Annotated in this window: 114 protein-coding genes and 1 pseudogene (2 of these 115 only partly in view); 51 read left to right on the top strand and 64 right to left on the bottom strand. The window is 64.8% G+C overall.

The features are described 5' to 3' along the window. The 3 genes in view from DEA8626_RS18125 to DEA8626_RS18115 are tightly spaced (at most 27 nt apart) and all read left to right on the top strand, a layout consistent with a single transcriptional unit that may run on beyond the window. A protein-coding gene (locus DEA8626_RS18125) for a tetratricopeptide repeat protein (RefSeq protein ID WP_108854603.1) crosses the window boundary here: on the top strand, positions 1–375 show its 3' portion. 192 nt of this gene lie to the left of the window's left edge; only the last 375 of its 567 coding nucleotides appear in the window; its start codon lies off the left edge, out of view; it ends in the stop codon at positions 373–375. 27 nt (positions 376–402) lie between these two features. After that, entirely contained in the window at positions 403–1,263 is an 861-nt protein-coding gene (locus DEA8626_RS18120; protein ID WP_108854602.1) for a tetratricopeptide repeat protein, read from the top strand. A 4-nt stretch (positions 1,264–1,267) separates the two neighbouring features. Further along, positions 1,268–1,807, top strand: coding sequence for a prepilin peptidase (locus tag DEA8626_RS18115; RefSeq protein ID WP_108854601.1), 540 nt, complete (start codon positions 1,268–1,270; stop codon positions 1,805–1,807). On the opposite strand, the gene DEA8626_RS18110 is transcribed toward DEA8626_RS18115, so the two are convergent. Next, positions 1,777–3,399, bottom strand: coding sequence for a hypothetical protein (locus DEA8626_RS18110; protein ID WP_146188903.1), 1,623 nt, complete (start codon positions 3,397–3,399; stop codon positions 1,777–1,779). The genes DEA8626_RS18115 and DEA8626_RS18110 overlap by 31 nt on opposite strands. 153 nt (positions 3,400–3,552) lie before the next feature. Between DEA8626_RS18110 and DEA8626_RS18105 the strand changes: the two genes are divergently transcribed. From DEA8626_RS18105 to DEA8626_RS18085, 5 genes are all read left to right on the top strand, one after another. Continuing rightward, positions 3,553–4,863 (top strand): DUF8689 domain-containing protein, encoded by a 1,311-nt coding sequence (locus DEA8626_RS18105; protein WP_108854599.1) that lies wholly within the window; start codon positions 3,553–3,555, stop codon positions 4,861–4,863. Next, complete coding sequence (locus DEA8626_RS18100; protein WP_108854598.1) at positions 4,863–5,660, top strand: NAD(P)-binding domain-containing protein; 798 nt, start codon at positions 4,863–4,865, stop codon at positions 5,658–5,660. Before DEA8626_RS18105 ends, DEA8626_RS18100 begins: the two co-directional genes overlap by 1 nt. A 36-nt stretch (positions 5,661–5,696) precedes the next feature. Beyond that, the gene (locus DEA8626_RS18095; RefSeq protein WP_108854597.1) at positions 5,697–8,099 is read left to right on the top strand and encodes a ligase-associated DNA damage response DEXH box helicase; all 2,403 of its coding nucleotides are present in this window, start codon (positions 5,697–5,699) and stop codon (positions 8,097–8,099) included. A 104-nt stretch (positions 8,100–8,203) separates the two neighbouring features. After that, entirely contained in the window at positions 8,204–8,866 is a 663-nt protein-coding gene (gene pdeM / locus DEA8626_RS18090) for a ligase-associated DNA damage response endonuclease PdeM (RefSeq protein WP_108854596.1), read from the top strand. After that, positions 8,863–9,297 (top strand): PaaI family thioesterase, encoded by a 435-nt coding sequence (locus DEA8626_RS18085; protein WP_181366512.1) that lies wholly within the window; start codon positions 8,863–8,865, stop codon positions 9,295–9,297. Before pdeM ends, DEA8626_RS18085 begins: the two co-directional genes overlap by 4 nt. Positions 9,298–9,299: 2 nt before the next feature. Here DEA8626_RS18085 and folD read toward each other — a convergent pair whose 3' ends face one another. The 13 genes from folD to ybgC all read right to left on the bottom strand — a co-directional run bounded on the left by folD (position 9,300) and on the right by ybgC (position 22,756). Further along, positions 9,300–10,190 carry a bifunctional methylenetetrahydrofolate dehydrogenase/methenyltetrahydrofolate cyclohydrolase FolD gene (folD, locus tag DEA8626_RS18080; RefSeq protein ID WP_108854595.1) on the bottom strand — a complete coding sequence of 297 codons (891 nt, stop codon included), beginning with the start codon at positions 10,188–10,190 and terminating at the stop codon, positions 9,300–9,302. Positions 10,191–10,309: 119 nt separating this feature from the next. Next, positions 10,310–11,986, bottom strand: a complete 1,677-nt coding sequence (locus DEA8626_RS18075) for a formate--tetrahydrofolate ligase (RefSeq protein ID WP_108854594.1) — start codon at positions 11,984–11,986, stop codon at positions 10,310–10,312. 298 nt (positions 11,987–12,284) lie between these two features. Beyond that, positions 12,285–12,878, bottom strand: coding sequence for an MOSC domain-containing protein (locus DEA8626_RS18070; RefSeq protein ID WP_108854593.1), 594 nt, complete (start codon positions 12,876–12,878; stop codon positions 12,285–12,287). A 12-nt stretch (positions 12,879–12,890) separates the two neighbouring features. Then, the gene (locus DEA8626_RS18065; RefSeq protein ID WP_108854592.1) at positions 12,891–13,673 is read right to left on the bottom strand and encodes a methyltransferase domain-containing protein; all 783 of its coding nucleotides are present in this window, start codon (positions 13,671–13,673) and stop codon (positions 12,891–12,893) included. A 33-nt stretch (positions 13,674–13,706) separates the two neighbouring features. Next, positions 13,707–15,638, bottom strand: coding sequence for an ATP-dependent zinc metalloprotease FtsH (gene ftsH, locus DEA8626_RS18060; RefSeq protein WP_108854591.1), 1,932 nt, complete (start codon positions 15,636–15,638; stop codon positions 13,707–13,709). Between the two features lie 79 nt (positions 15,639–15,717). Next, positions 15,718–16,986, bottom strand: coding sequence for a tRNA lysidine(34) synthetase TilS (gene tilS, locus DEA8626_RS18055; protein ID WP_497706970.1), 1,269 nt, complete (start codon positions 16,984–16,986; stop codon positions 15,718–15,720). Beyond that, on the bottom strand, positions 16,983–17,843 hold the full coding sequence (gene ybgF, locus DEA8626_RS18050; RefSeq protein ID WP_438502449.1) for a tol-pal system protein YbgF: 861 nt from the start codon (positions 17,841–17,843) through the stop codon (positions 16,983–16,985). The genes tilS and ybgF overlap by 4 nt, the downstream gene beginning before the upstream one ends. A gap of 13 nt (positions 17,844–17,856) precedes the next feature. Then, positions 17,857–18,384 (bottom strand): peptidoglycan-associated lipoprotein Pal, encoded by a 528-nt coding sequence (pal, locus tag DEA8626_RS18045; RefSeq protein ID WP_108854590.1) that lies wholly within the window; start codon positions 18,382–18,384, stop codon positions 17,857–17,859. A gap of 75 nt (positions 18,385–18,459) precedes the next feature. Continuing rightward, positions 18,460–19,788 (bottom strand): Tol-Pal system beta propeller repeat protein TolB, encoded by a 1,329-nt coding sequence (gene tolB, locus DEA8626_RS18040; RefSeq protein ID WP_108854589.1) that lies wholly within the window; start codon positions 19,786–19,788, stop codon positions 18,460–18,462. 55 nt (positions 19,789–19,843) lie between these two features. Then, complete coding sequence (tolA, locus tag DEA8626_RS18035) at positions 19,844–21,052, bottom strand: cell envelope integrity protein TolA (RefSeq protein ID WP_108854588.1); 1,209 nt, start codon at positions 21,050–21,052, stop codon at positions 19,844–19,846. An 11-nt stretch (positions 21,053–21,063) separates the two neighbouring features. After that, positions 21,064–21,540, bottom strand: a complete 477-nt coding sequence (tolR, locus tag DEA8626_RS18030) for a protein TolR (protein ID WP_108854587.1) — start codon at positions 21,538–21,540, stop codon at positions 21,064–21,066. Between the two features lie 4 nt (positions 21,541–21,544). Beyond that, positions 21,545–22,240 (bottom strand): protein TolQ, encoded by a 696-nt coding sequence (gene tolQ, locus DEA8626_RS18025; protein ID WP_108854586.1) that lies wholly within the window; start codon positions 22,238–22,240, stop codon positions 21,545–21,547. A 114-nt stretch (positions 22,241–22,354) separates the two neighbouring features. After that, complete coding sequence (gene ybgC / locus DEA8626_RS18020; RefSeq protein ID WP_108854585.1) at positions 22,355–22,756, bottom strand: tol-pal system-associated acyl-CoA thioesterase; 402 nt, start codon at positions 22,754–22,756, stop codon at positions 22,355–22,357. A 172-nt stretch (positions 22,757–22,928) separates the two neighbouring features. On the opposite strand from ybgC, the gene DEA8626_RS18015 reads away from it, so the two are divergent. After that, the gene (locus DEA8626_RS18015; RefSeq protein WP_108854584.1) at positions 22,929–23,240 is read left to right on the top strand and encodes a bactofilin family protein; all 312 of its coding nucleotides are present in this window, start codon (positions 22,929–22,931) and stop codon (positions 23,238–23,240) included. Positions 23,241–23,304: 64 nt separating this feature from the next. Beyond that, on the top strand, positions 23,305–24,168 hold the full coding sequence (locus tag DEA8626_RS18010) for a class I SAM-dependent methyltransferase (protein WP_108854583.1): 864 nt from the start codon (positions 23,305–23,307) through the stop codon (positions 24,166–24,168). A gap of 64 nt (positions 24,169–24,232) precedes the next feature. Here the strand turns inward: DEA8626_RS18010 and DEA8626_RS18005 are convergent, their stop codons facing one another. From DEA8626_RS18005 to ruvC, 5 genes are all read right to left on the bottom strand, one after another. Beyond that, positions 24,233–24,544 (bottom strand): hypothetical protein, encoded by a 312-nt coding sequence (locus DEA8626_RS18005; RefSeq protein ID WP_108854582.1) that lies wholly within the window; start codon positions 24,542–24,544, stop codon positions 24,233–24,235. A gap of 294 nt (positions 24,545–24,838) precedes the next feature. Continuing rightward, positions 24,839–25,453 carry a hypothetical protein gene (locus DEA8626_RS18000; RefSeq protein WP_108854581.1) on the bottom strand — a complete coding sequence of 205 codons (615 nt, stop codon included), beginning with the start codon at positions 25,451–25,453 and terminating at the stop codon, positions 24,839–24,841. A gap of 224 nt (positions 25,454–25,677) precedes the next feature. Beyond that, positions 25,678–26,703 (bottom strand): Holliday junction branch migration DNA helicase RuvB, encoded by a 1,026-nt coding sequence (ruvB, locus tag DEA8626_RS17995; RefSeq protein WP_108854580.1) that lies wholly within the window; start codon positions 26,701–26,703, stop codon positions 25,678–25,680. Between the two features lie 3 nt (positions 26,704–26,706). Beyond that, entirely contained in the window at positions 26,707–27,372 is a 666-nt protein-coding gene (ruvA, locus tag DEA8626_RS17990; RefSeq protein WP_108854579.1) for a Holliday junction branch migration protein RuvA, read from the bottom strand. After that, positions 27,369–27,872, bottom strand: coding sequence for a crossover junction endodeoxyribonuclease RuvC (gene ruvC / locus DEA8626_RS17985; protein ID WP_108854578.1), 504 nt, complete (start codon positions 27,870–27,872; stop codon positions 27,369–27,371). The genes ruvA and ruvC overlap by 4 nt, the downstream gene beginning before the upstream one ends. Before the next feature lie 316 nt (positions 27,873–28,188). On the opposite strand from ruvC, the gene DEA8626_RS17980 reads away from it, so the two are divergent. Continuing rightward, positions 28,189–28,380, top strand: a complete 192-nt coding sequence (locus tag DEA8626_RS17980; protein WP_108854696.1) for a DUF1127 domain-containing protein — start codon at positions 28,189–28,191, stop codon at positions 28,378–28,380. Between the two features lie 118 nt (positions 28,381–28,498). Here DEA8626_RS17980 and DEA8626_RS17975 read toward each other — a convergent pair whose 3' ends face one another. The 6 genes from DEA8626_RS17975 to DEA8626_RS17950 all read right to left on the bottom strand — a co-directional run bounded on the left by DEA8626_RS17975 (position 28,499) and on the right by DEA8626_RS17950 (position 34,689). After that, on the bottom strand, positions 28,499–28,846 hold the full coding sequence (locus DEA8626_RS17975) for a hypothetical protein (RefSeq protein WP_108854577.1): 348 nt from the start codon (positions 28,844–28,846) through the stop codon (positions 28,499–28,501). A 97-nt stretch (positions 28,847–28,943) separates the two neighbouring features. After that, positions 28,944–29,816, bottom strand: a complete 873-nt coding sequence (locus DEA8626_RS17970; RefSeq protein WP_108854576.1) for a 50S ribosomal protein L11 methyltransferase — start codon at positions 29,814–29,816, stop codon at positions 28,944–28,946. Positions 29,817–29,850: 34 nt separating this feature from the next. Further along, a complete protein-coding gene (locus DEA8626_RS17965; protein WP_108854575.1) occupies positions 29,851–30,396 on the bottom strand; it encodes a sugar O-acetyltransferase in 546 nt (181 codons plus the stop codon). Between the two features lies 1 nt (position 30,397). Beyond that, positions 30,398–31,051 carry a peptide-methionine (S)-S-oxide reductase MsrA gene (gene msrA / locus DEA8626_RS17960; RefSeq protein WP_108854574.1) on the bottom strand — a complete coding sequence of 218 codons (654 nt, stop codon included), beginning with the start codon at positions 31,049–31,051 and terminating at the stop codon, positions 30,398–30,400. 99 nt (positions 31,052–31,150) lie between these two features. Beyond that, positions 31,151–32,389, bottom strand: coding sequence for an MFS transporter (locus tag DEA8626_RS17955; protein WP_108854573.1), 1,239 nt, complete (start codon positions 32,387–32,389; stop codon positions 31,151–31,153). A 104-nt stretch (positions 32,390–32,493) separates the two neighbouring features. Continuing rightward, the gene (locus tag DEA8626_RS17950; protein WP_108854572.1) at positions 32,494–34,689 is read right to left on the bottom strand and encodes a primosomal protein N'; all 2,196 of its coding nucleotides are present in this window, start codon (positions 34,687–34,689) and stop codon (positions 32,494–32,496) included. An 83-nt stretch (positions 34,690–34,772) separates the two neighbouring features. On the opposite strand from DEA8626_RS17950, the gene fsa reads away from it, so the two are divergent. The 7 genes from fsa (at position 34,773) to DEA8626_RS17915 (ending at position 40,432) form a co-directional block, all read left to right on the top strand. After that, positions 34,773–35,426, top strand: a complete 654-nt coding sequence (fsa, locus tag DEA8626_RS17945; protein ID WP_108854571.1) for a fructose-6-phosphate aldolase — start codon at positions 34,773–34,775, stop codon at positions 35,424–35,426. A gap of 48 nt (positions 35,427–35,474) precedes the next feature. Then, positions 35,475–36,182, top strand: a complete 708-nt coding sequence (locus tag DEA8626_RS17940) for a DUF484 family protein (RefSeq protein WP_108854570.1) — start codon at positions 35,475–35,477, stop codon at positions 36,180–36,182. 9 nt (positions 36,183–36,191) lie between these two features. Beyond that, positions 36,192–37,121: a tyrosine recombinase XerC gene (locus DEA8626_RS17935; protein WP_108854569.1), complete on the top strand. Its 930-nt coding sequence runs from the start codon at positions 36,192–36,194 to the stop codon at positions 37,119–37,121. 21 nt (positions 37,122–37,142) lie between these two features. Next, complete coding sequence (locus DEA8626_RS17930) at positions 37,143–37,835, top strand: CDP-alcohol phosphatidyltransferase family protein (RefSeq protein ID WP_108854568.1); 693 nt, start codon at positions 37,143–37,145, stop codon at positions 37,833–37,835. Positions 37,836–37,930: 95 nt separating this feature from the next. Continuing rightward, positions 37,931–38,563, top strand: coding sequence for an acyl-homoserine-lactone synthase (locus DEA8626_RS17925; protein ID WP_108854567.1), 633 nt, complete (start codon positions 37,931–37,933; stop codon positions 38,561–38,563). 42 nt (positions 38,564–38,605) lie between these two features. Beyond that, positions 38,606–40,135, top strand: a complete 1,530-nt coding sequence (locus DEA8626_RS17920; RefSeq protein ID WP_181366510.1) for an AAA family ATPase — start codon at positions 38,606–38,608, stop codon at positions 40,133–40,135. 60 nt (positions 40,136–40,195) lie between these two features. Further along, on the top strand, positions 40,196–40,432 hold the full coding sequence (locus DEA8626_RS17915; RefSeq protein ID WP_108854566.1) for an Lrp/AsnC family transcriptional regulator: 237 nt from the start codon (positions 40,196–40,198) through the stop codon (positions 40,430–40,432). Between the two features lie 102 nt (positions 40,433–40,534). On the opposite strand, the gene DEA8626_RS17910 is transcribed toward DEA8626_RS17915, so the two are convergent. The 14 genes from DEA8626_RS17910 to DEA8626_RS17845 form a co-directional block, all read right to left on the bottom strand. Then, positions 40,535–41,314: a TIGR02186 family protein gene (locus DEA8626_RS17910; RefSeq protein ID WP_108854565.1), complete on the bottom strand. Its 780-nt coding sequence runs from the start codon at positions 41,312–41,314 to the stop codon at positions 40,535–40,537. Continuing rightward, positions 41,314–42,234 carry a sulfite exporter TauE/SafE family protein gene (locus tag DEA8626_RS17905; RefSeq protein WP_108854564.1) on the bottom strand — a complete coding sequence of 307 codons (921 nt, stop codon included), beginning with the start codon at positions 42,232–42,234 and terminating at the stop codon, positions 41,314–41,316. Before DEA8626_RS17905 ends, DEA8626_RS17910 begins: the two co-directional genes overlap by 1 nt. A 122-nt stretch (positions 42,235–42,356) precedes the next feature. Beyond that, positions 42,357–43,325, bottom strand: coding sequence for an ABC transporter permease (locus DEA8626_RS17900; RefSeq protein ID WP_108854563.1), 969 nt, complete (start codon positions 43,323–43,325; stop codon positions 42,357–42,359). A 3-nt stretch (positions 43,326–43,328) separates the two neighbouring features. Further along, positions 43,329–43,958, bottom strand: a complete 630-nt coding sequence (locus DEA8626_RS17895) for a LysE family translocator (protein ID WP_245890907.1) — start codon at positions 43,956–43,958, stop codon at positions 43,329–43,331. Next, entirely contained in the window at positions 43,958–45,049 is a 1,092-nt protein-coding gene (locus DEA8626_RS17890) for an ABC transporter permease (RefSeq protein WP_108854561.1), read from the bottom strand. Before DEA8626_RS17890 ends, DEA8626_RS17895 begins: the two co-directional genes overlap by 1 nt. After that, entirely contained in the window at positions 45,049–46,617 is a 1,569-nt protein-coding gene (locus DEA8626_RS17885; protein ID WP_108854560.1) for an ABC transporter ATP-binding protein, read from the bottom strand. The genes DEA8626_RS17890 and DEA8626_RS17885 overlap by 1 nt, the downstream gene beginning before the upstream one ends. After that, positions 46,617–47,612, bottom strand: coding sequence for a BMP family lipoprotein (locus tag DEA8626_RS17880; protein ID WP_108854559.1), 996 nt, complete (start codon positions 47,610–47,612; stop codon positions 46,617–46,619). The genes DEA8626_RS17885 and DEA8626_RS17880 overlap by 1 nt, the downstream gene beginning before the upstream one ends. Before the next feature lie 147 nt (positions 47,613–47,759). After that, a complete protein-coding gene (locus DEA8626_RS17875; RefSeq protein WP_108854558.1) occupies positions 47,760–48,191 on the bottom strand; it encodes a GNAT family N-acetyltransferase in 432 nt (143 codons plus the stop codon). Positions 48,192–48,195: 4 nt separating this feature from the next. Next, positions 48,196–48,885, bottom strand: coding sequence for a tRNA (adenosine(37)-N6)-threonylcarbamoyltransferase complex dimerization subunit type 1 TsaB (gene tsaB / locus DEA8626_RS17870; RefSeq protein ID WP_108854557.1), 690 nt, complete (start codon positions 48,883–48,885; stop codon positions 48,196–48,198). Next, entirely contained in the window at positions 48,885–49,448 is a 564-nt protein-coding gene (locus tag DEA8626_RS17865; protein ID WP_108854556.1) for a NifU family protein, read from the bottom strand. Before DEA8626_RS17865 ends, tsaB begins: the two co-directional genes overlap by 1 nt. 88 nt (positions 49,449–49,536) lie before the next feature. After that, positions 49,537–50,250 (bottom strand): helix-turn-helix transcriptional regulator, encoded by a 714-nt coding sequence (locus tag DEA8626_RS17860; RefSeq protein WP_108854555.1) that lies wholly within the window; start codon positions 50,248–50,250, stop codon positions 49,537–49,539. Further along, a complete protein-coding gene (locus tag DEA8626_RS17855; RefSeq protein ID WP_108854554.1) occupies positions 50,195–50,410 on the bottom strand; it encodes a hypothetical protein in 216 nt (71 codons plus the stop codon). The genes DEA8626_RS17860 and DEA8626_RS17855 overlap by 56 nt, the downstream gene beginning before the upstream one ends. A gap of 200 nt (positions 50,411–50,610) precedes the next feature. Beyond that, entirely contained in the window at positions 50,611–51,903 is a 1,293-nt protein-coding gene (gene ccrA, locus DEA8626_RS17850; protein ID WP_108854553.1) for a crotonyl-CoA carboxylase/reductase, read from the bottom strand. A 119-nt stretch (positions 51,904–52,022) separates the two neighbouring features. Further along, on the bottom strand, positions 52,023–53,426 hold the full coding sequence (locus DEA8626_RS17845) for a 1-acyl-sn-glycerol-3-phosphate acyltransferase (RefSeq protein ID WP_306418117.1): 1,404 nt from the start codon (positions 53,424–53,426) through the stop codon (positions 52,023–52,025). A gap of 167 nt (positions 53,427–53,593) precedes the next feature. On the opposite strand from DEA8626_RS17845, the gene DEA8626_RS17840 reads away from it, so the two are divergent. The 4 genes from DEA8626_RS17840 (at position 53,594) to DEA8626_RS17825 (ending at position 58,569) form a co-directional block, all read left to right on the top strand. Continuing rightward, positions 53,594–54,220, top strand: a complete 627-nt coding sequence (locus DEA8626_RS17840; protein WP_108854694.1) for a DUF1554 domain-containing protein — start codon at positions 53,594–53,596, stop codon at positions 54,218–54,220. Positions 54,221–54,343: 123 nt separating this feature from the next. After that, positions 54,344–56,314 carry a methylmalonyl-CoA mutase family protein gene (locus tag DEA8626_RS17835; RefSeq protein WP_108854551.1) on the top strand — a complete coding sequence of 657 codons (1,971 nt, stop codon included), beginning with the start codon at positions 54,344–54,346 and terminating at the stop codon, positions 56,312–56,314. A gap of 574 nt (positions 56,315–56,888) precedes the next feature. Then, the gene (locus DEA8626_RS17830) at positions 56,889–58,040 is read left to right on the top strand and encodes an aminotransferase class V-fold PLP-dependent enzyme (RefSeq protein ID WP_181366509.1); all 1,152 of its coding nucleotides are present in this window, start codon (positions 56,889–56,891) and stop codon (positions 58,038–58,040) included. Positions 58,041–58,062: 22 nt separating this feature from the next. Then, the gene (locus tag DEA8626_RS17825) at positions 58,063–58,569 is read left to right on the top strand and encodes a sulfatase-like hydrolase/transferase (RefSeq protein ID WP_108854549.1); all 507 of its coding nucleotides are present in this window, start codon (positions 58,063–58,065) and stop codon (positions 58,567–58,569) included. On the opposite strand, the gene DEA8626_RS17820 is transcribed toward DEA8626_RS17825, so the two are convergent. After that, on the bottom strand, positions 58,502–59,455 hold the full coding sequence (locus DEA8626_RS17820; protein WP_108854548.1) for an AraC family transcriptional regulator: 954 nt from the start codon (positions 59,453–59,455) through the stop codon (positions 58,502–58,504). The genes DEA8626_RS17825 and DEA8626_RS17820 overlap by 68 nt on opposite strands. Positions 59,456–59,666: 211 nt before the next feature. Between DEA8626_RS17820 and DEA8626_RS17815 the strand changes: the two genes are divergently transcribed. Continuing rightward, positions 59,667–60,149: a YHS domain-containing (seleno)protein gene (locus DEA8626_RS17815; protein ID WP_108854547.1), complete on the top strand. Its 483-nt coding sequence runs from the start codon at positions 59,667–59,669 to the stop codon at positions 60,147–60,149. 63 nt (positions 60,150–60,212) lie between these two features. Continuing rightward, entirely contained in the window at positions 60,213–60,446 is a 234-nt protein-coding gene (locus DEA8626_RS17810; RefSeq protein WP_108854546.1) for a glutathione S-transferase N-terminal domain-containing protein, read from the top strand. Here the strand turns inward: DEA8626_RS17810 and DEA8626_RS17805 are convergent. Continuing rightward, positions 60,406–61,019, bottom strand: a pseudogene (locus DEA8626_RS17805) (IS5 family transposase); the annotation flags it as partial. The gene DEA8626_RS17810 and the pseudogene DEA8626_RS17805 overlap by 41 nt on opposite strands. 205 nt (positions 61,020–61,224) lie before the next feature. On the opposite strand from DEA8626_RS17805, the gene DEA8626_RS17800 reads away from it, so the two are divergent. The 4 genes from DEA8626_RS17800 (at position 61,225) to DEA8626_RS17785 (ending at position 64,145) form a co-directional block, all read left to right on the top strand. Continuing rightward, positions 61,225–61,554 carry a YciI family protein gene (locus DEA8626_RS17800; protein WP_108854545.1) on the top strand — a complete coding sequence of 110 codons (330 nt, stop codon included), beginning with the start codon at positions 61,225–61,227 and terminating at the stop codon, positions 61,552–61,554. Between the two features lie 377 nt (positions 61,555–61,931). Then, on the top strand, positions 61,932–62,636 hold the full coding sequence (gene deoD, locus DEA8626_RS17795) for a purine-nucleoside phosphorylase (protein WP_108854544.1): 705 nt from the start codon (positions 61,932–61,934) through the stop codon (positions 62,634–62,636). A 112-nt stretch (positions 62,637–62,748) separates the two neighbouring features. Next, positions 62,749–63,513 (top strand): hypothetical protein, encoded by a 765-nt coding sequence (locus DEA8626_RS17790; protein WP_108854543.1) that lies wholly within the window; start codon positions 62,749–62,751, stop codon positions 63,511–63,513. A 56-nt stretch (positions 63,514–63,569) separates the two neighbouring features. Beyond that, positions 63,570–64,145, top strand: coding sequence for a helix-turn-helix transcriptional regulator (locus tag DEA8626_RS17785; RefSeq protein WP_219929218.1), 576 nt, complete (start codon positions 63,570–63,572; stop codon positions 64,143–64,145). Positions 64,146–64,150: 5 nt separating this feature from the next. Here DEA8626_RS17785 and DEA8626_RS17780 read toward each other — a convergent pair whose 3' ends face one another. Next, positions 64,151–65,026 carry an urea carboxylase-associated family protein gene (locus DEA8626_RS17780; RefSeq protein WP_108854542.1) on the bottom strand — a complete coding sequence of 292 codons (876 nt, stop codon included), beginning with the start codon at positions 65,024–65,026 and terminating at the stop codon, positions 64,151–64,153. 480 nt (positions 65,027–65,506) lie between these two features. Here DEA8626_RS17780 and DEA8626_RS17770 point away from each other — a divergent pair, with 480 nt between their 5' ends. From DEA8626_RS17770 to DEA8626_RS17750, 5 genes are all read left to right on the top strand, one after another. Then, positions 65,507–67,117: a peptide ABC transporter substrate-binding protein gene (locus tag DEA8626_RS17770; RefSeq protein WP_108854540.1), complete on the top strand. Its 1,611-nt coding sequence runs from the start codon at positions 65,507–65,509 to the stop codon at positions 67,115–67,117. Positions 67,118–67,180: 63 nt separating this feature from the next. Then, complete coding sequence (gene oppB / locus DEA8626_RS17765) at positions 67,181–68,104, top strand: oligopeptide ABC transporter permease OppB (RefSeq protein ID WP_108854539.1); 924 nt, start codon at positions 67,181–67,183, stop codon at positions 68,102–68,104. A 24-nt stretch (positions 68,105–68,128) separates the two neighbouring features. Further along, the gene (locus DEA8626_RS17760) at positions 68,129–69,034 is read left to right on the top strand and encodes an ABC transporter permease subunit (protein ID WP_245890906.1); all 906 of its coding nucleotides are present in this window, start codon (positions 68,129–68,131) and stop codon (positions 69,032–69,034) included. 1 nt (position 69,035) lies between these two features. Then, complete coding sequence (locus tag DEA8626_RS17755) at positions 69,036–70,004, top strand: oligopeptide/dipeptide ABC transporter ATP-binding protein (RefSeq protein WP_108854537.1); 969 nt, start codon at positions 69,036–69,038, stop codon at positions 70,002–70,004. After that, positions 70,001–71,014: an oligopeptide/dipeptide ABC transporter ATP-binding protein gene (locus tag DEA8626_RS17750; protein ID WP_108854536.1), complete on the top strand. Its 1,014-nt coding sequence runs from the start codon at positions 70,001–70,003 to the stop codon at positions 71,012–71,014. Before DEA8626_RS17755 ends, DEA8626_RS17750 begins: the two co-directional genes overlap by 4 nt. Before the next feature lie 49 nt (positions 71,015–71,063). Here the strand turns inward: DEA8626_RS17750 and DEA8626_RS17745 are convergent, their stop codons facing one another. After that, the gene (locus DEA8626_RS17745; protein ID WP_245890905.1) at positions 71,064–72,380 is read right to left on the bottom strand and encodes a c-type cytochrome; all 1,317 of its coding nucleotides are present in this window, start codon (positions 72,378–72,380) and stop codon (positions 71,064–71,066) included. Positions 72,381–72,659: 279 nt separating this feature from the next. On the opposite strand from DEA8626_RS17745, the gene DEA8626_RS17740 reads away from it, so the two are divergent. Both DEA8626_RS17740 and DEA8626_RS17735 read left to right on the top strand, forming a co-directional pair. Next, on the top strand, positions 72,660–73,712 hold the full coding sequence (locus DEA8626_RS17740) for a dipeptidase (protein ID WP_108854535.1): 1,053 nt from the start codon (positions 72,660–72,662) through the stop codon (positions 73,710–73,712). Then, positions 73,709–74,914 carry a winged helix-turn-helix domain-containing protein gene (locus DEA8626_RS17735; RefSeq protein ID WP_108854534.1) on the top strand — a complete coding sequence of 402 codons (1,206 nt, stop codon included), beginning with the start codon at positions 73,709–73,711 and terminating at the stop codon, positions 74,912–74,914. Before DEA8626_RS17740 ends, DEA8626_RS17735 begins: the two co-directional genes overlap by 4 nt. Here the strand turns inward: DEA8626_RS17735 and DEA8626_RS17730 are convergent. After that, the gene (locus tag DEA8626_RS17730; RefSeq protein ID WP_108854691.1) at positions 74,907–75,779 is read right to left on the bottom strand and encodes a MurR/RpiR family transcriptional regulator; all 873 of its coding nucleotides are present in this window, start codon (positions 75,777–75,779) and stop codon (positions 74,907–74,909) included. The two genes, DEA8626_RS17735 and DEA8626_RS17730, sit on opposite strands and share 8 nt — an antisense overlap. A gap of 144 nt (positions 75,780–75,923) precedes the next feature. On the opposite strand from DEA8626_RS17730, the gene DEA8626_RS17725 reads away from it, so the two are divergent. From DEA8626_RS17725 to DEA8626_RS17685, 9 genes are all read left to right on the top strand, one after another. Beyond that, positions 75,924–76,712 carry an N-formylglutamate amidohydrolase gene (locus DEA8626_RS17725; protein WP_108854533.1) on the top strand — a complete coding sequence of 263 codons (789 nt, stop codon included), beginning with the start codon at positions 75,924–75,926 and terminating at the stop codon, positions 76,710–76,712. 1 nt (position 76,713) lies between these two features. Continuing rightward, a complete protein-coding gene (locus tag DEA8626_RS17720) occupies positions 76,714–77,220 on the top strand; it encodes a TRAP transporter small permease subunit (RefSeq protein WP_108854532.1) in 507 nt (168 codons plus the stop codon). After that, entirely contained in the window at positions 77,221–78,549 is a 1,329-nt protein-coding gene (locus tag DEA8626_RS17715; protein ID WP_108854531.1) for a TRAP transporter large permease, read from the top strand. Between the two features lie 53 nt (positions 78,550–78,602). Continuing rightward, a complete protein-coding gene (locus DEA8626_RS17710; RefSeq protein ID WP_108854530.1) occupies positions 78,603–79,637 on the top strand; it encodes a TRAP transporter substrate-binding protein in 1,035 nt (344 codons plus the stop codon). A gap of 73 nt (positions 79,638–79,710) precedes the next feature. Next, positions 79,711–81,075 (top strand): glutamine synthetase family protein, encoded by a 1,365-nt coding sequence (locus DEA8626_RS17705; RefSeq protein WP_108854529.1) that lies wholly within the window; start codon positions 79,711–79,713, stop codon positions 81,073–81,075. A 36-nt stretch (positions 81,076–81,111) separates the two neighbouring features. Then, positions 81,112–82,500 carry an aldehyde dehydrogenase family protein gene (locus DEA8626_RS17700; protein WP_108854528.1) on the top strand — a complete coding sequence of 463 codons (1,389 nt, stop codon included), beginning with the start codon at positions 81,112–81,114 and terminating at the stop codon, positions 82,498–82,500. Further along, positions 82,497–83,645 (top strand): iron-containing alcohol dehydrogenase, encoded by a 1,149-nt coding sequence (locus DEA8626_RS17695; protein ID WP_108854527.1) that lies wholly within the window; start codon positions 82,497–82,499, stop codon positions 83,643–83,645. Before DEA8626_RS17700 ends, DEA8626_RS17695 begins: the two co-directional genes overlap by 4 nt. Before the next feature lie 181 nt (positions 83,646–83,826). Further along, positions 83,827–85,935 (top strand): YjbH domain-containing protein, encoded by a 2,109-nt coding sequence (locus DEA8626_RS17690; RefSeq protein ID WP_245890904.1) that lies wholly within the window; start codon positions 83,827–83,829, stop codon positions 85,933–85,935. After that, a complete protein-coding gene (locus tag DEA8626_RS17685; RefSeq protein ID WP_146188902.1) occupies positions 85,932–86,636 on the top strand; it encodes a YjbF family lipoprotein in 705 nt (234 codons plus the stop codon). Before DEA8626_RS17690 ends, DEA8626_RS17685 begins: the two co-directional genes overlap by 4 nt. Positions 86,637–86,778: 142 nt before the next feature. Here the strand turns inward: DEA8626_RS17685 and DEA8626_RS17680 are convergent, their stop codons facing one another. After that, complete coding sequence (locus DEA8626_RS17680) at positions 86,779–86,970, bottom strand: hypothetical protein (RefSeq protein WP_108854524.1); 192 nt, start codon at positions 86,968–86,970, stop codon at positions 86,779–86,781. Positions 86,971–87,108: 138 nt separating this feature from the next. Further along, positions 87,109–87,744: a CAP domain-containing protein gene (locus tag DEA8626_RS17675; protein WP_181366508.1), complete on the bottom strand. Its 636-nt coding sequence runs from the start codon at positions 87,742–87,744 to the stop codon at positions 87,109–87,111. A 161-nt stretch (positions 87,745–87,905) separates the two neighbouring features. On the opposite strand from DEA8626_RS17675, the gene DEA8626_RS17670 reads away from it, so the two are divergent. After that, positions 87,906–89,210: a UDP-glucose dehydrogenase family protein gene (locus DEA8626_RS17670; RefSeq protein ID WP_108854522.1), complete on the top strand. Its 1,305-nt coding sequence runs from the start codon at positions 87,906–87,908 to the stop codon at positions 89,208–89,210. Positions 89,211–89,219: 9 nt separating this feature from the next. Here the strand turns inward: DEA8626_RS17670 and DEA8626_RS17665 are convergent, their stop codons facing one another. The 4 genes from DEA8626_RS17665 to DEA8626_RS17650 are packed head-to-tail and all read right to left on the bottom strand — an operon-like array spanning position 89,220 to position 92,849. Next, positions 89,220–90,725 (bottom strand): malonate--CoA ligase, encoded by a 1,506-nt coding sequence (locus DEA8626_RS17665; RefSeq protein ID WP_108854521.1) that lies wholly within the window; start codon positions 90,723–90,725, stop codon positions 89,220–89,222. A 48-nt stretch (positions 90,726–90,773) separates the two neighbouring features. Continuing rightward, on the bottom strand, positions 90,774–91,562 hold the full coding sequence (locus tag DEA8626_RS17660; protein WP_108854520.1) for an iron chelate uptake ABC transporter family permease subunit: 789 nt from the start codon (positions 91,560–91,562) through the stop codon (positions 90,774–90,776). Continuing rightward, complete coding sequence (locus tag DEA8626_RS17655; protein ID WP_181366507.1) at positions 91,555–92,331, bottom strand: metal ABC transporter ATP-binding protein; 777 nt, start codon at positions 92,329–92,331, stop codon at positions 91,555–91,557. Before DEA8626_RS17655 ends, DEA8626_RS17660 begins: the two co-directional genes overlap by 8 nt. Beyond that, entirely contained in the window at positions 92,328–92,849 is a 522-nt protein-coding gene (locus DEA8626_RS17650) for a Fur family transcriptional regulator (protein ID WP_108854519.1), read from the bottom strand. Before DEA8626_RS17650 ends, DEA8626_RS17655 begins: the two co-directional genes overlap by 4 nt. A gap of 83 nt (positions 92,850–92,932) precedes the next feature. On the opposite strand from DEA8626_RS17650, the gene DEA8626_RS17645 reads away from it, so the two are divergent. Beyond that, a complete protein-coding gene (locus tag DEA8626_RS17645) occupies positions 92,933–93,907 on the top strand; it encodes a zinc ABC transporter substrate-binding protein (protein WP_181366506.1) in 975 nt (324 codons plus the stop codon). A 103-nt stretch (positions 93,908–94,010) separates the two neighbouring features. Further along, positions 94,011–94,526, top strand: coding sequence for a GbsR/MarR family transcriptional regulator (locus DEA8626_RS17640; RefSeq protein WP_108854517.1), 516 nt, complete (start codon positions 94,011–94,013; stop codon positions 94,524–94,526). A gap of 21 nt (positions 94,527–94,547) precedes the next feature. On the opposite strand, the gene DEA8626_RS17635 is transcribed toward DEA8626_RS17640, so the two are convergent. Then, positions 94,548–95,309, bottom strand: coding sequence for a DUF1013 domain-containing protein (locus DEA8626_RS17635; protein ID WP_108854516.1), 762 nt, complete (start codon positions 95,307–95,309; stop codon positions 94,548–94,550). A 125-nt stretch (positions 95,310–95,434) separates the two neighbouring features. Here DEA8626_RS17635 and DEA8626_RS17630 point away from each other — a divergent pair, with 125 nt between their 5' ends. The 3 genes from DEA8626_RS17630 (at position 95,435) to uraH (ending at position 97,658) form a co-directional block, all read left to right on the top strand. Continuing rightward, a complete protein-coding gene (locus DEA8626_RS17630; RefSeq protein ID WP_108854515.1) occupies positions 95,435–96,064 on the top strand; it encodes a ribonuclease T2 family protein in 630 nt (209 codons plus the stop codon). A gap of 108 nt (positions 96,065–96,172) precedes the next feature. Continuing rightward, the gene (locus tag DEA8626_RS17625; protein WP_108854514.1) at positions 96,173–97,159 is read left to right on the top strand and encodes a type I glyceraldehyde-3-phosphate dehydrogenase; all 987 of its coding nucleotides are present in this window, start codon (positions 96,173–96,175) and stop codon (positions 97,157–97,159) included. A gap of 139 nt (positions 97,160–97,298) precedes the next feature. Beyond that, positions 97,299–97,658: a hydroxyisourate hydrolase gene (uraH, locus tag DEA8626_RS17620; RefSeq protein ID WP_108854513.1), complete on the top strand. Its 360-nt coding sequence runs from the start codon at positions 97,299–97,301 to the stop codon at positions 97,656–97,658. Here uraH and DEA8626_RS17615 read toward each other — a convergent pair. From DEA8626_RS17615 to DEA8626_RS17590, 6 genes are all read right to left on the bottom strand, one after another. Continuing rightward, a complete protein-coding gene (locus tag DEA8626_RS17615) occupies positions 97,655–98,926 on the bottom strand; it encodes an amidohydrolase family protein (protein ID WP_108854512.1) in 1,272 nt (423 codons plus the stop codon). The genes uraH and DEA8626_RS17615 overlap by 4 nt on opposite strands. After that, positions 98,926–99,870, bottom strand: coding sequence for an ABC transporter permease (locus tag DEA8626_RS17610; protein WP_108854511.1), 945 nt, complete (start codon positions 99,868–99,870; stop codon positions 98,926–98,928). Before DEA8626_RS17610 ends, DEA8626_RS17615 begins: the two co-directional genes overlap by 1 nt. Positions 99,871–99,873: 3 nt before the next feature. Further along, on the bottom strand, positions 99,874–100,923 hold the full coding sequence (locus tag DEA8626_RS17605) for an ABC transporter permease (RefSeq protein ID WP_108854510.1): 1,050 nt from the start codon (positions 100,921–100,923) through the stop codon (positions 99,874–99,876). Further along, on the bottom strand, positions 100,913–102,457 hold the full coding sequence (locus DEA8626_RS17600) for an ABC transporter ATP-binding protein (RefSeq protein ID WP_108854509.1): 1,545 nt from the start codon (positions 102,455–102,457) through the stop codon (positions 100,913–100,915). Before DEA8626_RS17600 ends, DEA8626_RS17605 begins: the two co-directional genes overlap by 11 nt. Then, the gene (locus DEA8626_RS17595) at positions 102,457–103,482 is read right to left on the bottom strand and encodes a BMP family protein (RefSeq protein WP_108854508.1); all 1,026 of its coding nucleotides are present in this window, start codon (positions 103,480–103,482) and stop codon (positions 102,457–102,459) included. The genes DEA8626_RS17600 and DEA8626_RS17595 overlap by 1 nt, the downstream gene beginning before the upstream one ends. 193 nt (positions 103,483–103,675) lie before the next feature. Continuing rightward, positions 103,676–104,476, bottom strand: coding sequence for a class I SAM-dependent methyltransferase (locus DEA8626_RS17590; protein ID WP_108854507.1), 801 nt, complete (start codon positions 104,474–104,476; stop codon positions 103,676–103,678). Positions 104,477–104,547: 71 nt separating this feature from the next. Between DEA8626_RS17590 and DEA8626_RS17585 the strand changes: the two genes are divergently transcribed. Further along, a complete protein-coding gene (locus tag DEA8626_RS17585) occupies positions 104,548–104,952 on the top strand; it encodes a RidA family protein (protein WP_108854689.1) in 405 nt (134 codons plus the stop codon). Between the two features lie 105 nt (positions 104,953–105,057). Here the strand turns inward: DEA8626_RS17585 and DEA8626_RS17580 are convergent, their stop codons facing one another. The 7 genes from DEA8626_RS17580 to DEA8626_RS17550 form a co-directional block, all read right to left on the bottom strand. Continuing rightward, positions 105,058–105,753 (bottom strand): ABC transporter ATP-binding protein, encoded by a 696-nt coding sequence (locus DEA8626_RS17580; RefSeq protein ID WP_108854506.1) that lies wholly within the window; start codon positions 105,751–105,753, stop codon positions 105,058–105,060. Continuing rightward, entirely contained in the window at positions 105,754–106,455 is a 702-nt protein-coding gene (locus tag DEA8626_RS17575; protein ID WP_108854688.1) for an ABC transporter ATP-binding protein, read from the bottom strand. Beyond that, positions 106,452–107,393 (bottom strand): branched-chain amino acid ABC transporter permease, encoded by a 942-nt coding sequence (locus tag DEA8626_RS17570; protein WP_108854505.1) that lies wholly within the window; start codon positions 107,391–107,393, stop codon positions 106,452–106,454. The genes DEA8626_RS17575 and DEA8626_RS17570 overlap by 4 nt, the downstream gene beginning before the upstream one ends. Then, positions 107,390–108,271 (bottom strand): branched-chain amino acid ABC transporter permease, encoded by an 882-nt coding sequence (locus DEA8626_RS17565; RefSeq protein WP_108854504.1) that lies wholly within the window; start codon positions 108,269–108,271, stop codon positions 107,390–107,392. The genes DEA8626_RS17570 and DEA8626_RS17565 overlap by 4 nt, the downstream gene beginning before the upstream one ends. Positions 108,272–108,314: 43 nt before the next feature. Beyond that, complete coding sequence (locus DEA8626_RS17560; RefSeq protein ID WP_108854503.1) at positions 108,315–109,607, bottom strand: ABC transporter substrate-binding protein; 1,293 nt, start codon at positions 109,605–109,607, stop codon at positions 108,315–108,317. A gap of 111 nt (positions 109,608–109,718) precedes the next feature. Next, positions 109,719–111,080: a hypothetical protein gene (locus tag DEA8626_RS17555; protein ID WP_108854502.1), complete on the bottom strand. Its 1,362-nt coding sequence runs from the start codon at positions 111,078–111,080 to the stop codon at positions 109,719–109,721. After that, positions 111,080–111,499, bottom strand: partial view of an amino acid synthesis family protein gene (locus DEA8626_RS17550; RefSeq protein WP_108854501.1) — the 3' portion only. Its footprint extends 162 nt past the window's final position; 420 of the gene's 582 nt are visible here — the last part of the coding sequence; the start codon falls outside the window, past its right edge; its stop codon occupies positions 111,080–111,082. Before DEA8626_RS17550 ends, DEA8626_RS17555 begins: the two co-directional genes overlap by 1 nt.

Below are 111,499 nucleotides of genomic sequence, written 5' to 3'. Positions count from 1 at the left end.
GCCTATCTGCGCGGCGCGGCCGAACATGGCATGACCGTCGATGTCCTCTCCGCGATCGGCTCGGCCAATCTCAAGCTCGGCCGGCTGGGACAGGCTGAGCGTATCCTGCGCCGCGCGGTCGAGGTCGACGAGACATTCGTGCCCGCCTGGAACAACCTAGGCGTCGTCCTGATGGAGCGCGGCCAGATCGGAGAGGCGAGCAGGGTGTTCCGCACGGCCTTCGCGCTCGATAGTGGCCAATCGGACGCCATCCGCGAAAATCTGCGCCTCGCGCTCGCCAAGCTTGAAAAACCTTCCTATGATGTTCCTAATGAACAAAAATTCGAGTTGGTGAGACGCGGACACGGGCAATTTCTGCTCCTCACCACACCTTGAGGCACGAAGCAGAAAAGGACGCATAGAATGCGCCACCCTCTCCTGATTTCACTCTGCATCGCGGGGACGACGGTTTTGTCGGCCTGCCAGAAATCCTCCGATGCTGACGTCAAGCGCGCGATCGAGAGCGTGAACGTCATCGACGAGACCAACCTGAACGACGTAATGTTGACTGTCGCCGACCCCAACGAAGCGGTCGCGTATTTCGCGCGGACCGCCGAACAGCATCCCGACCGCATCGACATCAAGCGCGGGCTCGCCAAGTCTCTCATTCGCGCCAAGAAGCCGCTCGAGGCCACCAAGGTCTGGCAGATGGTGGTCACGAGCACTGAAGGCACGAACGAGGACCGCGTGTCGCTTGCGGACGCCTATATCCGCTCGAACGAATGGGTGAAGGCCGAAGAGACTCTCAACATGATCCCGCCAACGCATGAAACCTTCGACCGCTATCGGCTCGAGGCGATGGTAGCCGACGCGAACAAGAAGTGGCAAAAGGCCGACAGCTTCTACGACACCGCATTCGGCCTGACCACGAGGCCGTCTGGCGTCCTGAACAACTGGGGCTATTCCAAGCTGACGCGTGGCGACTACCCAGGGGCGGAGAAACTCTTCGGCGAAGCGCTGACCTACGACAGTTCGAACTTCACGACGAAGAACAACCTCGTCCTCGCCCGTGCGGCGCAGCGCAAATATGACATGCCGATCGTGCCAATGACCCAGCAGGAACGGGCCGAGCTGCTCTACACGGCCGCGCTAACCGCGATCAAGCAGGGCGACGTGACAATCGGCAAGGGCCTTCTCGAAGACGCGGTGGAAACCAGCCCGCGCCACTTCGAACAGGCGGCCCGCGCGCTTGAGACATTGAACCGCAGCGTGACGAACGGCTGACACGATGATCGAACTGACGCCGCCGCAGGTCTACCTAGTCCTGTTCCTCTTTACCTTGCCGATCTGCGCCTGGGTCGCTTGGACCGACCTCAAGTGGATGAAGATCCCCAACAAGGCGGTGATAGCGATGCTGGCCGTCTACATCGTCGTCGGGCTAGTCGTCATCCCGTTCGAGCCCTGGGCTTGGCGCTGGCTGAACTTCGCCGTGGTACTTGCGATCGGGTTCTTGCTGAACGCTGTCGCCAATGTGGGGGCGGGCGACGCGAAATTCGCCGCCGCGGCGGCGCCCTTCGTGTTCGTCGGGCATCTCGGGCTGATCATCCCGCTTTTCGCAGCCTTCCTTCTCGGCGCCTTCGCCGCGCATCGGCTGATGCGGGCGGTTCCCGCCGTGCGCGCGATGACGCCAGACTGGGTTTCTTGGACGCGGAAAGACTTTCCGATGGGGCTTGCTCTCGTCGGAACCTTCGTCACCTACATGGCGCTCATGGCCTTCCCGCCGCTCCTGCGCGCGCTTCAGGGCCTGCTCGGCGCCACTAATATGTAAAGCTCGGTCCGCCGCTTCTCGTCGAGAGTCCAGCCGTCCTCCTCGAGCGATGTCATCATCGCATTGCGCAGCCTCAGCGCCATCGGGCAGAGCGGTACGACGAGGTAATCGGCATTCTCCACGCCAGGTATCCCGCCGTAGTACCAGGGCGCGGCGCCCCGCACGTTCTTGAAGTCACCGAACATCCAGTAGGCGGAATAGAGGTCGGTGCCCATCAGCGCCGCGCCACCAAAGCCCGCCACTTCCAGATCCTCCGTCACCAGTTCAAACCACCCTCCGATCGCTCCTTCGACCTGGCATTCGGGCAGTTCCTCGCCGTTCAAGAACGCGGCATCGGCGCGTTCGGTGAATGGGCGGTAGCGCTCGTAGGGATCGCCCGGCAGATCGTAAGGGCGTGCGAGGTTTGCGGTGTAGGCGCGCGGCTCGGTCGTCAGCACGTCGTCATGCGCTGGAAGCCGTGTCAGGAGCGGCACCGTGTCCTCGGTCTCTGCGGCGAGGTGACGCCAGGGGCTGAAGGCGAGATTGATCGCCGACGGCCCGCCGAAGGCCAGCGCCAGGATACCCGTGATCCTGAGCGCGTCGCGCAAGTCCCAGCCAAACCCGTTCTGCACGCCCGGTCCCGGCATCAACACGAAGACCAAGAGCGCGACGAGATAAAGCCATTGCGGATCGTTGCCGAAGTTCTGATAGGCGACGTAGAAGAACCCGGGCATCAGCACCAGAAGCGCCAGCCCTTCGACCGCGCGCCCTGCCTGACGCAGGAAGATCACCGCGGCAATCAGCGTGAGACTTCCGCCCATGTAAAGCGGCGCCGCGATCACGTTGGTAAAGCTGTCGCCCGGCGCTTGCCGGCTGTCGCCCGTCGCCACGGTCAGCAGGTCCTTCAGATAGGCGAGCCAAAACTCCGTCCCGGCCAGTACCGTCACGACTGCCGCGACAGCGAGCCCTGAAAGAATAGCGGCAAGAATCGCCAGGCCCTGCTTGCGCGCCAGCAGCGCCACGAGGATGCCGGGGGCGAAAGCCACGAAATAGGTCACTTTCATGAGCACGAGCGCGGCAAGTCCCAGCCCGATCAGCGCCCCGTCGAGCCATGGCCGTGGCGCGCCCACTGGCGCGAGCACGGCGAGCGGTATGATCACGTAGGCGACTGCCCAGGCCCAGCGGTTGTAGTGCATCGAGATGGAAATTGCGCTCTGCGCCTCGCCGTGGACGAGCGCGAGGCAGAGAAGCATCACGAAGCCGCCGTAGAGGAACGGCCAGAGGCCCGTCAGCCGGCTGGCCGCAACCCGGAGCACCGGCAAAAGAAGCAGCGCCGCGACAAGCATCTGGGCGTAGAAGATTGCGTGCCCGAGACCCGCGCCTGCCTTGACGAAGACCGAGATCGGCGCCAACGCCAGAACACCGATCGGCGTCATGAAATCGAGGTGCGGCCATTGCCCGTCAGCCATCCTGAGGACAAGCTCGGCAAGGTGCATCGTGTCGCCTTCGTGCTTGCCGATGTAGAAGCCGCCCTTCAGGATCGGGGCCCCTCCCATCACCACGATCAGGAGGCCTAGAAAGGCCATCAACAATAGCGTGTGCTGTCTGCTCATTTGTGCCTCGATGGCTAATTTGATCCATTTTTTGGCCACATTAGCTCGGCAAAGTGCCTATGTGAATCCCATCGCGGGGCCAAAAGGGGATCGTTCTGCGGAATTCCTAGGGGCCTGCCGCGACCGAACGGCTGTCGAGGAAGGTCTGAACCCATGAACATGCAGGTGCCGAACGTGATCGCGCCGACTGCGCCCCGATCGCTGGAAGAAACCGGCCTCTCGCCCGTAATGATGCGCGACATCCTTCTCAAGACGATGTTCCGCATGAACATCGAAACCGTGTCCGCGATCTCGCGCTCCGTGGCGCTGCCGATCCCGGTCGCTCAGGAGCTCATTGACCTCGCGCGCACTCAGAAGCTTCTCGAGGCGACGGGTACGCTGCACGCCAATTCGGGCGGCGAGATGGGTTATCAGCTTGCCGATGCGGGCAAGGCGCGTGCGCTCGACGCGCTGTCGCAGTCCGAGTACTACGGGCCGATGCCTGTGCCCCTCGAACGGTACTACGAACAGGTCAAGAAGCAGTCGATCCGCAATGTCCAGATGACGCGCCAGCAGCTCACAAGCGCGATGGGTCACCTGATCCTGCCGGACGAGCTGCTCGACCATCTTGGTCCGGCCGTCGGCGCAGGCCGCTCCATCCTGATGTACGGGCCGCCGGGCAACGGTAAGTCCTCCATCTCGAACGGCATCCGCGACGCGATCGGGGACAAGATCTTCATTCCCCGCGCAATCGAATATGCGGGCCAGGTCATTACCGTCTATGACCCGATCGTGCATTCCGCCGCCGAACAGTCCGAAGACGACCCGAACTCGCTTCGGCGTTCGTCGAACCGCTTCGACAACCGCTATGTACTGTGTGAACGCCCGACGGTGATCACGGGTGGTGAGCTTTCGCTCGACATGCTTGACCTCACCTACAACCCTACCGCGCGGACCTACACCGCCTCCTTGCAGATGAAGGCCACCGGCGGCGTCTTCATCATCGACGACCTTGGCCGTCAGCAGGAACCGCCGCAGAAGATCGTCAACCGCTGGATCGTTCCCTTGGAAGAAAACCGCGACATCCTCGCGCTCCAGTCAGGCGAAAAGTTTGAGGTGCCGTTCGACACGCTCGTGATCTTCTCGACGAACTTCCACCCGAACGAGATCTTCGACAAGGCGGCCCTGCGCCGGATCTTCTTCAAGATCAAGATCGACGGGCCGAACCAGGAGATGTTCCTGAAGATCTTCGCGATGGTGGCGAAGAAAAAGAAGATGCCGCTTGACGAAAAGGCGCTTCTCCACCTGCTCAAGGTGAAATACCCGACGATCGAAAACATCTACGCGAACTACCAGCCGGTCTTCCTGATCGACCAGATGATCGCGATCTGCGAATTCGAGGGCATCCCCTACCAGATGACCCCCGAACTCATCGACCGGGCCTGGGCGAACATGTTCGTCCGAGACGAAAAGATCATTCACTGATGCGGCGCATTGGCATAGCCGGGTGCGGCCGTGCCGCGCGCCCCTTTCTCGACCACCTGCGCAAGGCCGGCGTCGCGGCATCGGGATACGGCGCAGCGCTTGGCCCGGATACGGGCGAGACTGCGGCCGAGACCTTCGCCGCAGGCATCGACACGCTGATTCTTCTGCCACGCGACATCGCAGAGGCGGAGGCGCTTCTGTTCGAGAACGAAGCCTTCGCGAAGACGGCGCCCGATCTTTGCCGCATCGTGATCTCGGCCACGCTGTCGCCGCGCTACGTGCGCGCGCTTCGTGGTCGGATCGCGGCCCGGATCACGCTCATCGACGCCCCTTTCGCGGGCGGCGCCCGCGCCATATCGGACGCGCGGGTAAGCTTCTTCCTGGGCGGGCCGGTCGAGGACCTCCGGCACATGGCGCCCATCTTCGATCATCTCGGCCGCCAGGCGATCCGCATGGGCGGTTTCGGCACGGCGATGGCCGCCAAGGTGATGAACGACTTCCTTGCGGCGTCATCGAACGCGATGACCCGCATCGCGCTCGACTGGGCCGAGGCGCAGGGCATCGACGAGGCGCGCATGATAGAGATGACCGGCGACACGTTCGCGCAAACCCCCGCCGCGTTTGCCCAGGAGATCATCGAGTTCATGCAGCCGGGCTCGGGAGGGGAGTTCAGCGTCAGCACGCTCATCAAGGACGTCGAATGCGCGCTCGACACCGCACTTACGAGCGCGCATCTGACGCCGCCCGGCGCGTTCGAGACGCTCTTCGGCAGCATGAAGTCGCGCGCGATCCACTGACTTTTCAGCGACCGGCGGCGGGCATAGACTGGGCTCATGCGCGCCCTGCCCGCCCCTTTCACCGACTGGTTCGCTGCCCGGGGCTGGCAGATCCACCCCCACCAGCAGGCTCTTTATGACCGCGCGGCGGCGTCCGCGCTGCTGCTGGTCGCCCCGACGGGCGGCGGCAAAACGCTCGCGGGTTTCCTTCCGAGCCTCGCTGAACTCGCCGATGGCAGCCGAGCGGGGCTCCACACGCTCTACGTCTCGCCCCTGAAGGCGCTCGCCGCTGATATTCGGCGAAACCTCACGAGACCGGTGAGCGATATGGGCCTGCCAATCCGGATCGAAGACCGCACCGGTGACACGAGCTACACCAAGCGCCTCCGCCAGCGCGCCGACCCACCCCATATATTGCTGACAACGCCAGAAAGCCTCGCGCTGCTACTCAGCTACGAGGACGCGCCGCGCATCTTCGCCGGCCTGTCCCGCGTCATCGTCGATGAGGTCCACGCGCTCGCCGAATCCAAGCGCGGCGATCAACTCATGCTGTCGCTGGCCCGGCTCTCCCGCCTCGCGCCCGGTCTCCGCCGGGTCGGGCTGTCGGCGACGGTGGAGGACCCCGCCGCGATCGCCCGCTTCCTCGCCGGCCACCCCGATCCCTGCGAGATCATCCATGCCGATCCCGGCCCCGATCCCGACATCTCGATGTTGATGACCGATACCCCGCCCCCCTGGGCGGGCGGCGGCGGGCGCTACGCGATCCCCGAAGTACTCGCCGAGGTGCGCCGCCACAGGACGACTCTCATATTCCACAACACGCGCGCGCAGGCAGAGCTTTTCTTTCGAGACCTCTGGCTTGCGAACGAAGAGGGCCTGCCGATCGGCATCCATCACGGCTCGCTCGCCCGCGAGGCGCGCGAGAAGGTCGAGGCGGCGATGGTGGCGGGCAAGCTGCGTGCGGTCGTCTGCACCGGCTCGCTCGATCTCGGCATCGACTGGGGCGACGTGGATCTCGTGATCCAGGTCGGCGCGCCGAAGAACGTCAAGCGGCTGGTGCAGCGGATCGGGCGCGCGAACCACCGCTACAACGCGCCGTCGAAGGCGCTGCTGGTGCCCGCCAACCGCTGGGAAGTCGTCGAATGCCAGGCCGCGCTTCAGGCGGTGGAGGAACGCGACCTCGACGGCGACCCGCGCGGTCCCGGTCCCCGCGATGTCCTGTGCCAGCATATCCTGATCGCCGCCTGTTCCGGCGGGTTCGACGCGGATGATCTTTACGCCGAGGTCACCGGCGCGGGGCCTTACGCGACGCTCTCGCGGCCCGATTTCGACGACTGCCTCGATTTCTGCGCGACCGGCGGCTATGCGCTCAGGGCCTACGACCGCTGGCAGCGGCTGATGCTGCGCGACGGGCTCTGGACCCTTCGTGACCCGCGCGCGGCACGCGATATCCGCATGAACATCGGCACGATCACCGATGCCGAGATGGTGAAGGTGCGCTGGCAGAACCGCCACGGCGGCCAGCCTCTGGGCGAGGTCGAGGAGGCCTTCGCCTCGACCCTCACGCCGGGCGAAACCTTCCTGATCGGCGGCAAGGTCGTGCGCTACGTGGGCCTGCGCGAGATGGTGCTGGAGGTCTCGCCTGCCCCCGGCCGCGAGCCGAAGATCGCGGTCTTTTCCGGCACCAAGTTCTCCACCTCCACCCAGCTTTCCGAACGCATCCTCAGGATGCTCCGCCAGCAAAGCTGGCCCGACCTGCCCGCTCACACCGCCGAATGGCTGAGCCTCCAGCGCGAGATGTCGCGCCTGCCCGCGCCCGACCGGCTTCTCACCGAGACCTTCCCCGCCGAGGGCCGCGCGCATCTCTGCATCTACGGCTTCGCCGGCAAGGCGGCGCAGCAGACGCTCGGGCTCCTCATCACCAAGCGGATGGAGGAAGAGGGGCTGAACCCCTTGGGCTTCGTCGCCACCGACTACGCGACCCTGATCTGGGGGCTCGATCCCGTTGGCGACCCGGCCCCGCTCTTCGACCGGGCCGCGCTCAGGGAGGGGCTGGAGACCTGGCTCGCCGGCAACGCGGTGATGAAGCGGACCTTCCGCAACGTGGCCCTCATCGCGGGGCTCATCGCCCGCAACCATCCCGGCCAGAGGAAATCCGGCAGGCAGGCGACGTTTTCTTCCGACATCCTCTACGACACGCTCCGCCGCTACGATCCCGATCACCTGCTTTTGCAGGTCACGCGCGAGGAGGCGATGCGCGGCCTCGTGAGCTTCGGCCGGATCGAGGCGATGCTCGACCGCGTCTGGCCGCGCATCGATCATCTCGCCCTGCCGCGGGTGACGCCCTTCGCGGCGCCCATGTTCCTCGAAGTCGGCAGGGTCCCGGTCGAAGGCGCGGCGCGCGAGCGCCTTTTGGACGAGGCGGCGCAGCGGCTCATGGAAGAGGCCGGGCTTGGCTGAGGGCTGACGCCCGGGGGCTTCGCGCCCCCGGACCCCCAAGAGGTATCTTCAGCAAGATAAAAGAAGCGGTTGTCTTTTTTCGTCCTCCCGTGCAGGAACAAGACATGAACGCACACGCCTTCACTCTTGCCGGCGCCGACCTGCTCGCCCTTCCCTCGGGCGCCCTCTTCTGGCGGTCCGAAGGGTGCCTCGCGGTTTCCGACCTGCATCTCGGCCGGTCGGAGCGCTTTGCCCGCCGCGCGGGCGCGCTCCTGCCGCCCTACGAGGTCGCGGAGACGCTCGGCCGCCTCGAGACCGATATCGAGGCAACCCGCGCCCGCACGGTGATCTGCCTCGGCGACAGCTTCGACGACCTTCAGGCCGCGCGCCTCGGCGAAGGCGACACGCTCTGGATCGCGCGGCTCATGGCCGGGCGGCGCTGGATCTGGATCGAGGGCAACCACGATCCGGGTCCCGTCGCGCTGGGCGGTGAACATCGAGCGGAACTGACGCTCGGATCCCTGATCTTCCGCCACATCGCCCGGCGGGGCGCGGTCGGCGAGATCTCGGGGCACTATCACCCGAAGGCGCGGCTCGCCGGACAGGCGCGGCGCTGCTTCCTCGTCGATGGCGCGCGCGTCGTCTTGCCCGCATACGGAACCTATACAGGCGGTCTGAACTCGCACGACGCCCCGCTCTCGGACCTCATGGCGCCAGGCGCTCTCGCGATCCTCACCGGGCGCGTCGCGCGGCCCGTCCCGATGCCGCGGCGGAAGGAGACAGCATGACCGACACGATCGATCCGGCGCGCGAGGCGAAGGTGCGCGAAAGCTTCGGCGCGCAGAGCCTGATGACGACCTTCGGGGCGGAAATGGTCGCGGTCGCGCCAGGGCGCTGCGTCATCGCCGCGCCGGTCCGCGAGAACGCCCGCCAGCAGCACGGCGCGGGTCATGCCGGGCTGACCTTCGCGCTCGGTGATTCCGCCGCCGGTTATGCGGCGCTCACCCTGATGGCGGACGGGTCCGAGGTGATGACCGCCGAGATGAAGATAAACCTCATGGCCCCCGCCCTAGGCGACTGCCTGATCGCGACCGGCCGCGTCGTCAGGGCCGGCCGCCGGCTGACCGTCGTCACCGCCGAGGTGGAGGCCGAGACCGATGGCAAGCGCAAGCTCGTCGCGCTCCTGCAGGGGACGATGGTGCCTGTCGATCCGGCCTGAGTTCAGGCAGTCAGACCCTCCGGCTCGGCGAGCCCGTTCGCGCGGCAGCAGGCGGTCACCGTGTTGGCCAGGAGGCAGGCGATTGTCATCGGGCCGACGCCGCCGGGCACCGGGGTGATCGCGCCCGCGACCTTGGCCGCGCTTTCGAACTGCACGTCGCCCACAAGCTTCGTCTTGCCGTCGCGTTCGATCCGGTTGATGCCGACATCGATCACGGTCGCATCCGGCTTGACCCAGTCGCCGGGGATCATCTCGGGCCGTCCGACGGCGGCGACGAGGATGTCGGCCTTGCGGCAGACCCCGGCGAGATCCTTCGTGCGGCTGTGCGCGATCGTGACGGTGCAGCTGTCGCCAAGAAGAAGCTGCGCCATCGGCTTGCCGACGATGTTCGAGCGCCCGACGACCACGGCGTCGAGACCGGAGAGAGAGCCCAGATGGTCGCGCAGCATCATAAGACTCCCCAGAGGCGTGCAGGGCACCATCGATTTCTGACCGGTGCCCAGGAGCCCGACATTCGAGATGTGAAAGCCGTCCACGTCCTTGGCTGGGTCGAGCGAGTTTATGACGAGATCGGAGTTCAGATGCTTCGGCAGCGGCAACTGCACGAGAATCCCGTGCACGTTCGGATCGTTGTTGAGCTTGTCGATCAGCGCGAGCAACTCGGCCTCCGAAGTCTCCGCCGGCAGCTTGTGCTCGTAGGAGTTCATCCCCGCCTCGACCGTCGCCTTGCCCTTCGAGCGGACATAGACCTCGCTCGCCGGGTCCTCGCCGACCAGCACCACCGCCAGTCCCGGGGTGATCCCGTTCTCCTTCTTCAGCCGCGCGACATGCTCGGCCACCTGGCCGCGCACCTTGGCGGCGAACGCCTTGCCGTCGATGATCTTCGCACTCATCCCCACTCTCCTTCAGCTTGCCGGCCGGACGCAGGCGCCCGGCGGAATGCGCACCCTTCAGGGGCTGCGCAAGACGCGCGCCGGGGCGGGGTTCGATGCCCCGCCCCGGCGCACCCTGTTCAGAACAGACCCTCGACATCGCCCGCGTCGTTGATGCGGATCACTTCCGCCGCGGGCGTACGCGGCAGGCCCGGCATCGTCATGATCTCGCCGCAGATGACGACGATGAAGCCCGCGCCGGCCGACAGCCGGACCTCGCGCACCGGCACCGAATGTCCCGTGGGTGCGCCGCGGCGGTTCGGGTCGGTCGTGAACGAATACTGGGTCTTGGCCATGCAGACCGGCAGGTTGCCGTAGCCGGCCTCCTCCCAGGCATGCAGCTGGTCGCGGATCGACTTGTCGGCCAGGACCTCGTCGGCGTGGTAGATCCGCTTCGCGACAGTCTCGATCTTCTGAAAGAGGCCCATGTCGTCGGGATAGAGCGGGGCAAAATTCGCGCTGCCGCTCTCGGCGATCTGCACGACCTTCCGGGCCAGCTCCTCGGTCCCTTCCGAACCCTTGGCCCAGTGCTGGCAGAGGATCGCCTCCGAGCCCTGCTCGGCCACGTAGTCCTTCACCGCCTGGACCTCTGCGTCGGTATCGGTGACGAAGTGGTTGATCGCCACAACGACCGGCACGCCGAAGCCCTTGGTATTGGCGATGTGGCGGCCGAGATTGGAGCAGCCCTTCTTCACCGCCGCGACGTTTTCCGCGCCAAGGTCGGCCTTCGCGACGCCGCCGTTCATCTTCATCGCGCGGACCGTGGCGACGATGACCGCTGCGGCGGGCTTCAGCCCGGCCTTGCGGCACTTGATGTCGAAGAACTTCTCGGCCCCGAGATCGGCGCCGAAGCCCGCCTCCGTCACCACGTAGTCGCCGAGCTTCAGTGCCGTCTTCGTGGCGATGACCGAGTTGCAGCCATGCGCGATGTTCGCGAACGGTCCGCCGTGGACGAAGGCGGGGTTGTTCTCGAGCGTCTGGACGAGGTTCGGCTGCATCGCGTCCCTGAGAAGCACCGTCATCGCGCCGTCGGCCTTGATGTCGCGGCAATAGACCGGCGTCTTGTCGCGCCGGTAGGCCACGACGATGCTGCCGAGCCGCTCCTGCAGGTCATCGAGATCCTTCGCGAGACAGAGGATCGCCATGACCTCCGAAGCCACCGTGATGTCGAAGCCGGTCTGGCGCGGGAAGCCGTTCGCGACGCCGCCAAGATTGCAGACGATTTCGCGCAGCGCGCGGTCGTTCATGTCCATCACCCGGCGCCAGGAGACGCGGCGGATGTCGATTTCCTGCTCGTTGCCCCAGTAGATGTGGTTGTCGATCATCGCCGACAGCAGGTTGTGCGCCGAGGTGATCGCGTGAAAGTCGCCGGTGAAGTGGAGGTTCATGTCCTCCATCGGCACGACCTGCGCATAGCCGCCCCCCGCCGCCCCGCCCTTCATGCCGAAGTTCGGCCCGAGCGACGCTTCGCGGATGCAGATCACCGCCTTCTTGCCGATCCGGTTCAGACCGTCGCCGAGGCCCACGGTCGTTGTCGTCTTGCCCTCGCCCGCAGGCGTCGGGTTGATCGCGGTGACGAGGATAAGCTTGCCGTCCTTCCCGCCCTCGAGAGAGGTGATGAACTCCTGGCTGACCTTCGCCTTGTCGTGGCCGTAGGGCAGAAGATGCTCGCCCGGGATGCCGAGCTTGTCGCCGATCTCCTGGATCGGCTTCTTCTTCGCCTCGCGGGCAATCTCGATATCGGTCTTGAAAGCCATGAAATTCTCTCTCCCTCGGCCACGGTCGCTTTCTTGCGTTGCACCCGGCTATAGCCAAGCGGCGCCGCAGAACAAGGCTGGATTGCGACGTTTCCACCGCCGGAACCGCCAGCGTCGGTTGCGACCCGTTTCGGATCGGAAACACGGGCGTACGATGGAACACAGGCGCCACGCAGCCGAACAGTCGCCCGATTCTTGGCACCGTATGGCGTCCGGATTTCTGACCGCGGAGTTCGACGACACCCGCCCCCCGCGTTAACCGCGCCGCGTGTCGCGACGATTTCGCGGGCCGTCCTGTTCAGCGTGATCGCGTGTCGCCCGACCAGACCGGCTGATCGGGCACGAATAGCCGGAGACGTGCGCCAACCCGAAAGACGCCCGGACGTTCGACCCAGGCGGTCACGCCGCGACGCCCCTGCGCGGCGGACTTGAACTTCCACCCGAACCCGGGATGGTCCTTCTCGATCTCCTTGCCTGGCCAGATGCAGGGCCCGTTCTCCAGGTCGACGACCAGCGTCGCGCCGCTCTCGCTCTGAAGCCGCGACGAAGGTGGCACATGGCTGAAATCCGGAACGCCCTCCACGACCATCGACGCGCCGAGCAGGCCTGGATCAAGTTCGGTCAGCCCCATCTCCGCCGCGATCGCCCCAAGCTCTTCGCGGCTCAGGATCGTCACTTGGCGCGTGTTCCGAACTTCCGTTCCTTCGGGATAGAGCTCTGCAACGCGGCTGCACGATGGACGCGTGAGCCCCGAATGCGCTTCGCCCTCGAAGCCTTCGAACTGTGCGGCGATTTCCCGCAAGGCTTTGGCGCGCAGCGACGCGCCACGGTCGGCCACATGGCCGAGCCAGACGATCGTGGCGTATGATTCGGTCGGGACGAGCACGGGCATGGGGATCGTCTTTCAGACGGAAAGCGTGAAGAACAGCCGGCGGAACGGGAACAGCACCGACCCGTCCGCCTCGACCGGATAGGCCGCCTCGAGCGCCTGATCATAGCGGCGGATAAAGTTGTCCACTTCGGCGGTCTCGAGCCGCTCAAGGAACGGGCGCATCGCGGTCGACTCGTTGAACTTCCGGACGGGATGTCCGACCTCCGCCGGCTCTAGACGATGAACATAGTCCGTCTCCCAGACATTCACTTGGCCGAGGGGCGCGAGCAACCGGTGATACTCCACAGGCGGAGCGACAGGTGCCTTCCACTTCGCCAGGTCGAACCGGTCGGGAAACATCTCGGCAGCGAAATCGCGCAGGAAACGGTGCGAAGGCGCGCCATACTGACGGGGCATCTGCACCGCGAGGACACCGCCGGGCACAAGGTAGTCAGCGAGCCGCAACATCAGCCGGTGATGATCAGAAATCCAGTGCAAGGCGGCATTGGAAAAGATCAGCGCCACCGAGGCGTCCGGTCTCCACTCCGCGACATCGGCTTGGGTCAGGCGGTCATAGCAGCCGACCTTCCGCGCCGCCGTGAGCATCGCGGGCGAGGCGTCGAGGCCGAAGATGCGCCGCGTATCGCCGAACCGCGCGGCCAGCGCCGGGCCCGCCGCGCCGTTGCCGCAACAGAGGTCGACAACGTCGCCCTCCGGCAAATCGCCTACCTGTGCCAGAAGATCCAGCGCGGGCCGCAGCCGCAAATCGCCGAAGCGCGCATAGCTTTCGGGGTTCCAGTCACTGCGACCCGGCATGGCCGTTCCTTTCGCGCGGCGCCCGAACCCTCTTCAGGTCGAGGGTTCAGGCTCCAGCCCGCCGCCTTTCGGCGCCTTCGGCTTTTTGGTCTTCGGAATCGCGGTCAGGGATGGCACGGCGCTGCCTTTGTCCGAGCCGTCCTCGTCGTCGTCGCCGGCCTTCGGAGGCTCGCCGCGGATGACGCGCATCATGTCTTCGCCGGTCAGCGTTTCGTACTCCAGAAGCCCCTGGGCGAGGTTTTCCATCTCCTGCCAGTTCTCCTGCAGGATCTGCTTCGCGCGCTCATAGGCCTCGTCCACGAGCCGTCGGACCTCCTGGTCGATGATCTCGCGGCTCTCGTCCGAGGCATTGAAATGCGACTGGCTGCCGAGGAAGCTTTCCTGCGTCGAGGTATAGTTGATGTTGCCGAGCTTCTCGGACATGCCCCACTGGCTGACCATCGCGGTCGCGAGCTGGGTCACGTGCTGGATGTCAGAATAGGCGCCGTTCGTGACGTTGTCCTCGCCGAAGACCAGCTCCTCGGCCGCCTTGCCGCCCATCGCGGAGGCAAGCTTCGACAGCGCCGCCTCGCGCGTCAGCGACAGCTTGTCGCGCTCCGGCAGGTAGAAGGTGACGCCAAGTGCCCGGCCGCGCGGAATGATCGTGACCTTGTGGACCGGGTCGTGCTGCGGCACGTGGATGCCGACGATGGCATGGCCCGCCTCGTGATAGGCGGTCAGCTTCTTTTCGTCCTCGGTCATGACCATCGACCGCCGCTCCGGCCCCATCATGACCTTGTCCTTCGCCTTCTCGAAATCCTCGAGCGTGACGAACCGCTTGCCGATCCGCGCCGCCAGAAGCGCCGCCTCGTTCACGAGGTTGGCGAGGTCCGCGCCCGAGAAGCCGGGCGTGCCGCGCGCGATGATGCGCAGGTCGACGTCGGGACCGAGCGGCACCTTGCGGGAATGGACATGAAGGATCTTCTCGCGGCCCTTGATGTCGGGGTTCGGCACCTGCACCTGCCGGTCGAAGCGGCCGGGTCGCAGGAGCGCGGGGTCCAGAACGTCCGGCCGGTTGGTCGCCGCGATGATGATCACGCCTTCATTGGCCTCGAACCCGTCCATCTCGACCAGAAGCTGGTTCAGCGTCTGCTCGCGTTCGTCATTGCCGCCGCCATAGCCGATGCCACGGCTCCGGCCCACGGCGTCGATCTCGTCGATGAAGACGATGCAGGGCGCGTTCTTCTTGGCCTGTTCGAACATGTCGCGCACGCGGCTCGCGCCCACGCCCACAAACATCTCGACGAAGTCGGAACCCGAGATTGTGAAGAACGGCACGCCCGCCTCGCCGGCGATGGCGCGCGCGAGAAGCGTCTTACCGGTGCCCGGCGGGCCGACGAGCAGCGCGCCTTTCGGGATCTTGCCGCCGAGGCGCGAGAATTTCTGCGGATTGCGCAGGAACTCGACGATCTCCTCGAGTTCTTCCTTAGCCTCATCAATTCCCGCGACGTCGTCGAAGGTCACCCGGCCATGCTTCTCGGTCAGAAGCTTCGCCCGGCTCTTGCCGAAACCCATCGCGCCGCCGCGTCCGCCGCCCTGCATCCGGTTCATGAAGAAGATCCAGACGCCGATGAGCACGAGGAACGGCAGCCAGACACCGAGGAGAGAGAAGAATCCCGACTGCTGCTGACGCTCGGCCTTCACCGCCACGTCCTTGGCCAGAAGGGTCTCGACGAGGTTGTCGTTCAGCTCGCCCCCGTCCGGCTTGATCGTCACGTACGTCGTCCCGTCGCGGGCCTGAACTTGAATCTGTTCGCCGTCGATCACAACGGCGCTGATCTCACCCGCCTCGACCTTCGAGATGAAGTCCGAATAGGTGAGCGTGCGGGAGTTCATCGTGGTCTGCCCGTTGCCGAACAGGTTGAACAGCGCCAGGATCAATAGGAACAGCACGACCCAGAAGGCGATGTTTCTCGCGTTACCCAAGGGATGTCCTCCAAACAAACAATGGACCTCGCGCGCGGGCGCGTGGCTCCTACCTAAAATAGAGATAAGCGGGCGGGGTTCAATGCGATATGAGGAATGAGTGATAACCCGCGACGATTTCCGCCGCCCAGCCGTTGTCCAGACCCGCGACCGGCGCGGCGACGAGAGCATCGCCCCGCCAGATCGCCGGGGAGACGATCAGCGCCGCGCGGCTGTGGCCGGTCCTGCTCCAGTCGGGACATCTGCGCAAACCCTCCGCGCCCAACGCGCGCACTGTCAGCCGTGGGTCGTGCCTGCCCATCAATCGCCAGCGGCCGTCCCAGATCTGGTCCGTCGGGGCTTCAAGTCCTGCAACAGCGCGCGGTTCGCGAGCAATCCGCACATCAGCGTCGCCGACCTTGATCTTGCATCCCGACAGCGTGGCGTCGCGCCCCTCCTTGATGGCATGCCGGACGCGCAGAACAGCATCGGCACGGGGCGCGTATTCGGAAGACGAGACCCAGCGCAGTGCACTGATCAGAATGCGTCGGCTCACCTCGTGCCCGAGGCGTTGGAACGCGGCCCGATCCAGCACGACCTCTCCCGCCGACGTCTTCGCCACCTTCTTCGCCGCTTCGCCGGTTGACTCGACGACCGCCTGCCGGGCGAGGCCAAGATTTACCGCGACGCCGGAAAGCTTTTCGACTGTGATTTCAAGCGATTTCAGCGTCTTCAACACGCGGCGTGCCTTCACCCGTGTAAACCGTTCATCCACGTTTGACGGGTCTTCGATCCAGTCGATATTCTGCCGGTTCAGATAGTCCCTGAGTTTCGTCCGGGTGACCCCGAGCAGCGGCCGTGAATAGTGGGTGCCGTTTTGAACCCACGCCTTCCGCATGCCTGACAGCCCGTCGATCCCGGCCTCGCGCGCCAACCCCATGAGAAACGTCTCTGCCTGATCGTCGGCGGTATGGCCTAGCACGACATGGCCGATGGCTTCGCGCTGCGCCCAGTCGGCGATGAGCCGGTAGCGCGCACGCCGCGCCTGGTCCTGAAGGTTGCCCTCGATCTCGCCGTGGTCCCAGCGGAGCGTGTCGTGCTCGACCCCGATCGACCGGCAAAACGCCGCGACGGAGCGCGCCTCATCTGCGGCTTCGGGCCTCAGACCGTGATCGACCGTCACCGCACAGACAACGCCGCCGCGATGCGCCTGGACCCGCAGAGCGAGGCTCAGAAGCGCCATGGAATCGCTTCCACCAGAAACGGCTACGCCGAGGGTTGCCGGCGCCTCCCCCGGAAGCGCATTTGCGACGAATTGAAGCAGGAAGGCGTCGGCGCCTTCCGACAGCGGCCAGTCGCCCGACGTCACTGGCAGTTGAGCGCGCGCATCGCCGTTCCGGCTTCGACCGCTTCGGGCGCGGTCGGGAAGCGCACGCCGACCTCGCCGAGCGTCACGCAGGCCTCCTGAGTCTGGCCGAGCGTGCCGAGCGCCGCGCCAAGCTTCAGAAGCGCCGATGGTGCGCGCGGACCGTCCGGCTGACCGGAGAACGACTGCAGATATGCCCGCGCCGCATCCGCTGTCTGGCCCGCCTGGATCAACGCCTCGCCGCGCAGATACTGGGCCTCGCCGGTCAATGGTCCGCCGGTATAGGTCTGCGTGAAGGCCGCGAACTGCTCTGCTGCGCCCTGGTAGTCGCCGGCGTCGAGCGCGGCCTTGGCCCGGTCGAAATCCGCCTTTTCGCTCACGGCAAGTTCCGGCCCGCCAGTCGTGCCCTGCCCGGTCAGCGTCGACTGGGCCGTGGCGGTCACGCTGGTCCCCGCCGCCGCCCCGCCGCCCCCCAAGGTGGCAGTGATCGGCAAGTTCGCCGGATCGCAGCCGTCCTCAAGCTCGCAAAGCCTGAACTCGAGGTCACCCACCCGGTTCGTGCCGTCCGACACGACGCGGTCGATCTTGTTCTGCAGCGCTTCCGTGCGTGAGGTCAGTCGCGAAAGCTCGGCCTCCATCGCGTTCATCCGCTCGAGCGCGGAGGCTCCGCCCGCCGCCTGCATCGCGGACGACCCGCCCTGGACGAGCTCAGCTCTCAGCGCCTGCAGATCACCCGCTAGCCGGGCAAGGTCGGTCCGGATGTCAGCAAGCGTCTGGGTCTGCTCCTGAGCGGCGACTGGCATGGTGGTCGGGGCGCAGAGCGCCGCCCCGACCGCGAGCGAAAGAAGGAAGGTCCGGATCACGGTGCTGGCCTCAGACGCCCGCGCCCGCGCCGATCACGGTCACCGCGCGGCGGTTCTGCGAATAGCAGGCCTCATCCGAACAGACCGCGAGCGGGCGTTCCTTGCCGTAGGACACGGTCTGGAGCCGCGAGGCCAGAACACCTTGCGAGATCAGGTACTGCTGCACCGCCGAGGCACGCCGAGCGCCGAGCGCGAGGTTGTATTCGCGCGTGCCTTGTTCGTCGGCGTGGCCCTCGATGATCGCCGTATTGGTGGGATGCTGGTTCAGCCAGACCGCCTGCTGGGCAAGGATCGACTGCGCCTCGGCTGTCAGCGTCGACTGGTCGACCGCGAAAAGCACCCGGTCGCCGATTGTCTGGTTGAAATAGGCAACCGAATTGGGGTCGTTCGGATCGCCGAGCCCGCCCGAGGTGATGCCAGCCGCCCCGGCCGCGCCTGCGTCGGCGCCGAAGCCGCCCGCACCGTAGCGGTCGGGGTTGTTGCAGCCCGCCAGCGCCAGGGCGCCCGCGAGGACGAAGATCGTGGAGAATTTGTTCATCGGGTTTACCGCCTCTGTTCTTGGCTCGATGGCCGTTACCATATCATCGACCGATTGCGTTGGAAACGCGGCTTCTTAGGGCAGAAGCGGCGACCAGGCCGGATCGGACGCGCCACCCTCCATCGGCACCGCCCTGAGGTTGCGGCCCGTGATGTCGACGCTGAAGAGCTGTGCGCCGCCGCCGGCGCCCGGGCTTTCGCGGGTGAACATGATGACCCGCCCGTTCGGCGCCCAGGTCGGCCCCTCGTCAAGGAAGGACGCGGTCAGAAGCCGTTCCTCGCTGCCGTCGGTGCGCATCACCCCGATATGGAAGCGGCCCGCATTCTGCTTCGTGAAGGCAATGAGATCGCCGCGCGGCGACCAGACCGGCGTGCCGTAGCGCCCCTCGCCGAAGCTGATCCGCGTCGCCTCGCCGCCGCCCGCCGGCATTATGTAAAGCTGCTGGTTGCCCGACCGGTCGCTTTCAAAGACGATCCGGCTGCCGTCGGGCGAAAATGACGGCGCAGTCTCGATCGACGGCGCGTTCGTGAGCTGCGCCATCTGACCCGACGAAAGCTGCATCGAATAGAGGTCCGTGTTGCCGCCCTGCTCGAGCGAGAATACAACCGTGCCGCCGTCTGGCGAGAAGCGCGGCGCGAAAGTCATGTTGCCCGACAGCTCGGCCAGCGCCCGCGCGCTCACGGTCGCAAGGTCCATCAGCTTGATGCGCGGGAACCCCGTCTCGAACGACGTGTAAAGCACTCTTTCTCCGTCGGGCGAGAACCGCGGTGCAAGCACGATGGTTGAGGAATCGGTCAGGTACTGAACGTTCGCCCCGTCATAGTCCATGATCGCAAGCCGTTTCAGCCGATTGTCCTTCGGCCCGCTTTCGGAGACGTAGACAACGCGGCTGTCGAAATAGGCGCTTTCGCCGGTGATACGAGCATAGATCTGGTCCGCGACCTTGTGCGCGATCCGCCGCCAGTCGCCCGCCGCGCCTCCGAACTGAAGACCGTCGCCGAGCTGAGCGTCCGAATATACATCATAGAGACGGAATTTCACGTTGATCCGCCCGTCCGACGTCGCTGCGACCGCGCCGGTCACGAGCGCCTGAGCGTTGATCGCCTTCCAGTCAGGATAGGCGATCGGAGCATCGAAGTTCGTGACCTGGCTGATATAGGCCGAAGGCGGGATCTCGCGGAACAGCCCCGTTCCAATAAGATCGGCGGCGATCACCTGTGTGATGTTCGCGGCCGCCTCGGCAGCACCGGAGTTCTCGGCGACAAAGGTCGGCATCGCGAAGGGCAAGGGCTCGATCACGCCGTCCTCGATGACGATCCTGAGCGGGCCGTCCTGAGCCTGCGCGGTGGGCGCGGCAAGGCCCAGAAGGGCGAGCGCAAGGCAAAGCGTCCGGGTGAAGGTCATGACATTCCCCTTTCTGCGGGTACGGATGGGTGGACTGGCTGGGGCGCGGATCGGGTCATCTCATCCTCATCTTTTCCGGATTGAAGACGATTTCAACCTCACGCCAGTAGTCGTATTTCTCGGGCGGCAACGGATAGCCGTTTTGGCCGCAACGGATGATCGCGCGGCGGCCCGTCTCGTAGGCCTGCTGAGCGGAGGCCTCGGTGCCGCCCTCGTAGCCGATCATCCGGATCGAGCCGCTGATCGGCTTGCCGGACGGGTCCATGTCGACGCCCACAGTCACGATCGTGCGGAGTGCGTCGGTGGAGAGCGCGCCGACGTTCCAGCACTGCTTGACCGCGATGACGAGCGCATCCTTCTCGCCGCCTGTCATCGGCGGACCGGAAGGCGCGGTGCCCGTACCGGGTGCCGGCTCGTCCGATGCCTCGCCCGCGAGCGCCTCGGCCAGCGCCTCGGCGACCGCGTCCTGAGTTGCGGGCGCTTCGGGCTCCGGCGCAGCGGCGGTCTCGGACTCGGTCGGCGCCGATTCGGCGGCGGTCTCGGCCGGAGCAGGCTCGGGCGCGGGCGCCGGCCGTTCGGGCCGTGCGCGCGGCCGGGGCGAGGCCTGAGGCGCAGCCGAGGCGGCCTCGGTCACGTCCTCGTTCTCCTCGGTGCGAATCACGTCGCCGGTATCCCGCGGGGCCGCGGCCTCTTCGGGCTCCTGCGGCTCGGGTTCGGGTGCGGGTTCAGGCGTCGTCTCGACGACCGCCTCGGGCGCGACGTCGGGCTCGGGCTGCGGCGCGTCGGTCGGATCGGGCGCGACGATGTCGGCGGGCTTCGGCTGTGGCGCGGGCTGAATCACGTCGTCAGGCGTCTCGGACGGCGTCTCGACCGGCGGCGCGGGCAGCGTCGGAGGCGTGTCGCTGACCTCCGCCTCGGGCGGCGCAAGTTCGGTGACATCGGGCGCGGCATCGGGTTCAGGCTCGGGCTCGGGTTCTGTCGGCGCCGCCGTTTCGGGCGCGGCATCCTGCGCGGGCGCCTCGGGTGCGGGTTCGGCGGCGGGCGCTTCGGGCACCGAGGGCGCGGCCGGGGCCTCCTCGGGTGCAGTCGGCTGCGCCGCCTGAAGGGCGGCAAACTGCGCCTCGGACATCAGCGCCACCTCTGCCGTGGCGACCGGGGGCGGCAGGTCGTGCGACCGGAAGATTCCGCCGACGATCAGCCACAGGATCGCCGCTGCATGCGCGATCCCAGATACGATGACGCCCGTGCGCTTTGCCCGGTCCATGGGCATCCGCCCTAGTTCCCCGCCCCGGCGCCGAAACTCGGCCCGCCCGCATCGGTCACCAGCACGATCTCGGTAAAGCCGCCGGAATTGAGTGCGCCCATCACCTGTACGACGCGTTCGTAGGGGATCTTGCCATCCGCGCGAAGAAAGAGCTTGCCATCCGTCCGCTCGGCCGCGATCGCCTTCAGCTTGCCGATCAGTTCGTCCTCCGCCACCGGCGTGTTCTGGACCGAGATCGTACCGTCATCCTGCACCGATATGGTCAATGGCTCCTGCTGCTCGCTCGCGACGGCCTGTGCGGCGGTCTCCGGCAGGTCCAAGGGTACGCCCACGGTCAGAAGGGGTGCTGCCACCATGAAGATGACCAGAAGCACCAGCATCACGTCCACGAAGGGCGTGACGTTGATCTCGCTCATCACGGCGGGTTTGCCCCGCGACCCGCGCCGGCGCCGTCCGCCGCCGCCCGGTTTCATCACGCCCGCGCCCATCTGATCAGGAATCCAGTTGGCGCGACAGGATTGTGGCGAATTCGTCGGCGAACGCCTCGTATCCTGCGATGATGCGGTCGCTGTCGGTCGAAAGCTTGTTGAAGAAGATTACCGCCGGAATGGCGGCGAGAAGTCCGAGCGCGGTCGCGACAAGCGCCTCGGCGATCCCCGGTGCCACGACGGCAAGCGAGGTGTTCTGGCTGATCGCGATCTGCTCGAACGCGACCTTGATGCCCCAGACGGTGCCGAAAAGCCCGACAAACGGCGCCGTGGAGCCCACGGTGGCGAGAAACGGCAGGCCCCGCGTGAGAGTCTCGGTCGCCTTGGCGATGGCGACGTCCATCGAGCGGTCGATCCGGGCCTGCGCGCCTGCAATCAACTCGCCGCCCTCCCTGTGCGAGCGGCGCCACTCGGTCATCCCGCTCGAAAAAATCTTCTCGGAGGCGCCGCGCGGCTGCTTGCCGATCTTATCGTAAAGCTCGTCGAGAGGTTCGCCCGACCAGAACGAGCGGTCGAAGCGGGCCGCGTCGTGACGCGCCTGCCGGAACGATATGAATTTCTGGACGATGATCGCCCACGACCAGAAACTCGCGACCGTCAAAAGGACCATGACGGCCTGAACGACGAAGGAGGCGCGCCAAAAGAGCGCCAACAAGGAGAAGTCCATCTCCTGCGCCAGGGCAAGGGTTTCGGTTTCCATTATTCACTGCTCGCCGGTTGGGCCACGTTTTCGCGGCTCTCTTAACTGTGATTCTATCCGGGATTAAGGAGGAATGCCAACACGAACTCGATACCGGCGGGAAATCCCCGAAGCTCAGTTTTCACTCGCCGTGATTGATCGGCGGACATCCGCCGGAAGTCGCGCCGGCGTACCCGAATCCTTCAGGCAGACAAGCGTCACCCCGGCCTGGAACAACCGCTCGTTCCCGCGAAGTACAGCCTGATCGAGCATGATGCGCGCGCCCGTCACGCCGCCGAGCCGGGTCTCGACGGTCAGCACGTCATCGAATTTCGCGGGCCTGAGAAAGTCCGCCTCGACGCGGCGCACCGCGAATGCGATGCCCTCCTCGGACTTCAGCCGCCCTTGGTCGATGCCCAGCCCGCGCACCCATTCGCTGCGCGCGCGTTCAATGAATCTCAGGTAGTTGGCGTAGTAGACGATCCCGGCCAGGTCGGTATCCTCGTAGTAGACGCGAAGCGAAAAGCGATGGATCAACGGGGCCGCCTCCAGACGAACGCCCTACCCCTAGCGCCCCGTCCGGGGCCGGACAAGCGGCACATCCTCGCCGCATGCAACGGGAACGGCTTTGCACGAGCACAATTCTTGTGTAGCCAGAACCAAAGCGCCGGCCTGCGGCGTGCCCCCGAAGTAAGCCCGAGGAGCCACAATGTCCCGATCCGTCATCGAAGAAGACCTGACCGTGGAAGGCAACATCGCTTCGCCCGAAGGCGATATCGAAGTGAAAGGTCGGGTGACCGGCGACATCACGTCGCGTTCGGTGGAGGTACATGTCGCCGGCAAGGTGGACGGCGCGATCAGCGCGACCGAGGTCACCATTCAGGGCAATCATTCTGGACGCATCGACTGCACTTCGCTCTCGCTCGACAAGACCGCCGAGGTGAAGTCCGACGTAAAGGCCCAAACGCTGTCTTCGGAGAAGGGTGCACGCCTCGTCGGCAAGGTGCAGATCACCGGCTGACCGGACGGTTTGCACTCAGGCGGAGCGCCGTGGTCTACTCGCCTGACAAGGGGAGGGGTAGCGCATGAATCCGCAGCCCGAGGCGACCAGCGCGAATGCCGGTCAGGCGCTCTTCTGGACGGACGTTCCCGGCCAGAAATGGGCGCACCACCACGAACGGCTCGATCACCTCTTCGGCCTGATCACCGATGAACTCCTGGCCCGCGCCGCGCCGCAACCCGGGCAGAGCGTGCTAGACGTCGGCTGCGGTTGCGGTGACACGGCGCTGCGCGCGGCCGACCGGGTCGGAGAGAGCGGCCAGGTCGAGGGCGTCGACATCTCTGATGTACTTCTTGCCGTGGCGCGCCGCCGCGCGGCCGGACGCGTGAACGTGTCCTTCACGCGCGCCGACGCTCAGGTGCAGGACTTCGCAGAAGACCGGCACGACCTTCTCATCTCGCGCTTCGGGCTGATGTTCTTTGCCGACCCGGTCGCGGCCTTCGCGAACCTCGCCCGCGCACTGAAGCCCGGCAGCCCCCTTGTCTTCGCAACCTGGGCGCCCGCTGCGGACAACCCCTGGAGCCATGTGACGAAATCCGCAGGCATGGCGCGGCTCGGCGCCGTTCCGCCCGATCCACCGCGCGAGCCGGGACAGTTTGCTTTCGCCGAACCCGGCTATGTGGCGGGTATCCTGCGCGACGCCGGACTGACGAATATTGTAGACGAGACGGTGGATACGCATCTCGTATGCGCCGGCACAGCAACCGACGCCGCCGATCTTGCTACTAGCATCGGCCCCGTGTCGCGCCTCATGCGCGACAAGAACGGGACGGAAGCAGACCGCATCGCGATCGCAACCGCCGTGGCGAAGGAATTCGCCCGCTACGAACGGGCGGACAGCGTTTGCGTGCCCGCCCGTGTCCATTTCTTCCGCGCGCGGAAAGGCTGACGCCCTTGAGGACGCGCCGCAACTCCTCCGCAATCGGCTATATCAGGTCTGGCAATCGCCGTCGCTACGCGACAGCCGGCTTTTTCGCGCCAAGATGGATCGCTACTTTGCCCTCGGCGACCGCCGGAGCGCCGACGCCGAGCTGCGCGGCATTGGCCTTGAGCCAGTCCTTGGCCACGGCAAGGCTCTTGTCGGTTCCCGCCTTGTCCTTGCAGACGGTGACTGTGAAGCATCCGTCCCTGGTCTCGATCAGGTCGTAGCTGACCAGGCCCGGAACGTCACCGATAAGCTTTTCGACCTCGCTTTTCCGCGCGATCAGAAGCTTTGTCAGCTCCGCGGCTCCCTTTCCAGTGTAGGTCCGTGTGATGGCATGCATCGTCAAAGCCTCCCCTTGAACGATTATGCGGTGCTGCCGTGGGGCGACAGTACACCCCTTGCGGCAGTGGCGGCACAGTATCAGAGCCCGACTGATTCTGACATGCCGTCCCTCCGGGCCCCGGCGGGGGCAGGCCAATTCTGGCCCACGACTCGGTCTGGTCAGCAATCGGCGGGCGCGGTTGCCAAACTGGGCGGTGATCCTGCGGCGACGCCTCCGCCGTAAAGAGATCGTCGGCTGCGCGCCGCAGGCTCTCTGCCGCTGCCGGCTGTTTCGGGGCAGGAAGCGAAAGGCCTACCCGCACCGCGCCGCCAACCGGAGCGCGTGGCTTGCATCATGGGAGACAGCGGGCACCACGGGATCGTAGGCCGCCCGGATCAGCGCCGCGATGTCGGGGTTCAGGAAAACCTCACCGCCCGACTGCGCGAGCGGCGAACGGTCGAGGAATGCCCGGTCCGACCATAGAAGGATGATTTGGGCGGCAAGGCTCAGCGTGATCGTATCCGCGGGCAGTCCGGCCAGATCCTCGTCCATGCGGACGAACACAATGCAGGCGCGGATGGCGCCCGTCTCCTCAAATCGGAAATGGCGATACTGGTTTGCATCCTCCGCCCGGAGTCGGGCCACCAGCGGGCCGAGCCCTTCGACCAGCCGGTCGAGATCGGGCACGGCCAGAAGCTCCGCCCAATCGCGAAAGAAGAAGATCATCAGGTTGGCGCCCTGCTCGGGATCGGTCTCGGCCATCCTGTGACCGGCGAGCGTGACGACCGCCTCGACCGCGCCCTTGACCATCGCGAGCGTCGCGTTGTCGACGCCGAATACTACCGGGGCGATGGGCCGTTCCCAACGCGCGAAGAAATACTCGCCGGATGAGCGGGTGAAGAGCGCTTCGATGTCCTGCGGGTCCATGCGGCCTCCGTATCCGGCGACGAGCCATAGTGGCTTTCGTGCGCTGCCTCAACTGCGCGCGACGCCGCCCCCTCCGCCTCTTCGGATGATCCGACCGCGCCTGGTCGATGATCCACCTCGCGGGCAGGCGCAGATGACCCCGGCGACCGGTTAGCAGCGACAAACGTAACTATATTTTCTTTTTTTTCAATGATTTGATGGCGCCATTGCGCGTGAGAACCGGCTCATTTCACGAACAGGTCGCCCTGCCCCGGCGCCTTTGGCGTGGCCATTCCGAGATGGGTCCAGGCCTTGCCCGCCAGCATCCGCCCTCTCGGGGTGCGCTGGATCAGCCCCTGCTGGAGCAGGAACGGCTCGATTACCTCCTCGATCGCGTCCCGCACCTCCGACAGTGCCGCCGACAGCGTCTCGACACCGACCGGCCCGCCGGCGTAATTCTCCGCGATCAGCGTAAGGTAGCGCCGGTCCGCCCCGTCGAGCCCGAGATGATCAACCCCGAGCCGGGTTAGCGCCCCGTCCGCCACCTCGCGCGTGAGCCGCCCGTCGCCCTCCACGAGCGCGAAATCGACGACCCGGCGCAGAAGTCGACCGGCGACGCGCGGTGTTCCCCGCGCCCGCCGCGCGATTTCGCGCGTGCCCTCAGGCTCGGCCGCGATCCCCATCAGCCGCGCCCCGCGCGCCACGATCTGGTCAAGCTCGGAGGCAGTGTAGAACTGAAGGCGCGTCGGGATGCCGAAGCGGTCCCGGAGCGGCGTGGTCAAGAGGCCGAGCCGCGTCGTCGCCCCCACGAGTGTGAAGGGTTGAAGCTCGATCCTTACGGTCCGCGCGGCCGGTCCCTCGCCGATCACGAGGTCGAGTTCGAAATCCTCCATCGCGGGATAAAGCACCTCCTCGACTGCCGGGTTCAGCCGGTGGATCTCGTCGATGAAGAGAACGTCGCGCGTTTCGAGATTGGTCAGGATCGCGGCCAGGTCGCCCGCCCGCGCCAGCACTGGTCCGGAGGTCATGCGGAAGTTTACGCCGAGCTCCTTCGCCATGATCTGCGCGAGCGTGGTCTTGCCGAGGCCGGGTGGGCCGTGGAAGAGCGTGTGATCCATCGCCTCGCCACGCAGCTTCGCGCTTTCGATGAAAACACGAAGATTGGCGCGCGCTTCCTCCTGACCGATGAAGTCTTGAAGCGCCTGCGGCCTCAGCGCCCGGTCGGCATCCTCGGGCTGCGGCGCGGGGCGGAGCGTGGGATCGGGTTCCATGTCTTACCCTTTCGGCGCGAGGAGCTTGAGGCTCGCCCGGATCAGGTCGGACGTCCCTGCCTCGGGCGCTGCACCTGCGGCCTCGGCCACGGCGGCGGCGGCCTCGCCCTGGCCGTAGCCGAGATTGACGAGCGCCGACAGAGCCTCGGCAGTGGCGGCGGCCGATTGCACGGGGGCAGTCTGCGCAGTCGTCTTCCACGCCGGCGCCTCGACCACGACCTCACCTGCCGGGACATCGACCGTCAGGGCCCCGCCGAGCGCCATCACTGTCGGCGCCTTGTCCTTCAGTTCCATCACCACGCGCTGGGCGAGCTTCGGCCCGACCCCCGGCGCGGCCCTGACCGCCGACCAGTCGCCGAGCGCGATGGCGCGGGCGACACCTTCGGCGCCGAGCGTGCCGAGAATGGCCATAGACGCCTTCGCGCCGACGCCCTGCACCGTTGTCAGCAGCCGATGCCACTCTTTCTCGAGGAGCGTCGGAAAGCCGAAAAGCTGCAGAATATCTTCGCGCACCAGAAGATCGGTATAGAGTGCCACGGCCCCGCCTGCGGGCGGCAAGGCCGCCGCCGTACGGTCGGAAACATGGACGACATAGCCCACGCCGCGAACGTCGATCAGAACGTGATCGGCCGCGCGGTGCAGGATGACTCCTGCAATGCGCCCGATCATGCCGCGCCCCGGATCGCCGCCGCCAATCGGCCTGCGCTTTGCAGATAGTGGGCGTGGCAGATCGCGATGGCGAGCGCATCGGCCGCATCCGGACCTGCAAGCGCCACGCCTGGCAGTTGATGGCGCACCATGTGGGCGATCTGTGCCTTGTCGGCATGGCCCACGCCCACAACCGCCTTCTTGACCGCGTTCGGCGCGTATTCACCCACGCTGAGGCCCGCCTGCGCCGGCACCAGGAGCGCAATCCCGCGAGCTTGGCCGAGTTTCAGCGTCCCCGCGCCGTCCTTGTTGACGAAAGTCTGCTCGACGGCCGCCGCGTCGGGCCGGTGCAGCGCCACGATTTCCGCAAGCGCGGCATGAAGTGACAGAAGCCGCACCGCGAGTTCCTTGCCCTCGGAGCGGATGATGCCATTGGCGACATGGCTGAGTCGCGATCCGGCGACTTCGATCACACCCCAGCCGAGGTTCCGAAGCCCCGGATCGATCCCGAGAACGCGCATCTGCTCCCTCACATGTTGCTTTTTTCTCACGACTAGCACGAAAAGCGAACATCGGAAAGGAAGAATGGGCGTGAGGGATTGTCTCGAAGGCGTGATCAGCGAGGCCTGAATTCGACATCGCGCAGACTGAAATCGACATTTCCGACATCCGGATAATCGATTTATTTCCAGAGTGTTATCGAAGGTTTCAGACATGCAATCCGTGCATGGCTGATCTGCAATTGCATCACTTGCCGCCGCACGGCGCGAGGTCTATCTGCCGTCCTGAAAGCGGGTCAGCCCACGGTGGGTTAGCCCGGATAGAAGGATGAAGACCATGTCCGTAATTGCAACGAACCGTCCTGCCGCAGGCAACTTCTCCGGCCTCTTCGGTGCCCTCGTCAATGCGTTTGTCGGCTGGAACGACGCGCGCGTGACGCGCAACGCACTGAACCACCTGACCGACCGTGAGCTCGACGATATCGGCCTGGTTCGGGGCGACATCGACTCGATCGCGCCGCGCAACTGATCATTCGGAAACAGTTGCCGTTTCGCGACCTCGGAGTCGCCAAAGGCCGTGCCGGGGGAAACCCGTCACGGCCTTTCTGTTGGCGCGCTGCAAACTGTCGGTTTGGCGGAGCGCCCCGTCAGTAGATGAATGCGCGGATGCGTTCCGCGATGGCCACCGTGATCGGATCGGCCTGAAGGACATACGCCCCGACCTGATCGGCCGTAGTCCCCGCGCGCAGCGCCGCGATCCGCTCTTCGTAGAGCTCCGCGCCAAGCGACGCGTAGACCGCAGCCTTGATTCCGAGCACGGCGATCAGGACAAGCGCGATCGGGCCAAGCAGCCCGAAGCGCCGCGCCGGACGGTGGCGCGCTTTGTAGTAGGACATGCCGAGCGCCCCTTCGGCCTCGAAACCGCCGCCGGCGTTGTGGATGCGCTCGATACGGCCGATGCGGCCATGGAAGTTCTGCAAATTGCGATCGACCATGTCGATCCCCCGATCCTGTCGCCCCCGCTACGTCCGAGGCTGCGGACGAAGTATGGCAGAAATGGGGCAAGCGACAGCGGATATGGTCAGCACGGTGTCATTGGCCGCGTTTCAGAACCAATGTCGCCCATTCACCGATATCGTCGCGGCTGATTGGCGAGAATCCAACATTTTCGTAGATCCGCGACACATCGTCGGCTTGATTGTCGAGGATTCCTGACAGAATCACGTAACCATCGGAACGAACTGCGCGCGCCATGGCGGGGGCAAGTTCGATGAGCGGTGCCTTCAGGATATTGGCGAAGATGAGGTCGAAGGGCATCGCCCCCGTGATCTCGGAATGATCGAAGCCCGCCGCCTCGACGCAACGCACCTGCCTCGCGAGCCCATTGGCAGCGACGTTAGCCTCTGCCACTTCGACCGCGACGGGGTCGATATCGGCCGCGATCACAGGGCTGGGCCAGATCGAGGCCGCAGCCATCGCCAGAACCGCCGTTCCGCAGCCGATGTCGGCCACGTTGCCACCCCGGAACCCGGCCTGGTCAAGCCGGTCGAGCGCGAGAAGGCAGCCCTTGGTGGTGGCGTGGTGGCCGGTCCCGAACGCCATCGCCGCCTCGATAAGAAGCGCGACGCGACCGTCGGGCACGCGATCGGCATCGTGGCTACCGTAGACGAAAAAGCGCCCGGCCTCCACCGGCTGCAATTCGCGCTTCACGTGGGCGACCCAGTCGGTCTCCGGAATCTCAGAGACCGCAAATGGCTTCGCGCCGTAGATCGCCGCCATGAGTGCGAGCTCTATCTCGTCGGGCCGGTCGTCGAAGTAGACGCCGACTTCGAACATGCCCGTTCCGTCTTCGATCTCGGAGCAGCCGATTCCGCTCGGCTCGGGCAGGAACTTCTCCATCGCTTCGGCGAGCGCCTCGGCCGGTTCCCTGGCGGGGAGAGTTGTGAGCGCAGAAAACGTGGCCATGATTGTTCCCGGGGCAAGGCGGCGTGATGCGGCGCTATAGCGCCCGCGCAGGGATGCCTGCAACCCGTGATCTGGGGGCGACGTCGCGCGAAACGATCGCGCCCGCCGCGACGATGGCGCCCTCCCCGATGGAGACGCCCGGCAAGAGGATCGCGCCGCCGCCGATCCAGACATCGCTACCGACGGTGACAGGCATCGCCCGCTCAATGCCCGCGCGGCGCTTGGTCGGGTCACGGTGATGGTCGGCACAGTAGATATGCACGCCGGGGCCGAGCAGCGCGCGCGTGCCGATTCGCACGGGCGCGGAATCCAGAACGACACAGCCCGCGTTAAGATAAACGCCGTCGCCGAGCGTCAGATTGATGCCGTAGGAGCAGTGGAATGGTGCTTCGATCCAGCAGTCGCGGCCCAGTGCGACAAGCTCCGCCACGAGCGGGGCGCACGCACCGCGCTCGTCAGGCTCCATCGTCGCGTGCTGATGGCAGGCCCGGCGGGCCGCGCGCCGCATCTCCTCGTAGGCTGCGTCGAGGCATGAGTACCACTCCCCGCTCGCCATGATCTCACGCGGGGAACGGGCCATGTCAGGCCTTGAGACCGATGGGGCAGCTCACGCCGGTGCCGCCCACGCCGCAGTAGCCTCCGGGGTTCTTGGCGAGGTACTGCTGGTGGTAATCCTCGGCGAAGTAGAACGGGCTCGCGGGCACGATCTCGGTCGTGATCGGCCCGTAGCCCGCGGCCTTGAGCCGTTGCGCATAGACCTCGCGACTTTCTTCGGCCGCCTCAGTCTGCCTGTCGGAATAGGTGTAGATGCCTGACCGGTACTGGGTTCCGACGTCGTTGCCCTGCCGGTTGCCCTGTGTCGGGTCGTGACCTTCCCAAAAGACCTTCAGCAGGTCCTCGTAGCTGATGACCTTGGGATCGTAGATTACCCGCACGACCTCATTCTGCCCGGTGCGCCCAGTGCAGGTCTCATGATACGTCGGGTTGGGCGTGCTCCCGCCCGAATAGCCGACCATCGTCAGCCAGGTCCCGTCGAGCTGCCAGAACTTGCGCTCGACGCCCCAGAAGCAACCCATGCCGAACATAGCCTCCTCCATGCCCTCGGGCACCGGGGATTTCAGCGGACGGCCAGAGATGAAGTGGGTGTCCGCCGTGGGAATGGCCTCGGCGCGGCCGGGCAGCGCCTCATCGGCCGTGGGCATCGTGGCTTTCTTTCCGAAAAGGGCGTTCAGCATGGAGGGTCTCCTGCGTATATGCGTTCGGCCCGAATATAGTCCTTCGGCTGAACCGCCGCCATCGGGCAAGCGTTCACGAAGCGATGAACCGGAGTGGACTCATTCCGCCACCACCGGCAGGCCGCGCGCGAAGACCGTTTCGAATCCCGGTTCGGGATGCCGTGGGACGAGCAGCGAAAGCAGCACAGACAATCCCGCGAGCGCCGCCGCGAGGCCGAAGACCGCCCCGGGCGAGACGACCCAGAGGTAGCCGAGCAGCGCCGGCAGAAAGACCGCAGCGATGTGGTTGATCGTGAAGGCGACAGCCGCTGTGGGCGCGATATCCTGCGGGTCCGCGATCTTCTGGAAGTAGGTCTTGAGTGCGAAGCTCAGTGAGAAGAACAGGTGGTCGAGGACGTAGAGCACCGCCGCCAGCACGACGCCCCAGCCGAACCAGTAGATCCCGCCATAGGCGAGGAAGACGCAAAGCAGCCCGGTGTATTCGAAGATGAGCGCGTTGCGTTCGCCGAAACGCCCGACGGCGTGGCCCATGAGCGGCGCGGCGATCATGTTGACGAGATAGTTGATCAGGAACAGCGCCGTGACCTGGTGCACCTGGAACCCGAACCGTTCGACCATCATGAAGGCTGCGAAAACGACGAATATCTGACGCCGCGCGCCAGCCATGAACTGCATTACGTAGTAAAGCCAATAGCGCCTGCGCAGAATGAACTTCTTCAATTGCGGGTCGGGCGCATCGAACTGCGGATAGGCGAGGGCGGCGAAGATCGCGATGGCGAGCGTCGTGCCGCCCGCGATCCCGTAGACAAGACCGTAGCTCAGGTCGAATGCCTGCCAGGTCACCACGATCAACCCGTAGGCCGCCATCGCTGCGCCCGATCCGATGGCGACGATCCAGCCGAGCACCTGCGGCGCGCGCTTTTTGTCGATCCACTGAAGCTGAAGCGACTGATTGACCGTCTCGAAATAGTGGAACCCGATCGACGAGAGAAGCGTGATCATCAGGATGCCCCCGAGCGTCGGGAATATCGCCGTCACCGCCGTCGCCGCCCCCAGAAGTCCGAGCGCCAGCAGCGCGAGCACCTGTTCTCGCAAGGCCCACAAGAGGACGATCACGCCGATTGCGAGGAAGCCCGGAATTTCGCGCACCGTGTGCAGCCAGCCGATCTCCACTCCGGTGAAGCCCGCCGCTTCCTTGACGAAGTTGTTCAGAAGCGCCGACCAGGTGGCGAAGGCGATTGGCATTGCGGCGGCCATCAGGAACAGAAGGAAGGCCGGCTGCCGCCAGCGAGGCAGGCCTTCGGCTTCCTTCAGCGTGATTGTCGGAATGCGGAACATCTCGGTCGCCTTACGCCTCTTTTCGGGCCTTTGCGAGCCTTTTGAGGCGCGCGGAGGGTCACAGCCACTGTGCGCGAGAGCGGCAATTTGAAACCCTCAATGCCTCAGTAGAAGCTCTGCGGATCGATATCGATCGCGAGGCGCAGATTGTTCGGGATCTTGAGCTGCCTCACCCATTCGGCAAGCGCAGGCTGCAGGGCCGCGCCTTTGGCCGCCTTCACGAGCAGGCGCACGCGGTGCCGCCCCCGGACACGCGCGACGGGCGCGGGCGCGGGGCCGAAGACCTGCGCCCCGATGCGGCGAAGCGGCGCGTCGCGGCGGGCAAGCTCGGCACCGAAATCGAACACGGTCTGCACATCGGGCGACGACAACACAACGCCCGCGAGCCGGCCGAAGGGCGGCATCCCGGCGGCCTGCCGCTCGGCCGCCTCGGCGCGCCAGAACGCCTCCTCCTCGCCCGACAGGATCGCGCGGATGACGGCATGTTCGGGCTGGTAGGTCTGAAGCATCGCCTCGCCTGGACGCTCGCTGCGCCCGGCGCGGCCGGACACTTGGCGCATAAGCTGAAACGTGCGTTCGGCCGCCCGGAGGTCGGAGCCCTGCAGTCCCAGATCGGCGTCGATGACACCGACGAGCGTCAGAAGCGGGAAATTGTGCCCCTTCGCGACAAGCTGCGTCCCAATGATGATGTCGGCTGTGCCTCCGGCGATCTCGCCGATCTTGTCTTTCAGCGCACGCGCCGAGGAAAATAGATCGGAGGACAGGACCGCAACCCGCGCCTCGGGGAATCGTTCTGCCACCTCTTCAGCCAACCGTTCGACGCCCGGACCGACCGGCGCCAGCCGCCCTTCGGCCGCGCAGGAGGGGCAGGCTTCGGGCATCGGTTTCGTCTCGCCGCATTGATGGCAGACGAGGCGCTTGAGGAAACGATGCTCGACCATTCGGGCATCGCAGTGGTCGCATCCGATCTGGTGGCCGCAGGCACGGCAGATCGTGACCGGCGCGTAACCCCGACGGTTCAGGAACAGCAATGCCTGCTCCCCGCGTTCGTTCCTCTCGCGAACGGCGGAGGCGAGCGTTGGGCCGATCCAGCGGTTCGCCTCTAAAGTCTCGGCGCGCATGTCGATGGCTGAAAGCCCGGGCATCTCGGCCACGCCGAACCGCGAGGTCAGATTGATGCGGGAATACTTTCCGGCCTCGGCATTCACCCATGTCTCGAGACAGGGCGTGGCGGACGCTAGCACTACCTGCGCGTCGCATAGAGAGGCGCGCAGAACCGCCATGTCGCGCGCGTTGTAAAGGACGCCGTCTTCCTGCTTGTAAGAGGTGTCGTGTTCCTCGTCGACGACGATCAGGCCGAGGTCGCGGAAGGGCAGGAACAGCGCCGACCGCGCGCCGACGACAAGGCCAACACCGCCCTCGCCCGCCATGCGCCAAAGCCGCCGCCGTTCGGTCTGGGTGACGCCCGAATGCCACTCGCCGGGCATCGCGCCGAACCGCTCCTCAACGCGGTTCAGGAACTCCGCGGTCAGGGCGATCTCGGGCAAAAGGACCAGCGCCTGCCGCCCCATACGCAGGCATTCGGCGACCGCCTCCAGATAGACTTCCGTCTTGCCCGAACCGGTCACGCCCTTCAAGAGCGTAGTGCCGTAGCGCCCCTCGGCAATGCCCGCGCGGAGCTGACAGGTGGCGGCGGCCTGATCTTCCGCCAGGTCCTTGCCCGCCAGATCCGGGTCGAGCCGCCGATAGGGCAGATCGCGCGGCGCCTCTTCCTCGACCACGGCGCCCTGCTTGGCCAAACCCTTCACGACGCTCGTCGAAACCCCGGCGAGCGCGGCGAGCTCGCCCAAAGTGAACGCTGCACCGCCGTAGTCGTCGAGAACAGCAATGACCCGCGTACGTGCGTCGGTCATCCGGTCGGGTTTCGCCCAGCCTTTCCGATAGACCCTCCGCGGCCCCGGCGGGTCGGCGAGGCCGGGCGCGCGCGTCGCGAGCCTGAGCATCCCCGGCATCGGCGTCAGCGTGTATTCCGCCGCGCGGATCAGGAAGGCCCGCATCGCCTCGGCCATCGGCGCGGCGTCGAGAACCAGCGTCACGGGCCGGACCTTGGCGATGTCGTAGCCGCCTTCGCCCGCCCCCCAGACGACGCCCAGCACCCGGCGCGGGCCGAGCGGCACCTCCACGAACGCCCCTGCGAAGCAGCCGCCCTCCGGCGCGCGGTAGTCGAGCGCGCGGCCCACTGGCTCGGTCGTCAGAACAGAGACGAGCGCGCCCTCGTCGAAAAACGACTGATCAGCCAAGCCGACCTCCGATCATGGGTTCCGGCCCGACCGGCCATGCGCTAGAACAGCGCGCGAACGCAAATGCAGCCCGGGGAACGCCAATGAAATTCTTCGTTGATACCGCAGACACCGCCGCCATCAAGGAACTGAACGACCTTGGGATGGTCGACGGGGTGACGACAAATCCCTCGCTGATCCTGAAAGCGGGGCGTGACATCATCGAAGTGACCAAGGAGATCTGCGACATGGTCTCGGGCCCCGTTTCCGCCGAAGTCGTGGCCACCGAGGCCAAGGCGATGATTGCCGAAGGTCTGAAGCTGTCCAAGATCGCGCCCAACATCGCGATCAAGGTGCCTCTGACCTGGGACGGTCTCACCGCCTGCAAGGCTTTCGCATCGGAGGGGCTGAAGGTCAACGTCACGCTCTGCTTCTCGGCCGCGCAGGCGATCCTCGCCGCGAAGGCGGGCGCCTCGTTCATCTCGCCCTTCATCGGGCGGCTCGACGACATCCATATGGACGGGGTCGACCTGATCCACGACATCCGCACGATCTACGACAACTACGACTTCTCCACCGAGATCCTTGCCGCCTCGATCCGCTCGGTGAACCACGTGATCGACTGCGCCAAGATCGGCGCCGACGTTGTGACCGCGCCGCCTTCGGTGATCAAGGCAATGGCCAATCACGTCCTCACGGACAAAGGGCTGGAACTGTTTCTGAACGACTGGGCAAAAACCGGGCAGAAAATCGTTTGACATCGTGTATAGTCGCCCAAAACGAACCAAGTAGGCACGAGGGCAGTCATGGCGGAATCAGCGATTATCGCAGCAGAGTTGCGCGACAAACTTCTGGCGGAGCCGGAAGTGATCCTGGAAGATCGCGACCTGATGCGAGCGCTGATCGCGGCCAACGAGCGCGCGATGGGGTCGAACATTGTCGACCTGCGCGGTATCGCGATGGAACGGCTCGAGGCGCGGCTCGACCGGCTTGAGGACACGCACCGCTCCGTCATCGCGGCGGCCTACGAGAACCTCGCCGGCACGAACCAGGTTCACCGCGCGATCCTGCAGATGCTGGACCCGGTCGATTTCGAGGATTTCGTGAAGAACCTCGGCGGCGAGGTAGCGCAGATTCTTCGTGTCGATTGCGTGCGCCTGGTGCTCGAAACAGTGCAGAGGGATCACGACCCGACGCTCGACCGTCTGGGCGAAGTCCTCTGCATCGCTGAACCGGGCTTCGTCGAAGACTACCTGGCTGGCGGGCGCAACGCGCCCGGCCGGTCCATCGTGCTGCGCCAGACCTTGCCGGAATCTGAATCGATCTACGGCCTGTCCGGTCCCTGGATCCGGTCCGAGGCGGCGCTCAAGCTCGAACTCGGAAGAGGAAAGCTTCCGGGCATGCTGGCACTCGGCGCCGAAGACCCGCACCAGTTCCGCCCCAATCAGGGCACCGACCTTCTCACATTCTTCGCGGGCGTATTCGAACGCGCAATGCGGCGCTGGCTGGCCTGAGCCGGCGCGATGGCCCTCGCTCTTTCCCCCGCCCTGCGCGATGCGCTGGCGCGTTGGCTCGCCCAACTGGCAGGTGTCGACGGCGCCGCGGCCAATACGGTCACGGCCTACCGTTCGGATGTAGCGGGATGGCTCGACTTCCTGTCTCGGCATGAGGGGGACACACTCGGCTCCGCCCGGCTCGCCAAGCTGACCCAGCGCGACATGCGCGCGTGGATGGCCCATGAGCGGGCACGGGGATGCGTCGCGCGCTCGCTCGCGCGGAAGCTTTCGGCCGTCAAGCGCTTCACCCGCTGGCTCGCCGACCGCGAGGGCTTCGACCCGAGCGCGGTCCTCGCCGCGCGCAGCCCGAAGTTCCAGCGCAAGCTGCCACGCCCGCTCAGCGAAGACGCCGCGCGCGACGTGATCGACCAGATGGCCAGCCTGCCGCGCCAAGACTGGATCGCCGCCCGCGACGCCGCGATCGCAACGGTGCTCTACGGCTGCGGGCTCCGTATCTCCGAAGCACTCGGGCTGACCGGAGCGGACAGCCCGCTGCCCGAGATCCTCAATATCCGCGGCAAGGGCGGGAAGGAACGCATCGTTCCCACCCTGCCGGTCGCGCGCGCCGCGGTGGCGCGTTACGTCGCGCTTTGCCCCCACCCGATCGCCGAGGCGCCCGGTTCGGCGCTGTTCCGGGGCCATCGCGGCGGCCCGCTGAACCCGCGCCTTGTCGCCCGCGCGATGGAGAGGGCGCGTCTCGGACTGGGCTTGCCGGCGACGGCCACGCCACACGCGATGCGGCACAGCTTCGCCACCCACCTTCTGGCTGCGGGCGGCGATCTCCGGGCAATCCAGGAACTTCTCGGCCACGCCTCGCTCTCGACCACGCAGGCCTACACGGCGGTAGACACGGCGCGGCTGATGTACATCTACGAAAAGGCGCATCCGCGCGCGTGAACGAAGGGAACGAGTGACACGATGTCTCCGCAGGTCAGGGCGCTTACGGTCCACCTCTTCACCGCGACGGGCGCCGTCTTGTCGATGCTCGCCATGCTCGCGGCGGCCGAAGGCAAATGGAGCCTGATGTTCCTCTGGCTCGTCGTCGCGCTGGCCGTGGATGCAATCGATGGGCCGCTCGCGCGGCACTACCATGTCAAGACGCACTGGCCGACCTATGACGGGGTGCTGCTGGACCTCATCATCGACTACCTCACCTATGTCTTCATTCCCGCCTTCGCGCTCTTCCAATCCGGTCTCCTGCCCGGCTGGACCGGCTGGTGCGCGATCATCGTCATCACCTATGCAAGCGTCATCTACTTCGTCGATACGCGGATGAAGGCCAGCGACAACTCCTTCGCGGGCTTTCCGGCCTGCTGGAACATGGTTGTAATCGTGCTTTTCGCGGTCGAGCCGAACTTCTACCTGATGCTCGCGATCATCATCGGGCTCGCCGTGTCGATGTTCACCAACCTTAAGTTCATCCATCCCGTGCGGACCGAGCGTTGGCGCTGGCTGTCGCTGCCCGTCGCTCTGGCTTGGGGCGCATTCGCGGCGCGCGCGGCGTGGGTCGATTTCGCGCCCGGTGAGCTTGCCCACTGGGGACTCGTGGTGACCTCCGTCTACCTGCTGCTGGCGGGCGTCGCGCAGCAGCTCATCCCCGAGCGGCGCTAGGCGCGGGAACCTCCCGCAACACCTGCGAACCGGGCGGCTAGGCCTGAATTAACCTTGTTTCGCTAAGCCCTTCGTCATTGAGACGGAGGGCTGAAATGCTACGATTCCTCGCCGGCGAAGAACTTCGCCACTATCCCCGGCTTCGCGACACGATGTTTACCGACCGCGCCCGGCAGTTCCGCGAACGGTTGGGCTGGGCCGTGAATGTCGACCACAACGGCTGGGAGCGCGACGACTACGACACGCTTAACCCGACCTACGTGATCTGGCAGTTGCCGGACGGAAGCCATGGCGGCTCCATGCGCTTTCTGCCGACGACCGGACGTACCATGGTCAACGAACACTTCTCGAACCTCAGCGCCGGGCGCAGGTTCTCCCACCCCAGGGTCTGGGAATGCACCCGCTTCTGCCTCGCCGATCACGCCGCCCCAAACGTGTCGGCGCTTCTGATGCTTGGCGGCGCGCAGCTCGGTGTCGGGCTCGGCCTCGCGCGCGCGGTCGGCGTCTTCGACGCGCGCATGGTGCGCATCTACCGCCTCCTCGGATGGGAACCTGCGGTCCTCGGAACCGAGGGCAAGGGCGCCGAGGCGATCAGCCTCGGGCTTTGGGAGTTTTCCGAGGAGGTGCGCCGCAGGCTCGCCCGCAAGTCCGGCATCTCCCCCGAGGTCGCGCAGCTCTGGTTTGATCGCGCGTTCGGTCATCGCAAGGACCTGCCCGCGGCCGGATAAAGGCGCTGGCATCGCCCGGGGTCGGGCGATAGGGTCGCGCCCATGGCGGTGCCAGCGCTTTCCTTTTCCGACGATCAGGCCGAAGCCTGGGACCGCGTCGCCGACCTCCTGCATGGCGCGGGAATCGATCTTGTCGAGGGCGAGACGAGACCCGACGCCCCCGGCAAGGCGCAGGTCCTCGCCGTCGTTGGCAAGGCGGGTTCGGGCAAGACGATGCTCCTGGCCGCGCTGACGAAGGCGCTGGCCGAAGCAGGGGTCGACACGATCTCGGGCGACTACGAAGGCCGCAGGCGCAAGGACCGGCGCACGCTCGCGATCCTCGCGCCGACCAACAAGGCGGCGAGCGTGCTGAGGAACCGTGGCGTGCCCGCGACGACGATCCACCGCATCCTCTACACACCGGTCTACGATCCCGAATACGAGAAGATCGCCGAATGGCTGAACGGAAACGGCGAGCGGCCGGTGGTCGAGGGGCTTACCGATGCCGCGCTCGACCGCGCGAAGGCCTTCTACGATCAGGTGAAATCGATCCCGGGCGCGCTGGCCACAGCCGGTCTCAGAGGCTCCGACTTCATCCTCGGCTGGAAACGGCGCGAAGACCCGCTTGACATCGGCTTCGTCGACGAATCCTCGATGCTCGACGAACGTCAGCTCGAAGATTTGCGCGAGATCTTCCCCACGCTTGTCCTCTTCGGCGACCCCGCGCAGCTCGCCCCCGTCGGCCAGTCGGGCGAGATGGTCTTCGACGGGCTTTCGGAAAGCCGCAAGCTGAACCTTCATCGCATCCACCGCCAGGAGGAGGATAACCCGATCCTCGACCTTGCCCACGCGCTCGCCGATCCCGACCTCACATTCGAGAGCTTCGAACGCATGGTAGCCGAGGCAGCGAAGCGCGACGACCGCATCCGCTGGGCCGAACGCGTCGATGCCGGCCTGATGGCGCGCTCGCCCGTTCTCGTCTGGCGCAACCAGACGCGCATCCGCCTGATCCAAGCCTTCCGTGCCGCCTACGAGGCGCCCATGGATGCGCTCTTACCGGGTGAGCCCCTGATCTGCGACGGCTTCGAGCTGCCTTTGAAACACCGCAAGAAGCGCATCGACCTCGAAGCGCGCGGCCTCATCAAGGGCGCGCAGGTGATCTATCTAGGCCCCGGCAAGAAGCCCGGATTTTCGCGGCTTCACGTCGTTGGGGCCGAAGACCCGCAGGTTTCGGCCGCTTCCATCATCAAGATCGAACTGCCGGACGAGGAGGAGCCGTTCATTCCCTTCGCCGCGCGCATGGGGGCGGCCTTCCTGCACGGGGCGGCCGTCACCATTCACAAGGCGCAAGGCTCGCAGTGGCCCGATGTTCAGGTCTTCGCGCCCGACCTCTTCGTCGCCGCGCGGACAGGCCGGATGGAGGCGGGCATCCCCTTGTGGAAGCGGCTGGCCTATGTCGCAATCACGCGGGCCGAGACGCGGCTGCACTGGGTTGTCCGCAACCGCCTCGCCCGGCCGACCGAACCTTTGACGACGGACGATCTTGTTGCGCCCGCGGCGGCGCTCACGCTTGCTTCGACAGAAGAGGCGTAAGCCTTCCGGTCGCCCACAAAACGCACTACGCTTTCACGCAAACGAAAGGGAGTGAGCTCCATGCGCTGCGTATTCGTCCAGTTCCGCTGCCAGCCCGGCAAGACCTACAACGTGGCCAATGATATCTACGACCGCGAGGTCGTGTCAGAGCTTTACTCGACCTCGGGCGAGTACGACCTCATCGCCAAGATCTACATCCCCGAGGACGCGGATGTCGGCCACTGGCTTACTGAGAAGCTGTTCGACATTCCGGGCATCAGCCGCACGCTCACAACCATGACCTTCAGGGCGTTCTGACCCGCCGGACATTGCCCCGGCCGGTCGAGGCCGCGTTCGCCGCCTCCGCAGCATCCACCTTGTATTCACAGGTGCCGGGCCGCAGCTGACGCGGCGACGCGGCTAGCCCCGGAAGTAGCGGAACACCGCAGACGCGCCCCAGCCCGCGGCAATCGCGATGATCAGCGACATGATCCCGTAGATCAGTGGTTGAGCGTGCGCGAGGTTGTAGAGAAAGCGTTCCAGTCCGACCTTTTGCACTGCGATCTCGGTCTCTTGAACATCGATCACGTGGCGCCCGCGGGTCAGAAAGAAGCGCGCCTTGTACCTCCCTTCGGTCAGATTAGCGGGCAGCGATATGGAGGTGTTGAACAGTGTGTCCTGCGAAACGTCGATGGCACCTTCCTGCAGCGTGTAGAGGCCATTTGCCCTGCGGATCCGGATCAGCGCGTTCGTGAAGGCCATCGCGTCCTGAACCTCCATCGGCGCCCCGACGGACCGGATCGCGCGCGGGACCGATATGCGGTAGCGCAGATCCTCGATGTCAGAGATAACCTCGTTCCATGGCGCCGAGGTCGCGACCGCATAGAAACTCGGCGCGAGATCGATCTCGACTGCGTGGACGTTCACCCAGATGCCAAACCGCTTCTCCTTGCGGCGCACGACAAGCGGCTTGGACGGGCCCGACACCGTGATGATGACGCCAAGCGCCGCGTCATCCGGTGCCGGCGCTTCGCGCTTCACCGCGCCGAAGATCAGGATCTCGGACCCGTCGAAATTCGCCGTGATCGCGATACGGTTCTGGTTCATACCGGCCACGACCGTCTCGGACCCGACCGACGCGGCCCCGACCGGGAGTGCAAGCACCGCAAGCATCGCGAAAAGGCCCAGCCACACGCGCATCAGCCATGACCTCCGATCCCGCCGATCGAATAAAGCTCGGAGGGGCGAAGCAACAGATCGAGCCCGAGCTTCGCGCAGACGGCGAGCACGAGCATCGCGAGAAGGATGCGAAGCTGCTCGGCCTTGAGCTTGGTGCCGATCTGCGCGCCGACCTGCGCGCCCACGACGCCGCCGACCAGCAGAAGCACAGCGAGCGGCATGTCGACGGTGAAGTTGGTCGTGGCGTGCAGAAGCGTCGTGAATGCGGTGACGAAGATGATCTGGAACAGCGACGTGCCGATCACGACCTTCGTCGGCATGCCGAGCAGGTAGATCATCGCCGGCACCATGATGAAGCCGCCGCCCACCCCCATGATGGCGGCGAGGACGCCCACGAAGACCCCGACGAGCATCGGCGGGATGACGGAGATGTAAAGCCCCGAGGTCCGGAATTTCACCTTGAGCGGCAGAGCGTGAACCCAGTTGTGGCGCCGCCGGACCGGCACCGCGCCCGGAACTTTGGAACGCCGGATCGCGCGCAGGCTTTCGACGAACATGAGCGAGCCGATGATGCCGAGAAAGACGACGTAGCAGAGCTTGACCAGAAGATCGACCTGGCCCATCCCGCGCAGGATGTTAAACACCTGGACGCCCAGCGCGGCGCCGATCAGGCCGCCGATCAGAAGAACGGTGCCCATCCTGAGGTCGACCGTCTTGCGCTTCAGATGTGCCAGAACGCCCGAGAACGAAGAGGCGACGATCTGGTTCGCCTCGGTCGCAACGGCGACGGCGGGCGGGATGCCGATGAAGAACAGAAGCGGCGTCATCAGAAAGCCGCCGCCCACGCCGAACATGCCTGAAAGAACCCCCACCATCCCGCCGAGGCCGAGCAGGAGGAACGCGTTGACCGAAACCTCGGCGATGGGCAGGTAAATCTGCATGGGAACCCGTACTTGCCGGCGAAAGGACCCTTGACCACTCATGCCCCCATGCAGAGGTCATGTCAAACTATCGCCAGCGCGGTGATCAGACCAGTTTCGATGCGCACGTAGGTCCAGGCGCGTCAGCGTTCCTTGACGTAGGGCTCGCCGCCCGCACGGGGCGGGATCGCGCGTCCGACAAATCCCGCGAGCACGATCACAGTCAGCACGTAGGGCAGAGCGTCGAGCGCGGGCACAGGCACGTCGAACCCGATCGTTCCCCGGATCACGTCCGGCCTGAGGGCGAGCGCCTGGAGAAAACCGAAAAGCAGCGTTGCGTAAAGCGCGTACCACGGCCGCCACTTTGCGAAGATGAGCGCGGCAAGCGCGATATAGCCGCGGCCGGCCGTCATCTCGCGCCCGAAGCCCGCTTGAAGCCCCGCCGCCATGTAGGCCCCCGCGAGCCCGCAGAGCACGCCCGTGATCACCACCGCCGTGTAGCGCAGCCGGATGACGGAAATTCCGGCCGTGTCGACCGAGGCCGGGTTTTCGCCGACGGCGCGCAGCCTGAGGCCGAACCGCGTGCGGAACAGCACCCACCACGTCACCGGCACGGTCAGAAGTGCCACATAGACGAGCGCGGTGTGGCCTGACAGGACATCGGAATAGAGTGGACCCAGAATGGGCACGCCCGACAGCGTATCAGCCAGCGGCAGCTCGATCGGGTTGAACCGCGCGGACCCGCTCAAGGGAGGTGTCCGCCCGCCTTGCCGGAACAGCGACTGTGCCACGAGGACCGTGATGCCCGAGGCCACGAAGTTGAGCGCGACACCCGAGATCAGCTGGTTACCGCGGAACGTGATCGAGGCGACCCCGTGCACCATTGCGAGGACCAGCGCGCCGCCGATCCCGGCCAGCGCACCAAGCCAGACCGACCCAGTCAGCGCGGCCACTGCGCCAGTGCACATCGCGGCCATCAGCATCTTGCCTTCAAGCCCGATGTCGAAGATGCCCGACCGCTCGGAAAAGAGCCCCGCGAGACATGCGAGCAGAAGCGGCGTCGCCAGTCGCAGGGTCGAGTCGAGGATCTGAAGGAGCGTCGCGAAATCCATGGATCAGCTCCTTCCCATCGCGAGATTGAACGCCGCGAAGGCGAAGAAGGCGCCAAGCGCCGCCTCGATCCCGCGCCGGGCACGGAAATAGGCGCGCCGGAACGGGCCCGACGATAGGAACAGCGCCCAGGCCGCGTGGCCGAGGAAAGAGTTCACGAAGGCTCCCGCGACGAACAGCGCCAGCACCGGCCAGGGCGCGTCGCCCGCGCCGCCGAGGGCGGCGATCGCGAGCCAGAACAGTATCGCCTTGGGGTTCGACACCTGCAGGAAGAAACCCGCGAGCGCGGTCCGCCATGGGCTTCGCCGCGATATGGAGGCGGCGACGGACAGTTCCGAGGGCCGCGCGGCCCGCGCGAATGCGTGCCAGGCCAGCCACAGCAGGTAGCCCGCCCCGATCAGCCGCACGACGGTCATCAGTTCGGCGACCTCGGCAAAAAGCGCCGAGATGCCGATGACGGTCGCGCCCGCAAGGATGATGGAGCCGCAGGCCACGCCGAAAGCCGTCGTCACCGCAGGCAAACGCCCGTGGCTCGTCGCGACGGCAAGGATCAGCGCGACGCTCGGTCCCGGGGACAATATGCCTGTGACCTGGATCGACCAGGCGAGCATCAGTTGCGGAAGATACTCGCCCATCACGCCACCTCCAGCCGGCGCGGCCGGAAGAAGGCGCCAAGCAGCATCCGCACCATGTGATCAAGCGCGCCGGTGAACAGGATTACGAGACCCTGGACAACGGTGCGAAGCTCAATCGGTATCGACGTCCAGAGGCCAAGCTCGGCACCGCCCTGGAACAGGAAACCAAAGAGAAGCGCGGCGAGAAACACGCCGACCGGATGGTTACGCCCCATCAGCGCCACCGCGATGCCGATAAAGCCCGCCCCCTCGGACGAGTTCTGCAAAAGCCGCTCGGCCTCGCCCATGACATTGTTGATCGCCATCATGCCGGCCAGCCCGCCGGACATGAGCATGGCGTACATCGTCACGCGGAATGGCGAGATGCCGGCATAGACCGCCGCCTTTTCGGACCGGCCGAAAGCCCGGATCGCGTAGCCAAGCCGCGTGCGCCACATCAGAAGCCAGACGAGCCAGCAGGCGACAAGCGCGACGAAGAACGTGATATTCGCTGGAACCTGTGTCGTGAAGATCAGGTCGAGACCCGGGATTTCATGCAGCGTCGGCAGCTTAGTACCGGCCGGGAACCGCGCCGTGGCCGGGTCCATCTGACCTGGCGGCCTGAGCACGTTGACGAGCATGTAGATGATAAGCGCCGCGCCGATATAGTTGAACATGATCGTGGTGATCACGACGTGGCTGCCGCGCCGAGCCTGAAGATAGGCCGGGATCGCGGCCCAAGCGGCCCCGAAAAGCGCCGCGCCCACCATCGCCGCAGGCAAGGCCAGCGTCCAGTGCGGCCAGGGCAGCGACAGGCAGACGAGCGCCACGCCCAAGCCCCCGAGCTGCGCCTGCCCCTCGCCGCCGATGTTGAAGAGCGAGGCGTGGAAGGCGATCGTGACGGCAAGCCCGGTGAACATGAAGCTCGTCGCGTAGTAAAGCGTGTAGCCCCAGCCGTAGGCGGAACCCACCGCGCCCTGCACCATCGTGCGCAAGGCCTCCGCAGGGCTCTGGCCGATGGCGAGGATCACGAGGGCCGAGATGACGCCCGCGAGAAGCAGGCTGATGAGCGGCACGAGAACCACGTCGGCCCATCTCGGCAGGCGGGTCATCAGGCGGCCTCCCCCGTCACCCCGGCCATGAGAAGGCCAAGCTCGCGCTCATCCGTCTTCTCGGGCAGCCGCTCGCCCATGATGCGGCCATCGAACATCACCGCGATGCGGTCGGCGAGGCTCATGATCTCGTCAAGCTCGACACTCACGAGCAGCACCGCCTTGCCCGCGTCCCTGAGTTCCACGATGCGGCGATGGATGAACTCGATCGCCCCGATATCGACGCCCCGCGTCGGCTGGCCGACGAGCAGGAGGTCCGGGTTCCGCTCGATCTCGCGGGCGAGGATGATCTTCTGCTGGTTTCCGCCCGAGAAGCTCTTGGCGGGAAGCGTCGCAATCGGTGGCCGCACGTCGAAGCGTTCCATCTGCGCCTCAGCGCTCGCGACGATCGCGCGGTTGTCCATCAGCCAGCGGTTCTTCTGGTAGACCGGATCGTTGTGATAGCCGAAGGCGATGTTCTCCCACGCCGAGAAATCCATAATCATGCCGAGGTGCTGACGGTCCTCGGGGACGTGGGCGATGCCCTTCTGGCGCCGCGACTGGCCGTCGGAATATTTCCCGGTCAGGTCGAGTTCCTGCCCGTTCAGCCGCACCGTGCCGGTGCCCCGGCGGATGCCGCCCAACACCTCCAGAAGCTCCGACTGGCCGTTCCCGGCAACACCGGCGATCCCGAGGATCTCGCCCCCGCGGATCTCGAACGAGATGCCTTTCAGCCGCTCGATCCCGTCCTCGTCCACGACCTTCAGGTCCTTGACCTCGAGCACTGTCTTGCCCGGATTGGCCGGCCCTTTCGGCACGTTCAGCAGCACCTTTCGCCCGACCATCAGCTCGGCGAGCTGTTCGGGGCTCGTCTCGGCGGTCTTGACGGTCGCGGTCATTTCGCCGCGGCGCATGACGCTCACCGTGTCGGTGATCTCCATGATTTCGCGCAGCTTGTGGGTGATCAGGATGATCGTCTTGCCCTGCTCCTTGAGGTTGCCGAGGATGCGGAACAGGTGATCCGCCTCGGCCGGCGTCAGAACGCCCGTCGGTTCGTCAAGGATCAGGATGTCGGCGTGGCGGTAGAGCGCCTTCAGGATCTCCACCCGCTGCTGATGACCCACTGACAGCTCCTCGATCACCTCGTCGGGATCGACCTCGAGCTCGTATTCCCGCGCGAGATCGGCCAGAACCTTTCGCGCCTTGGCGATCGAGGGGCGCAGAAGCGCGCCCTCCTCGGCGCCGAGGATGACGTTTTCGAGAACGGTGAAATTCTGGACCAGCTTGAAATGCTGGAAGACCATCCCGATACCGGCGCGGATCGCGGCCTGGCTGTCGGGGATCTGCGTCTTCTGCCCGTTGATATAGATCTCGCCGGAATCGGCATGGTAGAAGCCATAAAGGATCGACATCAGCGTCGACTTGCCGGCGCCGTTCTCGCCGATGATCCCGTGGATCGTGCCCTTCTCGACGCGGATCGAAATGTCCTTGTTGGCCTGGACCGACCCGAACGCCTTAGAGATGCCCCTCAGCTCGATCGCGGGCGGGGCGGCAGTGGCCTGCCGCCCCTCGGGCGTCGGCCCTTCCATCAGAAGCTTGCGGCTGGGCAGCTGTCGTCGGCCATGTAATCGTGTACCTCAATCTCGCCCGCCTTGATCTTTTCCGCGGCCTCGTCGACCTGGGCCTGCATCTCGGACGTCACGAGTTCGGCGTTGTTGTCGTCCAGCGCATAGCCCACGCCCTCGTTGGCAAGCCCCATGACGTTGATGCCGGGCTCCAGCGCCTCGCCTTCCTTGAAGGCCTCGTAGACGGCGTTGTCCACGCGCTTCAGCATCGAGGTCAGGACCTGGCCGGGATGCAGGTAGTTTTGGTTCGAATCCACGCCGATAGACAGGATGCCCTCATCCGCAGCGGCCTGAAGGACGCCGATCCCGGTGCCGCCGGCGGCGGCATAGATGACATCGGCGCCCTGCGACTTCTGCGCCTTGGCAAGCTCGGCACCCTTCACCGGATCGTTCCACGCCGTAGGAGTCGTGCCCGTCATGTTCATGACGATCTTGGCGTCGGGATTAACCGCCTTGACGCCCTGCGCATAGCCGCATCCGAACTTGCGGATCAGCGGGATGTCCATCCCGCCGATGAATCCGACCGTGCCGGTCTTGGAGGCAAGGGCGGCCATCATGCCGACCAGGTAAGAGCCCTCATGCTCGTTGAAGACGACCGATTTCACGTTTGGCTGGTCGACGACCATGTCGATGATCGCGAACTTGGTGTCAGGATAGTCCGGGGCGACGGTGTTCAGAACGTCGCCGAACGCGAAGCCCGTCATGACGACCGGGTTCGCACCGGCTTCGGCCAGACGCCTAAGCGCCTGTTCGCGCTGAGCCTCGGACTGCATCTCGAGCTCCTTGAAGGTTCCGCCCGTCTCTTCCTTCCAGCGCTCGGCGCCGTTAAACGCCGCCTCGTTGAAGGACTTGTCGAACTTGCCGCCGAGGTCGAAGACGATCGCGGGATCGGCGAGCGCCGCGCCGGAGGTCAGCGCCAGCGTCGCGGCCGCGCCGAGGAATTTCTGCATGAGGGTCATGGATCGCTCCCAGTTGCTGTCGTATGACATCCGTGTCGGGGGTGGCCTGAACGACGGCCGGGTGCACGGATTGACCCGATTAGGGCGAAAGCCTCTGGAGCGGTCAATAGCTATTTGGAATGACGGCGCAGCAATTTGACCTCTTGGTCAACTTCCCTGCGCCGGTCGCGAGAGCAAGCGGCTCATCACAAGCGCGTCGACCGGATTGCCCTCGGGCGTCGCGTAGTAGCCGCGCCGGCGCCCGGATTCCGTGAAGCCCTGGCCTGAGTAAAGGGCGATTGCCGGGAGGTTGTCGGCAGCCACCTCCAGAAAGATCGTGACGCCGCCGCGCGCGCGCGCCTCGGCGATGAAGCGGGAGACAAGGCGCGTCGCGATGCCACGTCGGCGCTGCGCCGGGGAAACGGCAAGCGTCAGCAACTCAGTCTCGTCCGCCACCACGCGGCCCAAGAGGAAGGCGCCCTCTTCGGCCAGCAGAATTACTCCGCAGCCGTCGAGGAGGGCCGCAAACTCGCCTTCGGTCCACGGACGCGGTTGCCTGAAACAATCCGCGTGCAGGCGGGCGAGGTCCGCGGCGGTCATCGGCTCAGCCCGGCAGAATAACGGGCGGCGCCTCCGAGGGCGGCGCCGCATCGGCGGGGCGGACGTAAAGCGGCGCGGGACGATCCGGTTTCTCGCCCTGCGACAGCCGCCAGTCCGCGATCCGGGCGATGCGGCACGCGATATCCTCAAGAACCGCGTCCGACGCCTCCGCGCCGAACGGCCGCGCGATGTCGTCGGCGCGATACCCCCGCACCCGCATGTTCACGGGCAGTCGCAGGTCCTCCGGCGGCGCATCGGGGGCAATCAGGCGAGGCGCAGACTGCGGCCTGCCGTGACCGAAACGCTGGACATACGCCGCGCCGCGCGGGGCTTCGATGCTGACGATCTCGGCCGGGTGCGCACCGGGCCCGGCCGGGTCGCGCATCACCTCGAAACTCGACACGCCGATCGCGGGTATGCGCAATGCCAGCGCCAGCCCACGCGCGGCGGCGACCGAGATCCGCGTGCCGGTGAAGTTGCCGGGGCCGATCCCGACCGCGAGATAGTGAAGGTCCTTCCAGCCGAGCGCGACCTCGGACAGCAAGGCCTCCAGCATGGGCATCAGGTGCTCCGCCTGCCCGCGGCCCATCAGTGCGATCCTTTCGGCCACGATCGCGTCGCGCTGCAGAATCGCGGCAGCGCAATGCGCGGCCGAGGTGTCGAATGCCAGAATGGTAGGGTTGGTGACACCCATCACGCCGCGACGGGGCGGACCTCGATGACTTCGGGGATGTAATGCCGAAGCAGGTTCTCAATGCCCATCTTCAGCGTCAGCGTCGAGGACGGGCAGCCCGCGCACGCGCCCTGCATGTGCAGATAGACGATGCCGCGGTCGAAGCCGTGGAAGGTGATGTCGCCGCCGTCCTGGGCGACGGCAGGGCGAACGCGAGTGTCCAAAAGCTCCTTGATCTGCTTGACGATATCGGCGTCCGGCCCGTCATGGCTCGCATGGCCGCTTTCCGGCTGGCCCTCGCCTTCGATCACCGGCTGGCCGGACTGGAAATGCTCCATGATCGCGCCGAGGATCGCGGGCTTCACGTGCTCCCACTGAATCTCTTCGGCCTTCGTGACCGTCACGAAATCGTTGCCAAGGAAGACGCCGGTGACACCTTCGACCGCGAAGATCCGACGCGCGAGCGGCGATTTCGCGGCCGTGTCGGGCTGCGGAAAATCGGCCGTGCCGGCGTCGAGCACAGTCTGACCCGGAAGAAACTTGAGCGTCGCCGGATTGGGCGTGGATTCGGTCTGGATGAACATGGAAGCGCCTCCGTTGCCCGACCGATATGCGCCTCGGGCAGGTCCAAGTCAAGGATTGGAACGATTCTAAAAGACGCGGCTGATCGGCTCAGATCATTACGAAACCTTCCGCCACGGCGCGCGCCACGGCATGGGTCGTGTTGTTCGCGCCGAGCTTGAACCGCGCGCTTTCGACATAGGTGCGCACCGTATGTTCCGAAATGGCGAGATTGTCGGCGGCCTGGGCGCGGTTGAGCCCCATCGCGAGCATCGTCAGAACGTCGATTTCGCGTGGGCTGAGGCTCTGCATCGCGTGGAAATCGGTGCCGCGCTCGATCTCGAGCGCCTTATGGTTCACGAAATGCGCGACCAGTAGCAGCTCGGCGACGTTCTCGGCGGTGAATTTCTGCCAGTCGGTATCGCTGGCGCGGTGCGACACTGTGAACATCGCGAACTGCCCGTTCGGGCCGCGGATCGGGACCGAGTAGCCCTGGTTGCCGACACCGGCATCCAGCGCCTCGGACAGGAAGGCACGGGACTGGCGGCCGGACCAGTCGAGATTTTTCCAGTCGACGGGGTGGAAACGGCGGAAGCAGCCCTGAACAACAGGGTCGATGCGGGCGTAATCCTGTTCGAGATAGCGGTCGACCCAGTCCGTTTCGTAGGTCAGCACAGCGTATTGCTGGCCTGTTGAATTGACGGAGTGATAGACGAGGTGCTCGACGTCGAAATGGGCGCGCAGACCCAGAATTACGGCTTGCAGGTCGTCAAGCGTTTTCGCCCGCTGAAGCGTCTCGATAAACGCCGACAGCCTTTTCTGCATTCAGAGACAGTCCTCCGGCCGTCGCCCCCTCCGACTGCGCGATCTCGGCCGCGGCCACCAGCGACGTGTCGTCCAACTGCTCCGCCAGAGCCGCCAGCCCGTTGCACTTGGCGAAGGCTTTGAGATCACTCAGTACGTCCAGGATCCATTCGTATTGCATTTTTTTTCTCCCGCAAAGAGGAAATACGCCCGCATTCTCAACCCAAGCATGTAGGATGTTCGTTGCCGGATCGTTTCCGATCAACTCCCCGAAATTGACGAGATGGAACCTGTCAACGCATTGATTTTAATAGATTCGTGAAAAATGTGGCCCGCGCCGCCCTTCCGCAGCGCGGGCCCGGTAAGACCTGAATGGACGGCTCAGACTGACTTTCCGGCCTCTAGCGCGTCCTCGAACGTGCGCAAGCCCGTTCTCGGAGCCTGAACCAATACCGCCATATTGCCCGGTTTGTGTTCATTTCGACGCATCTTCATATGCGCCGCCGGGATCTCCGCCCAGGGGAAGACCTCGGACATGCAGGGATCGAGCCGGCGTTCGAGCATCAGCTTGTTGGCCGCCGAGGCCTGCTTGAGGTTCGCGAAATGCGACCCCTGCACGCGCTTCTGATGCATCCAGAGATAACGCGCATCGAGCGTCAGGTTATAGCCCGTCGTGCCGGCGCAGATCACGACCATGCCGCCCCGCTTCACGACGAACACCGACACCGGAAATGTCGCCTCGCCCGGATGTTCGAACACCATGTCGACGTTCACGCCCTTGCCGGTGATGTCCCAGATCGCCTTGCCGAACTTGCGCGCCTCCTTGAACCAGGTGGCGTATTCCTCGGTCCCGACCTTGGGCATCTGGCCCCAGCAGTTGAACTCCTTGCGGTTGATGACGCCCTTCGCGCCCAGATCCATCACGAACTGGCGCTTGTCCTCTTCAGAGATGATGCCGATCGCGTTGGCCCCCGCCGTGTTGATCAGCTGGATCGCGTAGGAGCCGAGGCCCCCGGACGCGCCCCACACGAGCACGTTGTCGCCCGGCTTCAGGATATGCGGCCGGTGGCCGAAGAGCATCCGGTAGGCGGTGGCAAGCGTCAGGGTATAGCAGGCGGCCTCCTCCCAAGTCAGGTGCTTCGGACGCGCCATCAGTTGCTGTGCCTGGACATTGGTGAACTGCGCGAAGGACCCGTCCGGCGTCTCGTAGCCCCAGATCCGCTGGCTGGGCGAGAACATCGGGTCGCCGCCGTTGCACTCCTCGTCGTCGCCGTCGTCCTGGTTGCAGTGGATCACGACCTCGTCGCCCACCTTCCAACGCTTCACCTTGTCGCCGACCTTCCAGACGATGCCGGACGCGTCCGAGCCCGCGATGTGGTAGGGTGCCTTGTGTCCGTCGAACGGGCTGATCGGCTGGCCGAGCGAGGCCCAGACGCCGTTGTAGTTGACGCCTGCGGCCATCACGAGAACCAGGACCTCGTTCGAGTCGATCTCGGGCGTATCGACGACCTCGACCTGCATCGCGGTGTCGGGCTCGCCATGGCGTTCTCTGCGGATCGCCCAGGCATACATCTGCTTCGGCACGTAGCCGAGAGGCGGCATCTCGCCCATCTCGTAGAGATCCTTCTCGGGCGCGTCGTAGGGCGCGATCTCGGTCTTCGTATCTAATGCCATAAGCCTCTCCTCAACTCTTGCCGCAACGCAGAATCAACGCGGTCTACGGGCATGGAATAGGGTCCGTTCGGTAATTATGCAATAGCACCAAAGGGCGTTTTTGTAATTTTATGTCTCACTTATGGACGATTCGCCACGAGAACGGGTGGCTGTTCGGCGGACGATGCCGCAATCGCAGAAAGATGCTGTCCTACGGCCGCTGCGTAAAACCCGATAAGCGCGCGATCCTTGGGCGGCACCGTCACGCGCCCGCCTTCGCACCGGACGATCTTGCGCAGGCCGAGGATCGACAGCCCGCGCTCCACGGCCTTCGGGACGGAGTCGTCCGGCAAGTCGAAAGGCACGCCGGCAGCCGACAGCCGCCGCACAAGTTCCTCCGCCCGCTCAGTCAGTTCGGCGCGCGGGATGTCGGTCTCCTCGCCCAGCGCCGCCGCGACGAGCGGCACCGGCAGAACCGAGACGTTGCGGGCGATGCGCTCCATCATCGCCTGCGCGAGTTCGGCGGTCGCGTCCTCATGCGGCGCCTTGAGGAACTCGGCGAGCGACAGGGGCGTGCCGAAACTCACCGAGGCGGTGCCGAACTTCTCGAACCGGCCGGTGAGGAAGCGGCGAAGCTGACGGCCGATGAAAAGCAGGATCGAACCGATCGAAGCGCGAAACCGCCGCACGCCGGCGGCTTGGGCAGCCGTCAGCACCCGGTCCTCGATCACCCGGTCATAGGCGATCGAGACAGGCACGAAGACCACGTCCGGCCCGTTCGCGCGACGGCTTTCGACGATATAGCTCAGGATCCCGAGCTTCGGGTTTCCGACCCGTCCGTCGAGACTCAGCCCGCCTTCGGGGAAAATCGCCTGTGTCACACCCTCTTCCGTCGCCATCTGCACGTAGCGGGCCAGGACCCGGCGGTAGAGCGGATTGTTCGACCGCCGTCGGATAAAATAGGCGCCCGACGCGCGGATTAGCCACGACAGCGGCCAGACCCGCGCCCATTCACCGACCGCGTAGGACAGCGCCGAACGTTCCGCGGCGAGGTAGGTGACGAGCACGTAATCCATGTTCGATCGGTGGTTCATCACGAAGACCAGCGTCGCCCCCTTGTCGATCGCCGAAATCGCATCGGCGTCGAAGCCGCCGATGCGCACCCGGTAGATCAGGCGCGCGATCCACTTCGTGGCGCGGGCGGCAAAGCCGAAATAGACGCTCGCCGAAAAGGCGGGCACGATTTCGCGCGCATAGCGGCGCGCGCGTTCCTGATGCACGGTTGCGGGAATGCCGGTTTCGGCCGCCTCGGCCGCGATCGCCTCGGCGACTTTGGGGTCGTGGGCGAGCCGGATGATCATGTCCGGCCGTTTCATCAGCTTGAAGGGCTGGATCGGCCGATCCAGCCGATCGTTCAGCCGCGCGACGACCCGCTCCATCCGGTTGCGGAAGAACCAGCGCACTGAAGGAAACAGGAAATGCGACGCGAAGGTCACCCCGGCGAAGGCGAGGATCAGCACGAACAACCAAAGCGGGAGCGTCACGGGTTGGAACATGGCGCGACGGTGACAAAAAAAACCTGCGCGGTAAATCGCCGAAGCCTCCCCAAACCCATGAATTCTCACGAACGCGTGAGAAGGGTCACCCGGACGACATGCTAGATTTGAGGCTCGTGTCGATTTTTCAGCCCATGAACCGAGAGGAATTCAGCATGATTTTCAGAACCATCACCGCCGCAGCATTCGCCGTTGCCGCATCCGCCGCGGGCGCCCAGGACGCCGGGATGAGCTTCTTTGTCACCAGTGAAAATCCGGGAAGCGGCGGCAATTTCGGCGGGATCGAAGGCGCCGATGCGCATTGCGCCTCGCTTGCCGAGGCGGCGGGCGTGACCGGCAAGACCTGGCGCGCCTACCTCTCGACGAGCGGCGAGAACGCGCGCGACCGGATCGGCGCGGGTCCCTGGGTCAACGCGGCGGGCACCACGATCGCCGAGAGCGTCGATCAGCTGCACAGCCCAGACGCCAACCTGACGAAAGAATCCGCGCTCAACGAGATGGGCGAACTGGTGAACGGCCGCGGCGACGATCCGAACCGGCACGACATCCTCACCGGCTCCATGCCCGACGGCACCGTGGCCGAGGGCATGACTTGCGAGGACTGGACCAGCGACGGCGCCGAGGCGGCCGGCATGGTCGGCCACCATGACCGCATGGGTCTCGACGACTCTGATGCCGCGAAATCGTGGAACTCCTCGCATTCCTCGCGCGGCGGCTGCGGGCTTGAGGCGCTGCGCGGCACCGGCGGCGACGGTCTCGTCTACTGTTTCGCCACGAACTGACACCCGTTACAAGCCGCAGTGCTGCGCTGCGGCCCGATCTTTTTGCAGTGCGGCATCTGGACGCGCAACTTTATTCCGAATAGGTTCGCCCGAAAGGAACTATGTTGCTTCGAGGTGCTCACCATGCCCAGCCCGTCAGAGCGCGACCGCCCCTGGCTTTTCCGGACCTATGCCGGCCATTCCACGGCGGAAAAGTCGAACGCGCTCTACCGCGCCAATCTCGCCAAAGGCCAAACCGGCCTTTCCGTCGCCTTCGACCTGCCTACCCAGACCGGCTATGACAGCGACCACGAACTCGCGAAGGGCGAAGTCGGCAAGGTCGGCGTACCGATCTGCCACTTGGGCGACATGCGGTCGCTGTTCAGGGACATTCCCCTCGAGCAGATGAACACCTCGATGACGATCAACGCGACCGCGCCATGGCTTCTGGCACTCTACATCGCGGCGGCCGGAGAACAGGGGGCCGATGTCTCTAAGCTGCAAGGCACGGTGCAGAACGACACCATGAAGGAATACCTCTCGCGCGGCACCTATATCTGCCCGCCGAAGCCGAGCTTGCGCATGATCACCGACGTCGCGGCCTATACGCAGGAACACCTGCCCAAATGGAACCCGATGAATGTCTGCTCCTACCACCTGCAGGAAGCCGGCGCGACGCCCGAACAGGAACTGGCCTTCGCGCTCGCCACCGCGATCGCGGTGCTCGACGACCTGAAGGGCAAGGTCGATCCCAAGGCCTTCCCCGCCATGGTCGGCCGCATCTCCTTCTTCGTGAACGCGGGCATCCGGTTCGTCACCGAACTGTGCAAGATGCGGGCCTTCACCGAACTCTGGGACGAGATCTGCCGTGATCGCTACGGCATCGAGGAGGAGAAATTCCGCCGCTTCCGCTACGGCGTGCAGGTCAACTCGCTGGGCCTGACCGAGCAGCAGCCGGAAAACAACGTCTACCGCATCCTTCTCGAAATGCTCGCGGTCACGCTCTCGAAGAACGCCCGCGCCCGCGCCGTGCAGCTTCCCGCCTGGAACGAGGCGCTGGGGCTCCCCCGCCCCTGGGACCAGCAGTGGTCGCTTCGGATGCAGCAGATCCTCGCCTACGAGACCGACCTTCTCGAATATGGCGACCTCTTCGACGGCAACCCCGCGATCACCGCGAAGGTCGAGGCGCTGAAGGAGGGCGCGCGGAATGAGCTGAAGACGCTCGACGGCATGGGCGGCGCGATCGCCGCCATCGAATACATGAAGGCGCGGCTCGTGGACTCGAACTCGGAACGCCTGAACCGGATCGAGACGAACGAGACCACCGTCGTCGGCGTCAACAAATGGCAGACGGGCGAGGCGTCACCCTTGACCTCCGGCGACGGCGCCATCCTGACCGTCGACCCCTCGGTCGAGGCCGACCAGATCGCGCGTCTGATCGACTGGCGGGATGCCCGCGACCAGCGGGCCGTCGAGGCCGCGCTGTCCGCGCTGCGCGTGGCCGCGCAGGACGGCGGCAACGTCATGCCCGCTTCCATTCAATGCGCCAAGGCCGGCGTCACGACCGGCGAATGGGCGGGCGTCATGCGCCGGGTCCACGGCGAGTACCGTGGCCCAACCGGCGTCTCGAAGAGCCCGTCGAACCGAACCGAGGGTCTGGACGAGATTCGCGACGCGGTCGATGCCGTTTCCACCCGCCTCGGTCGCCGGCTCAAGTTCCTCATGGGCAAGCCCGGCCTGGACGGACACTCGAACGGCGCGGAACAAATCGCCGCCCGCGCCCGCGACTGCGGCATGGACATTACCTATGACGGCATCCGCCTGACGCCGGAACAGATCGTCGCGGCGGCGGTGGAGGCCGAGGCACATGTCGTCGGCCTCTCGATCCTCTCAGGCAGTCACCTGCCGCTCATCCAGGAGGTCATCGAACGGATGCAAACGGCGGGCCTCGGCGAAGTTCCGGTCGTCGTGGGCGGCATCATTCCGGACGAGGACGCCCAGCGACTGACCGAGATGGGCGTCTCGCGGGTCTACACGCCCAAGGATTTCGAACTTAACAGGATCATGTTCGACATCGTGGCGCTCGCCGAGCCGAAGGCGGTCGCGGCGGAGTGAGGCTGCGTGGCCGGACGGCGAATATGCCCGAAGGCGGTTCTAAGCCCTGTTTCGGACCTGTTCTGTTTCTTGCTGCGCGCGATCGCAGCACATGCTTCGCCGCGCCGCCGAGAGAAATTGCTTTGCAATGCGGCAGGAATTGCGGCCATTCAGGCAAGGCGCAGCGATGTTTCGGCAGGCAATGCCCGTGTCGCGGGACGAAGCTGACCTTCGCTGCTTCGCATCCATGCCCTCCTCAGCGAAGTGCGACGCGGGCGTTCGGGTCGTTGGCAAGACAGTCACCGCACCAGGCGAACGACTTCCGGTAGAACATCCCAGAAGGCTGCACCTCGCTCAGCAGGAATACGATGGCTTGCTCCATCAATGCGAAAGCAAGAAAACTGCCGGCAGCATTTCGACTGCGATCCAGGTGTTGTGCGCGAGGCGGCGGTGATCCAGAGCCGTCCACAACCACCGAAGGCCCAGAGCTCCCTTTGAAAACAATTCAGTTTCATTGGCCAATGGGGCCATGCAAAGCTCGGCCCGCTATGGAACTGACGATAGCCCCCGAAATGATGCGGCAAGGCCTGCACGCATGACAGATTATGGGCGTTCCAACATTGCCGCATTCTACCTCGATCCGTCAGTGCTGCATCTGAACCACGGCGCCTACGGCGCGGTCCCCCGGCGGGTGATGGCCGCGCTGCAGCACTATCAGACCGAGGCGGAGGCGCGCTGCTCGACCTTTTTCCGCGACAGGTACGATCCGATGCTTACCGAACGGCTGGACTTGGTCGCCCGACGGTACGGCGGACAAGGCTGCGAGTGGGTCTTCGTTGAAAACGCCACCGCCGCCTGCAACGCCATCTTCCTGTCCTGCCGGCTGGAGGCGGGCGACGAGATTCTTTTTACCTCGGCGATCTACGGTGCCGTGAGGAACGCCCTGCTGCATTGGCAGGGGACGCGCGGCATCACGTTGACGGAACTTCCAATGCGGCTACCGGTGGAGGACCCGGCGCAGGTCGTCGATCTTGTCCGTGCAGCACTTTCGCCCAAGGTGAAGCTCCTCGTGATCGACCATGTGACGTCGACATCGGCGCTGAGGCTGCCCGTTGGCGAAATCGCCGCCCTTTGTCGGGAAAGCAGCACCAGGGTGCTGGTGGATGGCGCACATGGGCCGGGGCAAATCGCGCTGGACGTGCCCGCACTTGGCGTGGATTACTACACTGGGAACGCGCACAAATGGCATTTCGCCCCGAAGGGGTGCGCGATGCTGTGGGTGCGTCCGGGCCTGGGCGGCACGGTGCATCCGACGGTCATCTCGCATGGCTACCGAACGGGATTGCACGGCGAGTTCAACTGGATTGGCACGCGCGATGCTAGCGCCTGGTTTGCCTTTCGCGATGCCGTCGAGGCCCATGACGGGTTCGGCGGCAAGGCGTTGATGCGGCGAAACCGCGATCTGGCGGCAGAGGCCGGCGCCTGCCTCGCCGAGGCGCTCGGAACCGTAGTGGCGGGCCCGCCCGAGATGCAGGTCGCGATGTCGACGATCCTGCTGCCAGTCAAAGCCGATGCCACGGCCAGCGAGCGCATCCAGCGCGATTTCAGCACGCACTACGCGATGGAGACGAGCTTCGTGCCGTGGGAGGACCGCCTGGCGATCCGGATCTCGGCGCAGGTGTACAACGAACTGGAAGACTATGAGACGCTGGTGACGGCCCTGAAGGACTACTTCGACCTGTCCTAGCGTCCACGCCCTAAGGATCGACATGCCGGATCGGCGCCCAAACATCCTGTTCCTCATGCCCGACCAGTTGCGCCGGGATTTCGTGGGCGTCTACGGACAGGGTTTCGCGGACACCCCGAACATCGACGCGCTGGCGGCCCGCGATGTCGTCTTCGAGCGGCGCCTGTCGCCGTCGCCACGCCGCATTCCGGCGCAGGCCTCGATGCTGGCGGGGCACAATGCGCTCTCGACCGGCGCTCTGAACAACAACCACTGGCTCCGGCCAGATCACGACGCTTGCGGCGTTCCGAGCTTTGCCCGGCTGCTTTCGGAGAGCGGCTATCATACCGAGGCCAGCGGCAAGATGCGTTTCATTCCCTGGGATATCAGCGAGGGGTTCGACCACCGGGTAATCGCCGAGGACAAGCGTCGCATCCATATTCTGGAAGTGTCTCAGATCGTCCGAAACCTGGGACGGCCTGTCACGCCGCGCGGGGCTCGGCGCCGCCCTGCCGGAAAGCGGCGGGCGAAACGCCGATCTCTTTCTTGAACACCCGGCTGAAGGCCGATTCCGAGGCGTAACCAGATGCTTCCGCCGCCTCGGCCACGCTAAGCCCGCGCGCACTGAGCGCCTCGCGTGCGATCTGCATCCGCCATGAAGTCACGTAGCTCATCGGGGTTGAGCCGATACGCGCCGTGAACCGTTCGGCGAAGCCGGTGCGGGAAAGTCCAGCCTCGCGGGCGAGCGCCGCCACGGTCCAATCCGCAGTGGGATCACGGTGAAAGGCGGTGAGCGCGCGCGCAAGGTGCGGGTCCGCGAAGCCTGCCACGCCGCGATCGACCTCGCGCGCCTGCTCGATATACGCCCGGATCGCCTGGGCGAAGATCGCCTCGGACATCTTGAGCGCGATCAGGTCACCGCCCAACCGCGCGCCGCCCGCCTCGGCGCCGATCACGCGAAGCGTGGCCTCAAGCCAAGGGCCCGCCTCGTCGCCGTAACCCCGCAGATGAATGAAGGGGGGGAGCTGGTCGAACAGCAGGTGCTTTGAGCCCTCGGCCAAGGCGAAATGGCCACAGATCAGTTGCGTGTCGCGAGGGCTTTCGTCACCACCCCAGACCAAAGTGCCATGGCCCGGAAAACCGGCGCGCGACAGAATATCGTCAAGCGGCAGCGCTTCGTCCGGGCCGGTATGGCGACATGACAGGACATGCGCGGTGCCATGGGGGATCACGATCAGATCACCCTGGGCGAGATACACCGGCGCCGGCACGCCCGCCACCCTGACGAGCGCCTCGCCCCGATGCGCGAAGTGAAAGCGCGCGACATCGCGGAAGGACGGGACGCGCACGCCCCAAGGTTCGGTGAAGCTCGTGCGGAAGTAGAGCGTACCCCGGAGCGAGAGGCGGGTGAGGATGTCGCTGAGCAGATCAAACATGATGACCAAACTTACAAGTGAATTCAACAAAGTCCAGATCTCTGGACGATCAGGCATATAGTTCGGACTATTTGGCATTAAAGAGACGGAAGATTCGGAGTTTCTTGTTGCCGTGCCGCATCCGGGTGGAAGAAGTCCATCTGCCACGGGCTGCGGCGCCCTCGCTCCGTGCGGATCGGGGACGCTCCCATCAATCAAACAAGGAAATCCAATGTCTCGCAATTTCACCTTCGCCGCCGCCGCGCTGACCGCGCTCTGCGCCTTCGGTCCTGCAATGGCCGCCGATGAGGCCAATGTCGCTCCGGGACTTACCTATGGCGGCGCGCCGCTGGGCCTGCATGGCGCCGATCCGGTTTCGCTGCTTGACCATGGCGAAAACGCGGAGGGCAACGCCTCTCATGCCGCCGCTCACGACGGGGTCGCCTATTACTTCGCTTCGGAAGAAAATCTCAAGGCGTTCGAGGCGAATCCGGCCCGTTACGTGCCGCAATACGGCGGTTTCTGCGCTTTCGGCGTCTCGGTCGGCAAGAAGTTCGACGGCGACCCGAGCTTTGCCGCGGTGATGGATGACAAGCTTTACGTCTTCCTCAACGAGGATGTCTACAAGGCCTACCTCAAGGACGAGGCCGGCACCATCACCAAGGCGGAAGAGAACTGGAGCACGATCGAACACACCGCCGCGACGGATCTCTGATCCCGTGCGCCAAACCCGGGCCGGCCTCTCCCATGCCGGCCCGGACCTATCACGGAAAAAGACATGCCGACTACCATTGCCCTCGCAAGCCACGCACTCTGCCCCTGCGTCCAGCGCATCGCCATTGCCCTCACCGAAAAGGGCGTGGCGTATGACCGCCTGACCGTCGATCTGGCGAACAATCCAGAATGGTTTCTGGAGATCTCGCCCCTGGGACGGACGCCGGTCCTCAAGGTGGGTGACGCGGTCTTCCGCAATCTCGATACCTTCGAGTCTCGTAGGCGCCATCTGCGGTGACGGAACCGATCTCTTCAGCCACCGGGATCTGGCTGAGCAGATCAGGCAGCACCGGCGCATCCCCGATGTGGCTCGCGGTGATCTCGACGGCCCGGATCTCCAGCGTTTGCTCATCGATCCCGAGATGGATCTTGCGCCAGACCCGCCGTTTCGGGCCGCCATGCTTGCGGACGTGCCGCTCGCCTTCCCCCTCAACCTTGATCCCGGTGCTGTCGAGCAGCAGATGCGGCGAGCTCCTGGAGCGCCGATACGGGATGTTCACCGCCAGGGTCTTTTGGCGACGCGAAAGCGTGCTGAAGTCGGGCACTGCCCAGTTCAGGTCGACCAGGCGCAAAAGGCTCTCGACGAAGCCCGTCGTCTGCCTGTGTGCCATGCCAAGCAGCACCTGCATGGACGGCAGGTCTGCATGGCCGCATCGCTTCAGCTCTGCTGGCGGCCACGCCTGCCAGTCGGCGTGGCCTCCCAGCTCATCTCGGAGTCGAACAAGACCGTCAGCGAGCCCCGACGATTGAGCGCATCATTGCCGGCCGGCCAATTCTTGGTCTTGTAGACGGGAGGTGTGGGTCTGCTCATGCATCCCAGCCACCATGATGGATTCACAAGATGAATCCCTCATAGGATTTGCGCAACAGAGCCTCGCCGCATCGGGGCATCGCGGTGAACATTTTCCGACAATTTCGCCGGGACCCAGCCGCAAACAAAATTGTCCCCCCGGTCTGTCCCGGTTCGGGCGGATCGGACGTCTTTCCTGTGACCACCAACCAAAAAGGAAAGTACCATGAAGTACCTTACCCTGGTTTACCGAAACTCCGAAATCGAGATGAGCCCGGAGACTTTCGAAGGATATCGCGCCTTGACCGAAGAGCTTGCAAAGACCGGCGCGCTGGCCGGCGGCAGACCGCTGCGACCCGCACCGGAAAGGTCCTGCAGTAGGCGCATGGATGGAAAGACCTCGGCCAGGAAGGGCGCGGTCGGGCTCAGCGCGCATGAACTCGTCGGCTTCTATCTGATCGACTGCGAAAACGAAGCGGATGCTCAGGAGGTCGCCGCGCGGATCCCCGACGCCGGGCACGGTTTCGTCGAGGCGCGGCCATTGCTTCAGCACTGAAATCTCAGCGGCCTGCGGTGCGGGCGTGCACTGCCCCGCGGCACTCAGGGACACGCATAGATGAACGGCCGGTCTCGGACAAGCTGCTGCATCGCCGAATACCCGTTTCTGCGAGCGCGAACACCATTTCTCCATATCTGCACGTGCAGTCGCCTTGGTGGCATAGGTCCGGGTTAGTCCCGCAATGCGGACGTTGCAGCCCCTTTGTCGGGACGGATGCCATACACATACCCGACACAGGCCATACACATTCCAGCTTGTAATTATCGATCGTATTCAACGCCTTACCCACACTACCCCTCCCGAACGCAAGACCCCATTAACCTTCCCGTAACCCTGTCTTATGCTCGCCGGATCCAGAACAGGCGAGGGACGACATGACCATCCATATCGGCGCGAAACCCGGCGAGATCGCCGACACCGTCCTCATGCCCGGCGATCCCTACCGCGCGAAATGGGCGGCCGAGGCGTTCCTGAAGGACCCCATCTGCGTCAACCAGGTCCGCGGCATGCTGGGCTTCAGCGGCACCTGGAAGGGCAATCGCGTCACGATCCACGGCTCGGGCATGGGCATGCCGAGCCTGTCGATCTACGCCAACGAGCTTATCCGCGACTACGGTGCCAAGACGCTGATCCGGATCGGCTCTGCCGGCGCGATGCTGAAGGAGGTGCAGATCCGCGATTTGGTAATCGCGATGACCTCGTCGTCGATTTCGACCCCGTCTCTGGGGTTTTTCAGGGAGATGAACTTCGCCCCCTGCGCCGATTACGGCCTTCTGGAAAACGCGGTTGTGGCCGCGCGGGAGAGGGGCACGCGGGTCCATGTCGGGGGTATCCATTCCTCGGACGTTTTCTACGACGAGCGCCCCGACCTGACCGAGATGCTTGCTCGCCACGGCGTCCTCGCCGTCGAAATGGAGGCGGCAGAACTTTACACGGTCGCCGCCCGCCACGGGGCACGGGCCCTCGCCATCCTGACGATCTCGGACCATCTCGTGACGCATGAGGCGCTGTCATCCGAGGACCGCGAGCAAAGCTTCGGCGACATGGTGGAGATCGCGCTGTCAGCCGCGTTCGCGTAAAAGGATGGGCTCGGCCCTTCATCTTCGTCAGACATGAACCCGTCAGGCATCTGTCCGATGGCCACACCGCCATCGCAGGCAGATCATTGCCGTGTCCACGACGGAGGCCACGATGACGCGTCTGACGCTCGCACTGCTGCCCTTCCTTCTCGCGGCTGTCGCGCAGGCAGAGCCCTGCGAGCTCACCGGCCAGACAACTGAGCCGATCCCCGAGGCCAAGCTCTTCATCGAGAACAACGCGGGTGACGGCGACATGGGTGTGCACGGACAGTTCGACAGCCACGGCTGGCAGGAACTTTGCCTGTTCGATCCAGCTGGCGATATGATCGTCCACGTCAGTCCAGAGCGGAGTTTCCGCGATCTCGGCCTCAGCGGCGTCTTCTGGGAGTCGGTTGAACCAGTCTACGGAGATTGGGGCTATGATGACCTCAAGACCGACTTCCCTGAGGGAGAGTACGGGGTGCGCGCGGTCGGCCTCGACGGCACGATGCAGGTTGGCACGGCGCGATTTACGACCGTCGTGCCCTCCATGCCGGTCATCACGGCACCAACGACCGTTCCCGACGCGATGTCTCCGGGCATGCCGATGATTCCGGTGTCCGACATGGAGGTGACATGGCTGCCGGTGACGACCTCCGTCGACGGCCGCCCGGTCGACATCGTCGCCTTTCAGTTGACGGTGGTGAAGGAAAACCACACCGACCCCGACGCTACATCGCGTCCCGCGTTCAGCGTTCACCTCTCGGGCGATGCGACCGGGTTCACCGTTCCGGCGAGCTTCTTCGACACCAACTCGCTTTACGAGCTCGAAGTGCTGGCGATCGAGAGAAGTGGAAACCGAACGATCGGCGGTGCGTCGTTTTTCCGGACTGAATGATATATAATCATGCAGGCGCTTGAACCGGGATGCGTGGCAGAAAACCAGGAATCGCGATGTCGAAACCGATGATCCTCGCAGTAGTTGCCGCAGTGCTCTTTATCGGACTCGCGGTGGTGGAGCAGGTGCGGTCGTCCGAACCCTTCACGCTCATCGGATTGATCCTCGATGTGATGGAAACGGGGCTTCTGGCCGGGGCGATCATACTCGCCGCGAAGGTGCAGATCGACTTCCGAGACCTCAGGCGCGAGCGGCGCGATCTCTTGAGTGACCTTCAACATGCCCGCCGCGAGGGTGACCAATGGCGGGCACAGGCGCGGTCCCATGTCGAGGGGCTTTCGCGCGCCATTGTCGCGCAGTTCCGGCATTGGGAGTTGACGGACGCCGAGGCGGACGTGGCCGCACTGATGCTGAAAGGGCTGAGCCACAAGGAGATCGCGACGCTTCGCGAGTCGGGCGAGGCGACTGTGCGCCAGCAGGCTGCGGTTGTATATCGCAAGTCGGGGCTTGGCAGCCGCGCCCAGTTGACCGGTTACTTCCTCGAAGACCTGCTTGCCCCCGTCGCCGAGCGCAGCGCCGACCACCGCCACTTCGACGTCGTGTCATCGCGCACGGAAGATGGAGCTGGCTGAGATGGTCATGCGGGCCCGATGCCGTGGCTCCTGTCGTAGGCGCTCTGCGCGGGGGGCCGCCAGTCGTCAAGCGCGTTCTCACCGGGGCGCAGAACCTCAACTCTCAGCGGATGGCAAGCCGCGCTGTCGGACGAGTGCTCTGACGAGCAGTCGCCACCCGGACAGGCAGACAGCGCGCCGAGGAGATCGATCTCGGCGAAGAACTCAAGATAATCGCCTGGGCGGACCGGCGAAGCCTTCATGAAATACTGTCCCGTATCGCGGGTGAACCCGGTGCACATGAAGACGTTCAGCACATCGTGGACGTGCCGCTCGGCGTCTACAGGCGACCTGCGCGTTTCGGCCGACAGTGCCCGGATCAGGTTCGAGTGGCAACAATGATGATACTGGCCGCCACCGCTCAGGAGGTTGTGCGTGTAGGGGTCGCAGCGCGTTCCGATCACGTCGTGCACCGACCCGCCGGAGGCATCGAAGCCGTACCAGTCAAGCGTGTCATGCGTGATCGTGGCCATCGGCCTGAGATGCGGAAAGGAGGACCACATCCTGTCACCGGTCGACAGATGGGTCCCGTGCAGGGCCCGCGTCTTGCCCGAATAGAAACGCTCCGAGAGGTCATTGGCGTTCCAGAGATTGAGGTCGCCGACCTGTGGCCCCTCGACGGAAAGGATGCGGAAGAATTGTCCCGCGGATACTCGAAAGCAACGCGCCTCGCGCGGGGGCACAAGGTATTCCGCCACAAGGTCAAGACCCGCGCGGGCGGCCTGGTAGAGCGCCATAGGCGCGGGTGGGAGCGCCGCAACCGGGTAGCAGATCACCGGTGGGACGGCACGGCGTTCGTCGGCGTCGGCGGGCGCGTCGGTCTCGGGGCGCTGGGGTTTCATGACTATCTCCTCGCTCGCCGTGCATCCTTGCCGGGCACCTGCCTGGAGGTCAATCGGGACGCAGGCGGCGGCGCGGCTCACCCTGGCAGACTGCCCCGCAGGCCGCGCAGCGATAGGCGTCCGGTCCGAGGTTTCGGTCAAGCCGCCAATGGCGGCCGCGCCGCTGCGTCTTTCCCCGCGGGACCAGCCAGAGAAAAAAGACGACAGAGACCAGAAGCGCAAGAAGAAGGAAAGGCATCCTCGGATCTAGCACGGTGCGGGTGCGGGTGAGCGGAGGCAGATGGCCGAGTCGCGACGTAAGCGCGTTTCGCACGAATGTCAGACAAAGTGCGCGGTTGTGTCGTCAACCTGAAGCGACGTACCCGGTTCGTACCGGCGCAATGCGCTTGTGCCGCCTCCCCCGGCCATTAGTCTTTGCGCATCCCGCGCTGCGGGCGCAATCTCACAACCAGAAGAATAATCGCAGGAGGATTCGTTTCCATGAACAAACTGCTCGTCACAACCGCTCTCGTGATCGGTCTCGCTCTTCCCTCGGTCGCCGCCACCCCGCAGCCGGGTGAAACCCTCGCTCAGAACCAGAACTACACCTACTGGCTGCTCGACGCGATCAAGTCGATGGACCCCCAGATCAACACCGATGTCGAAGGCTCGGGCATCATGCGCTCGCTCTTCGAGGGGCTCTACAACGAAGACCAGGAAGGCGGTCTCGTCCCCGGCGTGGCCACGAGCCACGAGCTTTCCGACGACAAGACGACCTACACCTTCCACCTGCGCGACAACGCCAAGTGGTCGAACGGCGACCCGGTGACCGCGCAGGACTTCGTTTATGCCTGGAAGCGCCTGGCCGACCCGGCGACCGCATCGGAATACGCCTGGTACATGGAGCTGATGCAGGTCGCGAACGCGGCCGAGATCATCGCGGGCGAAAAGCCGGTCGACGAGCTCGGCGTGACGGCGGTCGACGACCACACGCTCGAGGTCAAGATCACGGCTCCCCTGCCCTACTTCCCGAAGATGCTGACCCACGCCTCGACCTTCCCGGTGAACCAGAAGGTCGTCGAGGAATTCGGCGACAAGTGGACCGAGCCCGGCAACCTCGTCGGCAACGGCGCCTATGTGCTGAAGGAGCACATCTTGGGCGAGAAGGTCGTGATGGAGCCGAACCCGGAATACTGGGATCACGAGAACACGGTCCTCCAGACCGTGACGGCACTGACGATCAACGACAACGACGCCGCGCTGACGCGCTACCTGGCGGGTGAGCTCGACCGCGTGCAGATCCCGGCGGGTCAGTACCCGCGCCTGAAGGAAGAGTATCCGGACGAGGCGATCTCGGTGCCGCAGTCCTGCTCGTACATCTACATGTACAACCTCGACGAGGCCAAGGGGCCGGAGGCGCTGAAGGACGTGCGGGTGCGCAAGGCGCTGTCCTACGCGATTGACCGCGACATCGTGGTCAACAACATCCTGCAGGGCGGCCAGGCGCCGTCCTACAACTGGACCCACGCCGCGACCGAGGGCTTCGAGATGCCCGAGATCGACTATGCGAGCTGGACCCAGGAAGAGCGCACTGCGAAGGCCAAGGAGCTTCTCGCCGAGGCGGGCTACGGGCCGGACAATCCGCTGAACCTGACGCTCAACTACAACACGTCCGAGGCGCACAAGAAGATCGCCATCGCCGTGCAGCAGTTCTGGAAGCAGATCGGCGTGAACCTGACGATCAACAACATGGAGTGGAAGGTTCACACCGACAAGATGCAGAACCAGGACTTCGAGCTTGCCCGTTACGCCTGGTGCGGCGACTACAATGAAGCATCCACCTATCTCGACCTCTTCACCTCGTATTCAGGCCACAACAACGGCAAGTTCTTCTCCGAGGAGTATGACCGGCTGATGAAGGAGTCGAAGACGGCTGAGAAACCGGCGCCGCTTTACCAGCAGGCCGAGCAGATCCTCGCCGAGGAGATGCCGTTGGCGCCGATCTACCAGTATACCAAGGTCGAGATGATCAAGCCCGACATCCGGGGCGCGGGTCTGACGAACCTGATGCAGAACTGGTACCTCAAGGACATGTACCGCGTCGCCAACTGAGGCGGCTTTCCAGGGCGCGCCCGGTCGGGGCGCGCCCTCACTCTCGCGGTCGGACCCGAAGCCATGATCTCCTACATCGTCAAGCGTCTGGCCATCGCCATTCCGACGCTTCTTCTGCTTATCATCGTCTCGTTCCTGCTGATGCACGCGGCCCCGGGCGGGCCCTTCACGCAGGAACGTGCGCTGCCGCCGCAGGTGCTCGCAAATCTGGAGGCGAAGTACGGTCTCGACCAACCCCTCTGGAGGCAGATGGTCAATTATGTCTGGGGGATCGTCGCGCATTTCGATTTCGGCCCGTCCTTCATCTACAAGGACCGGAGCGTCAATCAGATCATCGCCCAGGGATTTCCGGTGACGCTGACCTACGGCGCGATCTCCTTCGCCGTGGCGGTCATCGTGGGCGTGACGCTCGGCGTCGCCGCCGCCATTCGCCACAATTCCTGGCTCGACTACCTCGCCGTGGGCGTCTCGATCGGTGCGCAGGTTCTGCCCAACTTCGTGATGGCGCCGATCCTGGTGCTGGTCTTCACGCTCTGGTTGAGATGGCTGCCGGGCGGCGGTTGGGAGGGCGGCCAGTGGGAATACATCGTCATGCCCGTCATCGCCTTGTCCACGTCCTTCATGGCGTCGATCGCGCGGATCACGCGGTCCTCGATGCTGGAGGTGCTGAACTCCAACCATATCCGCACCGCCCGCGCCAAGGGCCTGCCCGAGCGCAAGGTGATCCTGCGCCACGCGCTGAAGCCGGCGATGCTGCCGGTGATCTCCTATCTCGGCCCCGCCTTCGTGACGATGATCACCGGCTCGGTCGTGGTGGACATCTATTTTTCGACGGGCGGCATCGGCAAGGCCTTCGTCGATTCGGCGCTCAACCGCGATTATGCGGTGATGATGGGGGTCACGATCCTCGTCGGCGCGCTCACCATCCTCTTCAATCTCGTGGTCGACATCCTCTATGCCTGGATCGACCCGAAGATCCGGTACTGAGCCATGGTCGTCGACACGATAAAGATGAAGAGCCTGAGCGACCGGCTCGCCGCAGAAGAGGTCAGGGGCCGCTCGCTCTGGGCCGACGCGCGGCACCGGTTCCTGCGCAACAAGGCCGCGGTCGGCGGGCTGATCGTGCTGATCCTCGTCGGGCTCTTCGCGATCTTCGGCAATTACATCGCCGCCTGGTCGAACGAGGAACTCGACTTCACCGTCATGGGCCAGGTCGCCCAGCTCGGCGCGCCGTCGCTGTCGAACGGCCATTATTTCGGCACGGACGATCTGGGCCGCGACCTTTTCGCGCGAACCGTGCAGGGCACGCGCATCTCGCTGATGGTCGGCATCGTCGGCTCGGCCATCGCCGTCGTCGTCGGCACGCTTTACGGCGCGACGGCGGGATATGTCGGCGGGCGCGTGGACAACATCATGATGCGCAGCGTCGATATCCTCATGTCGATCCCCTACATGTTCGTCCTAATCCTTCTGCTGGTGATGTTCGGCCGCTCGATCGCCATGCTCTTCATCGGCATCGGCCTCATCTCCTGGCTCGACATGAGCCGGATCGTCAGGGGCCAGACGCTCAGCCTCAAGCACAAGGAGTTCATCGAGGCCGCGCAGGCGACGGGCGTGCCTTCCTACAAGATCATCTGGCGTCACATCGTGCCGAACCTCCTCGGCGTCGTCGCGGTCTACGCGACGCTCCTCGTGCCCTTGATGATTCTCACCGAAAGCTTCATCTCCTTCCTCGGGCTCGGCGTGCAGGAGCCGCTGACGAGCTGGGGCGCGCTGATCTCGGAAGGCGCGGGCACGATCAACTACGGCACACTCTGGCAGCTCGCCTTCCCGCTCTTCTTCTTCATCATCACGCTCTTCGCGTTCTTCTTCGTCGGCGACGGCCTGCGCGACGCGCTCGACCCGAAGGACCGCTGACATGGCTCTTCTGGAAGTCACGGACCTGAGTGTCAGCTTCGACACAACCGATGGCACGGTGAACGCCGTCAGCGGCGTCAGCTTCGCGCTCGACAAGGGCGAGACGCTCGGCATCGTGGGCGAAAGCGGTTCCGGCAAGAGCCAGCTTTCGTTCGCGATCATGGGGCTTCTGGCCAGGAACGGCACCGCGCGCGGCTCGGTGCGCTTCAACGGCAAGGAGATCCTGAACGCGCCTCCCTCCGTCATCAATCCGATCCGGGCGAACCAGATCGCGATGGTCTTCCAGGATCCGATGACCTCTCTCAATCCCTACATGCGCGTCTCCGACCAGATGGCCGAGGTGCTCGTCCATCACAAGGGAATGCGACGATCCGAAGCGGTGAGAGAGGCCGTGCGGATGCTCGAGGCGGTCAAGATCCCCGACGCGGCGGGCCGGATCGGCCTCTATCCGCACGAATTCTCGGGCGGCATGCGGCAGCGGGTCATGATCGCGATGTCGCTCCTTTGCCGGCCGGAACTTCTGATCGCGGACGAGCCGACGACCGCGCTCGACGTGACCGTTCAGGCGCAGATTATAATGCTTCTGGCCGAGCTTCAGCGCGACTTCGGCATGGCGACGATCCTCATCACCCACGATCTCGGTGTCGTCGCGGGATTTTGCGAGGACGTGCTGGTGCTTTACGGCGGTCAGGTGATGGAGCAGAGCCCCGTCGATCCGCTCTTCATGGCTCCCTCGCACCCGTACACCCGAGGCCTGCTAAAGGCGATCCCGCGGGTCGACCATGAAGGGGACGAACTGGACTCCATCCCAGGCAGTCCACCAAACATGACGAACGCGCCAAAGGGCTGCCCCTTCGCTCCGCGATGCGACTATTCGGCGGAGGATTGCTTCGATCATCTCGATCCGCTCATCGAGTTCGCGCCCGGCCGCTGGCGGGCCTGCAACCGCACGCTGGAGGAACTGGCATGACCGAACCGCTTCTCAGGGCCGAGGACCTGCGCGTCACGTTCGAGCTTCGCCGGGCGGGCGACATGCCTTGGGCGAAACCACGCCTTCTGCACGCGGTGTCTGGCGTGAATTTCGAGCTCTTCGCCGGTGAGACGCTGGGCGTCGTCGGCGAGTCTGGCTGCGGCAAGTCCACCCTCGCCCGCGCGCTCATCCAGATGGTGCCGGCAACCGGCAAGGTGATCTGGCAGGGCAAGACCGATCTCCTGTCGCTTTCGAGGCGCGAGATGCTGAAGTACCGATCCGACATCCAGATGGTCTTCCAGGACCCGCTGGCGAGCCTAAATCCCCGCATGACCGTCGGCCAAATCATCGCCGAGCCGCTCCGCACCCACCGCCGCAATTTGTCTGGGGACGAGGTGAAGGTAAGGGTCAAGAAGATGATGGACCGCGTCGGCCTCCTGCCCAACCAGATCAACCGCTATCCGCACGAATTCTCCGGGGGTCAGTGCCAGCGGATCGGCATCGCCCGCGCGCTGATCGTCGAGCCGAAGCTCCTGATCTGCGACGAGCCGGTCTCTGCCCTCGACGTGTCGATCCAGGCACAGGTCATCAACCTCCTGTCGGAGCTGCAACGCGATCTCGGCCTCGCGATGATCTTCATCGCGCACGACCTGTCCGTCGTCAGGCACATCTCTGACCGCGTCCTCGTTCTCTACCTCGGCCGCGAGATGGAAGCCGCGACAAGCCATGACCTCTATGCCGACCCGCAGCATCCCTACACCCAGGCGCTGCTTTCCGCCGTGCCGATCCCGGATCCGGAGGCCGAGCGCCACAAGAAGATGATCCCGCTCGAGGGCGAGCTCCCCTCGCCCTTCAACCCGCCCTCGGGCTGCGTCTTCCGCACCCGCTGCCCCCGCGCGGAACGAGTCTGCGCCGAAGTGGTGCCGGAACTGACGCGCGGGCAGCACGCCGTCGCCTGCCATTTCCCCGGTCCGCTCACCGGTTCGCGCAGGGCAATGGAGCAGGCCTGACGCGACGGTTCATGTTTGGATGCCGAGCGGGCGGCGCGAAGTCGGTACCTTACCGCGCTGTCGCCTCCTTCAGAAAGGCGATCAGATCGGCGCGGTCATCCGGTCTCGCGATCCTTTGCATCGGCATCTTCGAACCCGGAACGAAGTGGTCGGGACCGAGTTCGAAGAGCCGGTCGATCGTGGCATCTGTCCAGACGATATCCGACCTCCGCAGCGTCTCCGAATAGCCGTAGCCCGCGACCGACCCCGCGGGCCGGCCAAAGAGCCCGTGCAGCGTGGGGCCCGCGCGGCGACCGCCCTCGGCGCCGAGCACGTGGCAGATGGAGCACTTGCGCAGGAACTGCCGCTCGCCGTTCGGCAATTCCGCGGGCGGTCTGAGGAACGACAGGTTCGCATCGGCCATCCTCGTGCCGGTATCCGGCGACGCGACCGGCCAGCTGTACACCGCGTTGTCCAGCCCCCCGGCATGCACGTTCGCCCCGTCCGGGGAAAAGGCCAGCGCCCAGATCGGCCCGTGGAGCGTCGCCCGGAAATCCCCGGCAATGAGCCGCTCCTCGGTGTCCACCACCATGATGTAGCCCTGCGCATCGCCCACGGCGAGCCGGTGCGAGCCGGCGTGATAGGCCATCGCGAGGATCGGCCGCCGGTCGAGCGTGAAATCCGCCAGCGTTTCGCCTTCGGGCAGAGACAGGATGCGGGTGCCGCCGTCGACGGCTCCGTAGGCAATCCAGCCCTCGTCCTCGCTGACGATGAGCGTGTTGATCCCGAAGCCATGATGGACAAGCTGTTGGAGTGCTTCGCCCGTCCACGCGTCCCAGACGCGAAGCGTGCCGTCCGCCGACGACGTATAGATCCGTGCGCCGTCGGGGGAAAAGGCAACGTCGGTGACGCTGCTCGTATGTCCGACGATCTTGACCGGATGGTCGGTGCCGTCGACGCTCCAAATCCGCGCCGTTCCGTCCCAGCTTGCCGATGCGACGCGGGCGCCATCGGGCGCCGCGGCGAGCCGGCCGACCTTGCCCGCATGCCGCCCCAGCACCTGACCTCCCCCAGTGGCCGCATCCCAGACCCGGATCGTGAAATCGTCGCCGGCCGTAGCAATGCGACCGCCGCCGAGATCCGTAACCGCATTGACCGCGGCGTCATGACCCTCGAGCCAGATCGGCCGCCCGTCGCGCCAGATTCCCACGGAGTTGTCGAAGCTCGCGGTCAGGATCGTCCCATCCGCGCCGACCGCTATGTCCTTGATCGGCCCGCCATGTCCCTCAAGGGTGAAGAAGTCCTGCGCGTCCGCGCTGCCGGCCAGAGCCGACAGGACCACCGCGCTAAGCGCGACCAGCGCTGGCATCCATCGTTCCACGGCCATTGCCTGCCCCTCGGTCGACTCGCCCTGGCAGTGGCACGCGCCCGGGCGGACGCTAATAGTATAAGGTTGGAACAGCGGTCCGGTCCACTGATCCGGATGCCTGCGTCGGCGGGACCCCGGCCTTCCAACCGCCCGGCGGGCCTGAGCGCCTCGCCTTGCCGGGGCAAGCCGCTGGATGGGGGCCTTGCGCTCGCCCCTCTGACGCGCGAGTCTCAGCCGAACCGGCGGCGCTGCCGCTCGAGTGGCGCCGTCTGCGCGCGATCAGTTGGGCAAGGCAGGATGATCCCGGTTATCGACGGTCACAACGATTTTCTGCTCAGGCTTCTGCTGGCGCCCGAGCGGCGTGAAACGATCTGGCTGAAAGGCGATGGTACGGGCCAACTCGACCTGCCGAGGATGAAGGCCGGAGGCTTCGCGGGCGGCTTCTTCGCGGTATACGTCCCTTCGCCTACCGCGTCCGGCGCGTCCGACTACGATGCAGTCATGGACGCGCCGCCCTATGACCTGCCCCTGCCCGACCCGATCGACGCGCACGCGGCCCAGCCGATCGCGGCGGCGATGATCGGACATCTCATGTGGATGGAGCGAACGGGAACTCTCACCGTCTGCCGATGCGTGAGCGAACTCCGCGATGCGATGGACGACGGCAGGATCGCTGCCATCCTCCATTTCGAAGGCGCCGAGGCGATTGGAACTGACCTCGATGCGCTCCATCTGTGGCATGCGGCGGGGCTCAGATCGCTCGGACCTGTCTGGTCGCGGCCGACATTGTTCGGCCATGGCGTGCCATTCCGCTTCCCCGGATCGCCCGATACCGGTCCGGGCCTGACCGATGCGGGCAAGGTGCTGGTTAGCGAATGCAACCGGCTCCGCATCATGGTCGATCTCAGCCATTTGAACGAGAAAGGTTTCGAAGACGTTGCGAACATCTCCGACGCGCCGCTAGTGGCAACGCATTCGAACGCCCACGCCGTCACGCCGTCAACGCGCAATCTGACCGACAGGCAACTTGACGCGATCCGGGCCTCAAACGGTTTGGTTGGATTGAATTTCGCGACGGTATTCCTGAGCCCGGACGGCCGAAAGTCTCCCTTCAAGGGCTGGGAGCCGATTCTGCGACATCTGGACCACCTGATCGATCGGCTGGGCGAAGATCGCGTCGGATTCGGCTCGGATTTCGACGGGGCGACCATGCCGGAGGAGATCGGCGACGTGGCTGGGCTGCCGCGCTTGATAGACGCGCTACGCAAGCATGGCTACGACGACGCGCTGATCGAAAAGCTCGCCTATCGAAACTGGCTGGCGGTGCTGGAAAGGGTCTGGGGCGAATGAACCTGCCGGTCCTTCCCAACAAGGCCGCGCGGCGCCTATTCCTCGACCGTCACGCGCTGATCGAACCACCTTCCGGCCCCGCCAAGGGCGACGATCTTCTGACGCTTATCCACCGGCTCGGCTTTGTGCAGGTCGACAGCATCAACACGGTAGAACGTGCCCATCACATGATCCTCTGGTCGCGCCGACAGAGCTACCGCCCTGGAAATCTCAAGCGGCTGATCGAAAAGGACCGGAGGCTGTTCGAACACTGGACACATGACGCCTCGGTGATCCCGACCGAATTCTTCCGCTGGTGGAAGTTGCGCTTCGCGCGCGACGGCGAGCGTATCCTCAGCCGCTGGTCGAATTGGCAAGGGCCCGAGTTCCACAACAAGGTCGAGGACGTGCGCGCCCATGTCTGCGCGGGCGGACCCGTCGGCTCGGGCGAGGTGGGCGAAGACGAACAGCGCGGAAAGGGCGGCTGGTGGGAATGGCATCCGTCGAAGACCGCGCTCGAATTCCTTTGGCGGACCGGCGAACTTTGTGTCTGTCACCGGCGAAACTTCGCGAAGATCTATGATCTCACTGAACGCATCTATCCAGACGCCCATAGCTGCGCGGTCCCGACCGAGGCCGAGACCATCGACTGGGCCTGCAATGCCGCGCTCGACCGGCTGGGCTTCGCGACCTCGGGCGAGATTGCAGCATTTTGGGATCTCGTGACGCCGGTCGAGGCGAAGGACTGGTGTGCAAGCGCCCGCGCCCGCGGCGATATCATGGAAATCGCGGTCGAGGGCGCAGACCGCAATCCGCGCCGATGCTTCGCTCGGCCCGACATCCTCAAGGCCGCCGCGGCAGTGCCCGAGCCCGCCGGCCGCATTCGCATCCTCTCGCCCTTCGATCCTGCGCTGCGGGACCGGAACCGGGCCGAGCGGCTCTTTGGCTTCCGCTACCGGATCGAGGTTTTCGTCCCCGAGGCCAAGCGAGAATACGGCTACTACGTTTTTCCGGTGATGGAGCAGGATCGGCTGATCGGCCGGATAGACGCGAAATGCCTACGCAGCGACGGCGCGCTATCCGTTGCCGCCTTCTGGCCCGAACAAGGCGTCTCGATGGGTAAGGGGCGCTTCGCCCGGCTGGACGCCGAACTCGCTCGCCTTGGCCAGTTCACCGGTTGCCGGGATGTTCGCTACGCCGACAAGTGGCTTCGGCTCACTTAGACCGCCGGAAGAACCGCGCCCGTGCGTAAAGCTCTTCGAGCCTATTCATTCGCGCCTGCGTTTCCTCCCAAGTGAGGCTTTGCACAGCCGCCATCAGAGTTTCGACCAGCACCTGGATCGCCACCGTGGAATCCCAGGCCGAGGGCGCTTCGATATGGGCCGAGAACCGATAGCGCGCGCGCTCGGCGGCCGGAGAGACCCACTGATCGGTAATCAGCACAACTTCGGCGCCCTGATCTGCGGCCATCTCGACAAGCGACAGAACGTTGTTCTCGTATCGCCGGATATCGAAGGCCAGCAAGACGTCACCGGCTGCCATGTCGATCAGCGCGGGCGGCCAGGCATTCGACATGTCCGAAATCAGCGTCACGTCGCGGCGGATGACCTTCATGTGGGTCACGAAGTAGTCCGCCATCGCATGGGTGATCCGCCCGCCCATGGCGTAGATCTTGCGCCTCCGGTCGGCCAACAGCCGCGCCACCGAATCGAATTCCGCGTGGTCGATCTGGCTCAAAGTCGCGTGAAGGTTCCCCACGACAGCGTCGGCAAACCGGTTGAGGACATGCGTATCCGGTGCACCCTCCGCCCAGCGGTCATGCTTGGCGATGGGCGAGATCAGACGCTCTTCGACCTCGGCCCTTACTACAATCTGAAAGTCCGGATAGCCCCTGTAGCCAAGCTTCTGCACCAGTCGCACCACTGTAGGCGTCGAAACCTCGGCCGCCTTGGCAAGGGCGGTGATGGAAGCGAGCGCGGCGACCGGATAGTGCCGCACGATGTGCGAGGCCAACTGCCGTTCGGCGCGCGTCAGTTCGTCGAAGCGCGCCTTGATCTGCTGTTCGACGGTTCGCGCGGCACCCGGCACGTCAAGCTCCTTCAACGCGCCCAAGCGGCATTTAGGCGCTCAAGAAAAGATTGTAACAGAAATGCTAGAAAAGAAAGTATCTTGACAGAATGACAGTCGCCGATGGAGCCTTGAATAGGTGAATCGGGGGACTATCCGACAGTAATGGCGGCGAAGACAAAACTTGCCCTTCCGGTCGTGACGACCGAGAACCGCGAGGCAGTGGGCCCTTTTCTCATTGTCTGCGAACACGCTTCGAACCATTTTCCCCGCACCTTCGGATCCCTTGGCCTCGAAGCCGAGGCGCAGAACGCGCATGTCGCCTGGGACCCGGGTGCGTTGCCACTGGCGCGCGCGCTTGCCAATGCACTCGACGCGACGCTCGTCTCCGCCGGGATTTCGCGGCTCATATACGATTTGAACCGTCCGCCGAACTCGGCGGGCGCGATGACCGAGAGAAGCGAGCTGTTTGAGGTTCCCGGCAATTTCGCTCTCGCGGCTGCTGAGCGACAGCGCAGGACGGACCTTGTTTACCTGCCCTTCCACGCCGCGCTGCACGCCGAGATCGCAAGACGGCTTGCGAGCGGGCGCCGACCTGTCATCGTTACTGTGCACAGCTTCACGCCCATCTATTTCGGCACGCGGCGCGACGTTGAACTCGGCATAATACACGATGCCGATCCGCGCCTGGCAGAAGCCGTCCTTGCCGAGGCGAAGGCCCGGACGGGCCTGAATTGCCGACTCAACGAGCCCTATTCGGCCGCCGACGGCGTCACGCACTTGCTCCGCCTTCAGGCGACACCTTACGGGCTTCCCAATGTCATGCTGGAAATACGCAATAACCTTATCGCCGACGACGTTGCGGTCGCTGCGATGGCCGAAGGCCTCACTCCGGTGCTGACCGCTGCGCTGGACCGGATCGGGCGCGCGGCGATGGAAAGGGCGGCCGTCTGACATGCCGAACTGGACCCGGACATACGTGAGATTTGTCGAAGCGCTGAACTACCGCATCGGGCGCTTCGCGATGTACCTTCTCTTCGTGCTGATGGCGGTGATGCTCTGGTCCTCTTTCGCCCGCGCCGCACTCACACCCGCGATCTGGACTGACGAGATGGGCCAGTTCCTGATGGTCGGCTACTTCATGCTGGGCGGCGCCTATGCGCTTCAGATGGACAGCGCGGTCCGGATGGACCTGCTCTACAGCCGCTGGAACGACCGGACGAAGGCCTTCGTCGACGTCGTCACGATCTTCGCGCTTCTTTTCTACCTCGGCGTCCTTCTATTCGGCGGAATCGAAAGCACTGCCTACGCAATCGAATACGACGAACGAAGGCGTGGACTCTGGCGGCCCGTTATGTGGCCCGTCAAGACAGTCATGTGCGTGGGCATCACGCTGATGCTGCTGCAATGCACGGCAATTCTGTTCAAGGATGTCGCGAAGCTGAAGGGCGAGGAGCTCTAGATGTCCACGGATGCCATCGCCCTCACGATGTTCGGCGCAATGATGGCGCTTCTGATCACCGGGCAGCGCATGTTCGGGATCATCGGTTTCGTCGCGATGGTGGCCGCGATCCTTCTCTGGGGCGACCGGGGCGGCTACGACCTCGCCTTCGCGCAGTCGATTAAGTTGATGGGGTGGTTTCCGCTTCTGACGCTGCCGATGTTCATCTTCATGGGCTACGTGCTCAGCGAAAGCCGGCTCGCAGACGATCTCTACCGCATGTTCCATGTCTGGTTTGGCCCGGTCCCCGGCGGACTTGCCATCGGGACAATCCTTCTGATGGTGCTGATCTCGGCGATGAACGGGCTGTCGGTCGCGGGCATGGCGATTGGCGCAACCATCGCGCTGCCGGAACTGCTGAAACGCAGCTACGACAAGCAGATGGTGACCGGCGTGATTCAGGCCGGATCTTCACTCGGCATCCTCGTGCCGCCGTCGGTCGTGCTCGTGCTTTACGCGATGATCGCGCGCCAGCCGGTGGGCAAGCTGTGGCTCGCGGGTGTGCTGCCGGGACTGATGATGGCGGGGCTCTTCATCCTCTATATCTGGTTCCGCTGCAAGTTGCAGCCGCAGCTTGGCCCGGTGCTGTCCGAGGCGGAGCGCGCGTCCGTGACCCGGCGCGAGAAGTTACGGCTCCTCACGGCAGGCCTCCTGCCCGTCGGCATATTCCTCGTGATGATGGTGCCCTTCGTGACGGGCTATGTCCGGCTCGTCGAAAGCTCGGTCATCGGCGCGCTCGCGGCCACGGTCGCGGCGATCCTGAAGGGCCGGATGACCTGGGAAGTCTTCGAGACGTCAGCCCGCCAGACGCTCGCGATCTCCTGCATGTTCATGTGGATCATCCTCGCCGCGCTCGCGTTCGGCGCCGTCTTCGACGGGCTCCGCGCGGTCGATGCGCTGAAAGGACTGTTCCTTGAAGACCTCGGCCTGAACCGCTGGCACATCCTGATCCTCATGCAGGCCACGTTCCTGCTGATGGGTACGTTTCTCGACGATACGGCGATGCTGGTGATCGTCGCGCCGCTCTACGTGCCCCTTGTCGATGCGCTCGGATTCGATCTCATTTGGTACGGTGTCCTTTACACGATCACGACCCAGATCGCCTATATGACGCCGCCCTTCGGCTACAACCTGTTCCTGATGCGCGCGATGGCCCCGCCCGAAGTCTCGCTCGGCGACATCTATCGCTCGATCATCCCGTTCGTCGGCGTGATGATCATCGCGCTCGGCCTTGTCATCGCCTTTCCCGAAATCGCGATGTGGCTGCCCGACACGCTATACTCACAATAACCGACGGGCGGCTGAACCGCCCCAACCCGAACCGCAACAAGGAGGTCAGACTAATGACAACGAGACGCAAATTCCTCACCGCAGGCGCCGCTGCAGGTGCCGCATCGCTCGCTGCTCCCGCTGTGCACGGCCAATCGCCGATCAAGTGGCGGCTTCAGACCTATGCCGGCGCCGCGCTCGGCGAGCATGTCGTCAAGCCGGCCATCGACAGCTTCAACAAGATCGCCGACGGCCAGATGGAGATCGAGCTCTATTTCGCCGACCAGCTCGTACCGACGGGCGAGCTTTTCCAGGCGATGCAGCGCGGCACGATCGACGCCGTTCAGTCCGATGACGATTCGATGGCCTCGCCGACCGAGGTCACCGTCTTCGGCGGCTACTTCCCGTTCGCGTCACGCTATTCGCTCGATGTGCCGGTGCTGTTCCACCAGTGGGGCCTGAACGAGATCTGGGACGAGGAATATTCCAAGGTCGGTGTGAAGCACATCTCGGCCGGTGCCTGGGACCCCTGCCACTTTGCGACGAAGGACCCGATCAACTCGCTTGCCGATCTTCAGGGCAAGCGGGTCTTCACCTTCCCGACAGCAGGTCGATTCCTTTCTCAATTCGGCGTCGTACCGGTGACGCTCCCGTGGGAGGACATCGAGGTCGCCGTGCAAACCGGCGAGCTCGATGGTGTCGCATGGTCGGGCATCACCGAGGATTACACGGTGGGCTGGGCCGACGTGACGAACTACTTCCTGACGAACAACATCTCGGGCGCCTGGATTGGACACTTCTTCTCCAATATGGACCGCTGGAACGAACTGCCGGAGAACATGCAGGAACTCATCAGAATGTGCTTCGATTCCAGCCACTACTACCGCCAGCACTGGTACTGGGGCGGCGAGGCGAAGCTGCGCGTCGACGGAACGAAGATGGAACTGACTTCAATTCCCGACGAGGAGTGGGCGCAGGTCGAAGCGGCCGCCCGCGCCTTCTGGGACGAGATCGCGGCGGAAAGCGAAACCAAGGCCAAGATCGTCTCTATATTCAAGGCCTACAACGAGGCGATGGACAAGGCTGGGCGACCGTACCGCTACACCTAATCCGTCGGCATCACGACGATCGGGCGCGGCTACGTCGCCGCGCCCGGCGGAATTCGAAGGGGAGTTGGGCCGGATGCCCGCAAATCTGACATTCGACACACTAAAAAAGGCAGTCGCCGCAGGAGAGATCGACACCGTGCTCGTCTGCTTCCCCGACATGCAGGGCCGCCTGACGGGAAAACGCTTCGTGGCGCAGCACTTCGTTGAAAGCGCGTGGAAAGAAACGCATTGCTGTAACTATCTTCTGGCGCTCGACGTTGAGATGTACACGGTCCCCGGATACAAGAGCGCAAGCTGGGAAAAGGGCTACGGCGACTACACTCTTAAGCCCGACCTCACGACTCTGCGGCGCGTGCCCTGGCTGGAAGGAACTGCAATGGTGATGGCCGACCTCGTCGACCACGACACCCACGAGGACATTGCGGTTTCCCCTCGGGCCATTCTCAAGCGTCAGGTGGCACGTGCGAAAAAGCTGGGTTTCGACGCGATGATGGCGACGGAGCTTGAATTCTTCATTTTCCAGGACAGTTACGATGCTTTGAACGACAGCGGGTACCGCGATCTGCAGACGCTTGGGCGTCACAACGTGGACTACGCAATTTTTGGCACGACCAAAGAAGAAGAGGTGATGCGGGCGATCCGCAACGGGCTTTGGCGCGCAGGCGTGCCGATCGAGAATTCAAAGGGCGAGGCCGAGGTCGGTCAGGAAGAAGTCAACGCGAAATACTCCGATGCGCTGGACACCTGCGACAACCACGTGATCATCAAGAACGGCGTGAAGGAGATGTGCCACCTCCAGGACCGCTCCGCGACCTTCATGGCCAAGTACAGCCACGACCGCGCCGGATCGTCGAGCCATGTCCACCAGTCGCTTTGGAAGGCCGGCAAACCCGCCTTCCGCGACGAGAAAGCTCCGCACGGCATGTCTGCACTGATGAGGCACTACGTCGCCGGGCAATTGACCTACGCGCGCGAGATCACGCCATTGCTCGCGCCTTTCATCAACAGCTACAAGCGCTTCGTCGTGGGCCTGTTCGCACCAACGAAAGCGGTCTGGTCGCTCGACAATCGCACCGCCGGGTTCCGCGTCTGTGGCGAAGGCACCCAGGCGATCCGCGTCGAATGCCGCATTGGCGGGGCGGACCTGAATCCCTACCTGGCCTGCGCGGGTCTTCTCGCGGCGGGCCTAGCAGGCATCGAGCAGAAGCTGGAACTGGAGCCCGCGATTTCCGGCGACATCTATCACGCCAAGCGCGCCCGCGAGATTCCCAAGACCCTCGGAGAGGCGGCGGAGATCATGAACAAGTCGAAAATGCTCCGCACCGCGTTCGGGGATGACGTCGTCGATCACTACGTCCACGCTGCGCGGTGGGAGATTGAAGAACAGAACCGCGTCGTGACGGATTGGGAATTGAAACGGGGTTTCGAGCGGCTGTGATGCCGCAATGGGCGCTAAGCGCCAAGCGAGGACGACATGTCGAAGATGATCCATTGCATCTCGCCCGTGGACGGGCGGGTCTATGCCGAGCGCCCCACGCTCACGCTGGCCGAGGCGGAAGCCGCCGTGACCCGCGCCGGCGCCGCGCAGCACGAATGGGCAGGCCGCCCGCTTGACGAGCGCATCGCGCTCGTCAAGGCAGGTGTGGCGAAACTCGGCGACAAGAAGGACGTGATCGTCGAGGAACTGGCCTGGCAGATGGGCAGGCCGACGCGCTACGGTGGCGAACTTGGCGGCGTGAACGAACGCACCGACTACATGGCCGGGATTGCCGCCGAGGCGCTGGCACCGATGGTGGCGGAGAACTCCAACCTCTTCGAACGCCGCATCGAACGAGAGCCGCACGGGATCGTCTTCGTTGTCGCGCCGTGGAACTATCCCTATCTCACGGCGATCAACACCATCGCCCCCGCGCTGATCGCCGGCAATGCCGTGATTCTCAAACACGCGACTCAGACATTGCTCGCCGGCGAGCGGCTTGCCGAGGCGTTCCATGCGGGCGGGGTGCCGGAGGAGGTGTTCCAGAACGTCGTCCTCGACCATGACGTGACGGAAGACCTCATCGGCCAGCGCGCCTTCGGCTTCGTCAATTTCACTGGCTCTGTCCGCGGCGGCCAGGCGATGGAACGCGCCGCCGCAGGCACTTTCACCGCGCTCGGCCTCGAGCTTGGCGGCAAGGACCCGGGCTACGTCATGGACGACGCCGATCTGGATGCTGCCGTCGACAGCCTGATGGACGGCGCGATGTACAATGCCGGGCAGTGCTGCTGCGGGATCGAGCGGATCTATGTCCATGAGACTCTTTACGATTCCTTTGTCGAGAAGGCCGTCGCCTGGGTCGAGAAGCTCAAGCTCGGCAGCCCCCTCGACGCCGCCACGACGCTCGGCCCCATGGCCAACCGGCGGTTTGCCGAAACGGTTCGCGGCCAGATCGCCGACGCGATCACCGACGGCGCCAAGGCGCTCATCGACCCGAAACTCTTTCCGGAGGATGACGGCGGCGCCTATCTCGCGCCGCAGATCCTTGTCGGGGTCAACCACGAGATGCGCGTGATGCGCGAGGAGAGCTTCGGGCCTGTCGTCGGCATCATGCCCGTGAAGGACGACGAGGAAGCCATCGCGATGATGAACGACTGCGACTACGGCCTGACCGCCTCGCTCTGGACGGCCGACAGCGAGCGCGCGGCAAGGATCGGGCGGCGGATTGAGACTGGAACGGTGTTCCAAAACCGCTGCGACTACCTCGATCCGGCACTTTGCTGGACCGGTTGCAAAGAGACCGGTCGCGGCGCGGCATTGTCGACTCTAGGCTTCCACTCAGTCACGCGGCCGAAATCCTACCACCTGAAGAAAGTGACGAAATGACCGCCCCCACCGCCAACTGGTCCTACCCGACTGCCGTGAAGTTCGGCCCCGGCCGCATCGAGGAATTGGCCGAACATTGCAAGGCCGTGGGCATGAAAAAGCCGCTTCTTGTCACCGACAAGGCGCTGGCGAGCCTGCCGATCACCGCCCAGGCGCTCGACATCCTCGACGCCGCCGGGCTGGGCTGCGCGGTCTTCTCCGAGGTCGATCCCAATCCCAACGAGCAGAACATGGAGGCCGGGCTGAAGGTCTACCGGGCCGGCGGGCACGACGGGGTCGTCTGCTTCGGCGGCGGATCGGCCTTGGACCTCGGCAAGATGATCGCGCTGATGGCGGATCAGAAGGTCTCGGTCTGGGATCTCGAGGATATCGGCGACTGGTGGACCCGCGCCGACGCCTCGAGGATCGCGCCCATCGTCGCGGTGCCGACGACCGCAGGGACCGGCTCCGAGGTTGGCCGGGCGGGGGTCCTCACGAACTCGGCGACCCACAAGAAGAAGATCATCTTCCACCCGAAGCTCCTGCCCGCGGTCACGATCTGCGACCCCGAGCTGACGGTCGGGATGCCCAAGTTCATCACCGCGGGCACGGGCATGGACGCGCTCGCCCATTGCCTCGAGGCCTATTGCAGCCCCCACTACCATCCGATGAGCCAGGGCATCGCGCTCGAAGGCATGCGGCTCGTGTTCGAGAACCTGCCGAAGGTCTATGCCGATCCGAACGACCTCGACGCGCGCGCCCACATGATGTCGGCCGCCGCGATGGGGGCGGTTGCGTTCCAGAAGGGCCTCGGCGCGATCCATTCGCTGTCGCACCCTGTGGGCGCGGTCTACAACACCCATCACGGTACGACGAACGCGGTCGTGATGCCGATGGTGATGGACTTCAACCGCGCCGCCATTGAGGGCCGGATCGAGGCCGCCGCCGCTTATATCGGCATCAAGGGCGGTTTTGACGGATTTCGAGCGAAAGTGATGGAACTGCGCTCCCGACTCTCGATCCCGGAAACCCTCACCGCGCTCGGCGTGGAGGCCGCGCGCCTCGACGAGCTGACCGAGATGGCGCTGGAGGACCCCTCCTGCGGCGGCAACCCGGTCGAAATGACACGCGCGAATACCCGCGCGCTTTACGAAAGCTGCATGTAGCCTGCCGCTGCGCTCAAGCGCGCCGAAACACGTGGGAAAGACCCAGCGTGGGCGGTCAGGCGTTGCAATTTTGTCTGCAATCCGGCAATCCGCTGCCTGACAGGGTGGATAACGGCCGCTCCGCACTCGCGACACGCCGCGAAGCATGTATATTGGCCGCAAACAAAGAACGGAGAGCAGGTTGGCAGGACGAAGGATCGTGGGGCTGGGTCTGGCGTCGACCACGGCGTTGGCCGCGATGGTCGCCTATGCGGACCCGATACTCAAGCCGAGCCGAGGGACCTACGGGCTGTCGGGGTTGATCGACATGCCAACCGCCGAAAGCGCGCCCGAAGGTATGCTCGGCGCCACCGTCTTCCGCTTCGCCGGAGCACTGCGCGTCACCGGCACGTTTCAGGTCACAGATCGGCTGACGGGTGCGTTCCGGTATTCGCGCGTGCCCGAGTTGTTTTCGGGCGGTGGCGCGCTCTATGACCGGTCGTTCGACGTTCGGTATCGCATTCTGGACGAAAAAGGCTGGCGGCCCGCCGTTGCGATCGGCATGCGCGACTTCATTGGGACGGGGGTCTATTCCGGCGAATACATCGTCGCGACGAAGACCATCACGCCGCGCCTGCGCGCCACGGCGGGTCTCGGCTGGGGCCGGCTTGGAAGCGAAGGCGATATCGGCACGCCTTTCGGCGACCGCCCGCCGCTGAATATCGGCACGGGCGGCAAAGCCAATACGGATCAGTGGTTCAAGGGCCCTGTCGCACCGTTTGTCGGCTTTGCCTGGCAGGCTACCGACAAACTGACGCTGAAGGCAGAGTACTCTTCTGACGCCTACCCGCGCGAAACCGCCGCCGGCACGTTCGACCGCAAATCCTCGGTCAATCTCGGATTCGACTACCAATTCAACAGGTCGGCTAGCGTCAGCGGCTACTACCTGTACGGCTCCGAACTCGGCCTGCAATTCTCGCTCGCCATCGACCCGCGCCGGCCGCCCGCGCCGAGCGGGCTGGAAACTGCACCCCTGCCTGTCCGACCGCGGCCTGCGCGCGCGACGAACCCAGAGGACTGGGGCACAGACTGGACCGCCGATCCGAAGGTGCATCCGGGCATACAAGACGCCGTTGCCAAGGCGATGGAGAAGGACGGCATGCTTCTCGAAAGCATGGCGCTCTCTGCGACGCGGGCTGAAGTCAGGGTACGCAACCGTCGCTACCTCGCCCAACCGCAGGCAATCGGCCGGAGCGCGCGCATTCTGACCCGAGCCCTTCCGCCATCAGTCGAGACATTCGTGATCACCTCGGTAAGCGAAGGCATGCCGACCTCGTCGATCACGCTTCGCCGCAGCGACATCGAGGCTCTGGAATCCCAGGAATCGATCGCGATCCTGCGCGAAGCGCGTTTTTCCGATGCCGTGGCCGCACCGCAAGAGGGGCTGGTTCGCACGCCGAACATCTATCCGCGTTTCGTCTGGTCGCTCTCGCCCTACGGCGAGGCGAGCGTCTTCGATCCCGACGATCCGCTCAGGGCTGATTTCGGTCTGCAGCTCGCCGGGCGCTATGAATTCGCGCCGGGCCTGATCCTGTCAGGCTCCGTACGCAAAAAGGTGATCGGCAATCTCGACGAGTCGACCCGGATCTCGGATTCGACCGTTCGGCACGTCCGTTCCGATCTCGTGCTATACCAGAAGGAAGGTGATCCCGGCATCCACGACCTGACGCTCGCGTGGTACGCGCGTCCGGCGCCGAACCTCTACAGCCGCGTCACGGTAGGCCTGTTGGAACGCATGTATGGCGGCGTCTCGGGCGAGCTTCTGTGGAAACCGGTGGACAGCCGGCTCGCGCTCGGAGCCGAGGTGAACTACGTCAAGCAGCGCGATTTCGACACGATGTTCACATTCCGCGACTACGAGGTCGCGACGGGCCATGTCTCGGCCTATTACGACTTCGGTCAGGGCTTCACCGGCCAGATCGACGTCGGGCGCTATCTGCTCGGCGATTGGGGCGCGACCTTCACGCTCGACCGCGAATTTGCGAACGGCTGGAAGGTGGGCGCCTACGCGACGATCACCGATCTTTCCGAGGCCGACTTCGGGGAAGGCTCATTCGACAAGGGTGTGCGCCTAACCATTCCGGTGTCCTGGACCACCGGCAAGCCGTCCGTGAACAAGGTCTCCACCGTCATCAAGCCCTTGAACCGCGATGGCGGCGCGCGGCTCGATGTCGACGGACGGCTCTACGACACGATCCGCAGTACCCACCAGGGCGACATGCAGATCCAGTGGGGGAGGTTCTGGCGGTGAGGCCAGCAAGAGGCATGCGCGCCGTGCGCGCCGCGTTGGCGGCTTTCATTGCCGTTGGCGTCGTGGCCTGCGGGACCGACACGTCCAAGACCGAGGGCAGTCAGATTGCGGTTGGCATTGCCAAGGAGTTGGCGAGCCGTGTGGCGCCGGGCAAGAAGAAGGCTGCCGGCACACCCGACCCCGAGAAACTGGCCGCGTCAGCCAAGTCGTCGTTCTCCGGCCCGATCATCGTCGCGCAGATGGAGAAGACCGGCCTTCTGACCGCATTGGGCGAGATCGGGCGGAATGCGGGTGTGCGCACCTTCGTCACGCCGAGCGAGCAGGCCATCATGCTCAGACAGGGGCTGCTCGTCGGGACACGTGGGCTCGGCAACGACCTGATGTCGACCGAACTCGGCTCGGCCGCGGCGCTCGTTGGCGGCCGGACTGGCGGCCAGACGCAGCGGGTTTGGCGTTATCTGGATGGCGAGGGGATCGAGCGCCCGTTGCCGATGAACTGCACGATCACACGCGGGCCGGCCAAGAGTTTCACGTTTGCGGGCAACGCCCATAGCACAGTGCAGATGGACGAAAACTGCTCAGGCCAAGGGCTTAGCATCAGCAACAGTTACTGGGTGACTGGAAACGGTACGATCGCGCTGTCGCATCAGTGGATCGGTCCCGCCCTCGGGCATGTGACGATTCAACTCGTACGGAACTGATCCGCTCGAGAATCCGATCCGCTCGCTGGAAGCGCAATTCGGCTGATCTGAGGCAAGGGCCCCATCAACCGTCCCGGAAATGAACAAAGGCCGGGCCTTGCAGCCCGGCCTTTGCCGAATTCAACAAGCGCTGGGCGCAGGATCAGGAGTCCGACGACGCGGCAGCGATCACGCCGAGCAGCAGCAGCGCCGGAACGACCAGACCGGCGTTCGTGGTGCCGGCTTCTTCGACGACCATAGGCTCAGCCTCGACCACCGGGGCTTCGTAGCCGCCAGCGAATGCAGCGCCAGCCGTGAGGCTCATAACCGCCGCGAGAGTCGCAAGTTTCTTCATGTTTAATCTCCGCTCTTTCCATAAGAGCCACCGGTCACGGCAGCCTCGTTCGGACGAAAGCACAATCTGACAGTGAATAAAAGTGAAAATCCTACATTGGATAGCATGATCGCCGACAGTGTTGCAGTTTGGCAGAATTCAGCCGGCGAAAGTCTGAGAAACGTAGAATTTTCCGCAGTTTGAGCCCCGCGGATCGAAGCCTGCCCCAGAGCCAAGCCGCTTCATTCGCCGGTCCAGAATGTTGCGCCGATGGCCCTGAGACGACATCCACAAGGACACGATATGTTTCGACAACGAGGCATATGTATGCGCCGGAATCGCCTGCCCTCCGGACGTCGCAAAACGGCAGGAAGCGGCGTCAGTGATGCGGAAGCGCCGCCCGTCGAGCCGGAACCGCGAGACCAGCCCGATGTTCTCCGCCCCGGCCCGGACGCGCAGCCCGGACGCCTTGAGACGCGCCATGGAGGTGCTCTGCCCCGGCACCGAAGACTTGTGCGTCAGGCTGCGGCGCTTGGCCATCCAGCGCGCATGCACGGCGGCGACCTTTCTCAAACCCCCGGCATCCGAAACGGCCGGCAGCCCGGCCTTGCAACGGTGGTAGTTGACCTCCGCGCGGATCGCGGCGTCGATCAACGGCTGATTGAGCTTCGTCCCCGCCTGCACCACAGCATCGGCACCGCGCACTTGGGCCCGCGAACATGCTTCCGCTGTGCCGGATATCAGCACGGTTGCCACTAGGATTGCCATGAACCGAGGGCGCGTTTGATGCGTCACCTGTCTTCCCCGTTTTCCCGAACAAGTCTGCTGCTGCGTGGCCACTGTGCACGAAACCTTGGCAACAACGTGTCGCGATCGTGCCGATTCCGGCTCTGGGCGTTGACACCGAAAGCCGCTTCGTTCCATGACGGCGCGACGGATTAGCCGAGGACGGGTTGATGAAAATCGCAATGATCGGAACCGGATATGTGGGTCTTGTGTCGGGCGTATGCTTTTCCGATTTCGGGCACGAAGTGACCTGCGTGGACAAGGACCCGAGGAAAGTCGACATGCTGGTAGGCGGAAAAGTGCCGATCTACGAGCCTGGCCTCGACGTTCTCATGGCCAAGAACGTGGCGGCGGGGCGCCTGTCCTTCACCGGCGACCTGAAGGCTGCCGTAGACGGTGCGGACGCAGTATTCATCGCCGTGGGCACACCCACGCGCCGGGGCGACGGCCACGCCGACCTGACCTACGTGATGGCGGCGGCGGAAGAGATCGCGGAAGCGCTGTCCGGCTATGCGGTCGTCGTCACCAAATCAACCGTTCCAGTGGGCACGAACGCTAAAGTCCGCGAAGTGATCGAAAAAGCTGCACCGGGCAAGGACTTCGACGTGGCCTCGAACCCCGAATTCCTGCGGGAGGGCGCGGCGATCGACGATTTCATGCGTCCCGACCGCGTGGTCGTCGGGATCACGTCCGAACGCGCCGAGAAGGTGATGGGAGAGATCTACCGTCCGCTGTTTCTGCGCGAGTTCCCGATCCTCTACACCGACCTAGAGACGGCGGAGATGATCAAGTACGCCGCCAACGCGTTCCTCGCAACGAAGATCACCTTCATTAACGAAATCGCCGGGTTGTGCGAAAAGGTCGGTGCGGATGTGAAACAGGTGTCGAAGGGCATGGGGCTCGACGGGCGGATCGGCAACAAATTCCTCCATGCCGGTCCGGGCTATGGCGGCTCGTGCTTCCCGAAGGACACCCAGGCGCTGGCGCGCATCGGGCAGGACTTCGCCGCGCCCATGCAGATCGTCGAGACCGTCATCAAGGTCAATGAAGAGGTCAAGCGCCGGATGATCGAGAAGGTCATGGACCTCTGCGAAGGGTCGGTGAACGGCAAGACCGTCGCGGTCCTCGGCGTGACCTTCAAACCGAACACCGACGACATGCGCGACGCCCCGGCGCTCACCATCGTGCCGGCGCTTGTCGGGGGCGGGGCGAAGGTGCGCGTCGTCGATCCGCAGGGCCGCCGCGAGGGCGAGCAGCTATTACCCGGCGTGACCTGGCTCGAAGACGCCTACGCGGCCGTCGAGGGGGCGGATGTCGTCGTCATCCTGACCGAATGGAACGAGTTCCGCGCGCTCGACTTGCCGCGTCTCGCGAACAGCATGAACCACGCGCGGATGGCGGACTTGAGGAACGTCTATTCCCCCGTGGATGCCGAGGCGGCAGGGTTCGAGGCCTACTCCTGCGTCGGACGGTGACAGCCACCGTCAGACCGCAAACACGCCTTTCAGCTCCTCCCGCAGGACGTTCTTCTGCACCTTGCCCATTGTGTTGCGCGGCAGCGCGTCGCGCAGCACAATGTGTTTGGGCTGCTTGAATCTCGCGAGCGTTTGGGACAGCGCCGCGCGGATGGCATCGGGATCGGGACGGGTCGCGCCGGGGATAATCACGGCAACCACACCCTCGCCGAAATCGGGATGCGGCACGCCGATCACGGCGCTTTCCAGCACCCCTGGAAGCGCGTCCAGCGCCAGTTCGACCTCCTTGGGGTAGACGTTGAACCCTCCCGAGATGATGAGGTCCTTGCCGCGCCCGACAATGGTGACATAGCCGTCGGCGTCGACGAAGCCGAGATCGCCGGTGATAAAGAAGCCGTCGGGCCGCAGTTCCTCAGCGGTTTTCTCAGGCATGTTCCAGTAGCCCTTGAAGACGTTCGGACCGCGCACTTCGATGGTCCCGATCTCGCCCTGAGGCAACTCGCGCCCTTCCGCGTCACAGATCTTCAGTTCCACTCCCGGCAGCGGGCGGCCGACAGTGCCCGCCCGCCTCTCGCCATCATAGGGGTTCGAGGTGTTCATGTTCGTCTCGGTCATCCCGTAGCGTTCGAGGATGCGATGACCCGTCCGTGCCTCCCACTGACGGTGCGTTTCCGCCAGGAGAGGTGCGGAGCCCGAAATGAACAGGCGCATGTTCGCCACAAGATTGCGTGTCAGGCGCGGATCGTCGAGAAGCCGGGTGTAGAAGGTCGGCACCCCCATGATCGCGGTCGCTTCCGGCATGCGGCGGATCACCTCGTCGGCATCGAATTTCGGCAGGAAGATCATCGGACAGCCCGCGACGAGGGCCACATTTGTCGCGACGAAAAGACCGTGCGTGTGGAAGACAGGCAAGGCGTGCAGCAGCACATCCCTTTCGGTGAATCGCCAGTGCCGCGCCAGAACCTCGGCGTTCGACAGAAGGTTCGCGTGGCTCATCATCGCGCCCTTGGACCGCCCGGTCGTGCCCGAGGTATAAAGCAGCGCGGCCAGATCGTCGGGGCCGCGCTCTGCAATGGAGGTCGACACGGCGGCGCTCGCGGCATCGGCGAAACTGCCGCTGCCGTCCGCATTCAAAACGCTGAGAGCGGCGCCACAGTCTTGCGCGATCGGCGATAGCTGTACTTCCGCCCGTCCGTCGCAAAGCAAAATCCTTGCCCCGGCATCCTTCACGAAATAGGAAAGCTCTGTCGGCGTATAGGCCGTGTTGAGCGGCAGGAAAACTACGCCGGCACGGATCGCGCCCGCGATTGCCGCAAGCATGACCGGGCTCTTATCAAGCTGAAGCGCGAGCCGGTCTCCCGGGCGCAACCCGGCTGCCGTCAAAGCACCTGCAAAGCGCGCCGCCATCGCGGTGAACTCGGCCTGTGTGACCACCTCTCCATCCTTCAGGATAAGAAACGGACGCCCGCTCGTTTCGTGCCGTCTAAACAGCGCGTCGTAGAGATGGTTGGCCATGGCTTCCCTCCTGCCCATCGCTGCAATAGCTCCCGACGCGGCGGGAATCTAGCGTTCGCGGCGACCGAGCGGCAGTAGGATGGCGAAGAGAATGGCCGCGGCGGCAACGATCGAAGGGCCCGCAGGCGTGTCCAGGCGGATGGAGGTCGCAAGCCCGCCGATCACCGCGGCGGTGCCGATTGCCGCCGCCCAGACCGCCATCGCCTCGGGCGAGCGCGAGAGGCTTCGCGCGGCGGCCGCCGGAACGATCAGCATTGCGGCGATGAGAAGCGCTCCGACGATCTTGATCGCTACCGCGACGACAAGCGCCAAGGATAGCGTCAGCACGAGCTTTTCACGCCGCGGATCGACGCCCGAAGCCTGGGCAAGCTCCTCGTTCACCGTTGCGATCAGAAGCGGGTTCCAGCGCCAGACGAGAAGGCACAGCAGAAGCGCCGCACCGCCCCAAATCCAGAGGATATCCCGGCGCGTGACGGCAAGAATGTCGCCAAAAAGATAGGCCGAGATATCGATGCGGACCCCTGGCAAGAACGATACCGCCACGAGCCCGAAGGCAAGCGCCGAGTGCGCTAGCACGCCCAGCGCCGTGTCCGCGGACCTTCCCCGCCCGCTAAGCACCGTCACAGCGACCGCCATTGCAAGCGCGACGACGACGATCCCGGCTGCCACCGGAAGCGAGGCGGCGAGCGCGAATGCGACGCCGAGGATCGCGGCATGGGCAGTCGCGTCGCCCATATAGGCCATTCGGCGCCAAACGACGAAGGAACCGAGCGGACCTGCGGCTACGGCTAGGCCAATCCCAGCCAGCGCGGCGCGGATCAGGAAGGCTTCAGGCATCTTGGGTGTCTTTCTCGCGCGTGCCTTCGACCGGACCATGCACATGGCCGTGGTGCCCGCCGTCGTGAGCATGGTCATGTTCATGACGGTAAAGCGCCAGCGCGCCCTGCGTTCCAAGCCCGAACAGCGCCCGGTATTCGGGTGCAGTAGAGACGACCTGCGGCGTGCCTTCGCAGCAGATGTGACCGTTAAGACAGATGACACGGTCGGACGCGCTCATAACGACATGAAGGTCATGGCTGACCATTAGGACAGCGAGCCCGGTCTCGTCGCGAAGCTCTTCCAGCAACCGATAGAATGCGGCCTCACCCGGTTGGTCGAGGCCTTGTGTCGGCTCGTCGAGGATCAGGATCTCGGGCCCGCCGATGAGGGCACGCGCCAGAAGGACGCGTTGAAGTTGCCCGCCTGACAGGTTTGACATCTGCCGCGATCCGAACTCCGCGACGCCCGTCCGGCCCAAGGCATGTTCCGCCGCCGCGTCGTCGACACGCGCGGGGAGCGAAAGGAAACGCCGCACCATCAGCGGCATCGCCGGATCGATATGCAGCGACTGCGGCACGTAGCCGATCCTAAGGCCCGGACGGCGGGTAACGACGCCAGACCGCGGCGCCACAAGACCGATGAGCGCGCGCACGAGCGTGGACTTGCCCGAGCCGTTGGGACCGAGAATTGTCACGATCTCGCCCGGGCGGATGGCCAGATTGACGTCGCGTAGCACGTCTTGGTCGCCGCGCCTCAGCATCAGGCCCGTGGCTTCGATCAGCTTCACGGCGACGCCTCCGCACAGGCGGGGCACAAGCCTGACGCCTCGATATTCATGCGTTCCACAGTGAATCCGATGGGCCGGGCGGCCGCCTGCATCGCGGCTCGAACCGCTTCGGCCGGAGCCTCGGCGACGGCACCGCAATCCTTGCAGATGAAGAAAACCGGGCTGTGAGCCTCGCCCGGATGCATGCAGGCCGCGAAGGCGTTGAGGCGGCGAATTCTGTGCACAAGCCCTTGATCAACAAGGAATTCGAGCGCACGATAAGCAACCGGGGGTTGGTTTGCGAACCCGTCTTCGACTAGCCGTTCCAGAACTTCATAGGCGCCCATGGCCCGGTGTGATTCCAGAAGGATTTCCAGCGTTCGCCGTCTGACCGGCGTCAGCCGCGCGCCGCGCCGCGAGCTGACATCTTCGGCCCGCGCGAGCACCGCGCCGGCGCAAGCCGCATGGTCGTGGGCCAGGAAGGCAAGGCCCGGATCGGCTGCCGGTGCTGCCCCATGCGATGTCGCGCGCTTGGTCATATCGACCCGGTGCTCCGCTTGACTTGTTATGCTATAACATACGAAATGCTACGAAGTGCCGCAATACCCCGAAGGAGCCGCCAATGCGCCGCCGACCGCTAACGATTGCGATCACGGTCGCGGCGCTTTGCCTGGGTACGCGGCCGGGGCAAGCATCTGCGCCCGAGGTCGCGACCGACATGCCGGTCGTCCATTCGCTCGTCTCGATGGTAATGGGCGATATCGGCCACCCGAGACTCCTTCTGGAAAGCGGGGCCGATCCGCATGACTTCCAATTGCGGCCATCTCAGGTAAGCGCACTTCAGGGCGCCGACCTGGTGATCTGGATCGGACCCGAAATGACGCCTTGGCTCGACCGCGCGCTCGCGGCGGCGTCTGGGCCGGCAACGCTCGCGCTCCTGCATCAGAAGGGCACAACGCTCCGTACATTCGGTGACAATGCGAGTGGTGGTGACTCAGAGGGCTTGACGGACGGAGATGGGCATCAGACTGATGGCGACGCTACTCCGAAGCACGACGAGTTGCATGGCAGCGGCGCGCTCGACCCGCATGCCTGGCTGGATCCCCAGAACGCGGCGCTGTGGATCGGGCTGATCACGGACGCGTTGGTGGAAAAGGACCCCGGCAATGCCGTGGCCTACCGCGCGAACGCATCGCTTGCCCTGATGCGTGTCGAAACGCTCGAACGCGGCGTCGCCGAGCGGCTTGCCCGGTTCGCCGAGGCCGGCATCGTGGTCGCACATGATGGGTACGGCTATTTCGCGGATTATTTTGGACTGAATATCGTCGCGGCTGTTTCCCAAGGGGATGCAACCGAACCCGGGGCGGCGCGCCGCGTGGAAGTCAGGGAACTTCTGAAATCCGGCGAGGTCACCTGCATCTTTCCGGAGGCGGGCCGCGACGCAGCGCCAATGACGACGCTGGCCGAAGGAGCGCCGGTGCGAATGGGCGATGTACTCGACCCAGAAGGCCTGATGCTAGCTCCAGGACCTGACCTCTATACCGCGCTCCTGACGCGCATGGCTGAGACGATCGCCAAATGCGTGGGAGACAGCTAGCCTCCGGTCAGACGCGCGCCGTGATTGGGCTCGGCCCTTGAACTTGACCGCGGATCGGTCAGGCTGCAGACGTCCGCACTTTCCGCAACTATGTGAAGTCCTGATGCCGACTGACCGTTCCCATGCCGAAGCTTTGGCCGATATCGCGGTTCTCTTTGGGCTGTCGCGCCCCGCCGGTCAGTGCTTTGCATCGATCTGGCGGGCAGCGCAGCCGCCCTGTGCCGACGACCTGGTGCAAACGCTCGGCCTTTCGCGATCCAATGTCTCGACGGCGCTGAAAGAACTGCGGGAATGGGGCCTGATCGCGACGGCTCGAAGGCTCGGAGACCGCAAGGACTACTTCACTGCACCGCCCGACCTATGGGAAACGGTGCGGATGCTGGCTGCAGGTCAGGCGCGCCGCAGACTCCGGCCGATCCTCGACCGTATCCAGTCCGAAGGGGCAGAACCAACAGACCCGCGCGCCGCCGATCTCCGAGCGGTGCTAAGAAAAGTGGCACAGACGCTCGAAGAACTCGCCGCGCTCGACATCGCCGCGCTTGGCGCGGTGATGGGCGAGGAGCCGTCCCACCCGCCGAAAAAGAATAAGAAGAAGAAAAAGAAGGGGGCGGGCGGCTGACCGCCCGCGATCCGGCCAAGCTCAGCGATTCTCGTCGTCTTCGTCTTCGTCGCCTTCGCCTTCGGGGAGGTTGAAGAAACTGTCGGCGTCGGAATAGTCGGCGGGCGATTTCTGCTCGTCCTCATCGCTGCCGCTCAGCGTGAAGTTTTCTAGCCCTGCGATCGCAGTTGGCATCTTCGGCTCCGGGGCCATGTCGAGCGATTGCTCTGTCGACACCAGCTTGCGCCGCTCGTCGTCCGACATCACTGCGCCCTCAGCCGCCTTCTTCTTGGCAGCCTTCTGCACTACCGCATCCAGCTCGGACTGCTTGCAGAGGCCGAGTGCGACGGGGTCGATCGGTGTGATATTGTTGATGTTCCAATGCGTCCGGTCGCGGATCGAGGCAATCGTCGGCTTGGTCGTGCCGACCAACTTGGAAATCTGCGAGTCCGCAAGCTCCGGGTGGAACTTCACCAACCAGAGAATCGCGGCGGGGCGGTCCTGGCGCTTCGACAGCGGCGTGTAACGCGGCCCGCGACGCTTTTCCTCGCCGACTGCAGCCGGGTTGAACTTGAGCTTCAGCTTGTGGTTCGGATCTTTCTCGCCCTTGTCGATATCCGACTGCTCAAGCTGATTGTTGGCGATCGGATCGAAACCCTTCACGCCCGCCGCGACGTCACCATCGGCGATGCCCTGCACTTCAAGCTCGTGCAGACCGCAGAATTCGGCGATCTGTTTGAAGCTGAGCGTCGTGTTGTCCACCAGCCAGACGGCCGTGGCCTTGGCCATGAGCGGTTTCGTCATTGGGCGTCTCCTCTACAAATCTCTCCCGCGCCTGGAAAGCGGCCGCGGCGCTTGGGCCGCCATTCCTCGTTTTCGGGGAAGGTCGGGGGCTATATAGTGCCTCCGGATCGCCGAGAAAAGAGAAAATGCGCTGGATTGTTGCTCTCCTCCTTGCCGCCTTGCCCGCCTACGCCGATGGGGAGCGCGCGGGCGAGTTCGACTACTACGTGCTCGCGCTCTCCTGGTCGCCGAGCTATTGCGCGCTCGAAGGCGACGCGCGGGGCGACGATCAGTGCCATCCTCGCCACGACTACGGTTTCACGCTGCATGGCCTCTGGCCGCAATACGAGCAGGGTTGGCCGAGCAATTGCCGAACCCAGGAGCGCAATCCGTCGCGTGCCGACACCGCCGCGATGGCCGACATCATGGGCTCTGCGGGACTCGCCTGGTATCAGTGGAAGAAGCATGGCCGCTGCTCGGGATTGAGTTCCGACGATTACTTCGCAGCAGCGCGGCGTGCGTACGAGCAGGTGAACCCGCCTGACGTTTTCGCGCCGCTCGACCGCGACGTGAAGTTGCCCGCTTCCGTAGTCGAGGAGGCGTTCGTCGAGGCCAATGCGGGCCTCGAAGCCTCGATGATAACGATCATTTGCAGGGCGGGCCGCATTCGAGAGGCGCGCATCTGCCTCACGCGAGACCTGAACTTCCGTGCTTGCGGCGAGGATGTCGCCCGCGATTGCCGGATGCCTGATGCGCTGATGGAGGCCGTCAGGTAGCGCACTCCCCCCATTGGCCGTATCGGTTACAATATAAGAGTTTTCAAGCGGTTGCGCTCGTCTATGCTCCTTGGCCAGGCCATTGGATCTGATTGAAGCGGAGACCCCATGCCGGTTCGCGTCGCCATCAACGGATTCGGTCGTATCGGCCGAACGGTCCTCAGGGCTGCACTGTCGGATGTGCGCCACGAGGAAGTCGAAATTGTCGCGATCAACGACATAGCCAAGCCCGAGATGGCCGCCTACCTGTTCGAGTATGACAGCACCTTCGGACCTTGGAAGGGCGAGGTTCGACTCGAGGACGGCTCACTATCCGTCAATGGGCGGCGACTTCGGCTTACTGGCGCACGGGATTTGTCGGCACTCGATCTCTCAGACATCGACGTCGTGATGGAATGCACAGGGCTCGGTGGCGAGCGGTCGTTCTCTGAGGCCGGGCTGAAGGCGGGAGCACGGCGGGTCCTTGTCTCCGGTCCATCTGAAAGCGCCGATCTGACATTGGTTTTGGGCGCAAACGAGGAAAAGCTTGGGCCGGATCATCGGATCGTCTCGAATGCGTCATGCACGACGAATGCGCTCGCCCCGCTCGCCCGACTGATCGACGATGCTTGGGGGATCGAGACGGGCTGGATGACGACAATCCACTGCTATACCGGCAGCCAACCGACGATCGACGCGCCCGGTGCCGATTTCGTGCGCAGCCGGGCGGCGGCGCTGTCGATGGTGCCGACGACGACCTCGGCTCAGAAACTTCTGGATCGAGTGCTGCCCAGTATCGCCGGCCGAATAGAGGCGGCGGCAGTCAGGGTGCCAACCGCGTCCGTCTCCGCAGTCGATTTCGCGGTCGTCACCCGTGCGAAACCGGATTGTAACACCTTGAACGCGGCCCTGAGATCGGCAGGCAGGGTAATCGGTTGGACCGACCGGCCGCTGGTGTCGTCAGATCTCAGGGCGCGCCAGGAAAGCATCGTGATGGCGTTGCCCGAGACGCGCGTTACGAATGGCGGGCTGGTCCGGGTCTTCGGCTGGTACGACAACGAATGGGGATTTTCAAATCGGATGCTCGATGCGGCCAGGCTTATGGCCGCGCTTTAGCTCGCTGAATCGCGCGGCCATCTCGCGCCCGGAGATTGATCTTCAACGAATTCTTGAAGGACTTGCTGCGGAGTTGTCGCTCGCCCTTCCCCGCTGTTCGTCGCATGATGCGGCAAAGAACAACCCTGGGGGAACCACGATGCCAGATGGCTATCTGACGACGCATGTGCTTGACACCGCGCGCGGCGTACCTGCCGAGGGGCTTCGCATCACGCTTTACCAGGTATCCGGCGACAGCCACGACAAGGTCGCCGAAATGGTCACGAATGCCGATGGCCGGACCGACAGCCCGATCCTGCCTCAGGGTAAGTTTGGCGTGGGCAGCTTTGAGCTGATCTTCCACGCGGGGGCGTATCTTGATGCAACGGGCACACCGCCCGAGAAACCGCGCTTTCTGGATGACATCCCGATCCGGTTCGGGATCTCGGACGCAGAGGCGCATTACCATGTGCCCCTTCTGCTATCCCCATTCGGCTATTCAACTTATCGCGGAAGCTAGGCTCCCCGACGCCGGCGGACGGTCTCCGGGCGGCCAGGAAGCGACAAGCGCGCATCTCCACGCGCGCGATGAGAGATGACATTACCCTTCGAAATGACGCAGAGCCTCTCGGCGCGCAAGCGCAGCGCCTCAGTCGGATCTCCTGCATCGAGAATCACGAGGGAGGCGGTGTCGCCCTTCATCAGACCGTAACCATCTAGCCCCATGATTTTCGCGTTATCCCGCGTCACCATGTCGAAGCAGCGCCGCATCTCGTCAGGATGGGTCATCTGGGCGACGTGGAGGCCCATGAATGCCACATCGAGCATGTCGGCCGTCCCGAGCGAGTACCATGGGTCCATGACGCAGTCCTGGCCCCAGCCGACGGTGATGCCATGGGCCTGCATCTCCTTCACCCGGGTAAGACCGCGGCGTTTGGGGTAGATATCGTGGCAGCCTTGAAGAGTGATGTTGATCAAGGGGTTTGGGATCGCGGTCATGCCTGACTCGGCCATGAGCGGCAAGAGCTTCGAGACGTAATAGTTGTCCATGGAATGCATCGACGTCAGGTGGCTTCCCGCCGCCCTGCATCCCAGGCCGTGGCGAGTGACCTCGGCGGCCAGCGCCTCGACGTGGCGGCTCATCGGGTCATCGGTCTCGTCGCAGTGGAGGTCGAGCATCAACCCGCGGTCGGCAGCGATGCGGGCAAGGTCCTTCACCGATTCGTTGCCCTCCTCCATCGTGCGCTCGAAATGCGGGATGCCGCCCACGACATCGACGCCCAAGTCGAGGGCGCGGATAACGTTCTCGCGGCCAGTTTTCGTGCGGTATAGGCCGTCCTGTGGGAAGGCGACGAGCTGGAGGTCGATGTAGGGTGCAACCTTTTTCTTCACCTCCAGCATCGCTTCGACGCCGCGCAAGTGGTCGGGCGTCGTATCGACATGCGTGCGGATCGCCAGAAGCCCCATCGAAACCGCCCAGTCACAATAAGTGAGCGCGCGGGCGACCATGTCTTCGACCGTCGCGAGTTCGCGCAGTTCGCCCCAGAGCGCGATGCCTTCGAGAAGCGTGCCCGAGGCGTTGAGGCGCGGGATGCCGTAGGAAAGCGTCGCGTCCATATGGAAATGCGGGTCCACGAAGGGCGGCGCTACAAGGTCGCCGGTGGCGTGGATGACCTCCTTCGCCTCGCCGTCTATGCGCCCCGTTGCGGCGATCCTGTCACCTATGATGGCGATGTCGGAGGTCGTGCCGTCGGGCTGCGTGCCCCCTTTGATGATAAGGTCGAACATCAGCGTTCCCCCTTGTTGAACGGGATCATCAGCGCCGCCGGAACCTCGGCGCGGCGCGACATGAGGACGAGCGCGAGGATCGAGAGCACATAGGGCACCATCAGAAAGACCTGGTAGGGCACGACCGCGCCCATGGGAGTCTGCTGGAGCCGCACCTGGAGCGCGTCGAAGGCGGCAAAGAGAAGTGCGCCGAGCGCCGCCTTGCCGGGCTGCCACGCCCCGAAGACGACGAGCGCGATGCAGATCCAGCCACGGCCGTTCACCATCTCGAAGAAGAACGACGAGAAGGCCGACATCGTCAGGAAGGCTCCGCCCACCGCCATGAGGCCGGAGCCGACGATGACCGCCCCCATGCGGATCGCCGTAACGGAGAGTCCCTGAGCCTCGACCGAGGCTGGGTTTTCGCCTGCCGCGCGCAACGCGAGGCCAAGAGGTGTACGGTAAAGGATGAGGGCGACCAGGGCGATCAGCGCGAAGGCGAGGTAAGTGAGCGCGGTCTGGTGGAAGAACGCCGGTCCGATAAGGGGAATGTCCGATAAGACGGGAATCTCAAACGGCTGGAAGGGCCGGATCTTCGGCGGCGACGTCACTTCGGGCAGCGAGAGACGGTAGGCGAAATAGGCGGTCGCGGTGGCCAGAAGCGTGATGCCGAGGCCAACGACGTGCTGGGAAAGGCCAAAAGGCACGGTGAGTGTCGCATGGAGCAGGCCGAAGAGCATGCCCGACAGCATCGCGACAATGACACCCGGCCAGAGGCCGAAGCCGAGGTAAACAGTCATCCATCCGGCGAATGCGCCGATGACCATGATCCCCTCGATGCCAAGATTGAGAACCCCCGCACGTTCGCAGATGAGTTCACCGAGCGTTGCGAAGATCAGGGGCGAGGCGATGCGGACAGCTGCGGCCCAGAAGCTGGCGGTCAGGAGGATGTCGAGAAGGTCCATCGCTCAGCCCCACCGGACGCGGGTTCGAGTGAGCCTGAGGGCGAGGACCATCGTCAGAAGCGCGGTGGCAAGCAGGATGTCGGCGATGTAGGTCGGCACACCGGCCGCGCGGCTCATGCTGTCGGCGCCGACGAAGACGCCCGCTACAAAGAGCGCGGAGAAGACTACGCCCAGAGGGTTCAGGAGAGCCAGCATCGCGACGATAATGCCCGTGTAGCCGAAGCCCGGGGAGAGATCCAAGGTAAGGTTGCCCTTCAGCCCCGCGACCTCGGAGAAGCCCGCCAGCGCGGCGAGACCACCCGAGAGGAGCGCCGTTTTCACAAGCACCCTGCCCACCGGAATGCCCGCGAAGCGCGCGGCCTCGGCGTTCTGGCCGACGGCGCGGATCTCGTAGCCGAGCGTCGTGCGGGTCTGGACGACCCACACCGCGATGGCCGCGAGAATGGCGAGCCCGAACCCCCAGTGAAGCCGCAGCCCCTCGACGATGCGCGGCAGGCGGGCGGCCTTCTCGAGCGCAGGCGACTTCGGCCAGCCCATCCCCATTGGATCCTTCATCGGGCCTTCGAGAAGGTAGGAGACGAAGAGGAGCATGATGAAGTTGAAGAGAAGCGTCGTCACGACCTCGTCCACGCCGAGCCGGGTCTTGAGCAGCACCGGACCGAGCAGAAGCAGCGCCCCCGCGACCATCGAAGCGAGGGCGATGACCGGAATGAGAAGGAGGGACTGCAGCGGCAGCGCGCCGGTGCCGAGCAAGACGGTGACGATCGCGCCCGCGTAGAGCTGCGCCTCCGCGCCGATGTTCCATAGCCGCGCGCGGAAGGCGACCGCGACGGCGAGACCGGTGAAGATGAGGGGCGTCGCGCGGTTCAGGGTTTCGAGGAGCGCGAACTTCGACCCCGCCGCGCCCTTCAGGATGAGCCCCAGCGTCGCGAAGGGATTGGCGCCCGCGAGAAGCGACAGGAACGACGCGACGATCACCGTCAGCACGAGCGCCGCTGCGGGCAGGCCGAAGATCCGGATCGGCGAAGGGTTGGGGATGGGCTCAAGCCGCATGGGCGTCCCCACCGAAACCGTGCCCGGCCATCCAGACGCCGAGCTCGGCCGGCGTCTTGGTGCCGCGTGGAAAGGCAGGCGACAGGCGGCCCTCGTAAACCACGTGGACGACATCGGAAAGCGCCATGATTTCGTCGAGATCCTCGGAAATCAAGAGGACCGCCGCGCCACTGTCGCGGGCCGCGATCAGCTGCCCGTGGACGAAGGTCACCGCACCGATGTCGAGCCCGCGGACAGGCTGATTTGCAAGGATGATCTTCGGCCCCGCCTCAAGCACCCGACCAAGAATCAGCTTTTGCATATTGCCGCCCGAAAGGAGACGGATATGCACAGATGGGCCAGGGCAACGGACATCGTAGGTGTCGATGACGGTCTTCGCGAAGTCCTCGGCGGCTTTCCAGTCCATCCAGCCCTTCCGGCTGTAAGGCCGGTTTTCGTATGTCTCGAGAATGGCGTTTTCCGTCAGCGTGAAGTCGGCGATCGTCCCTGTCCTGTGGCGGTCCTCCGGAATGCGGGCTATGCCGGCAGCCAGCGCGGCGCGGGGCGACCAGTCGCCGGAATGGGCGGGATGCAGCTCCATGGTCCCGCTGGTCGGTACGTCGAGACCGCCGATGAGACCGGCGAGTGCGAACTGACCATTGCCGGAGACCCCGGCAAGGCCGGTGATCTGGCCCGCGCGGAGCGTCAGGTCCACGCCACGAAGCCCCGGCGCATTGCCCTGCCTGGCCGTGGTGACGCCCTTCAATGTAAGAAGCGCTGGGCCGGGTATGCGTTCGGTCACGCTGGGCGGCGTGATCTCGGCGCCGACCATCATCTCGGCCAGCCGATTGCGGTCGGTGTCGGCAGTGGCGACCTCACCTACGAGTCGCCCGTGCCTAAGCACGAGGACACGGGAGGAAATGGCCATCACCTCACCGAGCTTGTGAGAGATGAAGATCACCGAAAGGCCAAGCACAACGGCCTTCCTCAACGTCTCGAAGAGCGCGGTCGTTTCCTGCGGAGTGAGGACGGCGGTGGGTTCGTCGAGGATCAGGATCCTGGCATCCCGGTAGAGCGCCTTGAGGATCTCGACCCGTTGTCGCTCTCCAACCGAAAGCGTGCCGACGCGGGCGTCGAGGTGGACCGTTAGCCCAAAATCGGCGGAGAGCTTTTCCACCTTCGCCCGGGCGGCGCGGGTGTCTAGGCCAAAGGACAAGAGCGAGCGGGTACCGAGAAGGATGTTCTCCAAGACACTCAAGTTGTCGGCCAGCGTGAAATGCTGATGGACCATGCCGACGCCCGCCGCCAGGGCCGCACGCGGATGGCCAGGCGGCAGGGGCTTGTGAAATACTTCGACAGTACCCTCGTCGGCGGTGTAGTGGCCGAAGAGAATGTTCATCAGCGTCGTCTTGCCCGCTCCGTTCTCGCCGAGAAGGGCGATGACCTCGCCGCGCCGAAGCTCGAACCCGATCGCGTCATTGGCGACAAGCGGCCCGAAGCGTTTCGTGATGCCATCGAGGCGGAGGACGACCTCCGCCCCGTCCCCCGCATCCATCAGGCGGATTTCGGTTCGCTGTCGTCGATTTCGACGGTGAAGGAGCCGTCCTTGATCGCCGCCTCGCGTTCGGCAACGAGCGCCATAGCCTCCTCGGGCACCTTGCCCTCGAACGTGCCGAGCGGCGCGAGTGAGCAGCCGCCTTCCTTCAGGAACGAATAGACACCGTAGTTGTCGGCCTTGAAGTCCCCGGCTGCGACCCTTTCGAGCGCGGCGTTCAGTGTCGGTTCGAAATGCCAGAGCGCCGAGGCGACGACGGTCTCGGGATAGTCGGCCTGCGTGTCGATCACGTTGCCGATGGCGAGGATACCGCGTTCCTGCGCCGCGTCCGAAACGCCGAAGCGCTCGGCGTACATCAGGTCCGCGCCGTTATCGATCATAGCGAACGCGGTTTCCTTTGCTTTCGGCGGATCGAACCACGAGCCTATGAAGCTGACCTGGAAGGACGCGTCGGGTTTCATCTCGCGCACCCCGGCCATGAAGGCGTTCATGAGCCGGTTGACCTCGGGGATCGGAAAGCCGCCGACCATGCCGATATTGCCCGACTGCGTCATCGCGCCCGCGATGATGCCGGACAGGTAGCTCGCATCCTGGATGTAGTTGTCGAAGACGGCGAGGTTTGGATGCGCCTCATCCTGCAGGAAGGACGAGCCGAGCAGGAAGGCGGTGTCGGGATATTCGTCTACGACCTCGCGGGCCTCCTGCTCCACGCCGAAGATCTCGCCCACGATGAGTCCGTAGCCCTGTTCGGCGTATTCCCGCATCACGCGGGGATAGTCGGTGTTCGCGGTGTTCTCGGTGTAGACGTAATCCGCCGTTCCGGCCCCGACCGCGGCTTCGGCGGCCTTGTGGATGCGGCTCACCCATTGCTGTTCTACTGGCACAGTATAGATGCCCGCGACCTTGATCGGGTCGGCCGCGAATGCGCGGCCCGGCAGCCCGACAATCCCCGTCGCCGTGACGCCAGCTGCCGTCACCATGAGTTGCCGCCGGCTAATCCCGGCCCGTCTGGTCTTGAAAGTCATGTTCAGCCCCCTGTTGGTTGGTTCGCTCCCGTGCTCAAATTTTTATCAATTGGTAAAGCCCGTGGAGATTCGCACAAGAAAATTCTATTCGCGCAGCGGGTTGCTCGCCTAGGTTCGGGAGCAACAAAATCATGCCGCTGCTACTGTTTGTAGAGCGAATCGGATGGGACAAAGCGGAAATGCCTGCATCCTCTCACTGCGCAATCGCCTTGACGGCCCACGCGCGAGCGAGAAGACGAACTGGTCCGTCGCCGTCAAGCTGCTCGGCAAGCCGGTCCTTCAACCGTCTGCGGCCTTCTTCGGACAGGTTCCTGCAATAACCCGGAGCGGGCCCGGCGCCCAGGGTGAACGGGTGCCAGAAAGCCTCGAAGTCGGGAAACTCGGTGACAACCTCGATTGCGCTGATCTGGGGATCGGAGATGTCAGCCTCGCGGCACATTGCGGCGAGCCCGCCGGGGGTGCAGAACGAAAAGCGCGCACCCTCGTCAAGGTCTGCGGCGGCGGGATCAAGCGTGGCGGCCGCTTTCCAGAAGGCATCGATGAACCCCATTCCGCCGTCAGGATAATCCCAGACATAGAACGTCAACAGACCGCGCGGGCGCAGAACCCGAAGCATTTCGGTTAGCGCCGCTTTCCGGTCTGGCACGAAATTCAGTACCAATGCCGACGTGACCACATCGACCGACGCATTCGGTCGCGGCAGATTCTGCGCCTCCGCGACTTCGAACTGCAAGCGCGGGTCGGACATGGCGTCGCAGGCGTGCGCCACGAAGTCCTCTGATCGGTCAATCGCAAGAACTGAGCGCGGCTGGCACGATGCGAGTATGGCCTGTGTAAGCGCGCCGGTCCCGCAGCCGATTTCCAGCCAGTCTGCGTTCCGAGGAGGCCCGAGCCAGCCGATGTATTCGGTGGCGATCTTGCGGCTCCAACGGCCCATGTAGTGCTCGTAACTCTGTCCGGCGCTCCACGAGTCAAACGCAGAATCGGATGCCATCGTTGTTCCCACTTCCCACGCGGCGCTCTAAAGTCGCATCAACGATGCGCTGGTTTTGGGGGATCAACAACATGAAGCTGGATCGGGAACTGATTTCGAATGGCAATCCGATGGAGCTTGTGGTGGGTTTTTCCCGCGCGGTGCGGGTCGGCCCTTTCATCACGATCGGCGGGACGGCTCCTGTCGGACCGGATGGAAGGACGGTCGGTATCGGCGATGTGGCGGCCCAAACCCGTCAGTGCATCGAGATCATTAAGGCCGCTCTCGAACAGGCCGGGTCCGGGCTGCATGACGTCGTGCGGACCCGGGTGATACTGACCGACATGCAAAACTGGAAAGCCGCGATCGATGTTCGGAAGAAGTATTTCCGCGACGTTCGTCCAGTCGACACCATCATGGCCATCGACCGTTTCGTGAACCCTGAATGGCTTGTCGAGCTGGAAGCGGACGCAGTGATCAGTGGTTGGAGCGGCTGACCAGGCCGCAGGCACTCGGGAGCGTTCGCCAAATCATCGCAACAAGACCCGCTGTAATCACTGGACGCTTTCGTTCAGTTGGCGGGCTCTGACCTTTTCGCCGGTTCAGATCCCGACATACGTGACAAATTCTTCGGCATCCGGGCGCAGACCACGGGCAGGGACGGTCTGGGCCACAGCGCCGCCGACCATGAAGGCAATCCGGTCGGCGACGGACAGCGCGGCGTCGACACGCTGTTCTACCAGGATCGTCGCCACGCCGGTCTTCTTCAGCGCCACCACCGTATCTCGGATGAGCGCGATCATCGAAGGCTGGAGCCCCTCCGTCGGCTCGTCGAGCAAAAGCACCTTGGGTTCGAGGCAAAGCGCGCGGGCTATGGCGAGCATCTGCTGCTCGCCTCCCGACAGCGTGCGCGAGACCTGCCCCATCCGTTCGCGCAGGCGCGGGAAGAGGTGCAGCACCCGGTCGCGCATGGCAGATCCGCGGTTGCGGGTCATGAGCCCGATCTCGATGTTCTCGGCCACGGTCAGCTCGCCGAAGAGCCTGCGGCCCTGCGGCACGTATCCGATGCCCTGTCGCGGCACGACATGGGCGGCGAGGCTGTCGATCCGGGATCCGGCAAGCTCGATCGTTCCCGATGACGCCCGCACCTGTCCCATGATGGTTTTCAGCATCGTGGACTTGCCTGCGCCATTCCGGCCCATGACGCACAGAACCTCGCCCGCCGCCACGTCGAGCGTGAGGCCGCGCAGGACCTGCACCTCGCCGTAGCCCGCCTCGATGCCGGAAAGCCTCAGCACTCAGCCCCCCAGATAGGCGGTCTGCACCGCCTTGTTCGCGCGGATCGCGTCCGGCGTGCCGGTCGCCAGCACCTGGCCGAAGTTCAGAACCGTGATCCGGTGGGCGAGGTCCATGACCACGTCCATGTTGTGTTCGATGAGAAGCACGGTGGCCTCCGGCACGACGCTTCGAACAATATCCTTGAAGCTCTCGATCTCGCCCTGCGCGAGCCCCTGCGTCGGCTCGTCGAGGATCAGGAGCCTCGGCTTCAGCGCGAGCCCCATCGCGACTTCGATCAACCGCTGGTGGCCGTAGCTGAGCGTGCCGGCCGTCTGATTGGCGCGCCCCTCGAGCCCGACGCGGGCGAGCGCCTCCATCGCGTCGTCCGACAGACGGTGCGAATGACGGCTCTGGACTGCCAGTGCCACGTTGTCGAAGACGGTGAGCGCGCCGTAGATCTGGGTTATTTGGAAAGTGTAGGCGATGCCCGCGCGGACACGGGCATGGGCGGGCAGCCGAGTGATGTCGCGCCCGGCGAAGCGGATCGTGCCGGACTGCGCGGGAATGCGGCCGGAAAGAAGGCTCACGAAGGTCGTCTTGCCCGCGCCGTTCGGACCGATCAGCGCGTGGATCTCGCCTTCCGTCAGATCGAAGTCCACGCCGTCGACCGCCTTCAGGCCGTCGAAATGGCGGGTCAGCCCGCGCGCCTCAAGAAGCGTCACGGCAGCCATTTCAGCCCCCGTGCCCGGATCGTGCCGAGGATGCCCTTCGGCGCGAAGAGGATCAGCAGGACGAGCGCCGCGCCGGTGACGAACTGGTGCGCGTCGGTGACGGAACTCGCGTAGTCGATCAGGTAGAACATCAGGAGCGCGCCGAGGAACGGGCCGAGCACCGTCCCCGCGCCGCCGAGAAGCACGTAGAGAAGCGGCAGGATCGAATATTGGACCGAGGCGAAGCTCGCGCCCACATAGCCGAACATGAGCCCGTAGGCCGCGCCCGAGATCCCGGCGTAGAGGCCCGAGATCGTGAGCGCGGCGAGCTTCACCGTGAAGGGGTTGTAGCCGAGCATCCGGCTCCGTTCCTCGTTCTCGCGCATCGCCACCATGACGCGGCCCCTGGGCGAGCGGGCGAGCCAGAGGTTGAGGAGAAGCGCCGCCGAGAAGAGGATCAGCGCGGCGATGTAGCGCGTGCCATCGTCCGAGAGATCGAAGGGGCCGAGCGCGCGGGCAGTGCGGGGAACGACGATGCCCTCGTCGCCGCGCGTCCAGGCACCGTAGTAGAGGATCGTCAGGTAGCCCGCCTGCGCGAACATCAAGGTGACGATCATGAAGGCCACGCCCGCGGTGCGCAGCGCGAGGAGGCCGACCGCGAAGGCCATCGCCCCCCCGGCGAGAAGCCCCGCGAGAAGTCCGGTCGCCGCGCCCGCACCGGCGTGATAGGCGAGAAGCCCCGCCGCGTAGAGCCCCGCGCCGAACAGAAGCGCGTGTCCGAGGCTCAGAAGCCCCGTATAGCCGAAGGCGATGTTGTAGCCCATCGCGTAGACGGCGAGCACCATGATGCGTGCGATGTTGGTGTGGTGGTAGGCGGGAGCCGCGAAGTGCAGCACGAGCAGCACCGCGAGCACGCCGAGATGCAGGGCCAGCGCGCGGTCCGCCTTCATGCGGGGCGCCTGCCGAACAGCCCCTGCGGGCGGAAAACGAGCACGAGCGCGACGGCGAGCGTCGCGATGATCTTGGCGAGCGTCGGTGCGAAGAAGGTGGAGATGACTCCGTCCGACAGCCCGATGAGCAAAGCCGCGACGAGCGTGCCGCGCAAGCTCCCGAGCCCGCCGATGATGACGACGATGAAGGACAGGAGCAGCGGATCGCCGCCCATCAGGTAATGCGCCTGCTGGATCGGCACGATCAGCACCGCCGCGATGGCGGCCAGCCCCGCCCCCATCGCGAAGACCCCGGCATAGACCCGGTCCACGTTGATCCCGAAGGCCCGCGCCGTGTCGCGGTCGATCTGCGTGGCGCGCATGACGAGCCCCGCCTTTGTGTGCTTCAGGATCAGCCAGACGGCGAGCAGCAAGAGGATCGCCGCGACGACGACGGCGAGCTTGTAGCCTGAATAGCCGAACCACGGCAGTTGCAGGCGCAGATTGAACGGCGCGGGCACCGGCCGCGCATCGGGGCCGAAGAAGCTCAAGGCCGCCTGCTGGAGGATGTAGAGAAGCCCGATCGTCGCGACGATCGTCGCCTCGGGCTCATAATTCAGCCGCTTCAGGACGAGCATGTCGGCGAGCGCCGCGATGGCCCCGACGATCAGCGGGCAAAGGACGAGCGCGGCGAGGAAGCCGAAAGGCGCGGGTCCCGGCACCCATTGCGACACGAACCACGCCAGCAGCGCGCCCAGCATGAAGAACTCGCCATGCGCGACGTTCACCACCCGCATGATGCCGAACACCAACGACAGCCCCGCCGCCGTCAGCGCGAGCACCGCGGCGGTGACAAGGCCCTCCATCAGGGCGAGAAGCAGGAAGGGTCCGAAATCCAAGTGTCAGATCGGGCGGGGTCGTCCCCCGCCCGTCCCCAATGCGTCAGAAGCTCATAGTCGTGTAGTCGACCTCGTCGGGATAGAACCCGTCCTCCATCGAGGTCTGGTGGACGCGCACCAGCTTGCCGCCCTCGACCTTGGTGATCGACTGGAGCCCGAAGGCCTGATGCGTCCTGCCGTTGAAGGTCTTCGGCCCCTGTGGATGCTCCTGGCCTTCCTCGAATTCGGTCGTCGCCTCCATCGCCTCGACGAATTTCTCGCGGTCGGCGGGGCCCTGGTAATCGGCGGCCTCCATCGCGTGCTTGATCACGAAGAGCGTCTCCCAGGTGGAGAACATGTGTGCATAGGTCGCGACATCCGCGGGATCGGAGGTCGAGGCCCCGTTGTCGTCGACGCCCACGGCCTCGCGGTAGAACGTCTCGTGCTCGGACGCGTCGGCCTGCTTGTAGCGCGGATGGCCCTCCCAGAAATGCGAGCCGTCGAGGAATTCGAGACCGGGCGAGTTTATGTCCACAGCTTCCAGCGAGTCGATGAAGCCGAAGAGCTCCGGCCGCGCGCCGGAACCGTAGAACTCGCCAAGCTCCTTCACGAACGTGAGGACCGCGGGGCCGACCATGACGTGGTAGAGCACCTCGGTTTCTGACGGGATCTGCGGGAAGTAACGGGTGAACGACGTCTCCGTGGGCGGGATCGCGATCTGCTGGATCACCTCGCCGCCCTGCGCGGAGAGCGCCGCGGTGAAGTAGTCGCGGTGGTCATGGCCGAAGGCGAAGTCGGGGAAGATCATCGTGACCTTCTTGCCGAGCGTCGAGCCGACCCAGGGCGCCATGCCCTGCACCTGGCTCTTCACGTCGGTGATGCCGGGCTGCAGGGTCCATCGGTTGAGCATTCCGCTCGCCACGTGGTGGCCTTCGGAGCAGACGAGATAGGGCACTTTGAGCTCGCCCGCGCGCGGAGCGGAGCCGATCACGACATGCGAGAAAAGCGTGCCGAGGACCAGGTCGCAGTTCGACTGCGTCGTGAGCTTTTCGACCACCTCGGCGCCGCGCTTTGGATCGGTGCCGTCGTCTTCGAAGAGGATCTCGACCGGACGTCCGTTGATGCCGCCCGCCTCGTTCAGCACCTTCAGCGCCGCCGTCGCCGTGCGTTCGTACCAGCGCCCGTAGGAGGCACCGATCCCGGTGCGGTGGAGCTGGAAGCCGAGCCGGATCGGTTCGGACGACTGTGCCTGGGCGTAGCGCGCCGCGAGCCCGCCGGTCATAAGCGCCCCGGCGCCGGCCATGCCTTTCAGGACGGATCGCCGATTCGGTCGGGGGGTGATCAGTTTGCCGCTCATGGAACATCTCCGCTGCTGGGATCGGCGCGGCTTGGCCTGTCCGGGCCGCGCGCTCGGGGTTATCTCTTTGCCGCTACGGAACACGGGACGCGGCGGGAATGCAAGAATTTCTCACCCCGCTGTAGGGGAGGAGAGGAGCCAGAGGCCGAAGACGGTGTAGCCGACCATCAGGAGTGTCATCGGCAAATGGGCGCGGAGCGTATGGCCACCTTCGATCCGTTCGGACAACTTGAAGCTGACAAGCACGGCGAGGAGATGCGCGCCAAGGATGGTGGCGAACTGCGCGGTCCAGATAGCCTGCACGCCTGCGCGCGTCGACAGGAAGCCGAAGGAAACCCAGTGATCCGGCAGGCCGAGGAGGCTCCAACCGCGACCGAACGGATCGTTCAGAGCGGCGATGGCATATTGGCCGTTCGTGAGAAGCGCGATCAAGTAGTGGGCGACGTGATAGCCCGCTGCGATGGGCAGGAAGGCGAGCATCAGCGGGCCCGCCGTCTCGCGGAACCCATGACCGGCGGGCAGCCCCGCGCGCACTGCGCCGAGGATGAGCGCGGCGCTCATGGCCCAGAAGAGAACCAGAGCCGCCGAATTCGCTTCGAGGACGGCAGATCTGCCCGGAAATTCGAGCGGGTTGATCCCGAGCCGCGCAAGCCACCAGAAGGTCTCGGCAAGGCCGTCGAAGCTGACCGAGGCGAGGATCAGGGTGACGAAGGCGATGGCGGAAGGGGTCAACGCCTTGGACATAACGACCTGGGCTCCGGGCAGGCCGGCCATGACCCTGACGCGGCCGTTGCCATGCTCCGCCCAGAACGGCGCGATCCTCGAGATGAAGCCGAAATAGACGGTGAGGAACTCGCCCCGAGCGAGCCACTCCTCGCCCTCGGCCACCGCGAGCGCGAGGATCAGGAGGTAGTAGGCCGCGACGGCGCGCGCGAGGACGAAGGGATCGGCGGGAGAGAGCGAGACGATCTCGAACCACGCGAAGGCGAGATAGCCGATGACCGCCGGCCAGTGGCCGAGACGGGACAATCCGGCGGAGCCCGTCCACCCGATCAGCCGGCGGATCGTGCGGACCGGCCCGGTCCAGGGCTCGACATCGCGCCAGAGATTGCCGAAGGCCACGCAGGCGAGGGTGAGACCGACCCAGAGGACCGTCCAGACCGCGAGCGGCAGGAGGTTTTCCAAGGGATCGCGGGTGCCCCATATGCCGACCGCGACCAGCGCCCAGACGCCGAGCGCGGCTGCCCAGCTCGTGAGCGGTCGCGGCACGACGATCGGTCGCTCCAAGATTTTGTGCCCGCGAAAGGCGGGCAGCCTCCGCGCCATCAGCCCAGCAAGCGCGGTCAGGAGGACGGCCGCGCCCGCGCCGGCCATGTACCAGTCGGTCGGCAGCGTCAGGATCACCATGCGCTCGGAGGCATGGGCATGGGCCGCCCCGGGAAGGAACGCCGGCAGGAGCGCGAGCCGGCGCATCAGCGCAGGCCGTCCTCGCCCTTGACCTCGTCCGCCTCGAGCCCGCCCATGCGGGAATGGACGCGCGGCCCCCGGCCCATGCCCAGCGCAAAGACGATCTCGTCGGACTTCGGCCCGTCGGGGACGGAGACGGTCATCGTGTCGAAATGGCTGCGGACATAGGCGGCATTGATATGGGCGAGCGGCAGGTCGAGCGCCGCGCCCGCCGCCGCCACCTTTTTGGCCGAGGGCACGATGGCCTTCGACTCGCCCAGAAGCGCCCGCATCCCGTAGCCGCCCGGCGCGTGCCAGAGCGCGCCGTGTTCGAGCTCGCCCGCGAGTCCGACGATCGCGCCCTTGCCATAGGCGTCGATGCCGTCTCGTCCCCCGAGCGCGGCGATGAGCCGTTCGCCCATCATCAGCGCGAGCGGCTTCAGATC

It is taken from the genome of Defluviimonas aquaemixtae (genome assembly GCF_900302475.1).
In the GTDB taxonomy this organism is placed as follows: domain Bacteria; phylum Pseudomonadota; class Alphaproteobacteria; order Rhodobacterales; family Rhodobacteraceae; genus Albidovulum; species Albidovulum aquaemixtae.
This window is presented reverse-complemented; position numbering and strand designations above follow the sequence as displayed.

Bases quoted from the DNA above. Each gene is read 5' to 3' on its own strand.
- DEA8626_RS18120 (WP_108854602.1), top strand. From the start codon at position 403: ATGCGCCACCCTCTCCTGATTTCACTCTGCATCGCGGGGACGACGGTT.
- DEA8626_RS18115 (WP_108854601.1), top strand. From the start codon at position 1,268: ATGATCGAACTGACGCCGCCGCAGGTCTACCTAGTCCTGTTCCTCTTT.
- DEA8626_RS18110 (WP_146188903.1), bottom strand. From the start codon at position 3,399: ATGAGCAGACAGCACACGCTATTGTTGATGGCCTTTCTAGGCCTCCTG.
- DEA8626_RS18105 (WP_108854599.1), top strand. From the start codon at position 3,553: ATGAACATGCAGGTGCCGAACGTGATCGCGCCGACTGCGCCCCGATCG.
- DEA8626_RS18100 (WP_108854598.1), top strand. From the start codon at position 4,863: ATGCGGCGCATTGGCATAGCCGGGTGCGGCCGTGCCGCGCGCCCCTTT.
- DEA8626_RS18095 (WP_108854597.1), top strand. From the start codon at position 5,697: ATGCGCGCCCTGCCCGCCCCTTTCACCGACTGGTTCGCTGCCCGGGGC.
- pdeM (WP_108854596.1), top strand. From the start codon at position 8,204: ATGAACGCACACGCCTTCACTCTTGCCGGCGCCGACCTGCTCGCCCTT.
- DEA8626_RS18085 (WP_181366512.1), top strand. From the start codon at position 8,863: ATGACCGACACGATCGATCCGGCGCGCGAGGCGAAGGTGCGCGAAAGC.
- folD (WP_108854595.1), bottom strand. From the start codon at position 10,190: ATGAGTGCGAAGATCATCGACGGCAAGGCGTTCGCCGCCAAGGTGCGC.
- DEA8626_RS18075 (WP_108854594.1), bottom strand. From the start codon at position 11,986: ATGGCTTTCAAGACCGATATCGAGATTGCCCGCGAGGCGAAGAAGAAG.
- DEA8626_RS18070 (WP_108854593.1), bottom strand. From the start codon at position 12,878: ATGCCCGTGCTCGTCCCGACCGAATCATACGCCACGATCGTCTGGCTC.
- DEA8626_RS18065 (WP_108854592.1), bottom strand. From the start codon at position 13,673: ATGCCGGGTCGCAGTGACTGGAACCCCGAAAGCTATGCGCGCTTCGGC.
- pal (WP_108854590.1), bottom strand. From the start codon at position 18,384: ATGAACAAATTCTCCACGATCTTCGTCCTCGCGGGCGCCCTGGCGCTG.
- tolB (WP_108854589.1), bottom strand. From the start codon at position 19,788: ATGACCTTCACCCGGACGCTTTGCCTTGCGCTCGCCCTTCTGGGCCTT.
- tolA (WP_108854588.1), bottom strand. From the start codon at position 21,052: ATGGACCGGGCAAAGCGCACGGGCGTCATCGTATCTGGGATCGCGCAT.
- tolR (WP_108854587.1), bottom strand. From the start codon at position 21,540: ATGGGCGCGGGCGTGATGAAACCGGGCGGCGGCGGACGGCGCCGGCGC.
- tolQ (WP_108854586.1), bottom strand. From the start codon at position 22,240: ATGGAAACCGAAACCCTTGCCCTGGCGCAGGAGATGGACTTCTCCTTG.
- DEA8626_RS18015 (WP_108854584.1), top strand. From the start codon at position 22,929: ATGTCCCGATCCGTCATCGAAGAAGACCTGACCGTGGAAGGCAACATC.
- DEA8626_RS18010 (WP_108854583.1), top strand. From the start codon at position 23,305: ATGAATCCGCAGCCCGAGGCGACCAGCGCGAATGCCGGTCAGGCGCTC.
- DEA8626_RS18005 (WP_108854582.1), bottom strand. From the start codon at position 24,544: ATGCATGCCATCACACGGACCTACACTGGAAAGGGAGCCGCGGAGCTG.
- DEA8626_RS18000 (WP_108854581.1), bottom strand. From the start codon at position 25,453: ATGGACCCGCAGGACATCGAAGCGCTCTTCACCCGCTCATCCGGCGAG.
- ruvB (WP_108854580.1), bottom strand. From the start codon at position 26,703: ATGGAACCCGATCCCACGCTCCGCCCCGCGCCGCAGCCCGAGGATGCC.
- ruvA (WP_108854579.1), bottom strand. From the start codon at position 27,372: ATGATCGGGCGCATTGCAGGAGTCATCCTGCACCGCGCGGCCGATCAC.
- ruvC (WP_108854578.1), bottom strand. From the start codon at position 27,872: ATGCGCGTTCTCGGGATCGATCCGGGGCTTCGGAACCTCGGCTGGGGT.
- DEA8626_RS17980 (WP_108854696.1), top strand. From the start codon at position 28,189: ATGTCCGTAATTGCAACGAACCGTCCTGCCGCAGGCAACTTCTCCGGC.
- DEA8626_RS17975 (WP_108854577.1), bottom strand. From the start codon at position 28,846: ATGGTCGATCGCAATTTGCAGAACTTCCATGGCCGCATCGGCCGTATC.
- DEA8626_RS17970 (WP_108854576.1), bottom strand. From the start codon at position 29,816: ATGGCCACGTTTTCTGCGCTCACAACTCTCCCCGCCAGGGAACCGGCC.
- DEA8626_RS17965 (WP_108854575.1), bottom strand. From the start codon at position 30,396: ATGGCCCGTTCCCCGCGTGAGATCATGGCGAGCGGGGAGTGGTACTCA.
- msrA (WP_108854574.1), bottom strand. From the start codon at position 31,051: ATGCTGAACGCCCTTTTCGGAAAGAAAGCCACGATGCCCACGGCCGAT.
- DEA8626_RS17955 (WP_108854573.1), bottom strand. From the start codon at position 32,389: ATGTTCCGCATTCCGACAATCACGCTGAAGGAAGCCGAAGGCCTGCCT.
- fsa (WP_108854571.1), top strand. From the start codon at position 34,773: ATGAAATTCTTCGTTGATACCGCAGACACCGCCGCCATCAAGGAACTG.
- DEA8626_RS17940 (WP_108854570.1), top strand. From the start codon at position 35,475: ATGGCGGAATCAGCGATTATCGCAGCAGAGTTGCGCGACAAACTTCTG.
- DEA8626_RS17935 (WP_108854569.1), top strand. From the start codon at position 36,192: ATGGCCCTCGCTCTTTCCCCCGCCCTGCGCGATGCGCTGGCGCGTTGG.
- DEA8626_RS17930 (WP_108854568.1), top strand. From the start codon at position 37,143: ATGTCTCCGCAGGTCAGGGCGCTTACGGTCCACCTCTTCACCGCGACG.
- DEA8626_RS17925 (WP_108854567.1), top strand. From the start codon at position 37,931: ATGCTACGATTCCTCGCCGGCGAAGAACTTCGCCACTATCCCCGGCTT.
- DEA8626_RS17920 (WP_181366510.1), top strand. From the start codon at position 38,606: ATGGCGGTGCCAGCGCTTTCCTTTTCCGACGATCAGGCCGAAGCCTGG.
- DEA8626_RS17915 (WP_108854566.1), top strand. From the start codon at position 40,196: ATGCGCTGCGTATTCGTCCAGTTCCGCTGCCAGCCCGGCAAGACCTAC.
- DEA8626_RS17910 (WP_108854565.1), bottom strand. From the start codon at position 41,314: ATGCGCGTGTGGCTGGGCCTTTTCGCGATGCTTGCGGTGCTTGCACTC.
- DEA8626_RS17905 (WP_108854564.1), bottom strand. From the start codon at position 42,234: ATGCAGATTTACCTGCCCATCGCCGAGGTTTCGGTCAACGCGTTCCTC.
- DEA8626_RS17900 (WP_108854563.1), bottom strand. From the start codon at position 43,325: ATGGATTTCGCGACGCTCCTTCAGATCCTCGACTCGACCCTGCGACTG.
- DEA8626_RS17895 (WP_245890907.1), bottom strand. From the start codon at position 43,958: ATGGGCGAGTATCTTCCGCAACTGATGCTCGCCTGGTCGATCCAGGTC.
- DEA8626_RS17890 (WP_108854561.1), bottom strand. From the start codon at position 45,049: ATGACCCGCCTGCCGAGATGGGCCGACGTGGTTCTCGTGCCGCTCATC.
- DEA8626_RS17885 (WP_108854560.1), bottom strand. From the start codon at position 46,617: ATGGAAGGGCCGACGCCCGAGGGGCGGCAGGCCACTGCCGCCCCGCCC.
- DEA8626_RS17880 (WP_108854559.1), bottom strand. From the start codon at position 47,612: ATGACCCTCATGCAGAAATTCCTCGGCGCGGCCGCGACGCTGGCGCTG.
- DEA8626_RS17875 (WP_108854558.1), bottom strand. From the start codon at position 48,191: ATGACCGCCGCGGACCTCGCCCGCCTGCACGCGGATTGTTTCAGGCAA.
- tsaB (WP_108854557.1), bottom strand. From the start codon at position 48,885: ATGGGTGTCACCAACCCTACCATTCTGGCATTCGACACCTCGGCCGCG.
- DEA8626_RS17865 (WP_108854556.1), bottom strand. From the start codon at position 49,448: ATGTTCATCCAGACCGAATCCACGCCCAATCCGGCGACGCTCAAGTTT.
- DEA8626_RS17860 (WP_108854555.1), bottom strand. From the start codon at position 50,250: ATGCAGAAAAGGCTGTCGGCGTTTATCGAGACGCTTCAGCGGGCGAAA.
- DEA8626_RS17855 (WP_108854554.1), bottom strand. From the start codon at position 50,410: ATGCAATACGAATGGATCCTGGACGTACTGAGTGATCTCAAAGCCTTC.
- ccrA (WP_108854553.1), bottom strand. From the start codon at position 51,903: ATGGCATTAGATACGAAGACCGAGATCGCGCCCTACGACGCGCCCGAG.
- DEA8626_RS17840 (WP_108854694.1), top strand. From the start codon at position 53,594: ATGATTTTCAGAACCATCACCGCCGCAGCATTCGCCGTTGCCGCATCC.
- DEA8626_RS17835 (WP_108854551.1), top strand. From the start codon at position 54,344: ATGCCCAGCCCGTCAGAGCGCGACCGCCCCTGGCTTTTCCGGACCTAT.
- DEA8626_RS17830 (WP_181366509.1), top strand. From the start codon at position 56,889: ATGACAGATTATGGGCGTTCCAACATTGCCGCATTCTACCTCGATCCG.
- DEA8626_RS17825 (WP_108854549.1), top strand. From the start codon at position 58,063: ATGCCGGATCGGCGCCCAAACATCCTGTTCCTCATGCCCGACCAGTTG.
- DEA8626_RS17820 (WP_108854548.1), bottom strand. From the start codon at position 59,455: ATGTTTGATCTGCTCAGCGACATCCTCACCCGCCTCTCGCTCCGGGGT.
- DEA8626_RS17815 (WP_108854547.1), top strand. From the start codon at position 59,667: ATGTCTCGCAATTTCACCTTCGCCGCCGCCGCGCTGACCGCGCTCTGC.
- DEA8626_RS17810 (WP_108854546.1), top strand. From the start codon at position 60,213: ATGCCGACTACCATTGCCCTCGCAAGCCACGCACTCTGCCCCTGCGTC.
- DEA8626_RS17800 (WP_108854545.1), top strand. From the start codon at position 61,225: ATGAAGTACCTTACCCTGGTTTACCGAAACTCCGAAATCGAGATGAGC.
- deoD (WP_108854544.1), top strand. From the start codon at position 61,932: ATGACCATCCATATCGGCGCGAAACCCGGCGAGATCGCCGACACCGTC.
- DEA8626_RS17790 (WP_108854543.1), top strand. From the start codon at position 62,749: ATGACGCGTCTGACGCTCGCACTGCTGCCCTTCCTTCTCGCGGCTGTC.
- DEA8626_RS17785 (WP_219929218.1), top strand. From the start codon at position 63,570: ATGTCGAAACCGATGATCCTCGCAGTAGTTGCCGCAGTGCTCTTTATC.
- DEA8626_RS17780 (WP_108854542.1), bottom strand. From the start codon at position 65,026: ATGAAACCCCAGCGCCCCGAGACCGACGCGCCCGCCGACGCCGACGAA.
- DEA8626_RS17770 (WP_108854540.1), top strand. From the start codon at position 65,507: ATGAACAAACTGCTCGTCACAACCGCTCTCGTGATCGGTCTCGCTCTT.
- oppB (WP_108854539.1), top strand. From the start codon at position 67,181: ATGATCTCCTACATCGTCAAGCGTCTGGCCATCGCCATTCCGACGCTT.
- DEA8626_RS17760 (WP_245890906.1), top strand. From the start codon at position 68,129: ATGAAGAGCCTGAGCGACCGGCTCGCCGCAGAAGAGGTCAGGGGCCGC.
- DEA8626_RS17755 (WP_108854537.1), top strand. From the start codon at position 69,036: ATGGCTCTTCTGGAAGTCACGGACCTGAGTGTCAGCTTCGACACAACC.
- DEA8626_RS17750 (WP_108854536.1), top strand. From the start codon at position 70,001: ATGACCGAACCGCTTCTCAGGGCCGAGGACCTGCGCGTCACGTTCGAG.
- DEA8626_RS17745 (WP_245890905.1), bottom strand. From the start codon at position 72,380: ATGGCCGTGGAACGATGGATGCCAGCGCTGGTCGCGCTTAGCGCGGTG.
- DEA8626_RS17740 (WP_108854535.1), top strand. From the start codon at position 72,660: ATGATCCCGGTTATCGACGGTCACAACGATTTTCTGCTCAGGCTTCTG.
- DEA8626_RS17735 (WP_108854534.1), top strand. From the start codon at position 73,709: ATGAACCTGCCGGTCCTTCCCAACAAGGCCGCGCGGCGCCTATTCCTC.
- DEA8626_RS17725 (WP_108854533.1), top strand. From the start codon at position 75,924: ATGGCGGCGAAGACAAAACTTGCCCTTCCGGTCGTGACGACCGAGAAC.
- DEA8626_RS17720 (WP_108854532.1), top strand. From the start codon at position 76,714: ATGCCGAACTGGACCCGGACATACGTGAGATTTGTCGAAGCGCTGAAC.
- DEA8626_RS17715 (WP_108854531.1), top strand. From the start codon at position 77,221: ATGTCCACGGATGCCATCGCCCTCACGATGTTCGGCGCAATGATGGCG.
- DEA8626_RS17710 (WP_108854530.1), top strand. From the start codon at position 78,603: ATGACAACGAGACGCAAATTCCTCACCGCAGGCGCCGCTGCAGGTGCC.
- DEA8626_RS17705 (WP_108854529.1), top strand. From the start codon at position 79,711: ATGCCCGCAAATCTGACATTCGACACACTAAAAAAGGCAGTCGCCGCA.
- DEA8626_RS17700 (WP_108854528.1), top strand. From the start codon at position 81,112: ATGTCGAAGATGATCCATTGCATCTCGCCCGTGGACGGGCGGGTCTAT.
- DEA8626_RS17695 (WP_108854527.1), top strand. From the start codon at position 82,497: ATGACCGCCCCCACCGCCAACTGGTCCTACCCGACTGCCGTGAAGTTC.
- DEA8626_RS17680 (WP_108854524.1), bottom strand. From the start codon at position 86,970: ATGAAGAAACTTGCGACTCTCGCGGCGGTTATGAGCCTCACGGCTGGC.
- DEA8626_RS17670 (WP_108854522.1), top strand. From the start codon at position 87,906: ATGAAAATCGCAATGATCGGAACCGGATATGTGGGTCTTGTGTCGGGC.
- DEA8626_RS17665 (WP_108854521.1), bottom strand. From the start codon at position 90,725: ATGGCCAACCATCTCTACGACGCGCTGTTTAGACGGCACGAAACGAGC.
- DEA8626_RS17660 (WP_108854520.1), bottom strand. From the start codon at position 91,562: ATGCCTGAAGCCTTCCTGATCCGCGCCGCGCTGGCTGGGATTGGCCTA.
- DEA8626_RS17650 (WP_108854519.1), bottom strand. From the start codon at position 92,849: ATGACCAAGCGCGCGACATCGCATGGGGCAGCACCGGCAGCCGATCCG.
- DEA8626_RS17645 (WP_181366506.1), top strand. From the start codon at position 92,933: ATGCGCCGCCGACCGCTAACGATTGCGATCACGGTCGCGGCGCTTTGC.
- DEA8626_RS17640 (WP_108854517.1), top strand. From the start codon at position 94,011: ATGCCGACTGACCGTTCCCATGCCGAAGCTTTGGCCGATATCGCGGTT.
- DEA8626_RS17635 (WP_108854516.1), bottom strand. From the start codon at position 95,309: ATGACGAAACCGCTCATGGCCAAGGCCACGGCCGTCTGGCTGGTGGAC.
- DEA8626_RS17630 (WP_108854515.1), top strand. From the start codon at position 95,435: ATGCGCTGGATTGTTGCTCTCCTCCTTGCCGCCTTGCCCGCCTACGCC.
- DEA8626_RS17625 (WP_108854514.1), top strand. From the start codon at position 96,173: ATGCCGGTTCGCGTCGCCATCAACGGATTCGGTCGTATCGGCCGAACG.
- uraH (WP_108854513.1), top strand. From the start codon at position 97,299: ATGCCAGATGGCTATCTGACGACGCATGTGCTTGACACCGCGCGCGGC.
- DEA8626_RS17615 (WP_108854512.1), bottom strand. From the start codon at position 98,926: ATGTTCGACCTTATCATCAAAGGGGGCACGCAGCCCGACGGCACGACC.
- DEA8626_RS17610 (WP_108854511.1), bottom strand. From the start codon at position 99,870: ATGGACCTTCTCGACATCCTCCTGACCGCCAGCTTCTGGGCCGCAGCT.
- DEA8626_RS17605 (WP_108854510.1), bottom strand. From the start codon at position 100,923: ATGCGGCTTGAGCCCATCCCCAACCCTTCGCCGATCCGGATCTTCGGC.
- DEA8626_RS17600 (WP_108854509.1), bottom strand. From the start codon at position 102,457: ATGGATGCGGGGGACGGGGCGGAGGTCGTCCTCCGCCTCGATGGCATC.
- DEA8626_RS17595 (WP_108854508.1), bottom strand. From the start codon at position 103,482: ATGACTTTCAAGACCAGACGGGCCGGGATTAGCCGGCGGCAACTCATG.
- DEA8626_RS17590 (WP_108854507.1), bottom strand. From the start codon at position 104,476: ATGGCATCCGATTCTGCGTTTGACTCGTGGAGCGCCGGACAGAGTTAC.
- DEA8626_RS17585 (WP_108854689.1), top strand. From the start codon at position 104,548: ATGAAGCTGGATCGGGAACTGATTTCGAATGGCAATCCGATGGAGCTT.
- DEA8626_RS17570 (WP_108854505.1), bottom strand. From the start codon at position 107,393: ATGAAGGCGGACCGCGCGCTGGCCCTGCATCTCGGCGTGCTCGCGGTG.
- DEA8626_RS17560 (WP_108854503.1), bottom strand. From the start codon at position 109,607: ATGAGCGGCAAACTGATCACCCCCCGACCGAATCGGCGATCCGTCCTG.
- DEA8626_RS17555 (WP_108854502.1), bottom strand. From the start codon at position 111,080: ATGCGCCGGCTCGCGCTCCTGCCGGCGTTCCTTCCCGGGGCGGCCCAT.